89 protein-coding genes and 3 pseudogenes (1 of these 92 only partly in view) are annotated in these 115,343 nt (G+C 73.8%); 61 read left to right on the top strand and 31 right to left on the bottom strand.

Features of this window, described 5'->3' with window-relative positions; translation table 11 throughout:
• From aspA to V7E45_RS00455, 4 genes are all read left to right on the top strand, one after another.
• A protein-coding gene (gene aspA / locus V7E45_RS00470; protein ID WP_333772042.1) for an aspartate ammonia-lyase crosses the window boundary here: on the top strand, positions 1-1,395 show its 3' portion. It extends 15 nt beyond the left edge of the window; 1,395 of the gene's 1,410 nt are visible here — the last part of the coding sequence; the start codon falls outside the window, past its left edge; it ends in the stop codon at positions 1,393-1,395.
• A 71-nt stretch (positions 1,396-1,466) separates the two neighbouring features.
• The gene (locus V7E45_RS00465; RefSeq protein ID WP_333772041.1) at positions 1,467-2,405 is read left to right on the top strand and encodes a glutaminase; all 939 of its coding nucleotides are present in this window, start codon (positions 1,467-1,469) and stop codon (positions 2,403-2,405) included.
• 124 nt (positions 2,406-2,529) lie between these two features.
• Positions 2,530-3,933, top strand: a complete 1,404-nt coding sequence (gene mptB / locus V7E45_RS00460; protein WP_333772040.1) for a polyprenol phosphomannose-dependent alpha 1,6 mannosyltransferase MptB — start codon at positions 2,530-2,532, stop codon at positions 3,931-3,933.
• Positions 3,930-5,282 (top strand): glycosyltransferase 87 family protein, encoded by a 1,353-nt coding sequence (locus tag V7E45_RS00455; RefSeq protein ID WP_333772039.1) that lies wholly within the window; start codon positions 3,930-3,932, stop codon positions 5,280-5,282. Before mptB ends, V7E45_RS00455 begins: the two co-directional genes overlap by 4 nt.
• Positions 5,283-5,380: 98 nt before the next feature.
• On the opposite strand, the pseudogene V7E45_RS00450 reads toward V7E45_RS00455, so the two are convergent.
• Positions 5,381-6,214: pseudogene (locus V7E45_RS00450) on the bottom strand (D-alanyl-D-alanine carboxypeptidase family protein); the annotation flags it as partial.
• A gap of 100 nt (positions 6,215-6,314) precedes the next feature.
• Entirely contained in the window at positions 6,315-7,460 is a 1,146-nt protein-coding gene (gene rho / locus V7E45_RS00445; RefSeq protein WP_333772038.1) for a transcription termination factor Rho, read from the bottom strand.
• 427 nt (positions 7,461-7,887) lie between these two features.
• On the opposite strand from rho, the gene V7E45_RS00440 reads away from it, so the two are divergent.
• Positions 7,888-8,886, top strand: coding sequence for a hypothetical protein (locus V7E45_RS00440; RefSeq protein ID WP_333772037.1), 999 nt, complete (start codon positions 7,888-7,890; stop codon positions 8,884-8,886).
• 23 nt (positions 8,887-8,909) lie between these two features.
• On the opposite strand, the gene V7E45_RS00435 is transcribed toward V7E45_RS00440, so the two are convergent.
• Entirely contained in the window at positions 8,910-9,308 is a 399-nt protein-coding gene (locus V7E45_RS00435; RefSeq protein WP_333772036.1) for a nuclear transport factor 2 family protein, read from the bottom strand.
• Between the two features lie 72 nt (positions 9,309-9,380).
• Between V7E45_RS00435 and V7E45_RS00430 the strand changes: the two genes are divergently transcribed.
• Entirely contained in the window at positions 9,381-9,950 is a 570-nt protein-coding gene (locus tag V7E45_RS00430) for a PadR family transcriptional regulator (protein WP_333772035.1), read from the top strand.
• Positions 9,950-10,717 (top strand): class I SAM-dependent methyltransferase, encoded by a 768-nt coding sequence (locus V7E45_RS00425; protein WP_333772034.1) that lies wholly within the window; start codon positions 9,950-9,952, stop codon positions 10,715-10,717. Before V7E45_RS00430 ends, V7E45_RS00425 begins: the two co-directional genes overlap by 1 nt.
• Here the strand turns inward: V7E45_RS00425 and V7E45_RS00420 are convergent.
• The 5 genes from V7E45_RS00420 to V7E45_RS00400 all read right to left on the bottom strand — a co-directional run bounded on the left by V7E45_RS00420 (position 10,687) and on the right by V7E45_RS00400 (position 15,181).
• Positions 10,687-11,430 carry a GntR family transcriptional regulator gene (locus tag V7E45_RS00420; protein WP_333772033.1) on the bottom strand — a complete coding sequence of 248 codons (744 nt, stop codon included), beginning with the start codon at positions 11,428-11,430 and terminating at the stop codon, positions 10,687-10,689. The genes V7E45_RS00425 and V7E45_RS00420 overlap by 31 nt on opposite strands.
• Before the next feature lie 380 nt (positions 11,431-11,810).
• Positions 11,811-12,779 (bottom strand): acetylxylan esterase, encoded by a 969-nt coding sequence (locus tag V7E45_RS00415; protein WP_333772032.1) that lies wholly within the window; start codon positions 12,777-12,779, stop codon positions 11,811-11,813.
• 208 nt (positions 12,780-12,987) lie between these two features.
• Positions 12,988-13,572, bottom strand: coding sequence for an Rv1733c family protein (locus V7E45_RS00410; protein WP_333772031.1), 585 nt, complete (start codon positions 13,570-13,572; stop codon positions 12,988-12,990).
• A gap of 243 nt (positions 13,573-13,815) precedes the next feature.
• The gene (locus tag V7E45_RS00405; RefSeq protein ID WP_333772053.1) at positions 13,816-14,571 is read right to left on the bottom strand and encodes a ferredoxin reductase; all 756 of its coding nucleotides are present in this window, start codon (positions 14,569-14,571) and stop codon (positions 13,816-13,818) included.
• A 4-nt stretch (positions 14,572-14,575) separates the two neighbouring features.
• Complete coding sequence (locus V7E45_RS00400; RefSeq protein WP_333772030.1) at positions 14,576-15,181, bottom strand: sulfite oxidase-like oxidoreductase; 606 nt, start codon at positions 15,179-15,181, stop codon at positions 14,576-14,578.
• Positions 15,182-15,349: 168 nt separating this feature from the next.
• Between V7E45_RS00400 and V7E45_RS00395 the strand changes: the two genes are divergently transcribed.
• Positions 15,350-16,144, top strand: coding sequence for a GNAT family N-acetyltransferase (locus V7E45_RS00395; RefSeq protein ID WP_333772029.1), 795 nt, complete (start codon positions 15,350-15,352; stop codon positions 16,142-16,144).
• A 269-nt stretch (positions 16,145-16,413) separates the two neighbouring features.
• Here V7E45_RS00395 and V7E45_RS00390 read toward each other — a convergent pair whose 3' ends face one another.
• Positions 16,414-16,806, bottom strand: coding sequence for a MarR family winged helix-turn-helix transcriptional regulator (locus tag V7E45_RS00390; RefSeq protein WP_333772052.1), 393 nt, complete (start codon positions 16,804-16,806; stop codon positions 16,414-16,416).
• A gap of 182 nt (positions 16,807-16,988) precedes the next feature.
• On the opposite strand from V7E45_RS00390, the gene V7E45_RS00385 reads away from it, so the two are divergent.
• A complete protein-coding gene (locus V7E45_RS00385; protein WP_333772028.1) occupies positions 16,989-17,804 on the top strand; it encodes a putative protein N(5)-glutamine methyltransferase in 816 nt (271 codons plus the stop codon).
• Positions 17,805-17,901: 97 nt separating this feature from the next.
• Here the strand turns inward: V7E45_RS00385 and V7E45_RS00380 are convergent, their stop codons facing one another.
• A complete protein-coding gene (locus V7E45_RS00380; protein WP_333772027.1) occupies positions 17,902-19,995 on the bottom strand; it encodes a SpoIIE family protein phosphatase in 2,094 nt (697 codons plus the stop codon).
• A 345-nt stretch (positions 19,996-20,340) separates the two neighbouring features.
• Here V7E45_RS00380 and V7E45_RS00375 point away from each other — a divergent pair, with 345 nt between their 5' ends.
• The 4 genes from V7E45_RS00375 (at position 20,341) to V7E45_RS00360 (ending at position 24,503) form a co-directional block, all read left to right on the top strand.
• Entirely contained in the window at positions 20,341-21,222 is an 882-nt protein-coding gene (locus V7E45_RS00375) for a hypothetical protein (protein ID WP_333772026.1), read from the top strand.
• Positions 21,223-21,317: 95 nt separating this feature from the next.
• Positions 21,318-21,689 carry a hypothetical protein gene (locus V7E45_RS00370; RefSeq protein ID WP_333772025.1) on the top strand — a complete coding sequence of 124 codons (372 nt, stop codon included), beginning with the start codon at positions 21,318-21,320 and terminating at the stop codon, positions 21,687-21,689.
• A 177-nt stretch (positions 21,690-21,866) separates the two neighbouring features.
• Positions 21,867-23,882 (top strand): NADPH-dependent 2,4-dienoyl-CoA reductase, encoded by a 2,016-nt coding sequence (locus V7E45_RS00365; protein WP_333772024.1) that lies wholly within the window; start codon positions 21,867-21,869, stop codon positions 23,880-23,882.
• Between the two features lie 30 nt (positions 23,883-23,912).
• The gene (locus tag V7E45_RS00360) at positions 23,913-24,503 is read left to right on the top strand and encodes a PadR family transcriptional regulator (RefSeq protein WP_333772023.1); all 591 of its coding nucleotides are present in this window, start codon (positions 23,913-23,915) and stop codon (positions 24,501-24,503) included.
• Between the two features lie 72 nt (positions 24,504-24,575).
• Here the strand turns inward: V7E45_RS00360 and V7E45_RS00355 are convergent, their stop codons facing one another.
• Positions 24,576-25,124, bottom strand: a complete 549-nt coding sequence (locus V7E45_RS00355; RefSeq protein WP_333772022.1) for a hypothetical protein — start codon at positions 25,122-25,124, stop codon at positions 24,576-24,578.
• 215 nt (positions 25,125-25,339) lie between these two features.
• Positions 25,340-26,317 carry a fibronectin type III domain-containing protein gene (locus V7E45_RS00350; RefSeq protein ID WP_333772021.1) on the bottom strand — a complete coding sequence of 326 codons (978 nt, stop codon included), beginning with the start codon at positions 26,315-26,317 and terminating at the stop codon, positions 25,340-25,342.
• 379 nt (positions 26,318-26,696) lie between these two features.
• Here V7E45_RS00350 and V7E45_RS00345 point away from each other — a divergent pair, with 379 nt between their 5' ends.
• A complete protein-coding gene (locus V7E45_RS00345; RefSeq protein ID WP_333772020.1) occupies positions 26,697-27,392 on the top strand; it encodes a glycoside hydrolase family 75 protein in 696 nt (231 codons plus the stop codon).
• Positions 27,393-27,474: 82 nt separating this feature from the next.
• Here the strand turns inward: V7E45_RS00345 and V7E45_RS00340 are convergent, their stop codons facing one another.
• Genes V7E45_RS00340 through dhaK form a run of 3 tightly spaced genes read right to left on the bottom strand, consistent with a single transcriptional unit; the run spans position 27,475 to position 29,582 of the window.
• The gene (locus V7E45_RS00340) at positions 27,475-27,885 is read right to left on the bottom strand and encodes a PTS fructose transporter subunit IIA (protein WP_333772051.1); all 411 of its coding nucleotides are present in this window, start codon (positions 27,883-27,885) and stop codon (positions 27,475-27,477) included.
• A 55-nt stretch (positions 27,886-27,940) separates the two neighbouring features.
• Positions 27,941-28,543 carry a dihydroxyacetone kinase subunit DhaL gene (gene dhaL / locus V7E45_RS00335; RefSeq protein WP_333772019.1) on the bottom strand — a complete coding sequence of 201 codons (603 nt, stop codon included), beginning with the start codon at positions 28,541-28,543 and terminating at the stop codon, positions 27,941-27,943.
• A 46-nt stretch (positions 28,544-28,589) separates the two neighbouring features.
• Complete coding sequence (gene dhaK / locus V7E45_RS00330) at positions 28,590-29,582, bottom strand: dihydroxyacetone kinase subunit DhaK (RefSeq protein ID WP_333772018.1); 993 nt, start codon at positions 29,580-29,582, stop codon at positions 28,590-28,592.
• 295 nt (positions 29,583-29,877) lie between these two features.
• Between dhaK and V7E45_RS00325 the strand changes: the two genes are divergently transcribed.
• The gene (locus V7E45_RS00325; RefSeq protein ID WP_333772017.1) at positions 29,878-30,234 is read left to right on the top strand and encodes a DUF3040 domain-containing protein; all 357 of its coding nucleotides are present in this window, start codon (positions 29,878-29,880) and stop codon (positions 30,232-30,234) included.
• 151 nt (positions 30,235-30,385) lie between these two features.
• On the opposite strand, the gene V7E45_RS00320 is transcribed toward V7E45_RS00325, so the two are convergent.
• Entirely contained in the window at positions 30,386-30,949 is a 564-nt protein-coding gene (locus tag V7E45_RS00320) for a hemerythrin domain-containing protein (RefSeq protein ID WP_333772016.1), read from the bottom strand.
• Positions 30,950-31,738: 789 nt separating this feature from the next.
• Here V7E45_RS00320 and V7E45_RS00315 point away from each other — a divergent pair.
• From V7E45_RS00315 to V7E45_RS00255, 13 genes are all read left to right on the top strand, one after another.
• Positions 31,739-32,734, top strand: coding sequence for an NAD-dependent epimerase/dehydratase family protein (locus V7E45_RS00315; protein WP_333772015.1), 996 nt, complete (start codon positions 31,739-31,741; stop codon positions 32,732-32,734).
• A 33-nt stretch (positions 32,735-32,767) separates the two neighbouring features.
• Positions 32,768-34,411 (top strand): carbamoyltransferase family protein, encoded by a 1,644-nt coding sequence (locus V7E45_RS00310; RefSeq protein ID WP_333772014.1) that lies wholly within the window; start codon positions 32,768-32,770, stop codon positions 34,409-34,411.
• Complete coding sequence (locus V7E45_RS00305; RefSeq protein WP_333772013.1) at positions 34,408-35,403, top strand: glycosyltransferase family 2 protein; 996 nt, start codon at positions 34,408-34,410, stop codon at positions 35,401-35,403. The genes V7E45_RS00310 and V7E45_RS00305 overlap by 4 nt, the downstream gene beginning before the upstream one ends.
• Positions 35,400-36,275: a D-glycero-alpha-D-manno-heptose-1,7-bisphosphate 7-phosphatase gene (locus V7E45_RS00300; protein ID WP_333772012.1), complete on the top strand. Its 876-nt coding sequence runs from the start codon at positions 35,400-35,402 to the stop codon at positions 36,273-36,275. The genes V7E45_RS00305 and V7E45_RS00300 overlap by 4 nt, the downstream gene beginning before the upstream one ends.
• Positions 36,272-37,282, top strand: a complete 1,011-nt coding sequence (locus tag V7E45_RS00295) for a glycosyltransferase family 9 protein (protein WP_333772011.1) — start codon at positions 36,272-36,274, stop codon at positions 37,280-37,282. Before V7E45_RS00300 ends, V7E45_RS00295 begins: the two co-directional genes overlap by 4 nt.
• Positions 37,279-38,241: a glycosyltransferase gene (locus V7E45_RS00290; RefSeq protein WP_333772010.1), complete on the top strand. Its 963-nt coding sequence runs from the start codon at positions 37,279-37,281 to the stop codon at positions 38,239-38,241. The genes V7E45_RS00295 and V7E45_RS00290 overlap by 4 nt, the downstream gene beginning before the upstream one ends.
• Positions 38,238-39,473 carry a glycosyltransferase gene (locus V7E45_RS00285; protein ID WP_333772009.1) on the top strand — a complete coding sequence of 412 codons (1,236 nt, stop codon included), beginning with the start codon at positions 38,238-38,240 and terminating at the stop codon, positions 39,471-39,473. Before V7E45_RS00290 ends, V7E45_RS00285 begins: the two co-directional genes overlap by 4 nt.
• Complete coding sequence (locus V7E45_RS00280; protein ID WP_333772008.1) at positions 39,470-40,189, top strand: D-sedoheptulose-7-phosphate isomerase; 720 nt, start codon at positions 39,470-39,472, stop codon at positions 40,187-40,189. The genes V7E45_RS00285 and V7E45_RS00280 overlap by 4 nt, the downstream gene beginning before the upstream one ends.
• Positions 40,186-41,643 (top strand): PfkB family carbohydrate kinase, encoded by a 1,458-nt coding sequence (locus V7E45_RS00275; protein WP_333772007.1) that lies wholly within the window; start codon positions 40,186-40,188, stop codon positions 41,641-41,643. Before V7E45_RS00280 ends, V7E45_RS00275 begins: the two co-directional genes overlap by 4 nt.
• On the top strand, positions 41,640-42,632 hold the full coding sequence (locus V7E45_RS00270; RefSeq protein ID WP_333772006.1) for a glycosyltransferase family 9 protein: 993 nt from the start codon (positions 41,640-41,642) through the stop codon (positions 42,630-42,632). The genes V7E45_RS00275 and V7E45_RS00270 overlap by 4 nt, the downstream gene beginning before the upstream one ends.
• Complete coding sequence (locus V7E45_RS00265; protein ID WP_333772005.1) at positions 42,622-43,551, top strand: glycosyltransferase family 2 protein; 930 nt, start codon at positions 42,622-42,624, stop codon at positions 43,549-43,551. The genes V7E45_RS00270 and V7E45_RS00265 overlap by 11 nt, the downstream gene beginning before the upstream one ends.
• Before the next feature lie 325 nt (positions 43,552-43,876).
• Positions 43,877-45,286, top strand: a complete 1,410-nt coding sequence (locus tag V7E45_RS00260) for an ANTAR domain-containing protein (protein ID WP_333772004.1) — start codon at positions 43,877-43,879, stop codon at positions 45,284-45,286.
• Between the two features lie 95 nt (positions 45,287-45,381).
• Positions 45,382-45,837 (top strand): RpiB/LacA/LacB family sugar-phosphate isomerase, encoded by a 456-nt coding sequence (locus tag V7E45_RS00255; RefSeq protein ID WP_333772003.1) that lies wholly within the window; start codon positions 45,382-45,384, stop codon positions 45,835-45,837.
• Between the two features lie 69 nt (positions 45,838-45,906).
• Here the strand turns inward: V7E45_RS00255 and V7E45_RS00250 are convergent, their stop codons facing one another.
• On the bottom strand, positions 45,907-46,272 hold the full coding sequence (locus V7E45_RS00250) for a DUF6479 family protein (RefSeq protein WP_333772002.1): 366 nt from the start codon (positions 46,270-46,272) through the stop codon (positions 45,907-45,909).
• Between the two features lie 153 nt (positions 46,273-46,425).
• Between V7E45_RS00250 and V7E45_RS00245 the strand changes: the two genes are divergently transcribed.
• Positions 46,426-46,800, top strand: a complete 375-nt coding sequence (locus V7E45_RS00245) for a ferredoxin (RefSeq protein ID WP_333772001.1) — start codon at positions 46,426-46,428, stop codon at positions 46,798-46,800.
• Positions 46,801-46,967: 167 nt separating this feature from the next.
• The gene (locus V7E45_RS00240; RefSeq protein WP_333772000.1) at positions 46,968-48,146 is read left to right on the top strand and encodes an acyl-CoA dehydrogenase family protein; all 1,179 of its coding nucleotides are present in this window, start codon (positions 46,968-46,970) and stop codon (positions 48,144-48,146) included.
• A 204-nt stretch (positions 48,147-48,350) separates the two neighbouring features.
• Here the strand turns inward: V7E45_RS00240 and V7E45_RS00235 are convergent, their stop codons facing one another.
• Complete coding sequence (locus V7E45_RS00235) at positions 48,351-48,488, bottom strand: hypothetical protein (protein ID WP_333771999.1); 138 nt, start codon at positions 48,486-48,488, stop codon at positions 48,351-48,353.
• A 222-nt stretch (positions 48,489-48,710) separates the two neighbouring features.
• On the opposite strand from V7E45_RS00235, the gene V7E45_RS00230 reads away from it, so the two are divergent.
• On the top strand, positions 48,711-49,343 hold the full coding sequence (locus V7E45_RS00230) for a TetR/AcrR family transcriptional regulator (protein WP_333771998.1): 633 nt from the start codon (positions 48,711-48,713) through the stop codon (positions 49,341-49,343).
• An 89-nt stretch (positions 49,344-49,432) separates the two neighbouring features.
• Here the strand turns inward: V7E45_RS00230 and V7E45_RS00225 are convergent.
• Both V7E45_RS00225 and V7E45_RS00220 read right to left on the bottom strand, forming a co-directional pair.
• Positions 49,433-49,786, bottom strand: a pseudogene (locus tag V7E45_RS00225) (SsgA family sporulation/cell division regulator); the annotation flags it as partial.
• Between the two features lie 309 nt (positions 49,787-50,095).
• The gene (locus tag V7E45_RS00220) at positions 50,096-50,491 is read right to left on the bottom strand and encodes a hypothetical protein (protein ID WP_333771997.1); all 396 of its coding nucleotides are present in this window, start codon (positions 50,489-50,491) and stop codon (positions 50,096-50,098) included.
• 357 nt (positions 50,492-50,848) lie between these two features.
• Between V7E45_RS00220 and V7E45_RS00215 the strand changes: the two genes are divergently transcribed.
• From V7E45_RS00215 to V7E45_RS00195, 5 genes and pseudogenes are all read left to right on the top strand, one after another.
• Positions 50,849-53,311, top strand: coding sequence for a SpoIIE family protein phosphatase (locus V7E45_RS00215; protein ID WP_443055885.1), 2,463 nt, complete (start codon positions 50,849-50,851; stop codon positions 53,309-53,311).
• A gap of 70 nt (positions 53,312-53,381) precedes the next feature.
• Positions 53,382-55,820 (top strand): ATP-binding SpoIIE family protein phosphatase, encoded by a 2,439-nt coding sequence (locus tag V7E45_RS00210; protein WP_333771995.1) that lies wholly within the window; start codon positions 53,382-53,384, stop codon positions 55,818-55,820.
• A gap of 100 nt (positions 55,821-55,920) precedes the next feature.
• Positions 55,921-56,436: a zinc-binding dehydrogenase gene (locus tag V7E45_RS00205; protein ID WP_333771994.1), complete on the top strand. Its 516-nt coding sequence runs from the start codon at positions 55,921-55,923 to the stop codon at positions 56,434-56,436.
• 193 nt (positions 56,437-56,629) lie between these two features.
• The gene (locus tag V7E45_RS00200) at positions 56,630-57,307 is read left to right on the top strand and encodes an HdeD family acid-resistance protein (RefSeq protein ID WP_333771993.1); all 678 of its coding nucleotides are present in this window, start codon (positions 56,630-56,632) and stop codon (positions 57,305-57,307) included.
• Between the two features lie 131 nt (positions 57,308-57,438).
• Positions 57,439-58,076, top strand: a pseudogene (locus V7E45_RS00195) (TetR/AcrR family transcriptional regulator).
• Between the two features lie 59 nt (positions 58,077-58,135).
• Here V7E45_RS00195 and V7E45_RS00190 read toward each other — a convergent pair.
• Both V7E45_RS00190 and V7E45_RS00185 read right to left on the bottom strand, forming a co-directional pair.
• Positions 58,136-59,323: a glycoside hydrolase family 15 protein gene (locus V7E45_RS00190; RefSeq protein WP_333771992.1), complete on the bottom strand. Its 1,188-nt coding sequence runs from the start codon at positions 59,321-59,323 to the stop codon at positions 58,136-58,138.
• A 138-nt stretch (positions 59,324-59,461) separates the two neighbouring features.
• Entirely contained in the window at positions 59,462-60,097 is a 636-nt protein-coding gene (locus V7E45_RS00185; protein WP_333771991.1) for a TetR/AcrR family transcriptional regulator, read from the bottom strand.
• A 138-nt stretch (positions 60,098-60,235) separates the two neighbouring features.
• Here V7E45_RS00185 and V7E45_RS00180 point away from each other — a divergent pair, with 138 nt between their 5' ends.
• The 13 genes from V7E45_RS00180 to V7E45_RS00120 all read left to right on the top strand — a co-directional run bounded on the left by V7E45_RS00180 (position 60,236) and on the right by V7E45_RS00120 (position 78,057).
• The gene (locus V7E45_RS00180; RefSeq protein WP_333771990.1) at positions 60,236-61,378 is read left to right on the top strand and encodes a VOC family protein; all 1,143 of its coding nucleotides are present in this window, start codon (positions 60,236-60,238) and stop codon (positions 61,376-61,378) included.
• Positions 61,375-62,313, top strand: a complete 939-nt coding sequence (locus V7E45_RS00175; RefSeq protein WP_333771989.1) for a fumarylacetoacetate hydrolase family protein — start codon at positions 61,375-61,377, stop codon at positions 62,311-62,313. The genes V7E45_RS00180 and V7E45_RS00175 overlap by 4 nt, the downstream gene beginning before the upstream one ends.
• Positions 62,310-63,929, top strand: coding sequence for a bifunctional 3-(3-hydroxy-phenyl)propionate/3-hydroxycinnamic acid hydroxylase MhpA (gene mhpA, locus V7E45_RS00170; RefSeq protein ID WP_333771988.1), 1,620 nt, complete (start codon positions 62,310-62,312; stop codon positions 63,927-63,929). The genes V7E45_RS00175 and mhpA overlap by 4 nt, the downstream gene beginning before the upstream one ends.
• A complete protein-coding gene (locus V7E45_RS00165) occupies positions 63,926-65,944 on the top strand; it encodes an acetoacetate--CoA ligase (protein ID WP_333771987.1) in 2,019 nt (672 codons plus the stop codon). The genes mhpA and V7E45_RS00165 overlap by 4 nt, the downstream gene beginning before the upstream one ends.
• A 78-nt stretch (positions 65,945-66,022) precedes the next feature.
• Positions 66,023-66,640, top strand: coding sequence for a malonic semialdehyde reductase (locus tag V7E45_RS00160; protein ID WP_333772050.1), 618 nt, complete (start codon positions 66,023-66,025; stop codon positions 66,638-66,640).
• A 348-nt stretch (positions 66,641-66,988) separates the two neighbouring features.
• Entirely contained in the window at positions 66,989-67,837 is an 849-nt protein-coding gene (locus V7E45_RS00155; RefSeq protein WP_333771986.1) for an oxygenase MpaB family protein, read from the top strand.
• A 121-nt stretch (positions 67,838-67,958) separates the two neighbouring features.
• Positions 67,959-70,205 (top strand): serine/threonine-protein kinase, encoded by a 2,247-nt coding sequence (locus tag V7E45_RS00150; protein ID WP_333771985.1) that lies wholly within the window; start codon positions 67,959-67,961, stop codon positions 70,203-70,205.
• Positions 70,206-70,463: 258 nt separating this feature from the next.
• Complete coding sequence (locus V7E45_RS00145; RefSeq protein ID WP_333771984.1) at positions 70,464-71,801, top strand: S8 family serine peptidase; 1,338 nt, start codon at positions 70,464-70,466, stop codon at positions 71,799-71,801.
• A gap of 9 nt (positions 71,802-71,810) precedes the next feature.
• A complete protein-coding gene (locus V7E45_RS00140) occupies positions 71,811-72,092 on the top strand; it encodes a hypothetical protein (protein WP_333771983.1) in 282 nt (93 codons plus the stop codon).
• 126 nt (positions 72,093-72,218) lie between these two features.
• Positions 72,219-73,778: a phytoene desaturase family protein gene (locus V7E45_RS00135; RefSeq protein ID WP_333771982.1), complete on the top strand. Its 1,560-nt coding sequence runs from the start codon at positions 72,219-72,221 to the stop codon at positions 73,776-73,778.
• A gap of 79 nt (positions 73,779-73,857) precedes the next feature.
• Positions 73,858-74,970: an NAD(P)H-dependent flavin oxidoreductase gene (locus tag V7E45_RS00130; protein WP_333771981.1), complete on the top strand. Its 1,113-nt coding sequence runs from the start codon at positions 73,858-73,860 to the stop codon at positions 74,968-74,970.
• Positions 74,967-76,517: an acyl-CoA synthetase gene (locus V7E45_RS00125; RefSeq protein WP_333771980.1), complete on the top strand. Its 1,551-nt coding sequence runs from the start codon at positions 74,967-74,969 to the stop codon at positions 76,515-76,517. Before V7E45_RS00130 ends, V7E45_RS00125 begins: the two co-directional genes overlap by 4 nt.
• A 43-nt stretch (positions 76,518-76,560) precedes the next feature.
• Positions 76,561-78,057: an acyl-CoA synthetase gene (locus V7E45_RS00120; RefSeq protein ID WP_333771979.1), complete on the top strand. Its 1,497-nt coding sequence runs from the start codon at positions 76,561-76,563 to the stop codon at positions 78,055-78,057.
• 83 nt (positions 78,058-78,140) lie between these two features.
• On the opposite strand, the gene paaK is transcribed toward V7E45_RS00120, so the two are convergent.
• The gene (gene paaK, locus V7E45_RS00115; protein WP_333771978.1) at positions 78,141-79,436 is read right to left on the bottom strand and encodes a phenylacetate--CoA ligase PaaK; all 1,296 of its coding nucleotides are present in this window, start codon (positions 79,434-79,436) and stop codon (positions 78,141-78,143) included.
• Between the two features lie 192 nt (positions 79,437-79,628).
• Between paaK and V7E45_RS00110 the strand changes: the two genes are divergently transcribed.
• Entirely contained in the window at positions 79,629-80,540 is a 912-nt protein-coding gene (locus V7E45_RS00110) for an alpha/beta fold hydrolase (RefSeq protein WP_333771977.1), read from the top strand.
• On the opposite strand, the gene V7E45_RS00105 is transcribed toward V7E45_RS00110, so the two are convergent.
• Complete coding sequence (locus V7E45_RS00105; RefSeq protein ID WP_443055882.1) at positions 80,509-82,512, bottom strand: sulfatase; 2,004 nt, start codon at positions 82,510-82,512, stop codon at positions 80,509-80,511. The two genes, V7E45_RS00110 and V7E45_RS00105, sit on opposite strands and share 32 nt — an antisense overlap.
• A 151-nt stretch (positions 82,513-82,663) precedes the next feature.
• Entirely contained in the window at positions 82,664-84,286 is a 1,623-nt protein-coding gene (locus V7E45_RS00100; protein WP_333771976.1) for an acyl-CoA synthetase, read from the bottom strand.
• Between the two features lie 188 nt (positions 84,287-84,474).
• Between V7E45_RS00100 and V7E45_RS00095 the strand changes: the two genes are divergently transcribed.
• The 5 genes from V7E45_RS00095 to V7E45_RS00075 all read left to right on the top strand — a co-directional run bounded on the left by V7E45_RS00095 (position 84,475) and on the right by V7E45_RS00075 (position 88,784).
• A complete protein-coding gene (locus V7E45_RS00095; protein WP_333771975.1) occupies positions 84,475-85,275 on the top strand; it encodes a crotonase/enoyl-CoA hydratase family protein in 801 nt (266 codons plus the stop codon).
• Positions 85,276-85,297: 22 nt separating this feature from the next.
• Positions 85,298-86,239, top strand: coding sequence for a Zn-ribbon domain-containing OB-fold protein (locus V7E45_RS00090; protein ID WP_333771974.1), 942 nt, complete (start codon positions 85,298-85,300; stop codon positions 86,237-86,239).
• Positions 86,236-87,285 carry a thiolase domain-containing protein gene (locus V7E45_RS00085; protein ID WP_333771973.1) on the top strand — a complete coding sequence of 350 codons (1,050 nt, stop codon included), beginning with the start codon at positions 86,236-86,238 and terminating at the stop codon, positions 87,283-87,285. Before V7E45_RS00090 ends, V7E45_RS00085 begins: the two co-directional genes overlap by 4 nt.
• Entirely contained in the window at positions 87,282-88,448 is a 1,167-nt protein-coding gene (locus tag V7E45_RS00080) for a thiolase domain-containing protein (RefSeq protein WP_333771972.1), read from the top strand. Before V7E45_RS00085 ends, V7E45_RS00080 begins: the two co-directional genes overlap by 4 nt.
• 93 nt (positions 88,449-88,541) lie before the next feature.
• Positions 88,542-88,784 carry a DUF397 domain-containing protein gene (locus V7E45_RS00075; protein WP_333771971.1) on the top strand — a complete coding sequence of 81 codons (243 nt, stop codon included), beginning with the start codon at positions 88,542-88,544 and terminating at the stop codon, positions 88,782-88,784.
• Here V7E45_RS00075 and V7E45_RS00070 read toward each other — a convergent pair.
• Positions 88,777-88,944, bottom strand: a complete 168-nt coding sequence (locus V7E45_RS00070; RefSeq protein ID WP_333771970.1) for a hypothetical protein — start codon at positions 88,942-88,944, stop codon at positions 88,777-88,779. The two genes, V7E45_RS00075 and V7E45_RS00070, sit on opposite strands and share 8 nt — an antisense overlap.
• Positions 88,945-89,046: 102 nt before the next feature.
• On the opposite strand from V7E45_RS00070, the gene V7E45_RS00065 reads away from it, so the two are divergent.
• Positions 89,047-89,544 carry a hypothetical protein gene (locus V7E45_RS00065; protein ID WP_333771969.1) on the top strand — a complete coding sequence of 166 codons (498 nt, stop codon included), beginning with the start codon at positions 89,047-89,049 and terminating at the stop codon, positions 89,542-89,544.
• A gap of 10 nt (positions 89,545-89,554) precedes the next feature.
• On the opposite strand, the gene V7E45_RS00060 is transcribed toward V7E45_RS00065, so the two are convergent.
• Positions 89,555-91,525, bottom strand: a complete 1,971-nt coding sequence (locus V7E45_RS00060; RefSeq protein ID WP_333771968.1) for an N-acetylmuramoyl-L-alanine amidase — start codon at positions 91,523-91,525, stop codon at positions 89,555-89,557.
• A gap of 272 nt (positions 91,526-91,797) precedes the next feature.
• Positions 91,798-92,943, bottom strand: a complete 1,146-nt coding sequence (locus V7E45_RS00055) for an aminoglycoside phosphotransferase family protein (RefSeq protein WP_333771967.1) — start codon at positions 92,941-92,943, stop codon at positions 91,798-91,800.
• Between the two features lie 293 nt (positions 92,944-93,236).
• Here V7E45_RS00055 and V7E45_RS00050 point away from each other — a divergent pair, with 293 nt between their 5' ends.
• Positions 93,237-94,730, top strand: a complete 1,494-nt coding sequence (locus V7E45_RS00050; protein ID WP_333771966.1) for a DNA-binding protein NsdB — start codon at positions 93,237-93,239, stop codon at positions 94,728-94,730.
• Positions 94,731-94,793: 63 nt separating this feature from the next.
• Here V7E45_RS00050 and V7E45_RS00045 read toward each other — a convergent pair whose 3' ends face one another.
• Positions 94,794-96,230: a PP2C family protein-serine/threonine phosphatase gene (locus V7E45_RS00045; RefSeq protein ID WP_333771965.1), complete on the bottom strand. Its 1,437-nt coding sequence runs from the start codon at positions 96,228-96,230 to the stop codon at positions 94,794-94,796.
• Positions 96,231-96,574: 344 nt separating this feature from the next.
• Between V7E45_RS00045 and V7E45_RS00040 the strand changes: the two genes are divergently transcribed.
• On the top strand, positions 96,575-96,988 hold the full coding sequence (locus V7E45_RS00040; protein WP_333771964.1) for an SsgA family sporulation/cell division regulator: 414 nt from the start codon (positions 96,575-96,577) through the stop codon (positions 96,986-96,988).
• Between the two features lie 70 nt (positions 96,989-97,058).
• Here the strand turns inward: V7E45_RS00040 and V7E45_RS00035 are convergent, their stop codons facing one another.
• Positions 97,059-98,072 carry a Gfo/Idh/MocA family protein gene (locus V7E45_RS00035; RefSeq protein WP_333771963.1) on the bottom strand — a complete coding sequence of 338 codons (1,014 nt, stop codon included), beginning with the start codon at positions 98,070-98,072 and terminating at the stop codon, positions 97,059-97,061.
• Positions 98,073-98,166: 94 nt separating this feature from the next.
• Positions 98,167-99,261: a baeRF3 domain-containing protein gene (locus tag V7E45_RS00030; RefSeq protein ID WP_333771962.1), complete on the bottom strand. Its 1,095-nt coding sequence runs from the start codon at positions 99,259-99,261 to the stop codon at positions 98,167-98,169.
• Between the two features lie 355 nt (positions 99,262-99,616).
• Between V7E45_RS00030 and V7E45_RS00025 the strand changes: the two genes are divergently transcribed.
• The 3 genes from V7E45_RS00025 to V7E45_RS00015 all read left to right on the top strand — a co-directional run.
• Positions 99,617-101,341, top strand: coding sequence for a fatty acyl-AMP ligase (locus V7E45_RS00025; RefSeq protein ID WP_333771961.1), 1,725 nt, complete (start codon positions 99,617-99,619; stop codon positions 101,339-101,341).
• 185 nt (positions 101,342-101,526) lie between these two features.
• Positions 101,527-103,362 (top strand): type I polyketide synthase, encoded by a 1,836-nt coding sequence (locus V7E45_RS00020; protein ID WP_333771960.1) that lies wholly within the window; start codon positions 101,527-101,529, stop codon positions 103,360-103,362.
• Positions 103,363-103,637: 275 nt separating this feature from the next.
• The coding region (locus V7E45_RS00015) for an SDR family NAD(P)-dependent oxidoreductase (RefSeq protein WP_333771959.1) at positions 103,638-115,343 on the top strand (11,706 nt) is incomplete at its 3' end.

Below are 115,343 nucleotides of genomic sequence, written 5' to 3'. Positions count from 1 at the left end.
CGTAGCGAGCACGACCTGCTAGGCGACCGGGACGTACCCGCCGACGCCTACTGGGGTGTCCACACCCTGCGCGCGACGGAGAACTTCCCGATCACCGGCACCCCGATCGCCGCCTACCCGCACCTGATCGACGCCCTGGCCGCCGTCAAGGAGGCCGCCGCCCTCGCCAACGAGGAACTCGGCCTGCTGGAGCCCCGCAAGGCCGCCGCGATCGTCGCCGCCTGCCGGGAGATACGCGCCGGCGAGCTGCACGACCAGTTCGTCGTGGACGTCATCCAGGGCGGCGCGGGCACCTCGACCAACATGAACGCCAACGAGGTCGTGGCCAACCGCGCACTGGAACTGCTCGGCCACGCCAAGGGCGAGTACGCGCACCTGCACCCCAACGAGGACGTCAACCTCGGCCAGTCGACCAACGACGTCTACCCCACCGCCGTCAAGATCGCGACGGTGTTCGCGGTGCACGGCCTGCTCAAGGCGATGGCCGTCCTCCAGGACTCCTTCGCGCACAAGGCCGTCGAGTTCCGCGACGTGCTGAAGATGGGCCGCACCCAGCTCCAGGACGCGGTGCCGATGACCCTCGGCCAGGAGTTCTCGGCCTTCGCCGTGATGCTGGACGAGGACCGCAGCCGGCTCGCCGAGGCGGTGGAGCTGATCCAGGAGATCAACCTCGGCGCCACCGCCATCGGCACCGGACTGAACGCCCCGGCCGGCTACGCCGAGGCCGCCCGCAGGCACCTCGCCGCGATCACCGGGCTGCCCCTGGTCACCGCGGCCAACCTGGTCGAGGCCACCCAGGACTGCGGCGCCTTCGTCCAGATGTCGGGCGTGCTCAAGCGGATCGCCGTCAAGCTCTCCAAGAGCTGCAACGACCTGCGGCTGCTCTCCTCGGGCCCGCGCGCCGGCCTGGGCGAGATCAACCTTCCGCCGGTCCAGGCGGGTTCGTCGATCATGCCGGGCAAGGTCAACCCGGTGATCCCCGAGGTCGTCAACCAGGTCGCCTTCGAGGTGATCGGCAACGACGTGGCCATCACCATGGCCGCGGAGGCCGGGCAGCTCCAGCTCAACGCCTTCGAGCCGATCATCCTGCACTCCCTCTCCGAGTCGATCACCCATCTGCGCCGCGCCTGCCTGACCCTCGCCGAGCGCTGCGTGAACGGCATCACCGCCAACACCGAGGTGTTGCGCGCGACCGTGGAGAACTCCATCGGCCTGGTCACCGCGCTCAACCCGCACATCGGGTACACGGCCGCCACCGACATCGCCAAGGAGGCCCTGGCCACCGGCCGCGGCGTGGCCGAGCTGGTGCTGGAGAAGGGCCTGCTGCCCGCCGAGCGGCTGGCCGACCTGCTGCGCCCCGAGATCGTCGCCGGCACCGAGGCACCCGCCGCCTGACCTCCACCGGGGTTCGCGCGGGCCCCGGCGCGGGCTCGCGCGGTTACACGTCCGGACCGGCCGGAGGCACAATGGTGATCATGACAACGACGTCGTCCCTCGCCTTCCTGCCGGTCCTGGAGCGCATCGCCGAGGAGATGGAGCGCACGCCCGGCCGCGGGCGTCCCGCCGACTACATCCCGGCCCTCGCGGCCCGCGATCCCCGCAGCTTCGGCATGGCCGTCGCCGAGCTGGACGGCACCGTGTACGGGGTGGGGGAGTGGCGGCAGCCCTTCTCGACGCAGTCCATCACCAAGGTCTTCACGCTCGCCCTCGACCTGGCCCGCGAGGGCGACGAACTCTGGGAGCACGTCGGCCGGGAACCCTCGGGCAACCCGTTCAACTCGCTGGTGCAGCTGGAGTACGAGAACGGCATCCCGAGGAATCCTTTCATCAACGCGGGCGCGCTCGTCGTGACCGACCGCCTCCAGACCCGCACCGGGGACGCCTCCGGGGAACTGCTGGCCTTCCTGCGCGCCGAGAGCGGCAACCCCGCGCTGGACTTCGACAAGGAGGTCGCGGCCTCCGAGAACGCCGGCGGCGACCGGAACGCGGCCCTCGCGCACTTCATGGCGTCCTACCACAACATCGACAACGACGTGCCCGTCCTGCTCGACCAGTACTTCCGGCAGTGCTCCATCGCCGCCTCCTGCGCCGACCTGGCCCTCGCCACCACCTTCCTCGCCCGGCACGGCATCCGCTCCGACGGCACCCGGCTGCTCACCCGCAGCCAGGCCAAGCAGGTCAACGCGGTGATGCTGACCTGCGGCACGTACGACGCGGCCGGCGACTTCGCCTACCGGGTCGGCCTGCCCGGCAAGAGCGGGGTGGGCGGCGGGATCATCGCGGTCGTGCCGGGCCGGTGCACGCTGTGCGTGTGGAGCCCGGGTCTCGACGAACGCGGCAACTCGGTGGCGGGCGTGGCCGCCCTGGACCGGTTCACGACGCTGACCGGCCTGTCCGTGTTCTAGGTGTATTGACCCGCAGGGTTGTTGACGCGTCTGCCCGCGCGGGCCACCGACCGGTCACCCGGCGGCCCCGGCCCGGAGGGTCCCGCGTCGTCTCGCGGCCATCCCGCGTTGCCACGCTGCCCGCGTGCCGGCCAAGACCTTCCCCGTCGACCTCCGCCGCTGTCAGGTGCTCGGCCTGGCCGGTACCGCGTTCCTCGCCCTGGGCGGTGAGACCGCGGGCGCCCTGCCCGTCCGGGACCACCTCGCGCCCGCCTCCGCACAGGCCGCGCTCGGGCTGGTCGCGGTCTACTTCGGCGTCGTCCTGCTGACCGCCGCGTGGATGCTCCTCGGGCGGCTGGTGCGCGGGCCGCGCCCGCCCGCCCAGCGGTCCCTGCTGCTGGTCCTGGCCGTCTGGGCGGCTCCCCTGCTGCTCGCCCCGCCGCTGTTCAGCCGGGACGTCTACAGCTACCTCGCGCAGGGCGCCATGGTCGACGCCCACATGGACGTGTACACCCAGGGCCCCGCCCAGCTCGGCGGCCCGCTGGCCGACGAGGTCGCCCCGGTGTGGCAGCACACGGCCGCCCCCTACGGACCGGCCTTCCTGGCCCTGGCCTCCGTCCTGTCCGGCCTGACCCACGGCCGGCTGCCCGCGGGGCTGCTCGGCATGCGCCTGCTCGCGGTGCTCGGCGTGGCGCTCATGGCCGTGGCGCTGCCCCGGCTGGCCCGGCACAGTGGCGCCGACCCGGCCGCCGCCCTGTGGCTCGGCGCCCTCAACCCGCTGGTCCTGCTGCACCTCGTCGCGGGCGCCCACAACGACGCGCTCATGCTCGGCCTGCTGGGGCTCGGCCTGGTCGCGGCGTGCGGCCGGTGGCCCGTCCTCGGGGCCGTGCTCGTCACATCGGCGGCCCTGGTCAAGGCGCCCGCCGCGCTCGGCCTGCTCGCCGTCGTGGCCCTGCTGGTCCGCTCCGGCCGGCGCCCGTCGCACGCGATCGCGGTCACGGCGGCCACCGCCGCGGCGACCACGGTCACCGCGACCGCCGTGGCCGGCACGGGGTACGGCTGGGTCCACGCCCTGACCACCCCCGTCTCCCCGCACAACTGGGCGCTCACCAGCCTGCTCGGCCGGGTCACCCGCGCCCTGCTCGAACACCTCGGCAGCGGCCTGGCCCCGCTGGCGATCCCGGCCTGGCACCTGCTCGGCCTGGCGGCCACCGCGGTCGCCGTCCTGCTGATCTGGCTGCGGCTGCGCCCGCACCCGGTGTACGCCCTCGGCCTGAGCCTGCTGGCCGTCGCCGTCCTCGGCCCCGCGATCCGCCCCTGGTACGTGCTCTGGGGCCTGTTCCTGATCGCGGCCGCCGGACAGAGCGCCCCGGTACGGCATCGGGTCGCCGCCCTGGCCGGCGTCCTCGCCCTCGCCGTACTGCCCAGCGGCGGACCGGCGGACCCCGGCCGGCTGGTGCTCGCCGTCTCCGGCGCGCTGCTCGGCCTGGTCGTCCTGTGGCAGGCCCACCAGAGCGCCCGTACGCCCGTGCCGGGACGCACCGCATGAGCGTCCGGCCGGCACCGCGCACCGACCGGGGACGGCTGCTGCTCGTCCTCACGCTGGCCGCCGCCGTCAGCGCGTTCACGGCGACCGTCCCGCTGCTGCGCGACTTCTTCGACCTGCGCGTCTACTACGGGACCGTGCACACCTGGCTGGCCCATGGCGGCCGCATCTACGACTACCGGGTGCCGGGGACGGCGTACGGCTTCACGTACCCGCCGTTCGCGGCCCTCGCGCTGCTGCCGCTGGCCGCGCTGGGCAGGCCGGCCGCGATCGCCGCCTCCCTGCTGGTGAACCTGGCCGCGCTGGCGGTGGTGCTGCGGATCCTGGCCGGGCCGGGACGCCGGCGGTACGGCTGGTACCGGTGGTCGCTCGCCCTGTGCGCGCTGGCCCTGTTCGAGCCGCTGCGGGACACCTTCAGCTTCGGCCAGGTGAACCTGGTGCTCCTCGCCCTGGTCCTCACCGACTGCCGGCTGTTGTCGGCCGGGCGGGACCGCTGGGCGGGCGCCGGGACCGGGCTCGCCGCGGCCGTGAAGCTGACGCCCGCGCTGTTCATCGGCCTGCTGCTGCTCGCCCGGCGGTGGCGCGCGGCGGCGGTGGCGGCCGCCGTGGCCCTCGCCGCGACGGGGCTCGCCGCCTGGGCGGACCCGGACGCGTCGCGCTACTACTGGACCCGGGCGCTGTGGGACACCGGCCGGGTCGGCCGTCTCGACTACGTCTCGAACCAGTCGCTCCAGGGCGTCCTCGCCCGGCTCGGTGAACCGGACCGCGCGCCGTGGGCCGCGGCGGTCCTGCTGGTGCTCTGCGTGTGGGCGTGGCGCGCCGGTCGGGCCGCGGCGGCCGGGAACTGGGCGGCGGCCTTCGCCCTCACCGGGGCGGCGGCCTGTCTGGTCAGCCCGATCACCTGGGTGCACCACCTGGTGTGGCTGCTGCCTGCCTTCGTGGTCCTGGCGCGGGCCGGGCACCCGCGGCTCGCGGGCGCCCTGTACGCGGTGCTGTGCACCAGCGTGGTGTGGCTCTGGTTCGACGACGCCTCCGGCCCCGACGGGTTCGTCGGCGGCAACGCCTACACGTGGATCACGCTCGGTCTGCTGCTCGGCCTGCCGGTCGCTCAGCCGTCGGTGCTCCGGCCGTGCTTGGCCTTGAGCGCCCGTGTCACGGCCCACGCGCCGAGCCCCGCGAGCCCGGCGACGGCCGCGGTGCCCGTCCAGCCCGAGTCGTCGTCCGGCGCCGGCCCGGCCGTCGCCGCCACGGGCGCCGCGGACGCACCGGCGGGGGAGGCGGCGCGCAGCGCGTCCAGCGAGCCGACCGGATCCACCCGCCCGGCCGCCGCGAAACCCCAGTCGAGCAGCTGACGGGCCTCCTCGTAGACCTCGAACCCCCCGCCGTCCTGCGGGTTCATCACCGTGACGACGAGGGTGCGGCCGTCCCGGCGCGCGGCGGCGACGAGGGTGTTGCCCGCGTTGCTCGTGTAGCCGTTCTTGATGCCGACCAGCCCCGGATACGGCGCCACGCCGTCCTCGCCGGTCAGCAGCCGGTTGGTGTTCTCGATCGCGTACGGCCATCCGTCGCCGGGGAACTGGGCGTGCGCGGTGGAGCAGTACCGGGCGAAGTCGGGGTTGCGCAGGCCCTCGCGCCCGAAGACCGCCAGGTCGAAGGCGGAGGAGACCTGCCCGTCGGCGTCGTAGCCGTCGGGGGAGACCACATGGGTGTCCAGGGCGCCCAGCGCGCGGGCCTTGGCCTGCATCCTGGTGGCGGTGCGCTGCCAGCCGCCGCCCAGCGAGGCGAGCACGTGCACGGCGTCGTTGCCGGAGCTGAGGAAGACGCCGCGCCACAGGTCGGCCACCTGGTAGGTGTGGCCCTCCTCGACACCGACCAGGCTGCTGCCCTCGCCCACGTCCTCCAGTTCCTCGTACCGGACCGTGTGCTGCCGGGTGGCGGGCAGGCCGGGCAGCACGGTGAGGGCGAACAGGGTCTTCAGGGTGCTGGCGGGCGGCAGCCTGCGGTGCGCGGCGTTCGCGGCCAGGACCTCGCCGCTTCCGGCGTCGGCCACCACCCAGGAGAGCGCGGAGACCTCCGGCACTTCCGGGGCACCGCGGCGGGTCCGGACCTGGGTGCCCGGGTGGAAGAGCAGGGACGGCTGCGGCACGGCCGCCCGTGGTCGTGGGGGCGCGGGATCCCCCGCACGGTGCGCGGTGGCGGCGGCGGCCGGCGAGAGTGCCAGCACACCCGCCACACACAGGGAACAGGCGGAGACGGCCGTCCGACGAGAGAATCCGGTGATCATACGATCAACCTAAGAAGGATGGCGCGGAGTGGCGCGCTGCCCGGGCCGGACGGCCCAGTGGAGCAACCCGGATGCCGCACGCGGCCGCCCCGGGCGCGGCTCAGCCCGCCGGCAGCGTCGGCTGGACGCGGCGCAGGAAGGCGGCGTTGCCGGGCGTCTCCCGCATCCGCTCCAGCAGCGTCTCCAGGGCGGCCGGCCCGCCCTCCCGGGAGCGCAGCGCTCGGCGCAGTCCCCGGGTGGCCGTCAACTCGGCCGGAGTGAGGAGGAGTTCCTCGCGGCGGGTACCCGTGGCGTCGATGTCCACGGCCGGGAAGAGGCGCCGGGCGGCCGCCTCCCGGTCCAGGCGCAGCTCCATGTTGCCGGTGCCCTTCAGCTCCTCGAAGAAGTAGCCGTCGGCGCGGGAGCCGGTGTCCACCAGGACGGTGGCGAGGATGGTGAGCGAGCCGCCCTCCTCGGCCGCGCGGGCGGCACCGAAGAACCGCTTGGGCCCGAGCAGCGCGCCCGCGTCGACACCGCCGCTCAGGGTGCGGCCGCCGGCGGCCGCCGCGTTGTTGTGCGCCCGGCACAGCCGGGTCAGCGAGTCCAGCAGTATGACGACGTCCTCGCCGGCCTCGACGAGCCGCTTGGCCCGCTCGATGACCAGCTCCGCCAGGGCGATGTGCTCCTTGGGCGCCCGGTCGAAGGTGGAGGCGTACACCTCGCCGCGCACCGAGCGGCACATCTCGGTGACCTCCTCGGGCCGCTCGTCCAGTAGGACGACCATCAGCCGGCACTCGGGGTGGTTGCCGGCCACGGCGGCGGCCAGTTGCTGGAGCAGCACGGTCTTGCCGCTCTTCGGCGGAGCGACGATCAGCCCGCGCTGGCCCTTGCCGACCGGCGCGAACAGGTCGGCGACGCGTCCGGCCGCACCGGACGCCGGGTGCTCGAGCCGGATCCGCTCGTGCGGGTGGAGCGGGGTGAGGTCCTGGAAGCGGCGACGGCCCCGCGAGTCGTCAGGGTCGCCCCCGTTGACGCGCGTGACCTCGGTCAGCGCGCGCTGCGCCCCGCGCACGCCCTCGACGAGGTCACCCCCGCGCAGGCCGTGACGGCGGATCAGCGCGGGTGGCACCTGCGGGTCGGCGGGGGAGGACAGGCAGGTCACGGCCCGCAGGTGCCCCTTCCCGTGCGCGTCGATGTCGAGGACACCGGCGACGGTCGGCGCGGCCGGCGCCCGCTGTACGTGCGGGGGTTCGAGTGTGGTGGTCATGGTGGTCCTTTCACGGACTCGGGTACGGGAGGAAGCAGAGGGGGGAGGGAGGAAGCGGGCCGCGCGACGGGAGGGCGTAGGTGCCTCCGGGCGACCACGGGAACAGCACCCCGCGACGAGGTGATGAGAGGCGGCTGACGCGCCGGGTCGCGAGACGACGGCCGGATCAGCGCCAAGAGAGGAGAACGGCACCGGCGCCCTCAAGGGGGCGAGCACGAGTACCGCAAGCACCGTACCACTGCACGGCACGGCGCCGCTTCGATTACGTCAACACCTCTTGTGCGCGGCCTGTTCCCGAGGTGTCGAGCGGGCGACCGTACCGAGTCGCGTGTCCTGACGTGTCACCGGTCCGCATCAGATGTCCGCACACCATAACGATCCAGGTCCACAAGGGACTTGACCGGTGGACCTGCTCTATTGTCACGACATGTCCACGCCACCCCAGCCCCCGCAGCCGGACGACCGGCCCACACCGCAACCCGCGGCTTCCGCGCCGCAGCCCGACCCGCAGCCGGGGCCCTCCGCGCCGCAACCCGCGCAGCCCGCACCCCAGCCGGGTCAGCCCGCGCCACAGCCGGGCCAGCCCGCGCCACAGCCGGGCCAGCCCGCGCCCCAGCCGGTGATACCTGCTCAGCCCGCGGCCTACTCCTACCCGCATCCGCAGTCACCTCCGCCGGGAGCCTTCTACGCGCAGCCGACGCTCGTCGGGCAGCCGGGGCAGCCGCAGGTGGGTGTGCCCGGGAATCCCTACGCGCAGCCGCCGCAGTACGCGCAGGTGCCGACCCCGCCGTCCGGCGGTGGCGGAGCCGGGCGGGCGGTGCTGTGGGTCGCCGTCGGCGCGGTCGTCGCCTCCGTCGCCTGGGCGGCCGGTGTGTTCCTGGTCGGCGGCCGGGGCGACAGCGCCGACCTGCGCGGCTACTCGGCGCCCTCCGACATGTGCTCGAAGGCCGACTACTCGTCCTTCAAGGACGAGTACCCCGAGAGCGACTCCTCGCCGACCCACAACTCCCTCAAGGAGAAGGCGCTGGACGAGAGTTTCTGCAGCGTCAACCTCAAGAAGACCGGCTCCTCCTACGCGGACGCCTATCTGTCCATCCAGGTCGACCTCCACCGCAGCACCGACCCCGGGCCGGAGTTCACGGCCACCTGGAAGAACTACGACGAGAGCCACACCGGTTACGACGTCAACGAGGTCAAGGGCATCGGTGACGAGGCCTACCTGGTCAGCCAGGACACCACCAGCGGGTCCTCCAGCGGCTCGCGCTACGCCACCCTCGCCGTGCGCGACGGCTGGGTGACGTACACGATGAGCTACAGCGCCTACCTCAGCTCCTACTCCCAGGACAAGACCCCGCCCGGGATCAGCGACGTGTCCGACTGGCTGAAGACGGACACCAGGGCCACCCTCGAACAGCTCAAGGACTGAACGGCCGGTCGGCCCGGCGCAGGTCAGAGGGACCGGGCCGCCGCCTCCTTCGCGATCTGCTCGAACCGCGCGCCCATGGCCTCGGCGAGGGCGTGGGCGCCCGACAGCGGACGCACCATGACCATGAAGTCCTCGATCAGACCGGCCTCGTTCACCCGCAGGAAGTCGCAGCCGGTCAGCTCCCGCTCGCCGACCCGGGCCGTGAAGACCAGCGCGTGCTCCGGGCCGTCCGGGGCGCCGATCTCCCGGGTGTACCGGAAGTCCTGGAACACCTCGGAGACCGCGCGCAGGATCGCCGCGGTGATCGCCTTGCCGTGGTACGGCTTGAAGACGACCGGGCTGGTGAAGACGACATCGTCGGCCAGCAGCGCCTCGACGGCGTCCAGGTCGCCCGCCTCGACCGCCTCGCGGAACGCGCGCATCCGATCACCTCGTATAGTCAACTAATTGAATAGGTGCGGAGGAGATTAGTCGCCTGCTGCTAGCGTGTCCACATGTCGCTGAAGTACGCCGTCCTGGCCGCCCTGCTGGAGGGCGAGGCCTCGGGCTACGAACTGTCCAAGGTGTTCGACGTCTCGCTCGCGAACTTCTGGCCGGCCACCCCGCAGCAGCTGTACCGGGAGCTGGAACGCCTGGCGCAGGACGGGCTCGTCGAGGCCCGGACGGTGCAGCAGGAACGCCGGCCCAACAAGCGCATGTTCACCCTCACCGAGGCCGGCCGGAGCCAGTTGCGCTCCTTCGCCGCCGAACCGCCGAAGCGGCCCACCGCCGTGCGCGACGAACTCCTCATCAAGATCCAGGCCATGGACGGCGGCGACCCGGCGGCGACCCGGGCCCTGGTCGAGGAGCGCAGGGGCTGGGCGCGCGGCAAGCGCGACCGCTACGAGCGGGTGCGTGAACGCCTCCTGGACGGGCGGACCGAGGAGGAGTACCTGCGCACGGCCGACCGGATCGGCCCCTACCTCACCCTCATGGCCGGTATCGCCTTCGAGGAGGACATCCTGCGCTGGTGCGAGCGCGTTCTCGGGGTCCTGGAGCAGCGGATCACCCCCGGAGCGGCGTGATGTTCGGTCCCGACGGCCCCACACTGCGCGAACTCGCCGTGCAGGCACTGTCGTCCGTCGAGCACGGCTACGACCTGCTGGCCCCGAAGTTCGACCACACCCCCTTCCGGACCTCCGAGCGACTGCTTGACTCCGTCGCCGAGGCGCTGCGCCCGCTCGGGCCGTTCCACGACGGGCTCGACCTGTGCTGCGGCACCGGCGCAGGGACCGGTGTCCTGGCCCGGCTGTGCCGCCGCGGCGTCACCGGCCTCGACTTCAGCGCGGGGATGCTCGACGTGGCCCGGCGGCGCGGTCCGGCCGCGGGCCCGGACGTCGCCTGGGTGCGCGGCGACGCCCGGGCCCTGCCGTTCACCGCCGCCTTCGACCTGGTGGTCAGCTTCGGGGCGTTCGGGCACTTCCTGCCCCGCGAACTGCCCGGACTGTTCGGCCAGGTGCACTCGGTGCTGCGGCCGGGCGGGCGGTTCGCCTTCCCGGTCCTCGCCCCGCCCCGGCCCTCCGGCCTCGGCTACTGGACGCTGCTCGGCTTCGACACGGTGATGCGGGTGCGCAACGTCCTGTGGCGACCGCCGTTCGTCATGTACTACCGGGCCTTCCGGCTCGGTGACGTCCTGGCGGAGCTGGGACGCGCCGGTCTCGCGGTCGAGCTGCGGGCGCTCCCCGAGTTCGGGCGGCGCGCCGACGGCGGCCCGCGCGCCCGGCTGGTGGTGGCACGCCGGACGGCCGCGGGCGGCCCGGGTCAGCCCGCGGCAGGCAGCGTGAACTCGTAGACCAGCGCGTCCCGTTCGGCGTCCACCACCAGCTCGGTTATCTCCAGCGGGCGCGCGTACTGGTCGTGCACCCGCCGGGTCACCCGGACCGACGAGGCGTCGCCGAGCTGGGTGATGGAGTCCCGGTGGTGCAGCGTCAGGCCGGCCTTGCGCATCCAGTCGTAGGCCCGGCGCAACTGCGCGGGGGTGGCGCCGTCGGCCCGGTCCCGGTAGCGGCCCAGCTCCGCGACCTCGGCCAGCGCCACGGCGGAGAACGAGGTCACCGCGGTGCGCAGCGACCGGCCGTCCGGCGTGGCCGACCGGTAGCGGTGCACCAGCGTCGGTCGGCACGGGGCCAGGCGCAGCGCCGTCGCGTGGTCCGGCGGGGGTGCCTCCCAGGCCACCGTCGCCCGGTCCACCGCCCAGGGGTCGGCCGTCCGGGCACCGACCGGGAAGGTGAGGGAGGCCGGATCCTCGACCGGGCCCCCGGGCAGGGTCGCGTGGCTGCCGCGCCGGTCGGTGGTGACGACGCCGCCGCGGCGCAGCACCTCGAGGGCCTGCCGGACGGTCTCCCGGCTGACCTCGAAGTGCCGGGCCAGATGGCGCTCGCCCGGCAGCCGTTCGCCGGGCGGGATGGTGCCGTCGTGCAGTTCGTCCAGCAGTAGGGACGCGACCCTCCAGTACAGGGGCCGGCCGTCGGTCTGCGGGGGGTCGTGCGGGGTGGTGCGGGCCATGCCGCGCCTCCTGTTGGTGACAAGACGTAGCCGTGCGGGCTCATTGCGCGACCACATCTAGCATTGGTCTAAACCACAAGGGAAGAGCGGTCCGCCGGTTCGGCCGAAACCCACCCTGCGCTATCCACCCGTCACAGCGGGTCGCCAGTGGCGCTCGCCCGCACCGCCCCGCCGCGACCGCCCGTGAGCCGCGGGCCCACCGGCCCTCCGTGCGGCCCGCCGGACCCCGTCCGGGGCCGGTGAACCCGACGCCGGCGCCGGACCGGTTGTGTCCGAAAGCCCGCCGGCGGACCCGCCGCCCCGCAGGCGTAGGTGCGCAGCCTGCACGGCCTGCGCACCTTTCAGGCGTACGAGCGCAGTCGGCACGGCCTGCGTACCTCTCAGGCGTACGAGCGCAGCCAGCGCAGCTTGCGTTCCTCCTGGAACGGGCCACCGCCCTCGTGGTCGTTGAACTCGTACACTTCGATCGCCTTGTCCTCGTGGGCCCAGGCGTTGAACGCCGCGAACACCGTGGACGGCGGGCAGGTCTGGTCCTCCAGGGCCGCCGAGAAGAGGGCGGGGGCCCGGCCGCGCGCCGCGAAGTGCACGCCGTCGAAGTAGGAGAGGGTGCGCAGGACGTCGGCCGCCCGGCCGCGGTGCGTCTTGAGGAACAGACCTATCTCCCGGTACGGATGCCGGTCCGTGACCGTCACGGCGCGCGGGAAGTCGCACAGGAACGGCACGTCCGGGGCGACCGCGACCAGGTCCGGGACGAGCCCGCCGACGGCGAGCGCGATGCCGCCGCCCTGGCTCTCACCGATCACCGCGGTGCGCGCGGCGTCCGTCAGGGGGTGCGTACGGGCCGCCTCGACGGCGCGTACGGCGTCGGTGAACACCCGGCGGTAGTAGTAGTTCTCCGGTGCGTCGACACCCCGCGTCATGAACCCGGGGTACGCGGGCGCGGCGCCCACCGGGTCCGTCGTGCCGCCACCGCCGCCCCAGGCGCTGCCCTGCCCGCGGGTGTCCATCACGAAGTGCGCCCGGCCCGTGGACGCCCACAGCAGCTTCTCGTGCGCGAGTCCGCGCCCTCCGCCGTAGCCGATGAACTCCACCACCAGCGGGAGCGGTTCGGAGGCCGCGGCGGGCAGCCGCAGCCAGCCACGGACCGGGTGGCCGCCGAACCCGGCGAACGTCACGTCGAGGACCCGCACGGTGGAAAGCCCGGTGTCCACCGGCTCGAAGCGGACGTCCAGTTCGTGCTCGCGCGCCTTCTGGAGCGTCTTGCCCCAGAAGGCGTCGAAGTCCTCGGGCGCGCCCGACTCCCCGTGGTACGCGCGCAGTTCGTCGATCGGGAGGTCGAACAGGGCCATCGGCAACCGCCTTCGGGCAGGGGGTGGGAGAAAGCGTGATCTCACCGTACGGCGGTGGTCGGACGGCCCGCCAGACGCGTGCCGTCCGCTGCCCTGCTGCCGTCTGCGTGCCGGCGGCCGCTCTCTTGGCCCGGGCGGTGAAATCGCTTGCCGTGCGGGCCCGGTGAAGGCGCGCACCGGGGGCCGGCCGCCGTGGCGGGCCCGCCGGTCAGGTCCTCGGCTGGGTCCACTTCGGTCCTGTGCGGGCCCACGCCCGCTCCCACTCGGCCATCCGGTGCCGCAGCGCGATCCGGCGCTCCACGGCATGCCCGAGCAGGACCACGGCCGCCGCGCCGCCCGCCGCGCACACGCCCACCGTCACCGTGTGCTGCCATACCGCGACGTCGTCCGGGGGCGGTGCCGCACTGCGGCCCCGGGTGTCGAACCACACGGTCACCTCGTCCCCCGGGCGGGTGCCCGCCGGCACCCGGGCCTGCGTGGTCCGTACCCCCTTGCCCGGCTCGGTCCAGCGGACCATGGCCTGGTAGGGATGTTCGCGGTCGCCCTGCACGGCGTGCAGCCGCCGGGCCGGCGCGGCGACCACCTCGGCCCGCACGTGGTGACGTTCGGAGCGCTCCGCGACCGCCACGGTCTGCGCCCGGTCGTGGGCGCGCAGCCCGGCCGCCACCCCGACCAGGGGCGCGACCACGAACAGCAGGACGGAGACGATCAGCACCGCCCATGCCTCCACGACGTCCGACCGCCGCCGCAGCGGATTGCGCCGCCACCGCCAGCCACGCACCCCGGTCCGCATGCCCACCTCCTCGCCGCCGGAGGCCCGGGCCGTGTCACCGGCTCGTCCGCCCCCGCGGCCGTGCACGAGCGCCCACACCCGTCACGTACCCCGTACGGCGCACCTCGTTCACCCCGCCCACAGCGACTTCAAGCCTCATGCGGCACGACCGCGGCCACGCGCCACCGGGCGGGTGCGGGCTCCCGGGCGGCGGGTCCGGCCCGGCCGGGTGCGGCCCGGCCAGGTGCGGCCCGCGCCCCGTGTTCAGCCGAAGCGTTCGATGCGGATCCGGTCGACCGGCTGGCCGGCCTCGACCAGCAGGCGGGAGGCGTGCTCGGCGAATCCGTTGGAACCGCAGACGTAGGCCTCCCAGCCGCCGTGCGGCCGCTCGGCCAGGAGCGGCGCCAGCTGGGCGGCCGCCAGACGGCCCACCGGCACCCCCTGGGGAGCGCTGCGCGTGTACACGGCCGTCGTCTCCGCGCCCAGTTCCCGGGCGTAGATCAGGTCCTCGGGGCCGCGCGCCGACACCAGCATCCGCAGCGGCACGGCGAGCCCCCGGGCCCGGTGGTGCCGCACCATCGACATCAGCGGCACGATCCCGGAACCGGCGCCGAGCAGCAGGGCGGCCCGGTCGCCCGGCCAGGCGAAGAAGCCGCTCAGCGGGCCGCGCACCTCGACCGTGTCGCCTGGCCTGGCCAGCGTGTGGAACCAGCTCGACACCTCTCCGTCCGGCACGTGGTCGAGGGTGAGCTCGATGTGGCCGGAGTCGTCGGGGGCGGAGGCGATCGAGTAGTGGCGCTGGGCCACGTAGCCGTCCGGCGCGGTCAGCCGCAGCATCAGGTGCTGCCCGGGCAGGTGCCCGGCCCAGCCGGGCACCGCGAGCCGGAAGGTCGCCGCGCGCGGGGTCTCGCGCCGGATCTCCGTCAGCGTGGCCGTCTGCCACACCGCCGCCACCTGGCCGCTGACCGCGATGCGGCCGGGCACGGCGAAGCGCGACGGGGGAGTGAAGGCCGTCGTCACCGTCTCAGTCACCGGAGTACCGCTGCTCCTCCCACGGGTTGCCCCGCTCGTGGTAGCCGTTCTGCTCCCAGAAACCCGGCTCGTCGTGGTCGAGGAGCCTGATGCCCGCGATCCACTTGGCGCTCTTCCAGAAGTACAGGTGCGGCACCAGCAGCCGGGCCGGCCCGCCGTGCTCGGGCGCGAGCGGCTCGCCGTCGAACTCCCAGGCGATCCAGGCGCGCCCGCCGATGAGGTCCGCGAGCGGCAGGTTGGTGGTGTAGCCCGTGTGGGAGTAGGCGACCGCGTGGGTGGCCGTCGCCCGGGGCCGGACCGCATCGAAGAACGTGTCCAGCGAGACACCGCCGAAGCGCACCCCGAACTTCGACCAGCCGGTCACACAGTGGATGTCGCCCGCGTACGAGGATGCGGGCAGGGCGCGCGCCTCGTCCCAGTGCCACGTCCGCGGCCGCTCCACCAGCCCGTCGACGCGGAAGGACCAGTCGGTCGGCGTGAGGTGGGGGGTGACCTCGGCGGACAGGACGGGCCAGTCGTCCCTCGCGTCGTACTGCCCCGGTGGCAGCCCTGGGTCGACGACGCGCGGGCGCCCCGTGAAGCCTCGGGTGACGTTCATGCTTCAACCGTACCTGTCGTCGCGGGCGCTCCGTCCCAGGTCACCGCCCCGATCATTACATGCTCATGAACGGCCGGCGGGCCGGGAATAGCCGCCCCCCGCGCCTCCTTGCACGCTGAGTGCCGGCCGGTGTGCCGGTGACGGCCCGAACGGAAGCGAGGAACGAGGATGCCCGAGGCGAACCGGATCGCCCTGACCGAGGCGGCACGGGGTGCCGCGGACGACGCGGCCCCGGCGGGGGCCGGCGCACCGCACGTCCTCGACAACCCCGCCCTCGCCTCCCTCACCGGCCCGCACGCCCGCTTCGCCGAGCGGCGCGGCCGCGTGCTGCGCTACCCGGTCGACGTCTCCCCGTGGCTGGCCCTGCCCGCCGAGCCGGACGCCGGCGACTGGGCCGACCTCGCGGCACTGGCCGGCCCCGGCGCCGAGGTGCCGCTGCCCGGCTTCCGGGGGCAGGTGCCGGACGGTTGGGAGGTCACCTTCCGGATGGAGGGCGTCCAGTTCGTGGACGACGGTCTCGCCGCCGCCCCGGACCCGGAGGCGGTGCGCCTCGGGCCCGCGGACGTCCCCGAGATGCTCGACCTGGTGGCGCGCACCCGGCCGGGCCCGTTCCTGCCGCGCACCATCGAACTCGGCACCTACCTCGGCATCCGCCGCGGGGGCGCGCTCATCGCCATGGCGGGAGAGCGGCTGCACCCGCCGGGCTGGACCGAGATCAGCGCGGTCTGCACCGACCCGGCGCACCGTGGCGAGGGCCTCGCCACCCGGATGATCCTCGCGGTCGCGCACGGCATCCGGGAGCGCGGCGAGACCCCGTTCCTGCACACCAGCGCGGAGAACGGCAACGCGATCCGGCTCTACGAGTCCCTCGGCTTCCGGCTGCGCCGCCGTACCGCGTTCCTGGCCGCGCGGGCGCCCGAGCCGCAGGCCGACGCGCGGGAGGCCGCCGTACCGGTCGCGTGAGCGCCCGGCCTGGACCCGGCGCGCGGACCGGCAGGCGGACCCGCCCGCGCGAAGCCACCGAGAACCCGGTGCGCGGACCGGCGGGCGGACCCACCCGCGCGAACTAACCGCGAACCGGGCGCGGACCGGCGGGCGGACCCGCCGCGTGGACCCACCGCGCGGACCGGCGCACGGACCCACTCAGCGGACCGGCGGGCGGACCCACCTACACGGGCCGCCGCGAACCCACCCCGCGGACGGGGCCCGAGCCCCGCGCCGGGCGCTGAAGGTCAGCCGGCGCCGGACGGGGCCGCGTTGTACCGCTCCAGGTAGGCCGCGAAGCGGACCAGGTCGTCCTCCGGCCAGCCGGCCAGCCGGTCCCGGAAGGCGGCCCGGCGGCTGCGCGTCACCTGGGCGAGGATGTCCCGCCCCGCCCCGGTCAGGTGCAGCACCTGGACGCGGTGGTCGCCGGGGTCCGGGCGCCGCTCGATCAGCCCGGCCCGCTCCAGCGCGGCCACCTGGCGGCTCACCGTCGACTTGTCCAGGGCGTAGTGCGCCGCCAGGTCCGTCGCCCGGCAGCCGCCGCTCTCCTCCAGGTGACCGAGCAGGGTGTACGACACCAGCGACAGCTCGGGGTGCATGCGCCCGGCCGAGGCCCGGGCCCGGCGGGCGAAGATCGTCATCTCGCGCTGGATCGTCTCCACGGCCGTCTGCGCCGCCGTCACGGGATCACCTCCTGGGCACCTGCGGGGGCACCGCCTCCGTACCTCAGTTGCATAGTACAACTGGGTGCGCTGGGATAGGGTGGCCGCCCGGTCGCTGACGGTACGCGGCCGCGCGCCACGAGGGGATGAGACCGGCTTCCATGGCAGCACCGCCCTCCGAATCGCCGCCCCCGTCGGCCACCGCCCCCGATGTCGTCGCCGCCGTCGTCTCCGCGCTGCGTGCCGCCGGGTGCGTCTTCGCCGAGGAGGAGGCGGAGTTGCTCCTCGCGGCCGCCCGGACCCCGGAGGAACTGACCGCGATGGTGGACCGGCGCGTCGCCGGGCTCCCGCTCGAACACGTCCTGGGCTGGGCCGAGTTCCACGGTCTGCGCATCGCGGTGGAGCCGGGCGTCTTCGTCCCCCGGCGCCGTACCGAGTTCCTGGTCGACCAGGCGCTGGTGCGGGCTCCGCACGCCCCGGTCGTCGTCGACCTGTGCTGCGGTTCCGGTGCGCTCGGCGCCGCCCTGGCCGCCGCGCTCGGCGCGGTCGAGGTGCACGCCGCCGACATCGACCCCGCCGCCGTGCGCTGCGCCCGCCGCAACCTCGCCCCGTACGGCGGCCTGGCCTATCTGGGCGACCTGTTCGACGCCCTGCCGGCCGGGCTGCGCGGCCGCGTCGGCATCCTCACCGCCAACGTGCCTTACGTGCCCAGCGACGAGGTGGCGCTGCTCCCCGCGGAGGCCCGCGACCACGAGCCGAAGACCGCCCTCGACGGCGGTGCGGACGGCCTCGACGTGCTGCGCCGGGTGGCCGCCGGGGCGTCCGAGTGGCTCGCGCCCGGCGGCTGTCTGCTGACCGAGACGAGCGAACGCCAGGCTCCGGCCGCCGTGGCGGCCTTCCGGGACGCGGGCCTGACGGCGCGTCTCGCGGAGTCGGAGGAGCTGTACGCGCACGTGGTGATCGGCGTACGGCGCTAAGGGCCGGTCGCGAAAGCGGTCCTCTGCCGTGCGACGCCCGGCACGCACGCTCGCCGCACCGCCCGGAGGTCCGGCTACGCCCAGCCCCGGGCGCCGGCTACCGCGGGGACGGGCCGGGCAGTTCCTGCGCGCGGGCGATGAGCAGCGCCACGTCGTCGTGGTTGTCCGGGTGGTGCAGCGTCCGCAGCAGCAGGTCGCAGGCCTCCTCCAGCGGCCGAGGCGGGCCGTCGAGCAGGGACAGCAGGAGGTCCAGGCGCTCGTCCAGTGAGTGGCGGCGGGTCTCGACCAGCCCGTCGGTGTAGAACACCAGCTCGTCGCCCGGCTCGAAGTCGACGGTCACCGTGGAGAACTCCACCCCGCCCACCCCGAGCGGCACCCCGGTGGGCAGGTCCAGCAGTTCGGGCGGCCGGCCGGGACGTACCCGGGCCGGAGGCAGATGGCCGGCGTTGGCGATCCGGCACTGGCGCAGGTGCGGGTCGTGGACGGCGTACACGCAGGTGGCGATGGAGTGGTCGAGGGCCGAGGTCGTCTTGTCCAGGTGCTCCAGCAGCAGCGCCGGGTCGAGGCCGAGCGAGGCGAGCGTGGTGGTCGCGGTGCGCAGCCGGCCCATGGTGGCGGCGGCGCTGATGCCGCTGCCCATCACGTCGCCGACCACGAGCGCCGTACGGCCGCCGTCCAGCGGGATGACGTCGAACCAGTCGCCGCCGACCTCGCTGGTGGCGCCCGCCGGCTGGTAGCGGGAGGCCACCTCGAGGCCGGTCGTCACCGGCGGATGGCTGGGCAGCAGGCTGCGTTGCAGGGTGAGGGCGGTGTTGCGGGCGTTCTGGTACCAGCGGGCGTTGTCGATCTGCACGGCCGCGCGGGCTGCCAGCTCCCTGGCCAGCAGGAGGTCGTCGTCGCCGAACGGCTCCGGGGTGCGGGTGCGCTTGAGGTCGAGGGCGCCCAGCACCTCGCCGCGCGCGATCAGCGGCACGGCGAGGTACGAGTGCAGGCCCGCCCGGCCCAGCGACTCGGCCGCCTCGGGCGAGCGGGCGATCCGCGGCAGGTCCTCGTCCTTGACCTGCGGCACGAGCACGGCCTCGCCGGTGCGGACGCACTGGGTGACCAGCCGGTCGGGCGCGTAGCGGGCGATGTGGCCGGGCGGATCGGCGGCGCACACGGCGTCCGACGCTTGCGCGGGACGCACCGCGAGCGCCCGGATCACCGCGGACTCCGACGGGCCCAGCGTGCTCGGCCGGCCCTCCACGACCGCGTCCAGCAGGTCCACGGCGGCGATGTCGGCAAGCGCCGGTACGGCGACCTCGGCCAGCTCGCAGGCGGTGCGCTCCAGCTCCAGCGTCGTGCCGATCCGGGCGGAGGCGTCGGCGATGATCGCGAGCCTGCGGCGCGCGGCCTCGGCCTCGACGGAGGCCCGGTGCTGCGCGGTGATGTCGACCAGGGAGGCCGCGACGCCGAGGACGTTGCCCATCGAGTCCTCCAGGCGGTACAGCGACAGCGCCCAGGTGTGGTCCTCGTCCGGATCGGCCGGGGTACGGCCGACGACGGGCCTGTCGATCAGCGGCACACCGGTCTCCAGCACCCGGCGGGCCGCGTCCTCCAGGGTGCCGGCCTCCAGCCGGGGCACGACCTCGCGCAGCCTGCGCCCGACGTGCTCGGCGGCGGGCAGCCCGTTGATCGCCTCCAGGGCCGGGTTGACCGAGACGAACCGCAGCTCGGTGTCCAGGACGGCCAGTCCCATGGGTGACTGCCGCACCATCCGCTCGGACAGCGCCACGTCCTGCTCCAGCCGCCGTACGGTCGACTGGTCGGCGGCGAGCCCCAGCGCGTACACGTCGCCCCGGTCGTCCAGCAGCCGCATGTTGCGGAACTCCACCAGCTTGGTGGTGCCGTCCTTGTGCCGGATCGGGAAGCCGCCGGCCCAGCTCTGGCCGGTGCGCATGACGTCGGCGAACAGCTTGCCGACGAGCTCGATGTGCCCCTCGTTCACCATCAGCCGGGCGGCGTACTGGCCCAGCGCCTCCCGCGCGCTGTAGCCGAACAGCTCCTCGGCCTGCGGGCTCCACAGCACGATGCGGCCGTCGGTGTCCAGCACCACCGACGCCACGCTCAGCACGTCGAGCAGCCCGCCCGGCCGCACCGGCCCGCGCGCGGGTTCGCCGCCCGCGGCCGCCGGAGCCTCGGCTGCACTCATGCCACGCACCGCCTTCGCCCGTCCGCACGGCACGTCGTCCCCCGTGCCGACTCCCCTTGTTCCACCGCGCTCACACCAGACTCTCCGCCGCCGTCGCCGACTATGTCCACCATCTCTCAACACGACGGCGCACGTACGCCGAAGTCCGCACACCGGCGGGCGCCCCGAGGGCTCCGCCGACGGTGCCGCGCCGCGGCCGCCGCCCGCGGAGCCCGTGGAGGGAGCGGCCCCCGCGGGCCGTGAGAGTTCACGCCCATGTTGCTCGGTTGGTCTGTACATGACCACGCGACACGGCCAGACTGTCCGCCGTCCGAGTGTCCCCACCCCCCGTTCGAGGAGCCGGCCATGCCCGCGTCCGCCCGGCAACGTTGCCACGCAGTCCTCTCCGGACTGGTCACCCTGGCCACCGCCGCCGTCGTGTCCTTCGCCGCACCCGCGCCGGCCTCGGCCGCCGAGACCTGGAACGAGACGGGCTCGGACCGCGCCGACCCGCTGACCGAGAGCCAGGGCCTGGCCTCGGTGGAGGTCCCGGCGAGCAGCCCCAACCGCTACACCGGCATCGGCACGATCCCGATCGGCCTGTCCGTCCGGGGCTGGAACCACGTCGGCGACCCCGACGCCTCGTACGACGGCCACTACGTCGAGCCCTATCAGCGGGACTCCGGCAACACGAAGATGTACCGGGTGCAGGCGCCGGGCGGCGGCTGGTCGGAGTACGTGCACACGCTGAGCCCCGGCGAGGCCCTGAACAACTCCTGGGACGCGATCTCGCCCGACGGCCAGTGGATGCTCTCGGGCGAGTGGGGCACGATGGACCGCCTGCTGGTCTTCCCGACGCCCGGCGTCAATCCGGCCACGTCGCCGTCGGCCAACCTCCCGCAGGCCTCCACGGTCCACCTCGACCACCCCGTGCGCGACGTCCAGGGCTGCGACTTCGCCGGTCCGACGACCCTGCTGTGCTCCTCGGACGACCCGGACGGCTCCCTGTTCGGCATGACCAAGCCGCTGCTCCGCGTCGACCTGTCGGCCGCCCCGAACGGCACCGCGGACGTCACCGGCCACGTCACGGCCCTGCGCCGGCTGCCGCTGCGCAGCTCCTGCTCGGGCTCCTTCGAGGTGGAGGGCATCGACTACGACCGCCGCAGCGGCGTGCTGCGCGTCATCGTCGTGTCGCCGGGCTTCTGCGTCCTCACGGACAGCAAGACGTACAAGTTCTCCCGCGGCTGAGGTGTGCTCACCGGGCCGTGGTGTTTTCCTGAGGATGGACGCGGTACGGCGGGGTACCCCCGTTCCACCGCAGCGCGGCCACGAAAGGAGCGATCATGAGGAACGAGGACCGGTCGCACCAGGAGACCGTCTCGGTGGAGATCAGCGGCTCGAAGGAGGACGCGCGCCTCGTCTTCGACGCGCTGAACACCTGCTTCGCCTCGGACCGGGCTCCCGAAGAGGTGCCCCAGCAGCTCCACGAGACCCGTCCGATGGTGTGGCTCGGCACCTATGACGTCGCGGACGCCCGGGAGTCGGGCTGTCCGCCGGTCCACCTCGACGCGTCCGTCACGGCGGACGTCCAGGGCGGCTACTGGGCCGTGAACCGGTTCCGCACCACCCTGGACTCGATGTTCGAGGTCGAGGAGACCTGCGCGGCCTCCGGGGATCAGGAGCGCGACCTGCACCTGCGCCTGGAGAGCCGCTGAGCGTACCCCCACCCTCGTGACGCCCCGCCCGGCACACCACCGGGCGGGGCGTCGTCGTGCACGGCCCACCGGTCACGGAGTGGCCGGGCTCACGCGCCCTCGTTTATGCAACTAGTTGCACAATGGGTCGGGCGTCCTCTACAACAAGAGGCGACCGCACCCTGCACGGAGGGCCCGATGAGCCGTTACCCCCACCTGATGTCCCCGCTCGACCTGGGATTCACCACGCTCCCCAACCGCGTGCTCATGGGCTCCATGCACGTCGGCCTTGAGGAGGCCGAGCGCGGCTTCGAGCGGATGGCGGCCTTCTACGCCGCCCGTGCGCGCGGGGGAGTCGGCCTGATCGTCACCGGCGGCATCGCGCCCAACGACGAGGGACGCCCCTACGAGGGCGGCGCCAAGATCACCACCGAGGCCGAGGCCGAGCAGCACCGGGTCGTCACCGACGCCGTGCACCGCGAGGGCGGCCGGATCGCGATGCAGATCCTGCACTTCGGCCGGTACGCCTACCACCGCGACCTGGTCGCCCCGAGCGCGCTGCAGGCCCCGATCAGCCCCTTCGTGCCCCGTGAACTCACCGACGCCGAGGTCGAGCGGACCATCGACGACTACGCCCGCGCCGCCCGCCTCGCCCGCCGGGCCGGCTACGACGGCGTCGAGATCATGGGCTCCGAGGGCTACCTCATCAACGAGTTCATCGCCGCGCAGACCAACCGGCGCGAGGACCGCTGGGGCGGCTCGTACGAGAACCGGACGCGCTTCCCCGTCGAGATCGTCCGCCGGGTGCGCGAGGCCGTCGGCGAGGACTTCATCATCGTCTACCGGCTGTCCATGCTGGACCTGGTGCCGGGCGGCTCCTCCCTGGAGGAGGTCGTCACCCTCGCCAAGGCGGTCGAGGCCGCCGGGGCGACCATCATCAACACCGGCATCGGCTGGCACGAGGCCCGCATCCCCACCATCGCCACCTCGGTGCCGCGCGGCGCCTACACCTGGGTCACCAAGAAGCTCATGGGCGCGGTGTCCGTCCCGCTGGTGACCACCAACCGCATCAACACCCCCGAAGTGGCCGAGCGGTTGCTCGCCGAGGGGCACGCGGACATGGTCTCCATGGCCCGCCCGATGCTCGCCGACCCCGACTTCGTCAACAAGGCCGCGGCCGGCCGGCCCGAGGCCATCAACACCTGCATCGGCTGCAACCAGGCCTGCCTGGACCACACCTTCAGCGGGCAGATCACCTCCTGCCTGGTCAACCCGCGCGCCTGCCACGAGACCGAACTCGTGCTCTCCCCGACCCGGCGGCGCAAGCGCGTCGCCGTCGTGGGGGCCGGCCCGGCCGGCCTCGCCTGCGCGGTGAGCGCCGCCGAACGCGGGCACGAGGTCACCCTGTTCGACGCCGCGAGCGAGATCGGCGGCCAGCTGAACGTCGCCCGCAAGGTCCCCGGCAAGCAGGAGTTCGACGAGACGCTGCGCTACTTCCGCCACCAGCTCGACGCACACGGCGTGGACGTACGCCTCGACACCTGGATCGGCGCCGCGGACCTGGACGGCTACGACGAGGTCGTCGTCGCCACCGGCGTCACCCCGCGCGTCCCCGACATCCCCGGCGCCGACCACCCCCGCGTCCTCGGCTACCTCGACGTCCTGCGCGACGGCGCCCCCGTCGGCGACCGGGTGGCCGTCCTCGGCGCCGGCGGCATCGGGTTCGACGTCGCCGAATACCTCACCGACGGCGGCGACAAGGCGAACGAGGACCCCGGGACGTACTTCCGCCACTGGGGCGTCGACATGGACTACGCGGCACCGGGCGGCCTCACCGCGCCGGAGCGGCCCGCCCCGCCGCGCACGGTCCACCTGCTCCAGCGCAAGACCACCAAGGTCGGCGCCGGGCTCGGCAAGACCACCGGCTGGATCCACCGCACCGAACTGAAGCACCGCGGCGTGACCATGGTCCCGGGCGTGCGCTACGACCGGATCGACGACGCCGGCCTGCACATCACCGTCGGCGACGAGAGCACGGTCCTGGAGGTCGACACCGTCGTGCTGTGCACCGGTCAGGAGCCGCGCCGCGACCTGTACGAGGAGCTGGTCGCGGCCGGGCGCAGCGTCCACCTGATCGGCGGCGCCGACGTCGCGGCCGAACTGGACGCCAAGCGGGCCATCAAGCAGGGCACGGAGCTGGCGGCGGCACTGTAGCGGCCGCGGGCGCGTCCCTAGGATGAGGCCATGTCACTCCCGCACGCCATCCTCACCGCCCTGCTGGAGAAGCCGTCGTCGGGTCTCGAGCTGACCCGCAGGTTCGACAAGTCGATCGGCTACTTCTGGTCGGCGACGCACCAGCAGATCTACCGCGAGCTGGGGAAGCTGGAGGGCGAGGGCTTCATCCGCACGCTGCCCGCCGAACAGCCGGCCCGTGGGCAGAAGAAGAGGTACGAGGTACTGCCCGCGGGCCGTGCCGAGCTGGCCCGCTGGACCGCCGCGGCCCAGGACCCCAAGCCGCAGCGGGACGTCCTCCTGCTGCGGCTGCGCGCCGCCGCGGTCGTCGGCACGGCGGGCCTCGAAGCCGACCTGCGCCGCCATCTGGAGCTGCACCGGCGGCAGTTGGCCGAGTACGAGGAGATCGAGCGGCGCGACTTCCCGCCGGACCGGGACGCCCCGCAGGACCGCCTGCGCCATCTGGTCCTGCGCGCCGGCATCGATCTGGAGACCTTCTGGACCCGGTGGCTCACCCACGCCCTGACGGAGCTGGCCGCCCTTCCCGGCGAGGGCACGGCGCCGGCACCCGAGGCGCGAGCGGCGGACGGCGCGCCCGGCTGACGGCCGGCCGGGCGGGCGCCGCCCGGTTCCCGGCCCGGGGGCTGACGGGCCGGGTTCTCGTGGGCAGCCGTCTCAGAGCCGGTAGGGCTTCGAGCGGCGGCGCAGGAACCAGGCCGTGGCGATGACCCCGGAGCCCACCAGCGCCGCGCCGACGCCCAGGGTGAGCGGGCCGTAGTCACGGGCCGCGCCACCGAGGCCGCCCATCACACCACGCGAGGGCGCGGGTTTGGACGTCGACGAGATCGTGGGGGCCGCCGGGGCGGCCGGGGCGGAGACGATGACGGACTGGGTTCCGGCGCTCAGGCCGTTCGAGCAGAGCACGACGACCGTGTACGTCCCCGGGCTCACCCCGGACCAGGCCGCGGACTGGCTGATGGTGGTGCCCGACAGGGCCACCTGCCGGCCCTGCGCGAAGTTCGCTTCGCGGCTGCCGAGGAGCGAGGCGGTGCCCCAACTGCCGTTGGTCTGGGTACAGGCGCTGGTGACGACCGAGACCGTGGACCCGGTGGTGCTCACCGAGATTCCCGAGGCCGCGGCCGACGGCCCGGCCATCGAGGCCGGGAGCGCGGCGGCGGCCGCCAGGGTCAGGCCGGAGCGGAGGAGAAGACGGGAGTTACGCATTGGCTGGCCCTCCGGCGGCACGGTTGGCGGTACGTCCCATGCGCCGCCGAGGGTCGGGAAACGTCCGTGCTGCCTCAACGGCAGCAAACGTCCTGCGTGATCCCGCCGCATGCGGACCGCACCCGGTCGGGTGACGGCGGCACGCCGTCCGCGGCGGGTCGCCGAGCCGCTTCCGGGCCCGCCGAGGGCGCGTCAGGGCCCGCTCGGGGCGGCTGTCAGCGGGCCGCGCCGGTAGTCACCGTCCGCTCCGCCGAGAAGCCGCCCCAGGTGCCGTCGGGCAGCCGCGCGCGCAGCCGCACCCGGTGCCCGGCCCCCGCGTCCCGGCCGGCGTAGAAGCTGTAGTGGGCCCGGCCGGGCGGCGGGTCGCCGCCCCAGACGAGGGAGGTGGCCGTGGTGCCGTCGAGCAGGATCTGGTACTCCGTGATCACCCCGTCCACCCGCGGGGGATCCCACGCCAGGTCGATGTAGCCGGCCCCGGCGGAACGGTGGGTCGTGGCGGTGAAGCCGGTCGGCGCGGTGGCCCGGCCGTCGTCGGTGCCCGGCGTGCCGAGCCGCACCCGGGCGCTCCGGGGCGACAGGTTGCCGGCCGCGTCCCGCGCCCGCACGGTGAAGACGTACCGGGTGCCGGGACGCAGCCCGGTGATCACCGTCGCGGTCTGGCCGCCGCCGACGCTGTGGATCTTCACACCGCCCTGGAGGACGTCGTACGACACCACGCCCCGGTCGTCCCGGGCGGCGCCCCAGGAGAGCTGGACCGCCCGGCTGCCGACCACCCGCCCGGCCGGCCGTGACGGACGGCCGGGAGCCGAGCGGTCCGCCGCCACGGCCGCGGGCGTCCGCGCCCGCACCGCGCGGCTCGGCGGCCCGAGCCGGCCGGCGGTGTCGCGCGCCCGCACGGTGAAGGCGTACCCGGTGGACGGCCTGAGCCTGACGACGTCCACCATGTGCTGGGAGCCCGGGACTTCGGCCACTCTCGTCGAGCCGCGGTACACCCCGTAGGAGCGGATCCGGCCGTCCGGCAGCGCGTTCCACATGACGTGGACGCTGGACGCGCTCCCGGCCGTGGCGGTGACGCCGGTCGGGGCGCCGGGCGCCCGGCCGCCTTCGTCGTCGGCCGCACCGCTCCAGCCGCAGGACGCGACCAGCAGCACAACGCCGAAGGCCAGCACGGACCGCGGGGGAACGTGTCGCACGGCTCCGCCTTCCTGCGGACGGCATCACGACAAAGGTCCGGACCAATATGGCCCCGGGTGGGCCGCCGTAGCAAGGGGCGGAGCTGTCCGCCGCGCGGGGGAGTTACGTATGCTGAGGTTTCCCCGCGGGGTGAACTCCCCGTGACCACAGGGAAGTTCACGCCCAGGCGCGGAAAACGCTGTCGTCGCCGGACCCGCGCCGGCATGGGTGGCCGGGCGTCCGGGTCGTTGTCGGCCCGGGCGCCCCGCCCCTGCCTCACCTCTCACAGGGCGTCAGCCGACTGCTCCATCCGGCCCCATAGGGCGGCAAGGTGCTCGCCCATTGGTGCCGGTATTGGGCATGGTGTCCGGAATGTCCCCCGAGGAGAGGTCCCTCAGAGTGCGTGTCCAGTCGCTGACGCTGGCCATGGCCGGCGCCGCCCTGCTCGCCCCGACGACGCTTCCCGCCGCCGCCGCGCCACCCCGGCAGGTGCCCGTCGGCCGCGGTGAGGGCTCCGTGGCGGCGGCCGACCTGCTGGACCGGGTGCACACCTGCGCCCAGGTCTCCCGGGGCCGTTACCGCACCGACGACGGCACCCGGCGCAAGGTCCGCGTCTGCGCCACCCGCAAGGCGGTGTTCTGGAAGGCGGACCTGGACGTCGACTGCGACGGACGCCCGACCGCGCGCTGCAACCGCCGCACCGACCCGCTGTTCTCCGCCGCCACCGCCTTCCAGCAGTCCGACGGTCGCCACCTGAACGCCGAGACCCTGCCCTACATCGTGATCCCCGCCGCCAGCCGCGTCTGGAACCCCCGGGCGCAGGGTGTGCGGGGCGGCTCCGTGGCGGCCGTCGTCTACCGCGACCGCGTGCAGTACGCGGTGGTCGGCGACACCGGCCCGCGCGAACTCATCGGCGAGGCCTCCTACGCCACCGCCCGCGGCCTCGGCATCAAGGCCGACCCGCGCAGCGGCGGAGCCGACTCCGGCGTCACCTACATCGTCTTCAAGGGCTCCCGCGCCACGCCCATCGAGGACCACCGGGCGGCGGTGGCGGAGGGGGAGCGGCTGGCCCGGAGATTCGTCGGGCCAAAGTGAAGCCGTGCCGCCGGGGCGGTCGACCGCCCGGCCTGTGCCGGCGCGGGGCGTCCGGGGGCGCGGACGCCCCCGGACGGGCGGCTCACACCTTCCGGTAGCCGTACGCCTCCACGGCCGCCGCCTCCACCGCGTCCAGGTCCGCGCCCGTGGCCGCCGTGACCACGGCCGCCACCGCGCCCTCGACGAACGGCGCGTCCACCAGCCGGGCGCCGTCCGGGAGTTCGTCGCCCTCGGCGATCAGCGCCTTCACCGTGAGCACCGCGCTGCCGAGGTCGGTGAGCAGGGCCACGCCCGCACCCCGGTCCACGGACGCGGCCGCGGCGGAGATCAGCTCGGCGCTGGTGCCGAGCCCACCGCCCTCCGTGCCGCCCGCCGGGGCGACGGGTACGCCGGCCGCCCCGCCCGCCAGGCCCTTCGCCAGCTCCGCGACGGAGGCGGCGACCTGCGCGCTGTGGGACACCAGAACGATGCCGACCACCTTCTCGTCCCCCATCCCGTCCTTCCCCTCCGTCCTGTCGCGCGTCGCGCGGCTCCTGTCGTCGCTCACCTCAGGCTCCCGAGGCCGCTTCTTCGAGCGCCGCGATCAGCAGCGCCGAGGACGTGGCGCCCGGATCCTGGTGGCCGATGCTGCGCTCGCCCAGGTAACTCGCCCGGCCCTTGCGCGCCTGCAACGGTGTGGTGGCCACCGCGCCCTCCTCTGCGGCCACCCGCGCGGCGGCGAAGCCGTCGGGAAGCGCGTCCACGGCCGGCGCCAGGGCGTCGATCATCGTCTTGTCACCGGGTGCCGCGCCGCCGAGCGCCATCACCCCGTCCACGCCCGCCCGGAGCGCCTCGGCCAGCTGGGCCTCGTCCACCTCGGCGGCCTCCCCGAGCGCCTTGCCGGCCCGGCGCAGCAGGGTTCCGTACAGCGGCCCCGAAGCACCGCCGACCGTCGAGATCAACTGCCGCCCGGCCAGGGTGAGCACCTGGCCAGGGGTCTGCGGCGACTCCTTCTCCAGAGTGGCCCTGACGGCCGTGAACCCCCGCTGCAGATTGCTGCCGTGATCGGCGTCCCCGATGGCCGAGTCGAGGGCGGTGAGCTGTTCCGCCTCCCGGTCGACGGACGCGGCGGCCACCGTCATCCAACGGCGGAAGAAATCGGCGTCGAGCACTGGGTCTCCTTGCGTGGTAGGGGTGTTGACCGCTTCGTCCGCCGTATCACATCCCCCAGCGCAGCGCCGGGGTGTTCACCGGCGCGTCCCACAGCCGCAGCAGCTCCTCGTCGACCTGGCACAGGGTGACCGAGGCACCCGCCATGTCGAGCGAGGTGACGTAGTTGCCGACCAGCGTGCGGGCCACGGCCACACCGCGTTCCCCGAGCACCCGCTGCACCTCGGCGTTGAAGCCGTACAGCTCCAGCAGCGGGGTGGCGCCCATGCCGTTGACCAGGACCAGCACGGGGCTGCGCGGAGTCATGTCGTCCAGGATGGCGTGCACCGCGAAGTCGGCGATCTCCCGGGAGGTCATCATGGCCCGCCGCTCCCGGCCCGGCTCGCCGTGGATGCCGATGCCCAACTCCAGCTCGCCGGAGGGCAGGTCGAAGGTCGGGCTGCCCTTGGCCGGGGTGGTGACGGCGCTCAGCGCGACCCCGAAGCTGCGGGAGTTCTCGTTCACCTGTCGTCCGACGGACTCCACCCGCTCCAGCGGCTGCCCCTCCGCCGCCGCGGCCCCCGCGATCTTCTCCACGAACAGGGTGGCGCCGGTGCCGCGCCGTCCGGCCGTGTACAGGCTGTCGGTGACCGCCACGTCGTCGTTGACCAGCACCTTGGCGACCTGGATGCCCTCGTCCTCGGCGAGTTCGGCCGCCATGTCGAAGTTGAGCACGTCACCGGTGTAGTTCTTCACGATGAACAGGACGCCGGCCCCGCTGTCGACCGCGGCGGCGGCCCGTGCCATCTGGTCCGGCACCGGCGAGGTGAACACCTCGCCCGGACAGGCCGCCGAGAGCATGCCGGGACCGACGAACCCGCCGTGCAGCGGCTCGTGCCCCGACCCGCCGCCCGAGACGAGCGCGACCTGCCCGGCGACGGGCGCGTCCCGGCGGACGATCACCCGGTTCTCCACGTCGACGTTCAAGTCCGGATGCGCGGCCGCGATCCCCCGCAGCGCGTCCGCCACGACGGTCTCCGGGACGTTGATCAGCATCCTCATCTGTGCCTCCTCAGAAGCCTGATCCGCTCGACGACGGACGGAAGGGGAGTCCTGCTCCTCAGTATCTGCCTTGCGGCAGTCAAGGTCATGTGCACCGCAGACACCGATCCGGACGGCCGCGGCGGCAGGATCGCCCATCCGGCCGAGAGTAGCCGCCGATCAGGGCAAGTTGTCAGCGGTCCGGGCCGACTCGGGCCCCGGGACCGGTGCCGGCCCGGCCGCTTGGACCGGGTCCCGGAGGGGAACCCGGCGTCCGGGAGGGGCGAGCACGCAGGCCGCCGGGCGGCCGGAGGAGGTGGCGTTCTCCGTGAACGACTGGGAGACCCCCGACGACGTACGGCTCTCACCGCGCGAGCGCGTCGCACTGCTGATCATCGAGGCCGAGCTGCGGCAGGACCGGCGGCTCGTGCACCGGATGCGGGTGACGTCCGGCCGGCCCCGCTTCCAGCGGGGCCTGTGGCTTCCGCTGGCCTTCCTGTTGCTGGCAGGCGCGTCCGCGTTCACCGCCGTCGTGGGCATCCGCACCTCGGACCCCTCGCTGCTGTGGTGCTTCGCCCTCCTGTGGCCCCTGACCCTGATGCAGGGCTTCCGCCTGCTGTGCCGCACCACCCGCCGGCGGCCCCCGTCCAGCGGCGCCTCCCCGTGGCTCTGACCAGGCCCCGGCCTCCGCATCGCGGATGCCCGGCGCCCGCCGGGCACAGGGGCACGTGCGCACCCGTGGACGACCGGGCGCCCGCCGAGCACAAGTCGCGTGCTCCGCGGGCGCCGGGGCTCCTCGGGTTCCAGGGTTCCCGGGACGGTTCTCAGCTTTCCTTGCCCCGCCCGGACAGCGCGTCCCGCAGCCGGTCGACCAGACCGGCGCCCGGCGCAAGCATCTTGTTGGCCGGGGGCTTGTCCGGCGCCGTGGGGTGCGGGCGGGTCGGCGCGGTCTTCTTCGCCCGGCGCACCTTCTCGCCGAGCTCCTCCAGAGCCTCCGGCGAGCAGGCCGCCTGGAGCATCGGGAAGAGGTTCTGCTCCTCGTCCGCCACATGGGACCGGATCTCGCTCATCAGGCGGGTCATGAGGGTGTCGAACTGCGGGTCGTCCGCGTCCAGGCCCTCCAAGTCCTTCATGATCTGCTCGGCCCCGGCGTGGTCCTCGAGTTCCTTGTCGGCCAGCGCGTCCCCGCCCTTCACGTGCTCACGCACCGCCGGGTACAGGTAGGCCTCCTCCGCCACCGAGTGCCGGACCAGTTCGATCGTGGCCTGGTCGGCGAGCAGCTTGCGGTCCTTGGAACCGGGCGGCAGCGCCGCGAAGCGGCCGAAGATCTCCTCCACCTCACGGTGATCGGTCGTCAGTTCATTGATGACGTTCCCGCCGTGACCCATGTCGTTACCTCCTCATGTGCGCGGCGGCCGTCGCCGGCCGGCCGGTCGCTGCGCCGAGTGCCCCGTCCCCGGCGCGCTACACGGTCCGCCTCCGCCCGTCAGCGCTTCGGGTGACGGACCACCGCCGTCCGGCCGGTTCCCGGCTGCCGGCACCTCATCGGTGGCCCAGGATCTCCGCGTCCCGGACCCCGCGCCGGCCCCTCGCGTCCCGGATTTCGCACCCGCCACCCGTCCGAACGGCCGGTGCGGCGCCCGGAACAGCCAGTCGCCGACAGGTTCCGAACCCGCCTTGCGACCCGACCGCCGATCCCCGCCGCCGCCCCCGGCCGCGGGCACCGGGGCCGGGGGGACCGGGCGCGTGGCGACAACCCGGCCGAGGTAGGGAAAGGTGCAGGTCAGGGGCTGGTGCGGAACGGATCCCGACCCCGTCGCGCGGCCGTATGAGTCGCGGGAGTGGCCGGCCGCGAAGACAATCGGAATCAACGTGTGAAGCCGACTGGTGCGGGAGCGCGGTGCCAGTGCCGTCCAGCCAGTGGCGGCCGACCAGGGCGGTCCTCCGGACCGGCGGGGACCCGGGCCCTGCCGTCGTCCCGTCAGCGCCTGCCCCCCGGCGAGCCGACGACGACGTCGGCCGGACTGTCCCGTACGCGCCGCGCCACCCGCGCGGAAGCGCCTTCCGGACGTGCGGATGACGACCACCCCGACGTCCGCGAAGCCCGCGCGCACCGCGAAGACCGCGAAGACCGCGAGAACCGCGAGAACCGCGAGAACGTCGACGGAGGAAGAGCCATGACCGGTGAGACCCTTGCGGTTCCCTGGCAGTGCGCCCTCGTGACCGGCGGCGCCGGCTTCCTGGGTTCCCATCTGTGCGAGCGGTTGCTGGATTCAGGTGCCGAAGTCGACTGCGCGGACAACCTGGTCTGCGGCCGGCGCGAGAACGTCGCGCATCTGGACGGCAGGACCGGCTTCCGCTACGTCCACTGCGACGTCTCCGCCCCGGACTGTCCGCTGCGGCTGCCGGGACCGTACGACCTGGTCCTGCACTTCGCCTGCCCCGCCTCGCCCGCCGACTACCTGCGCCTGCCGCTGGAGACCCTGGACGCGGGCAGCCTCGGCACCCGCAACGCTCTGGCGATCGCGGAGCGTGACGGGGCCCGGTTCCTGCTCGCCTCCACGTCCGAGGTGTACGGAGATCCGCTCGTGCACCCCCAGCACGAGGGCTACTGGGGCAATGTGAACCCGGTGGGGCCGCGCAGCGTGTACGACGAGTCGAAGCGGTTCGCCGAGGCGCTCGTCACCGCGCACGCCGGAACGCACGGCACCGACGCGGGCATCGTCCGCCTGTTCAACACCTATGGACCGCGGATGCGCGCGCACGACGGGCGCGCCGTGCCCACGTTCATCAGCCAGGCACTCGCCGGCGAGCCGCTCACCGTGACCGGCGACGGCAACCAGACCCGCTCGCTGTGCTACGCGGACGACACCGTCGACGGGGTGCTGCGGGTGGCCGCCAGCCGGTCCGTGCGGCCCGTCAACATCGGCGGCGCCGACGAGATCACCATGGCCGACCTGGCCCGCCGCGTGGTGGCCCTGACCGGTTCGCCCTCCCCGATCGTGTTCATCGACCGGCCCGTCGACGACCCCGGCCGGCGTCGCCCCGACACCAGCCTGGCGCGCGAGTTGCTCGGCTGGTCGCCGCAGGTGCCCTGGGAGGAGGGCCTGAAGCAGACCATCGCCTACTTCGCCGGCCTGCCGCCGGAGGGGGAGCCGGCCGCCCGGACCTGACCCCCCGTCCCTCCGCAGCCATGGAGACAGCGCATGCACGTCCTCGGTATCAACGCCCTCTTCCACGACCCCGCGGCGGCCCTGGTCACGGACGGCAAGGTGGTGGCGGCGGCGGAGGAAGAACGTTTCTCCCGTCGTAAGCACGGCAAGCGGCCCGTCCCCTTCTCCGCCTGGGAACTGCCCGAGCAGTCGGCCCGCTGGTGCCTGGAGCAGGCCGGTCTCACCCCTTCCGACCTGGACGCCGTCGCCTACTCCTACGACCCCGCGCTCGCCCGCCCCGCCGAAGCCATGGGCCTCGACGACCCGTGGGACCACCTGCGCCAGGAGTACGCCCGACGGGCCCCCGGCTTCCTCGCCGAGGCGCTGCCGGGCCTCGACCCGGCCAAGGTCCGCTTCGTCGCCCACCACGTCGCCCACGCCGCCTCCGCCGGGCCCGTGTCGCCGTACCCCGACTGCGCCGTCCTCGTCCTCGACGGGCGCGGCGAGTGCGGCTCGCACCTGGCCGGCCGCTACACCAACCGGGAGCTGACCGTCCTCGGCACCCAGCAACTGCCCGACTCCCTCGGCCTGTTCTACGAGGATCTCACCCAGCACCTCGGATTCCTGCGCAGCAGCGACGAGTTCAAGGTGATGGCCCTCGCGTCGTACGGCACCCCGCGCTTCGCCGACCGCCTGCGCGCGTACGTGCACGCCGACGACACCGAAGGTCCCCATGGCTTCCGGGCCCGCCCGGTGCCCTGGGCCGAACTCGTCCCGCCCCGCCCGCCCGGCGGCGACTGGAGCCCGGACCACGCCGACCTCGCTGCCAGCGCCCAGCTCTGCCTGGAGGAGACCGTGCTCGCCCTCGCCCGCCGGCTGCGCGAACGCACCGGCGAGGACGCCCTGGCCCTGGCCGGTGGCGTCGCGCTCAACTGCGTCGCCAACACCCGGCTGTGGCGGGAGAGCGGCTTCCGGCACGTGTGGGTGCAGCCCGCCGCCGGGGACGCCGGCACCGCCCTGGGCGCGGCCGCCCACGTCGCCGGCCAGAAGGACACCTTGGAGCCGATGCCGACCGCCGCCCTGGGCCGCGGCTGGAGCGACACCGAGCTGCGCGCGTGGCTGGACCGGGCGGCCGTCCCCTACGAGGAGCCCGCCGACATCGCCGAGACCGCCGCCGAGGCACTGGCGGCCGACGGCATCGTGGCCTGGTTCCAGGGCCGCGCCGAGTACGGGCCGCGCGCCCTCGGCCACCGCTCGCTGCTGGCCCACCCGGGCCACGCGGCGAACGTCGAACGCCTCAACGCGGTCAAGGGCCGCGAGGAGTTCCGGCCCGTCGCCCCCATGGTCCTCGCGGAACGCGCGGCCGAGATGTTCGACGGCCCGCTGCCCAGCCCCCACATGCTGTTCGTGCACGACGTGGCCGCCGACTGGCGGGCCCGCATCCCGGCCGTCGTGCACGTCGACGGGACCGCCCGCATCCAGACCGTGGACCGCGCGGAGGAACCCCTGGTGGCCCGCGTGATCGACGGGTTCGAACGGCGCACCGGCCTGCCGGTGGTGGTCAACACCAGCCTGAACACCGCCGGGCGGCCCATGGTGGACGATCCCCGCGACGCCCTGGAGTGCTTCGGCTCCGCCCCCGTCGACCTGCTCGTCCTCGGCCCCTTCGCGATCCGGCGACGAAAGGCCTTCGCATGACATCCGCGCCCGCCTACACCGTCGTCGTCCCGACGATCGGCCGCCCCTGCCTCGCCGAGTGCCTGCGCGCGCTGGCCGGGGCGCAGGGACACCCGCCGCACGAGGTGATCGTGGTCGACGACCGGCCCGACACCGAGGGCGACCTGCCCCTGGAGGCCGCCGGACTGCTGCTCGACCGGGTACGCACCCTGCGCACCGGCGGCAAGGGCCCGGCCGCGGCCCGCAACGCCGGGTGGCGCACCGTCCGGACGCCCTGGACCGTCTTCCTCGACGACGACGTCCAGGTGCTCCCCGACTGGTCCCACCGGCTCGCCGACGACCTGCGGGGGGCCGGCGAGGAGGTCGGCGGCATCCAGGGACTGCTGCGTGTCCCGCTGCCCACGGACCGTCGGCCCACCGACTGGGAACGCAACACCAAGGGCCTGGAGAACGCGGCCTGGGCCACCGCCGACATGGCGTACCGGACCGCCGCGCTCACCCTGGTCGACGGCTTCGACGAACGCTTCCCGCGCGCCTTCCGCGAGGACGCCGACCTCGCCCTGCGCATCGAACGCGCCGGCTGGAGCCTGTGCCGGGGCACGCGTGTCACCCGGCACCCCGTCCGCCCGGCCCACTGGTGGGCCTCGCTGCCCGCCCAGCGCGGCAACGCCGACGACGCCCTGATGAGCCGGCTGCACGGGCGCGACTGGTGGCGCCGCGCCCAGGCGCCCCGCGGCCGGCTGCCCCGGCACCTGGCGGTGACCGGCGCGGCCCTCGCCGCCGCCGGCTGCGCCCTGGCGGGCCGCCGCCGCGCCGCCACCGTCTGCGCCGCGCTGTGGACCCTGGGCACGGCCGAATTCGCCCTGGCGCGCATCCTGCCCGGCCCCCGCACCGCCCGCGAGATCGCCGGGATGCTCGGCACCAGCGTGCTCATCCCGCCCCTCGCCGTCCGGCACTGGACGCGCGGAGTCCTGCGCCACCGCAACGCCGAGCCCCTGGGAGGTGCCGGGTGAACACCGACCGGCCGCCCGTCGCGGCGGTGCTGTTCGACCGCGACGGCACCCTCGTGGCGGACGTGCCCTACAACGGCGACCCCGACCGCGTCCGGCTGCTGCCCGGCGCCGCTGCGGCGGTCCGGCTGGTCCGCCGGGCCGGCCTGGGCACCGCCGTGGTCAGCAACCAGTCGGGCATCGGCCGCGGACTGCTCACCACCGAGCAGGTGCGGGCCGTCAACGAACGGGCGGACCGGCTGCTCGGCGGAGTCGGCGCCTGGCTGTTCTGCCCGCACGCCCCGGACGCCGGCTGCGCCTGCCGCAAGCCACGCCCGGGCCTGATCCTCGAGGCGGCCGCCCGGCTCGGCCTCCCACCCGCGCGGTGCCTGGTGATCGGCGACATCGCGGCCGACGTCCTGGCCGCCCGCGCGGCCGGCGCGCGCGGCGTACTCGTACCGAACGCGGCCACCGCACCCGAAGAGGTCCACCGCTTCGCCACCGACAGCGCCCCCGACCTCCTGACGGCGGTACGCGAGGCCCTGACCGAAGCGGGGACGGCGGCCCCAGCGGCCGACGCCGACGGCGCAGGCTCGATCTGGCGTCCACCCATGCCGACGACATCGGCCCGCCGGTCCGGGACCGGCCTCCACCCGCCCCCGGCCGAAGGCGCGCCCGTGGCGCCGCCGGTCCGGCCCGCGGCGCTTGGCCCCGAGGCGGTGGCGGCCGATGCCGGCGGGGTCGGCAACGCACTTGCGGTGCCACCGGTCCGCCCCGCGGCGACCGGTTCCGAGGCGGTGGCCCGGGCGGCGGCCGGCGTCGACGCGGGGCGTCGGGCGTGGGGGCGGGGGGCGTCGCGTGCGTCGTTCGGCGCGGACCGGAGGAGGTCGTCGTGAAGGCCCTGGTCGTTCGGCTCGACAGCTTCGGCGATGTGCTGCTGGCCGGGCCCGCCGTGCGGGCGGTCGCCGCGCACTGCTCGCGCGTGTCCATGCTGTGCGGACCGCGGGGGGCCGACGTCGCCCGGCTGCTGCCCGGCGTCGACGACGTGCTGGAGTGGGAGGCACCCTGGGAGGGCTTCGACCCGCCCGCCGTCGATGCGGCCGGCATCGACCGGCTGCTGTACCGCCTGCGCGCGGCCGCCTTCGACACCGCCCTGATCCTCACCTCCTTCCATCAGAGCCCGCTGCCGACCGCGCTGCTGCTGCGGCTCGCGGGCATCGAGCGGATCGGCGCAGAGAGCGTCGACCACCCCGGCCGGCTGCTGGACGTGCGCCACCGGCGCCGCGAGGGCCGGCACGAGGCCGAGGCCGCCCTCGACACCGCGGCCGCCATGGGCTTCACGCCACCCGACGGCGACGACGGCCGGCTGCGCGTGCTCCCGCCCCCGGACACCAGCGACATGACCGGCCACGGCCCCTACGTCGTGCTGCACCCCGGCGCCACCGCCCCGGCCCGCGCCTGGAGCCCCCACCGCTGCGAGGAGGCCGTCGCGCTGCTCGCCGACGCCGGGCACCGCGTCGTCGTCACCGGCGGCCCGGGCGAGACCGCGCTCACCCGCCGGGTGAGCGGGGACGTCGCCGTGGACCTGGGCGGCCGGACCGGCCCGCGCACCCTGGCCGGCGTGCTGCGCATGGCCGACGTCGTGGTCAGCGCCAACACCGGACCGGCCCACCTCGCCGCCGCCGTCGGCACCCCCGTGGTGTCGCTGTTCGCGCCGGTGGTCCCGGCCGACCGCTGGGCACCGTACGGCGTCCCCACCATCCTCCTCGGCGACCAGTCGGCGCCGTGCGCGGACACCAGGGCCCTGGTCTGCCCGGTGCCCGGCCACCCCTGCCTGGACGAGGTCACCGGACAGGACGTGGTGCGCGCGGTGCACAAGCTCACGCAGGAGCGGCACTCATGAACATCCTCGTCTGGCACGTGCACGGATCCTGGCTCACCGCCTTCGTGCAGGGCCCGCACACCTACCTCGTCCCGGTCACCGAGGACCGCGGACCCGACGGCCTCGGCCGCGCGCGGACCTGGGACTGGCCCGGCACGGTGCTGGAGCGGACGCCCGCGGAACTGCGCGACTGCGACATCGACCTGATGGTGCTCCAGCGCCCGCACGAACCCGAGCTCGCCCGGCGCTGGACCGGCCGCCGGCCCGGCGTGGACGTGCCCGCCGTGTACGTCGAGCACAACAGCCCCGACGAGTCCCCGGAACGGCAACGGCACCCGCTCGCCGGGCAGACCCGCGTCCCCGTCGTCCACGTCACCCACTTCAACCGGCTGATGTGGGACAACGGCAGCGCCCCGACCGAGGTCGTCGAGCACGGCATCATCGATCCCGGCCCGCTGTGGACCGGCACCGAGCGGCGGGCCGCCGTCGTCGTCAACGAACCCGTGCGCAGGGGCCGTACCACCGGAACCGACCTGCTGCCCCGGTTCGCCCGGTCTGCGCCCCTCGACGTCTTCGGCATGCGCACCGAGGGACTCGCCGGACACCTGAACCTGCCCCCCGAGCGCTGCCGCGCCCGGGACCTGCCCCAGCACGAACTCCACCGCGCGATGGCCCGCTGCCGGCTCTACCTGCACCCCGTCCGCTGGACCTCCCTCGGCCTCTCCCTGCTGGAGGCCATGTTCCTGGGCATGCCCGTGGTCGCCCTGGACACCACCGAGGTCCGCGAGGCGGTGCCCGAGGGCGCCGGGGTGGTCTCCAACCGCCTCGACGTCCTGGAGGACGCCGTACGGACGTTCCTCGCCGACGCACAGCACGCGCGCCGGACCGGAGCGGCGGCCCGGGCCGCGGCCCAGGCCCGCTACGGAGAGCGGCGCTTCCTGGACGACTGGGAGCGCCTGATCAAGGAGGTCACCCGATGAGCCGCATTCTGCCCACGGCCGGGCGCGTCGCCATGGTCTCCGAGCACGCCAGCCCCCTGGCCGCGCTCGGCGGACCGGACGCGGGCGGCCAGAACGTGTACGTGGCACAGGTCGCCCGCCAACTCGCCAGGAAGGGGTACCGCGTCACGGTGTACACCCGGCGCGACTCCCCGGGCCTGCCCGACCGGGTGACCCTCATCGACGGAGTACAAGTGGTGCACGTGCCCGCCGGGCCGCCCGCCCCCGTCCCCAAGGACGAACTCCTGCCGCACATGGCCGAGTTCGGCTCCTTCCTCGGCCGGCAGTGGTCCGCGGACCCGCCCGACGTGGTGCACTCCCACTTCTGGATGTCCGGCCTCGCGGCCCTCACCGGCACCCGGGGCCTCGGCATCCCAGTCGTGCAGACCTACCACGCCCTCGGCACCGTCAAGAAGCGCTACCAGGGCACCGACGACACCAGCCCGCCCGAGCGCGTCGCGATCGAGGAGGCCGTCGGCCACGAGTGCGCCGGGATCATCGCCACCTGCTCCGACGAGGTGGCCGAACTGCGGGCCATGGGCCTGCCCGAGGACCGCGTGACGGTCGTCCCCTGCGGGGTCGACCCGGACCAGTTCAGCCCGGTCGGCCGTCCCCGCACGATACCCGGCCTCCGGCGGCGGCTGCTGGCCGTCGGCCGGCTCGTGCCCCGCAAGGGCTTCGACCGCGCGATCCGCGCCCTCGCCGGCGTGCCGGACGCCGAACTCCTCATCGCGGGCGGCCCGGAGGCCGACCTGCTCGGCACCGAACCGGAGGCCGGACGCCTCCTCACCCTCGCGGGGGAGTACGGCGTCGCGGACCGCGTGACCCTGCTGGGCGGGGTCGGGAGGGACCGTATGCCCCGCCTGATGTCCAGCGCCGACCTGGTCCTGTCCCTGCCCCGCTACGAACCCTTCGGGATCGTCCCGCTGGAGGCCATGGCCTGCGCCACCCCGGTCGTCGCCACCGCCGTCGGCGGCCAGCTCGACACCGTCGTGGACGGCGTCACCGGCGTGCGGGTCCCGGCCGACGACGACCACGACCTCAGCGGCGTCATCCGGGCGCTGCTCGACGACCCCGACCGGCTCGCCGCCTACGGGGCCGCGGGAAGGGACCGCGTGCTGGCCCACTACACCTGGGACCGCGTGGCCGACGGCGTGGCCGGAGCGTACGGCGCCGTGTCCACGATCCCCTCGTTCTCGGGAGTCGTCCGATGAAGCCCGCCACCGACACCGCGCACTGCGACGACCTGATGAAGGCACTGGAGACGTTCCGCGACTGCGGCTCCCTCATCGAGCGCTGGGGCACCGGGCTGGCCCGCCGGCTGGGCTCCGGCGCCCGGCTGCTCGTCGCCGGGAACGGCGGCAGCGCCGCCCAGGCGCAGCACCTCACCGCCGAACTCGTGGGCCGCTACCGGGACGACCGGGCGCCGTTCTCCGCGCTCGCCCTGCACGCCGACACCTCCTCCACCACCGCGATCGCCAACGACTACGGCGTGCAGGAGGTGTTCGCCCGCCAGACCGCCGCCCACGGCCGCCCGGGCGACGTGCTGATGCTGCTGTCCACCAGCGGCGCCAGCGCCAACCTGCTGGCCGCGGCCGACCGCGCGCACGGCCTCGGCATGACGGTCTGGGCGATGACCGGCCGGGCCCCCAACCCGCTGCACCTCGCCGCCGACGAGGCCCTGTGCGTGGACGCCCCGGTGGCGGCCACCGTCCAGGAACTGCACCTGGTCGCCGTGCACATGCTCTGCGAGGCCTTCGACGAGGCGGTCGAGCGCGGCGAGGCCGACGGACGTGCCGAGGACGCCCGGACCGGGACGAACGGCCGGGCGGACGGCCGCGGCGGTGTGATGGGACGCCTCGTCGGGCGGGCCCGCGCCGGCCGGGCCCCGGCCGGCGACCCGGACGCCCACGGGGAAGGAGCCGCATGACCGCCTCCCGCACCCCCCTGCTCGTCGTCGGCGACGCCCTGCTCGACCACGACCTGTGCGGCCGGGCCGACCGGCTGGCCCCCGACGCGCCCGTGCCGGTGGTGCACGGCACCCGGCGCAGTTCGCGCCCCGGCGGCGCGGCCCTCGCCGCCTGCCTGGCCGCCGCCGACGGCCGTCCGGTCACCCTCGTCACCGCCCTCGGCGACGACGAGGCCAGCGGCGCCCTGCGCGCACTGCTGGCCGGCCGCGTCGACCTGATCGAGCTGTCCCTGGACGGGGAGCTGAGCTGCAAGACCCGCGTCCTCGCGGGGGACCGGCCGCTGCTGCGGCTCGACGACGGCGACGGACGCGCCCGCGAGGCCACCCCGCGGGCCCGGACGGCGGTCGCCGGGGCGGACGCCGTGCTCGTCGCCGACTACGGCCGCGGCACCGCCGACGTCCTCGGCGAGGCACTGGCGCAGGCGGCCGCGCGCGCACCCGTGGTGTGGGACCCGCACGTGCGCGGCGGTCCGCCGGTCCCCGGCGTACGGCTCTGCACGCCCTCGGCGCAGGAGGCCCGCCTCCTGGCCCGGCGGGCCGGCCAGGACGGCGGGCCCGGTGACGACGGCGGGCCCGGTGACGACGGCGGACTGCGCACGGCCGCCCGGGACGCCCGGGCCCTCGTGCGGGCCTGGCGGGCGCACGCCGTCGCGGTCACCCTCGGCGACCGCGGCGCGCTGCTCTCGCACGGCGAGACACCGCTGCTGGTGCCGACACCGGCCGGCGTGGCCGGCGACCCCTGCGGAGCCGGCGACCGGTTCGCCGCTGCCGCCGCCGCGCTCCTCGCCGACGGAGCCTTCACGGAAGACGCCGTGCAGGGCGCCGTGCACGCCGCCACCCGGTACGTGGCCGAGGGCGGCGCCCGCGCGGCCACCGCACCCGAACCGCACTCCGAACCGGCCACCGACCCGGACCCGGCCGGCGACCGGGACCCGACCGCCGACGCCCGCCGCACGGCCGCCCGGGTACGGGCGGCGGGCGGCACCGTCGTCGCCGCCGGCGGCTGCTTCGACCTGCTGCACGCCGGCCACGTCGCCTTGCTGCAAGCCGCCCGCCGGGCCGGTGACTGCCTCGTCGTCTGCGTCAACTCCGACGCCTCGGTGCGCCGGCGCAAGGGCGGCGGCCGCCCCCTCGTCCCGGTCGCCGACCGGGTACGGGTCCTGCGCGCCCTGGAGTGCGTCGACGCGGTCGCCGTCTTCGACGAGGACACCCCCGAACGCCTCCTCGGCGAACTGCGCCCGCACATCTGGGCCAAGGGCGGCGACTACGCCCGCACCCGCCTGCCCGAACAGCCGCTCGTGGAGAGCTGGGGCGGACAGGTCCTGCTGCTGCCCTACCTGGACGGCCGCTCCACCACCGGCCTGGCCCGCCGCGCCGCCCTGGCACCCGCACCCGCCGAGGGACCGGCCCGGTGACCCCCGCCCGGCACCCCCCGCGCGTGCTGGTGCTGCGCGCGCTCGGCCTCGGCGACCTGCTGGCCGGCGTGCCGGCCCTGCGCGGTGTCCGCCGCGCCTTCCCCGGCCACCGGATCCACCTCGCGCTGCCGCCGGGACTGGCCGAGGCCGCCCGGTCCACCGGGGCGGTCGACGCCGTCTTGCCGGCCGAGGCGCCCGGCCGGGCGGTGCCCTCCCTCACCCACTGGCCGGGGCCGCCGCCCGACGTGGCGATCGACCTGCACGGCAACGGCCCCGAGAGCCGCGACGCACTGGCCGCCCTGCACCCGCGCCGACTGCTCGCCCACGCCCTCCCGGACGGCCCGCCCTGGCCGGCCCACGCCCACGAACGGGACCGCTGGTGCCGTTTCCTGCACGCCTACGGCATCCCGGCCGACCCCCTCGACCTGCGCATCCCGCGGCCCACCACGCGGTCCCCGGCACCGGGCGCCGTCGTGGTGCACCCGGGGGCGGCCTCGGGCGCCCGCCGCTGGCCGGGCGAGCGGTTCGCCGCGGTCGTCCGGTGCCTGCGCGCGACCGGGCACCGGGTGGTGCTCACGGGCGGCCCCGGCGAGGAGGCCCTGGTGCGCTCCGTCGCCGAACGCGCCGGGCAGCCCGCCTCCGACGCGCTCACCGGCGGCCTGCCGTACGGGGAGCTGTCGGCCCTGGTGGCCGGGGCGTCCCTGGTGCTCAGCGGGGACACCGGACTCGCCCACCTCGCGGTGGCCCACGGCACCCCCTCGGTCACCCTCTTCGGACCGGTCTCGCCCCGGCTGTGGGGACCGCCACCCCTCCCCGAACACCTGGCCCTGTGGAAACCGGGCCCGCCCGGCGACCCGCACGGGCGCACCCCCGACGCCCGGCTGCTGCGCCTCGGCACCGGGGAGGTCGCGGCCGCCTGCCTGACCCAGCTGCGCCGGCCGCGCACCCGGCCCTCGCGCACCGCCCCCGAGGCGGCGCATGTCCACTGACCGGGCGCCGCGTACCGCCCGTGCGCCCACCATCGGACCCGACCCCCGGATCACGGTCGTCGTCATCACCCGCGACCGCTGCGCCAGCCTGCTGCGCACCCTCGACGCACTGGCCGCGCTGCCCGAGCGGCCGCCCGTCATCGTCGTCGACAACTCCAGCACCGACACCACCCGCCGGGCCGTCCAGGACCACCCCGCGGTCACCCGGCTGCTGCGCCCCGGCACCAACACCGGCGCCCTCGGCCGCAACCTCGCCGTCCGGCACGCCCGCACCCCCTACGTCGCCTTCAGCGACGACGACTCCTGGTGGACCCCGGGCTCCCTGCGCCGGGCCGCCGACCTCCTCGACCGGTATCCACGGCTCGGCCTGCTCGCCGCCCGCACCCTCGTCGGCGAGGAGGCCGCCGACGACCCGCTGAACGCCGTGCTCGCCGCCTCGCCGCTGCCCCGCGAGCCCGACCTGCCCGGCCGCCCGGTCCTCGGCTTCCTCGCCTGCGCCTCCGTGGTGCGCCGCGAGGCCTTCCTGGGCGCCGGCGGCTACCACCCGCTGCTCTTCTTCGGTGGCGAGGAGACCCTGCTCGCCTACGACCTCGCTTCCCGCGGCTGGGGCCTGGCCTACGAACCCGCCCTCAGCGCCCGCCACCAGCCCGGGGCACAGGGCCGCACCGGCCGCGCCGGCCTGGTCCGGCGCAACCACGTGCTCACGGCCTGCCTGCGCCGCCCCTGGCCCGTCGCCCTGCGCGCGGCCGCCGAGCTGGTCCTGGCCGCCGCCACCGGCCGCCCCGGCGCCCGCCGCGCCCTGCGCGAGACCCTCGTACGCCTGCCCGCGGCCCTGGCCCGGCGCCGTACCCTGCCCCCGCACGTCGAACACGCCGCCCGCCTGCTGGACCGCCGGGCGGCACCGGGAGCCACGCGATGAGCCGCGGTCACCCGGACGGCCGTACCACCGTCGTCCTGGTCAGGAGGAACCGCTCGCCTGCGACCTGCTGCGGCAGGGCCGGCGGCTCAGCTACGCCGAGGACCTCACCGCCCACCACGCGGCCTCCCGGCTGCGCGACAGCACCGCGCTCCGGGACGTCGGCTGAGCACTCGGACCCCCGCACGGTCACCCGGTCCGTCGGCTGAGCACCCCGACCGCCGCGCGGTCACGTCGAGTTGAGAGTCGGCCACGGAGCGTGCAAGGTGGTGCGACGGTCGGGAAGAGGCCGAACCGGTTCCGTGCGACATCCTCCTGTGGTGGTGCGATGAGATGCTCTTCCGGCCGCCAGGCCGCTCCGGCCCCCCTCGTCATCGAGTCGTCCGTCGTCGAGGCCGAGGGCCTGCCCGCCGAAGGCGCCCTGCTGCTGCGCATGTCCGGCAGCCTCGACCCGCTGGGGGCCGAGGCGTGGTCGGACGAACTCGCCGGTCACCTGGAACACGCCGACCGGGCGGGACTGCGCCCGGTCCTCGACATGGGCCATGTACAACTGGGCGGCGCCGCCGTACTGCGCACGCTCAGGGAGACCACCCGGGCCCGCACCGGACGCCCGGACCTGATCGTCGTCCGGGCCCGCCCCGGCGTCCGCGAGGCGGTGCATCTCGCCCGGCTCGACGGCGTACGCCTCTTCTCCACCCTCGACGAGGCGCTCGGCGAACTGACCCGCGCCGAGACCCCGGTCGAGGACCTGCCCGTCTGGCGCTCCCAGATCACCGACCCGGTGCGGCCCTCGTACGAGGACCTGCACAAGGAGGTCCGGGCCCTGCGCGCCCGGGTGCGCACCGCGCCGGTGATCGGCATGGCCCAGGGCATGCTCATGGCCCGCTACGGGCTGCCCGACTCCGGCACCGCCTTCCGTGAGCTGCGGGCGGCCTCCCAGCGGTTCAACGTGCCGCTGCGGGTCCTGGTGTCCGCCGTCGTGGCGGCCCGGCCGCCGGACGGGACTCAGTGGTTCCCCGGACGCCGGCCGCTGCCGGTGCCCGCGCTGCGCGTCCTCGGCCGCGGCGACCGCGACCCGCGCTGCCGCCGGCTGATGATCGACGCCGCGCTGCGCGAGGCACTGGCCGCCGGACGGGCCCCCGGCGGGTACGTAAGGCTCGCCGACCCCGCGGTGAACGCCCTGATGCCGGAGAGCCACCACGGCTGCGACGACGGGCTCCTGGACCATCTGCTGCGAGGCCGCGCCTCCGACACGGCCGACGGGGCCGTGCGGAGCACCGGACGCCGGGTGAGCGTGCCCGACGTGGCCGGGGACCCGCGGCTCGGCGACGACGGCCGGCGCGCCCTGCTGGCCGCCGGCGTCCGTGCCCTGGTGACCCTGCCCGTCGTCTCCGCCGCCGGTTCCTGCGCGGGCGTGATCACCCTGCACTGGCCGGACGCCGGGCACCGGCCGACCGCCGCGCAGACCCGGGCCCTGGACGCGCTGGCCGCCGAGACGGGGGCCTGGCTCGGCTGGTACCACCGCTCGGTGCTCCTGGACGCGCTGGAAGATCTGCACCGCACGCTGACCGCGCGCCGCGCCGAGTCCGCCGCACACCCGCGGCCCGGCCCGGGCGACCGCGCGGCGGGTGCGTCACCCGCGCGCGCCGGGAACCCGGACCCCGCACGAACGAGCACCCCCCGGCACCGCCCCGAGGGAGTCCGGCGGCGTGCCGCCGGCGCAGCAGCGCGCCCCTGACCGGCCCGGCCTTCGCGGCCCCCACGGCTCCGGCGGCGGCACCAGCCCCCTCCGGGGCCGCTTCGCGCCGTCCCGGTGGCGGCTAGGCTCGGGACATGCGGATCTCCGTCTCCTCCGACATGGACGAACCCGTCGCCCGTCTCCTCGTCGAGGAGCTGCGTCGACGCGGCCACGAGGTGCGCGCGCACGGCGCGTTGCGGCCGGGTGCCGACCCGCAGTGGGCGGTCTGCTCGGAGGCGGCGGCCCGAGAGGTCGCCGAGGGCGCGGCCGACCAGGCCGTCGTGTGCTGCTGGACGGGTACCGGCGCGTCCATCGCCGCGAACAAGGTCCGGGGCGTCCGGGCGGCCCTGTGCACCGACGCCGCCACGGCCGAGGGGGCCCGCCGCTGGAACGACGCCAACGTGCTGGCGCTCAGCCTGCGGCTCACCTCGGCGCCGGTGCTCACGGAGATCCTCGACTCCTGGTTCACGGCCGAGCCGAGCCAGGACCCGGAGGACCTGCGCAACGTGGCCCGCGTCGGCCGTCTCGACGCCGCCAGGGAAAACTCCTAGGGGGCGAGAGGGGGCCGGTGCGGGCGCGGTTCGGTGTGGTCGGTGGCGTGGGCCGGACGGTGATGCCGTTCAGTGGGCGCCGAGTCCGCCACCGCCGAACGAGCCGCTCGACCCCTTGCTCCAGCGCGGGCGTTCCTTGTTCTCGCTCGTTCTGGTGTGCATGTTGGTCAGCTCGTACGGGGTGAGGGCGCGGCCGCCCTTGGGCACCTGCGGAACCTCGTCGGGTTCCCTGTTCTCCTGTAGCTCGCGCACCGCACCGTCCGGTGGCAGGTGCGGCTGCTCATCGGGGCGTGGGCGGGGGGACTCGCGGTACTTGACGCGGGAGTTCATCCAGAAGCCACCGGCGAGCATGGCCAGGAGCAACACCGCTATCAGGAAGAGGACGAGGCTCATCAGACCGCTCGCCGCGGCCAGCTGCGTCTGTGCGGTACTCATAGCTCAGGAGTACCCCGCCCAGACCGGGACGAACCGGACACCTTGCGTGACCGGAGGTCACCCGCCGGGCCCCGGTCCGGTACCGGTCGGCGCTCGCCTCCAGTGCCCCGCCCGTACGCGTTTGCGGTGCCGCCGTCCGGCTACCCGCCCGGTGTGACACCGTCGACTTCACCGCAGCAGCTCTACAGGTTCCTGGAGGACCGCTTCACCTGCGCCCAGGCCTGCACCGAGTGCGCCAGGGCCTGTGCGGTGCGCGCGAGCCTCCTGGACCCGGACGGCACCGAGCAGCAGGAGCGCGTACGCCGCATGGGCATCATGTGCGCCGAGGTGTGCGACGCCACCTGCCGGATGCTGTCCGAACAGAACCGGCAGGACGAGGAAGGGATCAGAGTCCAGCTGGAGTGGTGCCGCTCGGTCTCCGTCGACTGCGCGCACGCCTTCGACGGGCAGTCCGGCGCCGAGTCGGCCGCCGACGCCTGCCGGGCCTGCGCGGACGCGTGCTCGGACTTCATGGTGACCCTCGGCTGACCGGCTGACCGGCTGACCGTCTGACCGGGCGAGCCGATCCCGGGTGCGAGAAACCGCTCAGCGGAACCGATCCACCGGTTCCGATCCCCGGCTCGCCATTCCCTATTTCTGCAACACGTTCTACGGTGTGCGCCGTCAGGACCGCCCTTGGGGACCCTGGAGGCGCCGTGCACCTCGACCACACGCCCGAGCAGCAGCGACTGCGCAGCGAGCTGCGTGCCTACTTCGCCGAGCTGGTACCCGAGCACGCCTACGCGCGCTACGCCGACCGCGCCGGGCAGAAGCGGTTCTACCGCGAGACCATCCGCCGCCTCGGCGCCGACGGCTGGCTCGGTGTCGGCTGGCCCGAGGAGTACGGCGGGCGCGGCATGACGGCCATGGAGCAGTTCATCTTCTTCGACGAGGCCGCCCAGGCCGGTGTGCCGCTGCCCCTGATGGCGCTGAACACGGTCGGTCCGACGATCATGCGGTACGGCACCGAGGAGCAGAAGGCGTACTTCCTGCCCCGGGTGCTGTCCGGCGAGATCGACTTCGCGATCGGCTACAGCGAGCCCGAGGCCGGTACCGACCTCGCGTCCCTGAAGACACGCGCAGTACGGGAGGGCGACGAGTACGTCGTCAACGGCCAGAAGATCTGGACCACCAACGGCGACACCGCGGACTGGGTGTGGCTCGCCGTGCGCACCGACCCCGCGGCACCGCCGCACCAGGGCATCACCATGCTCCTGGTCCCGACCTCGGACCCGGGCTACTCCTGCACCGTCATCAACACCCTGGCCTCGCACGACACCACCGCCAGCTACTACGAGGACATCAGGGTCCCCGTGTCCCGGCGGGTCGGCGAGGAGAACCGGGGCTGGCGGCTGATCACCAACCAGCTCAACCACGAACGCGTCACCCTGGCCGCCCACGGCACCATGGCCGTCCGCGCCCTGCACGACGTGCAGCGCTGGGCGATGGAGACCAAGCTGGCCGACGGCCGGCGGGTGGCCGACCTGCCCTGGGTGCGCCGCCTGCTGGCCCGGACCCACACCCGGCTCGACGCCATGAAGCTCCTCAACTGGCAGATGGTCTCGGCGGTCCAGGAGGGCACGCTCACCCCGCAGGACGCCTCCGCCGTCAAGGTCTACGGCTCCGAGGCCCGCCGCGACGCCTACGCCTGGCTCATGGAGATCACCGCCGCCGCGGGCCCGCTGAAGGAGGGCTCGGCGGGAGCGGTCCTGCATGGCGAACTGGAGCGCGGCTACCGCTCGGCGGTGATCTTCACCTTCGGCGGCGGCAACAACGAGATCCAGCGCGAGATCATCTCCTGGATCGGCCTCGGAATGCCCCGGGTGCGGCGGTGAGTGTCTGCGGCCACCGTCGGTAGCGAGGATGCGTCCGCGAGTGGAGTGGGCGTCTCTGCGCTGCGGAGTGCGGCCGGGGGCGTCAGTCCTTCGCATGGTTCCTCTTCTTCATGGGGTGCCGGAAAACCGTGGGCGCCGGTGCTCCCTCACGCACCGGCGCCCACTCACCCCTGCCCGAGGTGGCTTGGTGTCCCGCTGACGGCCTCAGGGGACGAGAATGAGGCGGATGGGGTCGCCGGTCTTGTTCTCCAGACGGCTGACCGCGTCGGCCGCGTCGACGAGCGGGATGTGGTCGGTGATGGAGGGGGCCAGGTCGAGGCGTCCGCCTGCGGCGAGCTGCACCAGCTCGTAGACGCCGTCGGGCGTGCCGCCGTAGCGGCCGCGTACCTGCTTCTCCAGGTAGTTGAATAGGTACCGTACGCCGTATGAAATGCGATGTAACCCCGGTCGACGGGAGGGGCGCCGGGATTGGGGTCATTTTCCGTACGCCGTATGGGCGCTGGTACCGTACTAGGTATGGAAAAAAAGGTGAGACGTCCCCCGCGGGGAACGAGGAAGAGGGACGTGCCTCTGACCGAGGCCGGGATCTACGCCGCCGCCCTGCGGCTGATCGACGAGGACGGGGTCGAGGCGCTCACCATGCGCAAACTCGCCACTGTGCTCGATGCGAACCCGATGTCGCTGTACCACCACGTGCCGAACAAGGAAGCCGTGCTGCGCGGCGTGACGAGGACGGTCGGAGCCCAGTTCCGCACCGTGACACTTGAGGACGCCCCCTGGCAGGATCGCATCCGCCTTCTGGCGACGGATTTCCGGACGCTGGCGCACCGCCACCCCAAGCTGATGGCCTACTCCTTCAGCCACCAGCCGGACTTCATCCAGCCCGACGACCCGTTCTGGGCGGCGCTCACCGCCGTCGTGGCCGCCGCGGGGGTGCCGGAGTCGGAGATTGCGGAGGTCGCTGCTCTCACGGTCGCCGTCGTCGTCGGTGTTCTCACGGCCGAGCTCAACGGCTCGCTTCACCAGTGGGCGAGCCTCATGGCCCCCGGTCTTGCTGCCGGTGAGGAGGGGCCCACGGACGCGGCCCCCTCGGGGCCTGTCCAGGACCGCAGGTTCCGCCTGGTGATGGACACACTCATCGCCGGCCTGGAGAGCCGGCTCGCCACCGAACGTGAAAGCCGGGGCGCCGGCCACTGAGTGAACCGGAGCAGGGGGCGGCGAAGCGCTGATGGGCCGCTCACCCTTCTCGCTGCGTCACCCCTTCGTTTCCTTTCCTCCGTGCCACGTGGCACGAGCGCCTCCGTGTCGTCCAGTAAGGACTTGATGTCCCGCACGGGAGCTTCGAGCAAGGCGGTCCCTGCGGAAGACCCGAGGGCGATGTACATGGCAGGGATGTCGGGTTCGGGGGCCGGCCAGGTCCGGACGTCCGCGGAGCCGGCGAAGCCCTTCAGGCCGTCGGCCAGAACGTCCCGCCCCAGGATCCATTCGACCGGCTCGTCACCGTCGAGGAAGAAGGCGGCACGGACGACGTAGGGATCGTCGGGCTCGTGACGCAGGCGGACGCACACGGGCAGTGAGTAGTCGCACGAGACGACCAGTTGCAGGGCCGCCCGCCGCTCCACGGTCTTCAAGGGCTTCATCGGGTTCCCTCCTGGGCACGCCTCGGCCGCACCCCGAGCCGGCAGGCGGCGAAGAGGCGGCTGAAGGGGAGGCTGATCAGTGGCGGTGCTGCGGCACCGGTGGCGATGCGTGGTGCCGCAGCGGCTGGGCAGCGCGAGCCGGGCGGCGCGTGACGGGTGGTGGCATCGCGGGCAGGTCCGAGAACGGGAGGCCCTCACCCACCGGCGGTCCGGGACCGGTGATCCTCGGCCGGCGGGCGTGCTCCCTACCGCCGGCCGAATTCGAGGCAGGAGAACGGCCTGCCCCCGCGGCATTCAGCGAGACTCGCCTCACCGGTCGCCGTGATCCCCGTCGTGGCGTGCCATGGCCCGGCCATCCTCCTGGACGTGGTTCCAGCCGTGCCCGTACGAGCCGTCGGACTTCCAGGAGTGCCTCCCGTCGTCCCCGTCGTAGAACCGACCGTCGCGGTCGTACCGGGCCGAGTCGCCGACGCGGTCCTCGTGGTGCCATCCTCGCGTCCGGTCCCAGGAGCAGCCCTGGTCCAGCAGGTGGCCGAAGCCGTGGTCCCAGCGGTAGGCGGCGGCGTGCGTACCGACGGGTGGGTGCTGGACGTGCGCGGACGGGGAGGTCGCGGCCGAAGCGGTGCCCCCGGCACCGAGGACGGCGCCGCCGGTGATCGCTAGGGAGGAGACAGCGGCAGCGATGCGCTTCGTGAGCTGCTTCATGATCGTTCCTTTCCGGTCGGCGCCATCTACGCCGGCGGCCCGGCGGCCGATGCGTGGCGCCTGATGCGCCCTTGCCGAGGTTCCATACGTCGTATGGAACTGTCTGGACAGTTTTAACATACAACGTATGGAACTGTCGAGATCGGGCGGCACGGGCGGCCGGTCGATGTCCGGAGGGGCTTGACGGCCGGATCGCCAAGGCTGATGATTTCATCAGAAATGGGCAAATTGCTCATTTGCGGCATGCGCCGCACTGTGTGCCGCTCACCGGACATCGCCGTTCGCCCCGGCCGCACACAGGGCCGTCGCGCCGAGTGCCGACGCCCGCTCACCTCCGCACCTATGGGATGGACCGCGATGACCCTTACCCCCCCGACCCTCCTCGCCGAGCCGGCCGGCCCCCGTGAGATGCCGGACGCCGCCATAGCGATGCTCGATGCCCAGGGCACCGTGGTCGGTTGGACGCACGCCGCTCAGCAACTCGTCGGTTACTCGGCCGGTGAGGTTGTGGGCCGTTCCGCGGCTCACGTGCTGCCGCCTTCCCAGGACGCCCGGAGGGCGTCGGCGTTCGCCGAGCGGTGCCGTGCGCGGGGTGGATGGTCAGGGACCGCGGCGATACTCCACCGCGACGGTCGCACTCTCAGCATGACGCTGCGGGTCTCGCTGCTGCGGGGACGGGACGCCGGGGTCCGGTGGCTGGTGAGCGTGACGGACATAGGCTCTCTGTCCTCGGGCATGACCAGGGGACCGGTACGGGAGTCGCTTCTCGCCCGTGCGCCGATCGGCATCGTCGTCTATGACCCCCAGTTGCGCTGTGTGTGGGTGAACGACGCCATGGAGCGTCACGACGGCGTTCCCCGTCATCGACGCTTCGGGCGCGGTCTGAAGGACTCGCTTCCCGCCGTCGAGGCCGAAGCCCTCAAGGTGGTGATGCGGCAGGTACTGGAGAGCGGCACGACGACCGTGCACGAATACCGTGCGTGGCCGCCCGCGGACCGGCCCCGTGAGCACGCGTTCTCGGCCTCGTTCTTCTGCCTCCAGGGCGCGGACGGCGCGCCGCTGGGCGTGTGCTCCATGACCGTGGACGTCACCGGGAACCGTCGGGCGCGCGAGCGTCTCGCCATCCTCAGCGAGGCCAGCACGCACATCGGGAGCACCCTCGACGTGATGCGGACGAGCCAGGAACTGGCCGAGCTCGCCGTGCCCCTACTGGCCGACCACGTTCTCGTCGACCTCGTGGAGTCGGTTCCGTTCGGTGTCGAGCCTCCGGCACGGACCGGCACGACGAGTGGCCGCCCTCAGCTGCTGCGCCGTGCCGGTCTGGCCTCCGTCGACCTGGGTGTCCTGGAGTCGCCGTGGGTGCGCGAAGAAGTGGTCCACGCCCACCCTGACTCGCCTTTCTCCGCCGCCATGCGCTCGGGCCGGTCGTACCTGGAGCCGGTGCTGAACACCTGTTCCGGCCCCTGGGTCGACCACGACCCGGTGCGGGCGCAGAAGGTACGCGACAGCGGCGTCCACTCCTTGATGGTCGTACCCATCCGTGCACGGCGCTGCGTGCTGGGACTGGCGCTGTTCGGCCGCTCCGTCGAACAGGCGCCGTTCCAGGAGGACGACCTGCTGCTGGCCGAGGAACTGGTCACGCGCGCCGCGCTCTGCCTGGACAACGCGCTCCAGTACGCGCGCGAGCGCACCGCCGCCCTCGCACTGCAGCGGGACCTCCTTCCTCACCAGGTACGGGGTGGTGCCGCCGTCGACGTCGCCTCTCGCTATGTGCCGGCCGACATGGACCACGGTGTGGGGGGCGACTGGTTCGACGTGATCGAGCTGTCCGGCGCCCGGGTGGCCCTCGTCGTCGGCGACGTGGTGGGACACGGCATCAACGCGGCAGCGACCATGGGCAGGCTGCGCACCGCCGTGCGCACCCTCGCGGACCTCGACCTGCCGCCGGACGAACTGCTGGCGCACCTCGACGACACGGTCCGGCGACTGAACGACGAGGACGCCGACGTTTCCGACCCGGGGGCCGCCGTGGTGGGTGCCACCTGTATTTACGCCGTCTACGACCCGGTCACCCGACGGTGCACGATGGCGCGGGCCGGGCATCCACCGCCCCTGATCGTCGACCCGCGGGGCAGGGTCACCATCCCGGACCTGCCCGCCGCTGCCCCGCTCGGCATGGGCCTCGGCCTGGTCCCCTTCGAGTCCGTGGAGCTGGACCTGCCCGAGGGGAGCGTCCTCGCCCTCTACTCCGACGGCCTGGTCGAGTCCCGCGACGAGGACATCGACGTCGGCCTGCGGCGCCTGGGCGCCGCTCTGACGCAGCCGGGTGCACCCCTGGAAGACCTGTGCTCACGGGCGATGGAGACCTTGCCCGCTCGGGTATCTGCCGACGACGTCACGTTGCTCCTGGCACGGACGCGAGCACTGCAACCCGCGCAGGTCGCCTCCTGGGACCTGCAGAACGACCACCTCACCGTCCGCACGGCCCGGCACCTGGCCGTCCGTCAGCTCAGGCAGTGGGGTCTTGAGCCGCTGGTGACGCCCGTGGAGTCGATCGTCAGCGAACTGGTGACCAATGCCATCCGCCACGGCAACGGTCCGAGCCGGCTGCGGCTCATCCAGCACCGGGTGCTGACATGTGAGGTCTCCGACACCCATACCGGCCTGCCACGCCCCAGTCATCCGCGCACGCTCGACGAGCACGGCCGCGGCCTCAATCTCGTCGCTCGGCTGTCGCGCAGGTGGGGCTCCCGCTCCGCAGCACACGGCAAGGTCGTCTGGGCCGAACAAGACCTGCCGTCCACAGCCGGCGCCCGCTGAGACACCGACTGCCGACAACCGCCACAACGGAAATCCGTTCTCGCGGGCCCTCGTCATGGAAGCAAAAGACATGAACATACGGAATATCAAGAACGCCGAACCGGCGGACAGCTCCGAAGGAGCGATGACCGTCTCCGGTGCCGCTCCCGGCGGCAGGCCGTACGCCTTCGACAGCCTGGCCGCCGCCGTGCTCGACGACCGAGGCGCGGTGGTGGGGTGGACCGGCACAGCAGAGGACCTGACCGGGTTCCGCGCCGAGGAGGTCCATGGCCGCCCGGTGCGGGAGCTGGTGGCCGACCTCCCGCACGGCCCGCGCGGTGCCACGCAGTGGCCGGCGACAGGCCGGGTACGACTGCGGCACCGCTGCGGCAACCCGATCGACGTCACGTTCCGGATCACACGGGTGAACGGCTCGGCGGACTACCTCGTGCTCGCGGCCCCCATTCCTCACCTCGCCGACCACCAGCACAGCGACGCGCTCCTGCGCGCGCTGTCCGCACAGAGCGGGATCACGATCGCTCTGCACGACACCGATCTCACGACCATGCAGACGAACGCCATGCCGGACACTCCCGACGGGCGCCCTGTACAGCCCGGCACACGGCTGTGCGACGTGCTGTGCGCCGAGGACGCCGAGAGCATCGAGGCCGTACTGCGGCAGGTGCTCGAAACGGGCGTCCCGGTGATCAACCGGCATCAGCGAGTGCGCTGGCGGGACCATCCGGCGCCGCGGCACGAGCTGTCGCTGTCCACCTTCCGCCTGGAGGACGCGCGAGGCCGCCCCACGGGGGTCGCAGCCCTTTACATAGACGACACCGACCAACTGCGCGTCCGCCGCCAGCTGGATCTGGCCCGCGAGGTCGCCGAGCGCGTGGGCGGTTCCCTGGACGTCGTGCGGACCGCGCAGGACCTCACGGACGTCCTCGTACCCGCCTTCGGCGATCTCGCCGCAGTCGACCTCGCACAGGCCGTCTTCAACGGTGACGAACCCGTCGAGCGGCTGGGTGGAGGAGATCCACATCTGCGCAATGCGGCCCTGGCGCCGGCCACGGCAGCATGGCCGGCCGGAATCCAGCGCGGCAACCTCGTGCCACCGCTGTCCGACCACCCCCTCCTGCGCCGCTTCCAGCACGGCGAGACAGTCGTCTACGGCCCGGACGACATCATCGCCCTGATCGGCGACCCGCAGCAGGTCGAGCAGCTCCTCCCGCGCGAGGCCCATGCGGTGATGGTGTCACCGCTGTACGCCCGTGGCCTCACCCTCGGCGCGATCGTGGTCTGGCGCACCGGCTCGTCCGCACCGTTCACCGGGGACGAGGTGGACCTCATGCGGCAGATCGCTTCGCGGGGAGCGCTCGCCATCGACAACGCCCGCCGCTACACGCGCGAGCACAGAGCGGCCGTGGTCCTGCAACAGAGCCTGCTTCCTCCGGCCACGACCGACACCCCGGCCGCCGAGACCGCCGGCGTCTACCTGCCCGCAGGCGGGGGAGCGGGCACCCGCGGGGACTGGTACGACGCCATCGCACTGCCCTCCCTCCGGCTGGCCCTCGTCGCCGGAGACGTGGCCGGTCACGGCATACCCGCGAGCATCACCATGGGCCGTCTGCGCGCGGCCATCCAGACCCTCGCGGATCTCGAACTGGAACCGGACGAACTGCTCACACGAACCGCCGACCTGGTCCAGCGCCTCGCGGCGGAAGCGCCGCCTGGCGACCACGGCATCGTGGGCGCCACCTGTCTGTACGCGGTCTACGACCCGGTCACCCGACGCTGTGCCATGGCCAGTGCCGGTCACCCGCCGCCGGTGTGCGTCCGGCCCGACGGGACCGCCGAAGCCGTCGGCATCATCCCGGGGCCACCACTCGCCGTCTGCGGCATGCCGTACGAGACCACGACCATCGAGCTGGAACCGGGCAGCGTCCTCGCGCTCTACACGGACGGCCTGGTCGACCGAGGTGCGGACGACACCGAGGACGGGCTCCGGCGGCTGACGGATGCGCTCGCCGCGTCCTGCCGACCGGACCGACCGCTGGAGGAGACCGGCCAGGCGCTCCTCACCGAGCTGGTGGACGAAGCACCGTGCGACGATGCGACCCTGCTGCTGGCACGCACCCGCGCCATATCGGGTGAGGACACCGCCCACCGGCGGATACCGGCCGATCCGGCTGCCGTCTCCGAGGCCCGGGAATGGGCGACCCGCCAACTCACCGCGTGGGGGCTGGACGACCTCCTCTTCCCCACGCAACTCATCGTCAGTGAACTCGTCACCAACGCGATCCGCTACGGGCGTCCGCCGACCGAGCTGCGGCTGATCCACCACGGCACGCTGGTCTGCGAGGTCACCGACTCCAGCGGCACCCAGCCCCGCCTGCGGCGCGCCCGCACCACGGACGAGGGCGGGCGTGGCCTGTTCCTCGTCGCCCAACTGACTGAGCGCTGGGGTTGCCGCCATGGTCAGAACGGCAAGACCATCTGGTGCGAGCTGCCCGTCCAGGGCCCCCGCTGACCGACCTCGACCGCGGAGCCGACCGCCCTTCGGTGTCTGCGCGGCAGGTTTTGCGATCGTCGGAAGACGGGACGAGTAGGGGCCAGGCTCGACCGCGGTCGTGATCGGGGCCGGTGGCCTGGGCCAGGTAACCATCCAGATCCTGCGCGCGCTCAGCGCGGCGACCACCGTGGTCGCCGTCGACACCGACGCCGGCAAACTCGAAACCGCCGAGCACATGGGCGCCGACCTCTCGCTGCTCTCGAGCGACGAGACGATCACGCACATCAAGGACGTCACGGGGCAGCAGGGCGCTCAGCTCGTCCTCGACATGGTCGGCATCGACCCGACCCTGCGGATGGCCGCTCAGGTGGCCAGGACACTCGGCCACGTGACCATCGTCGGCCTCGGCGGCGGAGTCCTGCCCGTCAACTTCTCCAGCCCGCCGCACGAGTGCTCGGTCGTCTCGCCCTACTGGGGCTATCTCGCCGAACTGATGGAGGTGATCACCCTCGCCCAGCAGGAAAAGATCAAGATGCTGGTCGAGTACTTCCCCTTGGAACGCGCCGACGAGGCGTACCGGCTCCTGCACGACGGCAAGATCCGAGGACGCGCCGTCATCACCCCACACGTCTGAGCACAGTCGTCAACGCGACGGAGCACGACCAGGGGCATGCGCCGGTGAGCGGAGCAGCTCTGGTCGTGACCGGTGAACGCGCCGCGAAGGCGCCGCGAAGGCGCCCTCTCCATCGAGCAGCCTGCGGCTCACCGGGCGACGATGGACATGTTAGGCCGTGACGATGAGCTACTTCGAGAAGGAGGCAGGTGCCATGACATCTCCTTCCACTTCCCCCGGCCCCGACCCCCCTCGTGGCACCGAACCACGAGAAGGCCCCCTGGCCGAAGGCATGGCCACCCTGGCGAACCTGGGCTGGCAGATCCTGCTCACCATGGGCCTCGCCACCATCGCTCTGGGCGTGGTCGCCCTGGTCTGGCCGGAGGCGACACTGCGCGTCGTCGGCATCCTCTTCGGCGTCTACCTGCTGGTCACCGGTGTCTTCCAACTTGCCGCCGCCTTCGGCGCGCACGTCGCCCGGCATCTGCGCGTCCTGCACTTCATCACCGGCGCTGCCTCCGTCCTCCTGGGACTGATCTGCTTCCGGGGGACCCTGGAGTCGATCTTCCTGCTCGCCCTGTGGATCGGCTTCAGCTGGCTCCTGCGCGGCACCACGGAGACGGCTGCGGCGGCCTCCGTACCGGACATGCCGGCGCGCGGCTGGCACGTGGCCTTCGGCATCATCGGTGCTCTGGCCGGCATCGTGATGATCATCATGCCGTTCGCCTCGATCGCAGCGCTCACCCTGGTCGTGGGCGTCATGGCCATAGTTCTCGGCCTGACCGAAGTGGTCCGGGCCGTCAGGACGCGCGTCGAAATCGGCCGGCTCACCCGGGGCACGGCCGCCCAGCGGCGCTCCATGTTCCAGGCACGTCCGCACCCCCAGCACTGACCGGCGGAGCTGGGACGCGAGCTGTTGCCACGGGCGTGGTGATCTGCCGACGGGCATCCATGCCCAGTGGACGGGGTGGCGCGATCATGCAATGATGAATCCATCAGAACTGGTGATGCCATTCATTGGACATTCCGATGTCAAGCTCGAACAGCAATAGATTCGAACGCCGACGCTCGGAGACCCGGCAGGCTCTGGTCCGGGCCGCCCGCCAGATCCTTGCCGAGTCCGGCGACGCCGGCGCCAGCGTCCGTTCCATCGCGGAGCGCGCGGACGTCGGCCTTGGCTCGTTCTACAACCACTTCGCGTCCAAACGCGATCTGTTCGACGCGGCGGTGGCCGATGCGCTGGAGGAGTATGTCGAAGCCATTGAGGTGCGTCTGACCGGACTGGACGATCCCGCGGAGCGCGTGGCGGGGGGCGTCCGGCTCAGCGCGGACGTGGCCGAGTCACGCCCTCAGATCATGCGGATCCTCTGCCACAGCGGGCTCGGCCGCATTCATGCCGGCCGTGGACTGCTCATGCACCGTGCGCAGCGTGACGTGAGCAGGGCATCGCCTCGGGCCGCTTCGCCGTGACCGACCCGGTCATCGCCCTGTCCGCCCTGAACGGCAGCCTTCTGGCTCTCCTGGAGCTGTGGTTCACCCAACCCAAGATCGACAGCGACCGGACCGCGGGCGCCATGGCCGAGATGCTCCTGCACATGCTCGGCGTTCCCCTGGAGGAAGCCGGCCGACTGGTCCGGCGTCCTCTTCCTGGTCCGGCCTGAAGGAGCCCGGTCCGTACCTTCTGCCGTGAGCTGTGCCGCCGGCCGGTGCCGCCGAGTCGTCAGCCGAGGGCGCGGTCGAGGTTGAACGCGGCGCTGATGAGGGCGAGGTGGGTGAAGGCCTGCGGAAAATTGCCCAGTTGTTCGCCTGTGTGGCTGATCTCCTCGGCATACAGCCCGACATGGTTGGCGTAGGTGAGCATCTTCTCGAAGGCCAGGCGGGCTTCGTCCAGGCGGCCGGCGCGGGTGAGGGCCTCGACGTACCAGAAGGAGCAGATGGAGAAGGTGCCCTCGTCGCCGTCCAGGCCGTCGGGGCTGGCCTTGGGGTCGTAGCGCCAGACGAGGGAGTCGGAGACCAGTTCGTGGCCGAGGGCGTCGAGGGTGGACAGCCACACGGGGTCATGGGGAGCGATGAACCTGGTCAGCGGCATCATCAGCAGGGCAGCGTCCAACACGTCGCCGCCCTCGTACTGCACGAACGCGGCCACGATCGCGCCGGTGGGGGCGTAGGTGAGCAGCTTGAGCGTGAGTGCGGAGCGGTGCACCATCTCCCGCCAGCGGCCGCGGTAGCGGGACTGCTGCAACCAGTGCCGCCAGAAGGCGACCGTGGCGGTGAACTCCGACTCCGCCTCGCCCTGGGAGCAGCCGCGCGGCGGTGTCCCGTCGCGGACCCGGTCCAAGGCGAGGACCGCCGTCTCCCCCTGGGAGAGTGCGAACTCTGCGCACACGTCGGTCTCGTGGGCCTTCATCGGCACCGTGGAGGTCAGCGTCAACGACAGCGCCTCGGAGGTGAAGAGGGCGGCCTGGTCCAGCATCCGCACGGTGTGCGGCTGAGTGCCGTAGCCGAACCGGGGGCTGACCCGGGCCCGGAACGGGATACTTCCGCGGACGCACACCACCCGACGGATCAGCCGGTGACGGTCGGCGTCGGCGGCGTCCCCCACGGGCATGAAGTCCTGGATCTCTCCCAGCCCGTCCTCGGTGAAGAACCGGGTGATCAGCACATTGGTGTCGGGGAAGTAGAACTGTTTGGTCTCCGCCCGAACGGCCGGCGACAGCTCGAAGGATCCGCCTCGATCCGCGTCCAGCAGGGCGGCGAACACGCTGGGGGAGTCGAAGGAGGGGCAGCAGTACCAGTCGATGGTCCCGTCGGTGCCCACGAGGGCCGCCGTCCGAAGGTCGCCGATCAGGCCGTGATCGGCGATCGGAAGATACCGGTCGGGCGTCGCGCGCGCGGGGGCTCCGGTCATGGCGGCGGCCTCCCTCCTTCTCCCACTGTGATCCTCCCCGGCGGCAGCGGCATCAGATGGGCCCGTCAGGGGCGTCACTGTGACCGGCCCGAGCCCCCGCGGAGCCACTGCCCGGTGTCCCCGCCGCCTCCTGAACCGTCAGTCGAGGTCGGGCAGCGGGCGCCGGGTGACCTCATGGGCGTCGTCCGCGGGGACGCCGAGCATACGCAGGGACATCTCGGCCAGGTCGGACGCGGCCTCGTCGCCGTCGAGGTCGGGGCGGGCCAGTCGGAGCGCCACGAGGGACATGAGGGTGCCACCCACGGCGGACAGGGCGGTGGTCGCGTTGGCGCAGTCGAAACGGCCAGAGGCGATGCCGATCTCCAGGTCGCGCAGCGCTCGCGGGGCCAGGCCGCGCTCGGAGTGAATGTAGGCCAGACCGCGGTCGCGCAGGATCCGCGTGAGTTCGGGGTGGGAGTCGGCCATCCTGGCGGTCAGCCTGAATCCGGCGGCGACCAGCTCGGCCGGATCGTCGATCCCTTCCACCCGCTCGTCGATGAGCTGTCCGAACTCCTCCAGGGCGTCCGTCACCGCGGCGTCGAACAGCTCCGTCTTGGACTCGAAGTGGTTGTAGAAGGAACCGAAACCCACGTCCGCCCGTTCGGCGATGGCCTGGATGCTGGCGCTGGTGTCCCCGGTCTCGGCGAGGATCTGCCGGGCCGCCCGAACGAGCGCCTGGCGGGTCTCGGCACGGCGCCGCTCGAAGCGGTTCTTGGGCGGGGCTGACGTCGGCATACGGCGAGTGTAACAACCGTCGCGATGAGTCTGCCATTACTGATGAGATCATCAACTATTTGGCCTCATCCTATTGACGATGAGACTTGGCAAAGTTGATGATTTCCTCATTACAGCAGTGTTGCTTGGAGGACACTCATGTCCCACCCCGTTAACAAGATCGACGCGCCGACAGCCCACCAAGACCTCCACAGCGAGCGGGGGGCGCTTCGCGGCGAACACCCCGGCCGGTCCCGGAACCCCGTGATCAAGGTGGCGGACCTGGCCTGGCTGGAGTTCGAGAAGCCGGACCTGGACCGGGCCGAGATCTTCGCGCGCGACTTCGGCTTCGGGGTCGCCGCACGCACCGAAGACGCGCTGTGGCTGCGCGGCACGTTCGCAGGCCCACCTTGCATGGTCATTCGGCGCGGGCACGCGTCCCGGTTCATCGGGCCGGCGTTCCGCGCGGCCGAGCCGGCCGATCTCGACCGGCTGGCCCACGCCACCGCCAGCACCGTCCGGGACATCAACGTTCCCGGCGGTGGACGGTCGGTCTCCCTGCTCGATCCCTCGGGCCTCCCCGTCCGGGTCGTGCACTGCCGCGACCAACTGCCCGCGCTGCCCGAGCAGCCCCCGCTGCTCCTCAACACGGGCGGATCGCAGCGCCGTACGAACGCAACCCAGCGCCCACCCCGCGAACCGTCCCGCATCCAGCGCCTGGGCCATGTGGTCATGGAGACGCGGAGCTTCCTCCGCACCCTTGACTGGTACCTGGACACCCTCGGCATGATCGTGTCCGACTTCCTCTTCCTGGACGGGCAGCGCGGACGCGGGCCGACCATGGCGTTCATCCGCTGCGACCAGGGCGGCGTGGCCGTCGATCACCACACCCTCGCCCTGCACCTGGGGCCGGGCACCGGCTATGTCCACTCCGCGTATCAGGTGACCGATCTGGACTCGATCGCGGCCGGCGGCGAGTACCTGGCCGAGCGCGGCTACCAGCGCAGCTGGGGCATCGGCCGGCACATCCAGGGCAGCCAGCTCTTCGACTACTGGCGCGACCCCGACCGCTTCATGCTGGAGCACTTCGCCGACGGCGACCTGTTCTCCTGCGACCTCGAACCCGGATGGGCGCCTATGTCGGCGAGCGGCCTGGCCCAGTGGGGCCCGCGCGTCACCCGCGACTTCCTGGGCGCCCGCCCTTCCCCCGCCAAGCTCCGCGAGGTCATGACGGCCCTGCGCGGCGACAACGAACTCGACCCCGCACGCCTGCTGGGCCTGATGAAAGCGATGAGCTCATGAGCACCAACGTTCTGCGCACCACCGACGGCTGGTGGGTCGTCCGGGACGCACACGCCGTCCGCATCGAGACCAAGGCGGTCACCACCGCCGAGCTGCTCGCCGACCGGGACGCGGTCCGCGAGGCCGCTGCCTCCGGCGACAGCGGTACGCCCGTGGCCGACCTGGTGCCGCTGCCTCCGGTCACCGCCCCCTGCCGGGTGGTCGCTCAGATGGTCAACTACCGCAGCCATGCCAAGGATTCGGGCTTCACCGGCGACGTCCCGCCCACCTTCTTCCGCAAGGCGTCCGGCTCGGTCAGCGGCCCCCATGACACGATCGTCCGCCCGGCGCACGTGAAGTTCCTCGACTACGAGGTGGAACTCGGCCTCGTCATGGGCGCGGCCCTGCCCGTCGGCACCGTCGTGGAGGAGCGGGACCTGCCCCGCTACGTGGCCGGGCTGGTCCTCACCAACGACGTCAGCGCCCGCGACGTCCAGCTGACCAAGACCCAGTTCTACGAGAGCAAGTCCTACCCGACCTTCACACCGACCGGGCCGTACCTGGCCCTGCTGGAGCCCGAGGACTTCGCCCATCTGCTGAACCTGCGGCTGCGGCTGTCCGTGAACGGCGTGCCGCGCCAGGACCGCACGCTTGCCGACATGATCGTGCGGCCCGCGCAGGCGCTCACCCTGCTCGCCCGCTTCCAGACCCTCGACGCGGGCGACCTGCTGCTGACCGGCACCCCTGGCGGCACTGCCCTGAAGGCCCCGCCCAAGCCGGTCGCGAAGATCAGCGCACTGCTGTCGCCCGCAACGAGGTGGAAGGTGTTCTTCAACGGCCAGGCCAAGAACCCCCTCTACCTGCGCGACGGTGACCTCGTCACCGCCACGATCGCCACCCCCGACGGGCGGATCGACCTGGGTGAGCAGCGGACCGCTGTGGCGGACGCGAGGTGAGCGCCGCAGCCCGGAGGCCGGTGGTGATCGTCGGCGCGGGACCTGTGGGCGTCACCGCCGCCCTGCTGCTCGCCCGGCACGGCGTGCGCAGCCTGCTCCTCGAACGCCACCGGGACATCTACCCCCTGCCACGCGCCGTCGTGGCCGACGACGAGGTCCGCCGGATCCTGCAGAGCGTCGGTGTCCATGAGGAGTTCGCCGCCCTCGCCCGCCCGGCCCCCGGGCTGCGGCTGCTGGACGCCCGCCGCCGGGTGATCACCGAGTTCCCCCGGTCCCTGGACGGACACCACGGCTTTCCGCAGACCAGCATGTTCGACCAGCCCGAGCTGGAACGCCTGCTGCGCGACGCCCTGGCGCGCCGCACCGAGTGCGAGCTGTGGAGCGGGGTGGAGGTCGTGTCCGTCACCCAGGACACCGGCGGCACGGCTCCGGTGCGGGTCACCTTCCGCCGCGACGGTGCCGACGAGGAGGAGCACCTGTGGGCCGATGCCGTGCTCGGCTGCGACGGCGCGGGCAGCGTGACCCGCGAAGCGATCGGCGCCACGTGGGAGGACCTGCACTTCGAGGAGAGCTGGCGGGTCATCGACGTGCGCACCAGCCTTCCGGTGCGCACCTGGGAAGGCGCCGAGCAGATCTGCTGCCCCTCCCGGCCGGCCACGTTCATGCGCGTAGGTGAGGACCGCTACCGCTGGGAGTTCCGGCTGTCCGAGGAGGAACGCCTGGACGGCTCTGCGGGACGGCAACGCCTGCGCGAGCTGGTCGCCCCCTGGGTGGACCTGCCGGCAGACGGCTCGCCGGGCGACGACTTCGAGGTGATACGGCAGGCGCAGTACACCTTCCGGGCCCGGCTGGCCGACCGGTGGCGCCGGGGACGCGTCTTCCTGCTGGGCGATGCCGCACATCTCACCCCGCCCTTCGTCGGGCAGGGCCTGTGCGCCGGCCTGCGTGACGCCAACAACCTCACCTGGAAACTCGCCCGGGTCCTCCGACAGGGCGCGCCCGAGGAACTGCTGGACACCTACGAACGCGAGCGCAAGCCGCACGCCCGCCATGTGATCCGCGTGGCGGTCGCCGTCGGCTGGGCCATGACCGGAGGACAGGACCGCGGTGCGGCGTTCCGCCGGGCCGTCGTGGGCGCGGTCTGTCGCATCCCCGGCGTGACCGAGGCGGTGAGCCGTGACCTCAGCCCCGCCCTGACCACCGGTCCACTCGTACGGCGCCGCCCCCAGCTGACGGGCCGCGGGCTGGCCGGCACCTTCTGCCCCCAGCCCTGGGTACGACACGACGGCAAGCGAGTGCGCCTCGACGACGTCCTCGCGGACTGCTTCGCCGTCCTGACCGCGATACCGCCCACAGCGCGGATGACGTCCGTGGCAGCCGCACTGGGCGCGCTCACGATCCACGTCGACGACCTGGACGACGACGGCACCCTGGCCGCCTGGCTGGCACGCGGCCGGGCGGACGCCGTCCTGCTGCGCCCCGACCGCGTCGTGACGGACACCGTGCCGACCGGCGCGGGCGACTTCACAGGCACATCCGTCTGGGCCCCGCTGCTGCACACGACCCGCCGCGCCGATACCCGGCCCGACCCTCTGCCGAGGAGCACCGCATCATGACCACCCCGCGCCTCGCGCCGTACCCCGAACCCTTCTTCACCCCCCGTCCGGACGCGGCCGCCCGCAGCCGCATCGCGGACTTCGCCCGGTGGACTGCGCGGCACCGGGACGCCCCGGACGGCGAAGCCCCGACCGACTACCAGGCCCTCCACCACTGGTCGGTCACCGACCTGGAAGCGTTCTGGGTCGCGGTGTGGGAGTACTTCGACGTCGATGCCACCACTCCCTACGAGCGCGTGCTGGACGAGGAGACCATGCCCGGCGCGCGCTGGTTCCCCGGCGCCTCCCTCAACTACACGCACCACGCGCTGCGCAACCTGGACCCGGAATCGCCCGCGATCACCGCGCTGGACGAGACGGGAGCCGGCTACGAGATCACGGGCCGGCAACTGCGCGCCCGCGTCGCCTCCGTCGCGGCCACCCTGCGCGACCTGGGCGTGGGGGAGGGGGACCGGGTAGTGGGCTACCTGCCCAACACCCCGCACGCGGTCATCGCCTTCCTCGCCACCGCCAGCCTGGGCGCGGTGTGGTCGGTGTGCGGTCAGGACTACGCACCCAAGGCGGCCGCCGACCGCTTCGCCCAGCTCGAACCGACGGTGCTCATCACCGCGGACGGCTACCTCTTCAACGGCACCACGCACGACCGCCGTGCCGCCTCGCTCGACCTCGCCGGAGCCCTTCCCGCTTTGAAGGCCACGGTGCTCGTGGACAACGTGGGCCTCGACTGGCCCGAGAACGGGCACACCATGCTCACGGTCCCCTGGGAGGAAGCGGCCTCCCGCACCGAATACCTCACCATCGTCCCGGTGCCGTTCGACCACCCGCTCTGGGTCGTCTTCTCCTCCGGCACCACCGGCCTGCCCAAGGGCATCGTCCACGGCCACGGTGGCGTCCTGCTCGAACACCTCAAGACCCTGGGCCTGCACTGCGACCTGGGCGTGGGCGACCGCCTGCTGTGGTACACCACCACCCACTGGATGATGTGGAACCTGGTCGTCTCCACCCTGCTGACCGGCGCCACCACCTGCACCTACGACGGCAGCCCCGCGCCGGTGGCGCGCCCGGACATCCTGTGGGAGCTGGCGGCCCGCCACAAGGTCACGGTGTTCGGCACCAGCCCCCAGTACCTGCTGGCCATGGCCAAGCTGGGCATCGAACCGTCCACGCACGACCTGTCCGCCATCCGCGCCATCGGCAGCACCGGCTCCACCCTGCCCGCCTCCGCCTACCCCTGGGTCCGCGACCACGTGGGCGCCGGCATCCAGCTGGCCTCCACCAGCGGCGGCACCGACATCGTCTCCGCGTTCGCAGGCAGCGCCCCCACCACCCCCGTCTGGGCGGGCGAGCTGTCCGCCCCCAACCTGGGCGTGGCACTGGCCGCCTACGACGAGCAAGGCTTCCCCGTCACCGACCGGGTCGGTGAACTCGTCGTCACCCGGCCCATGCCGTCGATGCCGCTGTACTTCTGGAACGACCCCGACGGCAGCCGCTACCGCGATGCCTACTTCAGCGCCTACCCGGGCGTGTGGCGGCACGGCGACTGGATCACCCTCACCTCCCACGGCTCGGTGGTGGTCCACGGCCGTTCCGACGCCACCCTCAACCGCAACGGCGTGCGCCTGGGCAGTGCCGACATCCACGACATCGTCGAGCACCTCCCCGAGATCTCCGAGGCCCTCGTCATCGGCGCGGAGGAACCCGACGGCGGCTACTGGATGCCGCTCTTCGTGGTTCTCGCCGACGGGGCCGACCTGGACGACTCCCTGCGCGACCGGATCCGCGACGCGATCCGCGCGGGTACCTCACCCCGACACGTCCCCGACGAGATCCTCGCCGTACCGGCGATCCCGCACACGAGGACCGGCAAGAAGCTCGAGGTTCCCGTCAAGCGCCTTCTCCAGGGCGCCCCCGCCGAGCAGGTCCTCAACCCCGCGGCCGTCGACAACCCCGAACTGGTCGCCTACTTCGCCCGGTTGGGCGTCGAGCGATCCAGGCGGCCGGCACATGACATGTGACCGATGACCGGACGGGGCGGAGATCCCGCCCCTGGGCCACACCATCCGCAACACCGAAGTCAGAGAGAGACCGTGAGCATGATCGACCGCGAACCGCAGACGCTCGATGTCCTGGACGACGCCGGGCGAAAGCTGCTGTTCACCGAGGCCCGCACCGCGAACACCTTCGCCGACGTGGCCGTCACCGACGACGAACTCTCCGTGATCTGGGAACACGCCCGTTGGTCGCCGAGTGCCGCCAACAGCCAGCCTCTCCGTGTGCTCTTCGTGCGCACCGACGAGGGCAAGGAGCGACTGGTCCGGCATCTCGACGAGGGCAACAGGGCCAAGACGCTTCAAGCGCCGGCGGTGGCGGTCCTGGCGTACGACGTCGACTTCCACGAGCAGATGCCGGCGGTCTTCCCGGCTCGCGGTGAGATGCTGCGAGCGGCCTTCGCCGATCAGGACGAGAAGCGTCGGATGCTGGCCTCCTACAACTCCGCCCTGCAGACAGGGGTGTTCCTGCTTGCGGTGCGCGCGGCGGGGCTCGCGGCCGGTCCCATGGCGGGCTTCGACCGGATCGGCGTGGACAAGGAGTTCTTCGCCGGTAGCGGCTGGCGTTCGCATCTGGTGGTGAACATCGGTCATCCCGGTGCCGATCCGTGGTTCCCGCGGCTGCCCCGCGTGCCCGTCGAGGACGCCGTCGCCTGGGCCTGACGGCACGAAGTGCCGCGAGGAGGTGCCATGCCGTGGGCGCCGGTGCTCCCCTGAGCACCGGCGCCCCTCGCTCACCGCCTGCTTCACCGCCGACATCACCCTGCTGCCCGAAGATCAGGGTGGTGCGGACGTGGTGCCCGGTGATCGGCTTTGTGTCCACATCTCCAGCGCCGCGGTGTGGGGCACGGTCACGCTTCACGGAGTCGACGTGGGCCGCGCGCTGAGCCGCGCGCATCCTGATCACTGCCTCCGCGTCCGCTCCCGTCGCGGCTGACCCGCGGTACCGCTCCGCCGGTATCACTCCGCCCGGCGGCCGTGGCATCGTGGGCGTAGGGCGGAGGTGACCCCATGACCGATGGCGACCCCGGGCTGTTCGGGCCCTCCTCGGTGACCTGGCAGATGCACGGCGACCCGATGATGTGGGTCGCCGGCGTGCGCGCGCTCTATCTCCAGGCCCTGCACCCCCGTGCCGTCCGCGGTGTCCTGCAGAACTCCGACTTCCGCCGCGACGCCTGGGGGCGGCTGATGCGCACCGCCGACTTCGTCGGCACCACCACGTACGGCACCACGGCGGCCGCCGAGCGGGCGGGCGCCCGGGTGCGCAGGATCCACCGGCTGCTCACCGCGACGGACCCGGACACCGGCGAGCGGTACGGCGTCGACGAGCCGGAGCTGCTCCTCTGGGTGCACTGCGCGGAGATCGACTCCTACCTGCACGTCCTGCGCCGCTCCGGCTTCCCGCTCGGTGACGCCGACGCCGACCGCTACATCGCCGAACACCTCGTCAGCGCCCGCCTGGTGGGCCTCGACCCGGGCGCCGTGCCGGCCGACCGGGCCGAGCTGGCCCGGTACTTCGAGAAGGTGCGGCCCGACCTGGCCGCGGGACCCGAGGCACGCGAAGTGGACGACTTCCTCCTCCGCCCGCCGACGCACCCCCTCCTGCTCCCCGCGCGCGAGGTGCTGTGGCGGCGCGTGGCGCACCTGGCGTACGCCTCCCTGCCCCCGTACGCCCACGAGCTGTACGGCAGACCGGCCCCCGCGGCCGCCACCGTCACCCGCAGGCTCCGGGGCACGGGCGCCCTGCTGCGGTGCGTCCCCGCACGTCTGCGCTGGCAACTGCCGCCCAAACACGTCCTGCGCGCCATGGCGAGGCTCGGCCCAGGGGCCCGACCGGCACCATACAAAGTGGGGCGATAGCCCGCCATACTGGACGAGCAGGGGGGTGTGTCACGGAACGGGTCGCGTCGCGCGCGGCCCGGGGGACCGTGGCGCTGCCCCTGAGGGGTGGGGCGGGCGGCGACGGGGGCGACGGCGCGCGATGGGGGAGAACAGGCTGATCCAGGGCCGTTACCGGCTGCTCGACCTGATCGGGCGGGGCGGCATGGGCGAGGTGTGGCGGGCCCGGGACGAGTCCCTCGGGCGGCAGGTCGCGGTGAAGTGCCTCAAGCCGCTCGGCCCGCAGCACGACGCCTCCCTCGCCCGGGTCGTGCGCGAAAGGTTCCGCCGGGAGGCCAGAGTGGCCGCGGCGCTGTCCCACCGAGGGGTGACCGTCGTCCACGACTTCGGCGAGGACGACGGCGTGCTCCACCTCGTCATGGAACTGCTGGACGGACGCGACCTCAGCCGGCTCCTGGAGGACGGCAAGGGGCACCCGCTGCCGGTGGTCGAGGTGATCGACATCGCGGAACAGGTGGCCGCCGCCCTCGCGTACACCCACCGGCAGGGCGTCGTCCACCGCGACCTGAAACCCGCCAACGTCGTCCGGTTGGCCGACGGCACCGTGAAGATCTGCGACTTCGGCATCGCCCGCCTCGGCCACGACATCGGCTTCACCGCCCGGCTGACCGGCACCGGCGTCGCGATGGGCACCCCGCACTACATGTCCCCGGAGCAGATCGCCGGCACCGAGGTCGACCACCGCAGCGACCTGTACTCGTTGGGCTGCGTGCTCTACGAGATCGCCACCGGGACGCCCCCGTTCGACCTGGACGATGCCTGGGCCATCCTGGTCGGCCACCGCGACACCCCGCCCAGACCGCCGCGCGTCCGGCGCCCCGAACTGCCCGCGCCCTTCGAGCGGATCGTCCTCGACCTGCTGGCCAAGCGCCCCGAGGAACGCCCCTACGACGCGGCGGAGCTGGCGCGCCGCCTGTCGGCGGCCCGCGCGCCGGCCGGGTACGTGCCGACGGTCGTGACGTCCTGGCCGCCCGCCGGCGGGACGGCCGTGCGCGAGCCCCGCCTGCCGTCCTGGACCCGGGGCATGACCACCGGCCACAAGGCGGTCGGCGCCGGACCGCGCGCCACCCCGGCCGACCCCGGCGCGGCCCTGACCGGCGCCTGGACCCTCCCGGCCGCCACCGGCGCCTGGACCCTTCCGGCCGCCACCGGTGCCGAGCCGGCGGTCCCGACCCGGCCGTCCCCGGCCGCCGTCGCCGGCCTCACCGCACGGCACCAGGAGGCGCTCGCCCTGGCCCGGCGCGGCCACTGGACCCGGGCGCGCGAGATCCACCTGGCCGTCGCCGCCGAACGGGCGGCCCTGCTCGGCCCCGACCACCCGGACACCCTCGCCAGCCGCTACGAGGCCGCCTTCACCCTCAGCCGCACCGGCCGGGCCGCCGCCGCGCTGCGCGCCTACACCGGCGTCGCCGACGCCCGGGAGCGCGTCCTCGGCCCCGACCACCCCGACACGCTCGCCGCGCGCCAGGAGACCGCCTACGTCCTGGGCCGGCTGGGCCGCCACTTCGAGGCCCACCAGACCTACACCGCGGTGCTGGCCGCCCGGCTGCGCGTCATGGGTCCCGACCACGCCGACACCCTGCGCTGCCGGCACAACCTCGCCCTCAACCTCAGCCGGCTCGGCCGCCTTCAGGACGCGCACCGCATGGCGCTCGACGTGGCCGCCGCCCGGGCCCGGGTGCTCGGCCCCGACCACCCCGACACCCTGGTCACCCGGTACGAAGTCGCCTACACGCTGGGGCAGTCGGGCCGCTGGGAGGAGGCGCTGCGCACCTACCGCGAGGTGGCCGAGGCACGCGCCCGTACCCTCGGCCCCGACCATCCGGACACCCTCGCCGCCCGCTACGAGGCCGGGATCAGTCTCGGCCGGCTGGGCCGCAGCGCGGACGCCCTGCGGCTCTACCGCGACCTGGTCGAGGACCGCACCCGGGTCCAGGGCGCAGCCCACCCCGAGACCCTGCGCGCCCGGCACGGTCTCGGCGTCAACCTCGGCCGGCTCGGACGCTGGGAGGAGGCCCTCGCGGAGGCCCGTGACGTGTGCGCGCAGCGCGAGCGCGTCCTCGGCCCCGACCATCCGGACACCCTGGTCAGCCGCCGCGAGGTCGCCGTCGCCCTGGGCTGGCTGGGCCGCTGGACGGCCGCGCTCACCGAGTACGGCAGGGTCGCCGCCGCCCGCGAACGCGTCCTCGGCCCGGACCACCCCGACACCCTCGCCAGCCGCAACGACGAGGCCCACTGCCTGGAGCAGCTGGGCCGCGGCGCGGAGGCGGTGGAGCTGTACCGCAGGGTCGCGGTGCTGAGCCGGCAGCGAGTGTCCGGAGGTCGCTGACGGCCACCGGCACGGTGGCTCAGACACCCGCTCGGGCTGCCTTTGGCATGTGCCAACGGTATTTCGCCTGATTGGCGGTGCCTCGCAAGGGCCGCGTCCTGAGATCGTGGCGCCAGTTTCCCGGTGGAGCGAACCCCGGTGACCGGCCAGTCGGCCACCGGTGAGTCCTCCCACACCTCACATGCAGCGGCGCCCCCGCCGTTTCCGCGCGTCGGCGCCGCGCATCCCCTCAAGAGACAGGAGCCGAACGTGCGTGTCATGATCCAAATGCGCCCCGAGCCCGACGTCGTCGCGGCCGTCATCGATCCGGGCGTCACCACCACCGCCGCCGACGTCGCCGGCCCGATCCCCGGAATCGCGCTGGACCCGGGCTTCGAGCCGGTACCTGTGCCCGGGCCCCAGCCCGCGGCACCCGGCGCGGACCCGTTGTCCCTGGAGACCGCCCGGTTCTCCATGGCCCCCGAGCACGCCACTGTCCTGGTACGAGGCGAGATCCAGGACTACGACGTGGCCAGCCGCTACGCGATGCTGGCGCTGGCCCGCCCGGACATCGTGGGCATCTCCTCGGACCCGGCCATCGAGACCCTGCCGACCTGTGGCGGCGACGGTCCGGTGGGCGACTGGCACGACGTCCGCGCCAAGCTGACCGACCACCTGAAATCGGAGGGCATGGACGGCGACGGAGTCGCCCTCGCCATCCTCGACACCGGCATCAACGTCGCCCATGTGTCCCGGATCCTCGGCCAGGACGTCACCGTCGACGAGGCCCGCAGCTGGAAGCCCGCCGGGGTCAACGGGAACTTCGGGCAGTTCCCGGTGGACCACGGCTCGATGTGCGCCTTCGACACCAGGATCACCGCGCCCCGGGCCGCGCTCCTGGACATCCCCGTCCTGAGCCCGAAGCCGCTGCTCGGACTGCTCTCCGACGCCGTCGCGGCCTTCGCCCACCTGCGGGGTGTCCTGGACGCGATGCCGGCGGAGGGCCGCTCGCTGGTGGTCAGCAACAGCTGGGGGTCCTTCAGCCCCAGCTGGGACTTCCCGCCCGGCCACCCCGGAAACTACTCGGACAACCCCGCGCACCCCTTCAACCTGGCCGTCAGCGCCCTGGAGCAGGCGGGCGCCGACATCCTCTTCGCGGCCGGCAACTGCGGCCGGGAGTGCCCCGACACCCGCTGCGCCTTCCCCGACCGGCCCATCAACGGCGCCAACTCGCACCCCCGCGTGCTGTCCATCGGAGGCGTCGACACCCGCGGCGCCCGGGTGGGCTACTCCTCCGAGGGACCCGGGCGGCTCAGCCGTCGCAAGCCGGACGTCTGCACGTTCACTCACTTCGCGGGGTCGCAGGCGTTCGGCCCGGACGAGCCGGACACCGGGACCTCCGCCGCCTGTCCCGTCGCCGCCGGTGTGGTCGCCGCGGTGCGCTCCCAGCTCTCCGCCACCGAGCTGCCCCCGGCCGATCTGCGCACGCTGCTCCGCCGTACGGCGGACGACCTCGGGATGGCCGGCTTCGACTTCAAGTTCGGGTACGGCATGGTGGACGCGGCCGGCATCGTCGAGGCGGTGCGCAGGCGCCGGAAGAACGGCCGTCATCACTGAGGAGAAGCCATGACCCCGGGCCCCGCCGTCCTCGTCACGGTGACCCTGCCCGCCGGGGCGACGCTGGAGGACGCCCTGCACCGGTACGGGCTCACCCCCGACCAGGTCGACGAGGCGTACGGACTCGTCTCCGTGGACCCGGCCAAAGGCCTGTACGCCCTGCTCGTCAGCGAGGACGCGGCGGCCCGCCTCACCGGCGGTCCCGGCGCGTCCGGCCCGTACGCAAACCCGCGCATCGAGCCCTACGGCCCGCCGCGACCCGCACCCGGGACCGGCGAGGACGAACGCTGAGCGGCACGCCGGGGGGGGGGGGGGGGGCCCCCCCCCCCCCCCCCCCCCCCCCCCCCCCCCCCCCCCCCCCCCCCCCCCCCGCCGCGTACCTCTGGCCCCCTTGATCGTCTCGTGCTACGAAGAGGCATGCCTGCTGACGAGGGAACCCGCAGCTACGACGTCGTCGTCGTCGGTGGCGGCCACAACGGTCTGGTCGCCGCCGCCTACCTGGCCCGGGCCGGCCGAAGCGTGCTGGTGCTGGAACGACTGGACCACACCGGCGGCGCCGCCGTGTCCACCCGGCCGTTCGCCGGGGTGGACGCCCGGCTGTCGCGCTACTCCTACCTGGTCAGCCTGCTGCCCCGGAAGATCCTGCGCGACCTCGGGATCGAGGTCGGCCTCCGCGGCCGCACCATCTCCTCGTACACCCCCGTGGAGCGCGGCGGACGGCCCACCGGCCTGCTCGTGGGCGGCGGCGAGCCGCGCACCCGGGCGGCCTTCGCGCGGCTCACCGGCGGCGAGCGCGAGTACGCGGCCTGGCAGCGCTTCTACGGCATGACCCACGAGGTCGCCCAGCGCGTCTTCCCCACCCTCACCGAACCGCTGCCCACCCGTGACGAGCTGCGCCGCCGCGTCGACGACGAGACCGCCTGGCGGGCGCTGTTCGAGGAGCCCATCGGTGTCGCCGTCGAGGAGAACTTCACCGACGACCTGGTGCGGGGCGTGGTCCTCACCGACGCGCTGATCGGCACCTTCGCCGACGCCCACGACGCCTCCCTCGCCCAGAACCGCTGCTTCCTCTACCACGTCATCGGCGGCGGCACCGGCGCCTGGGACGTGCCGGTCGGCGGCATGGGCGCGCTGACGGACGCGCTGGCGGCCGCCGCGCGCTCGGCGGGAGCGGTCATCGCCACCGGACACGAGGCGCTCGCCATCGACACCGACGGGCGCACCGCCGAGGTCCGCTACCGCACGGCCGACGGCGAGGGCGTCGCCGCCGCCCGGCACGTCCTGGTGAACGCCTCCCCGCGGGAACTGGCCGCACTGACCGGGGACACGGCCCCGGAGCCCGCCGAGGGCGCCCAGCTCAAGGTCAACATGCTGCTCACGCGGCTGCCCAGGCTCCGCGACCCCGACGTCGACCCGCGCGAGGCCTTCGCGGGCACCTTCCACATCGCCGAGGGCTACCGGCAGCTCGCCACCGCCCACGCCCAGGCCGCCGCCGGCGAACTGCCCACCGCGCCACCCTCGGAGATCTACTGCCACTCCCTGACCGACCCCAGCATCCTCGGCCCCGACCTCGCCGGGCGCGGCTACCAGACGCTGACTCTGTTCGGCCTGCACACGCCCGCCCGGCTGTTCACCCACGACAACGACGCGGTCCGCGAGGAACTGCTCAAGTCCACTCTCGCCCAGCTAGACGCCCACCTCGCCGAACCCCTCGCCGACTGCCTGGCGACGGATGCCGACGGCCGCCCCTGCATCGAGGCGAAGACCCCGCTGGACCTGGAGCGCGACCTGCGCCTGCCCGGCGGCAACATCTTCCACCGCGCCCTGTCCTGGCCGTACGCCCAGGAGGGCACCGGGCGCTGGGGCGTGGAGACCCGGCATGCCAATGTCCTGCTCTGCGGCGCCGGCGCGGTGCGCGGGGGAGGCGTGAGCGGGGTGCCGGGGCACAACGCGGCGATGGCGGTGCTGGCGGACTAGGGAGCCCGCGCCGCAAGGTATCTGACGGAGCATCAGAAAAGGTCTTCCGTCGTACGGGGGACTGCGGCATCCTGCGCCCATGCAGACGGAGCTGAGCAGGAAACTGGGCGTCGAGCACGCCGTCTTCGGCTTCACGCCGTTCCCCGCCGTGGCCGCCGCCATCAGCAGGGCCGGCGGCTTCGGAGTGCTCGGCGCGGTCCGCTACACCGCGCCCGACGAACTGAAGCGTGACCTCGACTGGATCGAGGCGCACGCGGAGGGCCGGCCCTACGGCCTCGACGTGGTGATGCCCGCGAAGATGGTCGAGGGCGTCACCGAGGCGGACGTGGAGGCGATGATCCCCGACGGGCACCGCCGATTCGTGCGGGACACCTTGGCACGGTACGGCGTCCCGGAGCTGGCGGAGGGCGAGGCGTCCGGCTGGCGGATCACCGGCTGGATGGAGCAGGTCGCCCGCACCCAGCTCGACGTCGCCTTCGACTACCCGATCAAGCTGCTCGCCAACGCCCTCGGCTCCCCGCCCGCCGACGTCGTCGCCCGCGCCCACGACCACGACGTCCTGGTCGCCGCGCTCGCGGGCAGCGCCCGGCACGCCCGCAAGCACCAGGAGGCGGGTATCGATGTCGTGGTGGCCCAGGGCTACGAGGCGGGCGGCCACACCGGTGAGATCGCCACCATGGTGCTGACCCCCGAGGTCGTGGAGGCGGTCGACCCGCTGCCCGTCCTCGCCGCCGGCGGCATCGGCAGCGGACAGCAGGTGGCGGCCGCCCTGGCCCTCGGCGCCCAGGGCGTCTGGCTGGGGTCCGTGTGGCTCACCACCACGGAGGCCGACCTCCACTCGCCCGCCCTCATCCGCAAACTCCTCGCCGCCGGGTCCGGCGACACCGTCCGCTCCCGCGCCCTGACCGGGAAACCTGCACGCCAGCTGCGCACCGAGTGGACCGACGCCTGGGACGGCCCGGCCGGACCCGGCACCCTGCCCATGCCGTTGCAGGGCCTGCTGGTCGCCGACGCCGTCTCCCGGATCCAGAAGTACGAGATCGACCCGCTGCTCGGCACCCCCGTCGGCCAGATCGTCGGCCGGATGACGAGCGAACGCGCTGTCAGGGACGTCTTCGACGACCTCACCCGCGGCTTCGAACGCGCGGTCGACCGTGTCAACCGTATCGCCGGAAGGAGCGGCCCCTCGTGAGCACACCCCCCGCCGGCTTCTGGGCCCAGGCCGCCCAGGACCCCGAACGCACCGTCCTGATCGCGCCCGACGGCGCGCCGTGGACCGCGGGCCGCCTGCACGCCGACGCCAACCGGCTCGTCCACGGGCTGCGCGCGGCGGGCCTGACGCGCGGTGACGCCTTCGCCGTCGTCCTGCCCAACGGAGTCGAGTTCCTCACCGCCTACCTGGCCGCGAGCCAGGCCGGGTTCTACCTGGTCCCGGTCAACCACCACCTGGTGGGCCCGGAGATCGCCTGGATCGTCTCCGACTCCGGCGCCAAGGTCCTCGTCGCGCACGAGAGGTTCGCCGAAGCGGCGCGCCGGGCCGCCGACGAGGCCGCGCTCCCCGCCTCCCACCGGTACGCGGTCGGCGCCGTCGACGGCTTCCGGCCGTACGCCGAACTCCTCGACGGCCGGCCCGCGTCCGCCCCCGGCGACCGCACGCTCGGCTGGGTCATGAACTACACCTCCGGTACGACCGGACGCCCGCGCGGCATCCGCCGCCCCCTGCCCGGCAAGGCCCCCGAGGAGGCCTACCTCGGCGGCTTCCTCGGCATCTTCGGCATCCGGCCCTTCGACGGCAACGTCCACCTGGTCTGCTCGCCGCTCTACCACACGGCCGTCCTGCAGTTCGCGGGCGCGTCCCTGCACATCGGCCACCGCCTGGTGCTCATGGACAAGTGGACCCCCGAGGACATGCTCCGCCTCGTCCACACCCACCGGTGCACCCACACCCACATGGTCCCCACCCAGTTCCACCGGCTGCTGGCGCTCCCGGACGAGGTGCGGGCGCGCCACGACGTGTCGTCCATGCGGCACGCCATCCACGGCGCCGCCCCCTGCCCGGACCACGTCAAACGGGCCATGATCGACTGGTGGGGGGACTGCGTGGAGGAGTACTACGCGGCCAGCGAGGGCGGCGGCGCCTTCGCCACCGCCGAGGACTGGCTGAAGAAGCCCGGCACGGTCGGCAGGGCCTGGCCCATCAGCGAACTCGCGATCTTCGACGACGACGGCAACCGGCTCCCGCCCGGCCGGCTGGGCACGGTCTACATGAAGATGAGCACGGGCGGGTTCTCGTACCACAAGGACGAGACCAAGACGCGGAAGAACCGCATCGGCGACTTCTTCACCGTGGGCGACCTCGGCTACCTGGACGAGGACGGCTACCTGTTCCTGCGCGACCGCAAGATCGACATGATCATCTCCGGCGGGGTCAACATCTACCCGGCCGAGATCGAGTCCGCGCTGCTCGCCCACCCCGCCGTCGCCGACGCCGCCGCCTTCGGCATCCCGCACGACGACTGGGGCGAGGAGGTCAAGGCCGTGGTCGAACCGGCGCCCGGGCACGAACCGGGCCCGGTCCTCGCCGCCGCCCTGCTCGACCACTGCGCGGAGCGCCTCGCCGGCTACAAACGGCCCAGGAGCGTCGACTTCATCGCCGAGATGCCCCGCGACCCCAACGGCAAGCTCTACAAGCGGCGGCTGCGCGACCCCTACTGGGAAGGCCGCGCACGTCCGGTGTGAGGGTTCTTGACCTGCGCGTCCGGCGGGCCGAGGATCGGCTGTCATGACGCAGGGACAGGGCAGCACCGTCGACGGGGTGCTGCGGCGCAGCGCCCGCCGCACTCCGGCACGCGTGGCGCTGGAGTACGGGGAACGCCAGTGGACGTACGGGGAACTGGACGACGCAGTCTCCCGGGCGGCGGGCCTCCTGCTCACCGGGGGGCTCGCCCCCGGCGACCGGGTGGCCGCCTACGGCCACAACTCCGACGCCTACCTGATCGCCTTCCTCGCCTGCTCCCGCGCTGGCCTGGTGCACGTGCCGGTCAACCAGAACCTGACCGGTGACGACCTCGCGTACATCCTCGGCCAGTCCGGCAGCACCCTGGTGCTCACCGACCCGGACCTCGCCGGACGGCTGCCCGACGGCACCCGCGCGCTGCCCCTGCGGGACACCGGGGACTCGTTCCTGACCCGCCTGGCCGACGCGCGGCCCTACGACGGTCCGGAACCGCGCACCGAGGACCTGGTGCAGCTCCTGTACACCTCGGGCACCACCGCCCTGCCCAAGGGCGCGATGATGACCCACCGCGCCCTGGTGCACGAGTACCTGAGCGCGATCACCGCCCTCGACCTGAGCGCGGGCGACCGGCCCGTGCACGCGCTGCCGCTCTACCACTCCGCGCAGATGCACGTGTTCCTGCTGCCGTACCTCGCCGTCGGCGCCACGAACATCGTCCTGGACGCGCCCGACGGTGACCGCCTCTTCGACCTGATCGAGGCCGGCCGGGTGGACAGCCTGTTCGCACCGCCGACGGTGTGGATCTCCCTGGCGGGCCGGCCCGACTTCGCCGCCCGGGACCTGGGCGGACTGCGCAAGGCCTACTACGGGGCGTCCATCATGCCCGTGCCGGTGCTGCGGCGGCTGCGCGAACGGCTGCCGGGGCTCGCCTTCTACAACTGCTTCGGGCAGAGCGAGATCGGCCCGCTGGCCACCGTGCTCGGACCCGACGAGCACGAGGGCCGCCTCGACTCCTGCGGCCGGACCGTGCTGTTCGTGGACGCGCGCGTGGTGGACGACAAGGGCGAGGACGTGCCGGCCGGCACCCCCGGCGAGATCGTCTACCGCTCACCGCAGTTGTGCGAGGGCTACTGGAACAAGCCCGAGGAGACCGCCGAGGCGTTCCGGGACGGCTGGTTCCACTCCGGCGACCTCGCGGTGCGCGACGAGGAGGGCTGGTTCACCATCGTCGACCGGGTCAAGGACGTCATCAACTCCGGTGGCGTGCTGGTGGCTTCACGCCAGGTCGAGGACGTCCTCTACACCCACGAGTCCGTCGCCGAGGCCGCCGTGATCGGACTGCCCGACGAGCGGTGGGTGGAGGCCGTGACGGCGGTGGTCGTCCCCCGCGGCGAGGTGACCGAGGAACAACTCGTCACGCACGTGCGGGAGAAGCTCACCGCATTCAAGGCCCCCAAGCGGGTCCTGTTCGTGGACGCGCTGCCGCGCAACGCCAGCGGGAAGATCCTCAAGCGGGAACTGCGGAACCGGTTCGGCGGATAGGGCCTGTTGCGAAAGTGGTCCTCGGCCGTCCGAAGCCCGGCGCGGCCGCCCTTCGGGCGACGAGGCCACTTGGGCGACAGGACCTAGCGGGGGCGCAGGTCCACGATCCGGCGGATCTTGCCCATGGAGCGTTCCAGCGACTCCGGCTCCACGATCTCCACGTCCACGGAGACCCCGACCCCGTCCTTCACCGCCGCCGCGATGGACAGGGCCGCGGCCTGACGGGCCTCCGACGTGGCCCCCGGGCGCGCCTCGGCCCGTACCGTGAGCGCGTCCATGCGGCCCTCGCGGGACAGCCGGAGCTGGAAGTGCGGCGCCACACCGGGGGTGCGCAGCACGATCTCCTCGATCTGGGTGGGGAACAGGTTGACCCCGCGCAGGATCACCATGTCGTCGCTGCGCCCGGTGATCTTCTCCATGCGCCGGAACACCCGGGCCGTACCGGGCAGCAGCCGGGTCAGGTCCCGGGTCCGGTACCGGACGATCGGCATGGCCTCCTTGGTCAGCGAGGTGAACACCAGCTCGCCCCGCTCGCCCTCCGGCAGCACCTCGCCGGTGATCGGGTCGACGACCTCCGGGTAGAAGTGGTCCTCCCACACGTGGAGGCCGTCCTTGGTCTCCACGCACTCCTGGGCGACGCCCGGGCCGATCACCTCGGACAGCCCGTAGATGTCGACGGCGTCGATCCCGAACCGCTCCTCGATCTCGTGCCGCATCCGCTCGGTCCACGGCTCGGCCCCGAACACGCCCACCCGCAGCGAGGTGCCGCGCGGGTCCACGCCCTGGCGCTCGAACTCGTCCAGCAGGGTCAGCATGTACGACGGGGTGACCATGATGACGCCGGGCTCCAGGTCCCGGATGAGCTGGACCTGCCGGGCCGTCATGCCGCCGGACGCCGGGACGACCGTGCAGCCCAGGCGCTCGGCGCCGTAGTGGGCGCCCAGACCGCCGGTGAACAGTCCGTAGCCGTAGGCCACGTGCGCGATGTCACCGGGGCGTGCGCCCGCCGCGCGCAGGGAGCGCGCCACCATGTCGGCCCACATGGAGAGATCGTTCTCCGTGTAGCCGACCACCGTGGGCAGGCCCGTCGTGCCGCTGGAGGCGTGCAGGCGGCGGATGCGCTCGCGGGGCACGGCGAACATGCCGTACGGGTACTGCGACCGGAGGTCGGCCTTGGTGGTGAAGGGGAAGTGCGCCAGGTCGGCGAGCGAGCGGCAGTCCTCGGGGTGGACACCGGCCTTGTCGAAGGACTCGCGGTAGAACGGCACGTGCTCGTAGGCGTGCCGGAGCGAGGCTCGCAGCCGCTCCAGCTGGAGTGCCCGCAGTTCCTCGGCCCCGAGCCTCTCGCCCGCGTCCAGCAGGTCCGTCGCATCCGCCATCGGGACTACTCCTCGCCATCCTCGCATTACGGACGACCGATCATTCGGTCGTTTCCCTCGGGGTCAGTAATTCAGGCCATCCGGTCCTCAGGCAAGGGGTTCGCCGGAATTTCCCACGGAGACCGCGACGAGGCGCGGGACCGGGCGCGAAGTCGTTGCGGGGCCCGCGGGCCGACCGGAATGATCGTCCGCATGCCTACCTTCAGCGCCACGGACGGAACCCGGCTCGCCTACCACCTCCGGGGAGCGGGGGAGCCGCTGGCGGTCCTGCCCGGCGGCCCGATGCGTGCCTCCGAGTACCTCGGGGAGCTGGGCGGGCTCGCCGCCCACCGCCGGCTCGCGCTGCTCGACCTGCGCGGCACCGGGGACTCCGCGGTGCCGGCCGACCCGGCCGGCTACCGCTGCGACCGGATGGTGGACGACGTCGAGGCGTGGCGCGCGCACCTGGGCCTGGAGCGGATGGACCTGCTCGCGCACTCGGCCGGCGGCTGCCTGGCGACGCTCTACGCGGCCCGCCACCCGGAGCGGGTGCGGCGGCTCGTGCTGGTCACGGCCAACCCGTCGGCCCTGGGCATGCGGGCGACGGCCGAGGACCGGCTGGCCGCGGCCCGGCTGCGGTCGGGCGAGCCGTGGTTCGCGGAGGCGTTCCCCGCGTTCGAGTCCTGGCTGACCGGCGGCGGCGACTTCGACGAGGTGTTCCTGCCGTTCTTCTACGGCCGCTGGGACGACGCCGCCCGGGCGCACACGGAGCCCGAGGAGCGGCAGGTCAACGAGGAGGCGGCCGAGCGCTACTTCGACGAGGGCGCCTTCACCCCGGACGCCACCCGCGCCGCGCTCGCCGCCCTGACCGCCCCGGTCCTGGTGTACGCGGGCGAGTGGGACGGCGGGCCCCGCCCCGAGCTGGCCCGCCGCACCGCCGAGGCCTTCCCGGACGCGACGCTCACCGTGCAGCCCGGGGCCGCCCACTACCCGTGGCTGGACGACCCGGAGCGCTTCGTCCGCGAGATCGTCGCCTTCCTCGACGGGGACCGGGACGCGGACGCCGACCCGGGCGCCGCCCGGCCCGCGCCGGTCAGCGGGTCCCCGGGCCGTACGCCGTCATGAAACGGTCGCGGAACTTGTCCATGCTCCACTCCGGGGCGTCGTGCGCGGGCTTGAGCCCCTCCGTCCAGCCCCAGCCGGCGACCCGGTCCAGCACCTTCGGGTCGCGGGCGACGATGGTCACCGGCACGTCCCTGCTGGTGCTGCCCCCGGTCACCGTCGGGACGGGCTGGTGGTCGCCGAGGAAGACGAGGACCGTGTTGTCGTCGCCGTAGCGCTGGACCCACTGGGTCAGGCTGTCCAGGGAGTACTGGATGGCCTTGCGGTACTCGGTCCGCACCCGTTTCGCGCTCTTCCAGACCTCCGTGGGGTCCGTGCCCTCCTTCTTGATCCGGTAGAAGACCTTGCCGTTCCCCAGGTCCTTCCAGTCGATCATGTGGGCGATGGGGGACCACGGGTTGTGGCTGGAGGCGAGGATGATCTCCGCCATGATCGGGTCCCGGTTCCTCTTCCCGTGCTCCAGCTTCTGGAAGGCCTCCAGGCTGAACTGGTCCGGCACCGGCGTCCAGCTGAAGTACGGGCCCTGGTAACCGAGGTGGGTGGAGTCGTAGATGTGGTCGAGGCCGAAGTACCTGCCCTCGGGCCAGGACTTGCGCACGCCCGGGACGATGCCGACCGTGCGCCAGGCGCCGGTCTTGCGGAAGTAGCCCGTGAGCGTGGCGCGGTCACCGGTGGTCAGGCTCCGGTACCGCTGCTGGTTCTTGACCCAGGTCCCGGACAGGAACGTCGAGTGGGCGAGCCAGCTGCCCGCACCCGTCACGGGCGACCTGAGCCAGCCGCTGCGCGCGGAGAAACCGGCCGACCTGAGCCTGGCGTCGCCCGCGCTGAGCGTCGCGTCGATCTCCGGTGCCATCGCCGGGTCGTCGATCGCCACCCGTCCGTAGCTCTCGATGAAGGTGAGCATGACGTCCTTGCCGCGCAGCCCCGTCAGCAACCGGTCGGGCGGCGTCTTGGCGAAGGCGTCGACGGCCATCTCCTTCTTGTACACGTCGGCGTCGCCGAGGCCGTCGCGGACGTACTGCACCCGGTTGGACAGGTACTGGGCGTAGCCCTTGGTGGCGAAGGCGACACCGCCGAACTGCACCCCCAGGGTGAAGCAGATGACCCACACGATGCCGAGGACCAGGGTGGTGCGCACGGCCACCGGGCGGTACCGGGCCAGCTCGTTCGCCAGCCGGACCGTCGCGAGCGCGCTCACCGCGAGCACGACGACGACCAGGACGATCACCCCGATCACCGCGAGCAGCTCCCCCGAGCGGCCGAACGAGTCCTTCGTCCAGTCCGCCGCGTCGCTCAGCAGCACCCAGTCGAAGACCAGGTCGAACGGCCGGGCCAGCGTCTGGCGGAAGCCCATGTCGAGGCACTTCAGGACGGCCGACAGGCCGAGGAAGACACCCAGGGCCGCGGCCGTGATCCGCCGCGGCCGCGGCGGCAGCGCGAGCAGGAGCGCCGCGAGGAGGATCGCCTCGACGGGCAGTCGGAGGAACGACTGGACCGTGATCCAGTCGAGGCGGTTGGGCACGAGCAGCACGACGAGCACGAGCGCGGCCGCCAGCACACTCGTGCCGATCCGCACGGCCCGCGCGGCACGGGGGCTACGACGCCGCCACCCGAACCAGCCGGGACGCGACGGCGGGGCGGCCGCGGGGGCGGTGTCCTCCGTCGGGGCGGACACGTCAGGGGCGTCAGAGGCGCCGGATTCGGTGGGTGGGGAGGCGGGGTCCGGGGCGCTCGCCTGCGGTGCGGGCTCCGGTCGGGTGCCGGACGCCGGAGGGTGCTCGGGCGTGCCCGATGCCTTCGGCGTGGCCGCGGCCGCCTCGTCGGTGCCGGCCGGCCCGGCGGGCCGCGCCGGCTCCGCGGGTTCGGTCACGGCCGTGTCGTCCGGGGTCGCGGTGGCGTCGGGGCCCGCCCCGGTGCCGGGGTCGGCCCCCCTCGCGGTGTCCGGCAGTTGACGAGGGGGCGTGAGGTGCGGCACCCGTAGGTCCTTCCGTGCGAAGCCCGGCGATGGCACGGCGACCGGGCCCGCGGGGGCCGGGCCGCCGACCTCCGTACGGTCCGGCTTCACTCTCCGTTCAAAGTCCCGGGTCAACCGCGCGCAAAGACTACGCCGGTCACCGCCCCCGCGGTCACGCCGGGGAGGCGTCCGCCGCCACCGCCACCTCACGTGCCCACCGGTAGTCCGCCTTGCCGCTCGGCGAGCGCCGGATGCCCTCCGTGAGCACGAGCTGGCGCGGGATCTTGTACCCGGCGAGATGGGCACGGCAGTGGTCCTGGATGTCGTCCAGGCACAACCGCCGGGCTCCCGTGCGCAGTTGCACCACGGCCGCCACATGACTGCCCCAGGTGGCGTCGGGCACCCCGGCGACGAGGGCGTCGTACACGTCCGGATGCGCCTTGAGCGCCTGCTCGACCTCCTCCGGGTACACCTTCTCGCCACCGGTGTTGATGCACTGCGAGCCCCGGCCGAGGACGGTGACCACGCCCTCCTCGTCCACCGTGGCCATGTCGCCGAGCAGCACCCAGCGCTGCCCGTCCCGCTCGAAGAAGGTCTCGGCGGTCTTGCGGGGGTCGTTGTAGTAGCCGAGCGGCACGTGGCCGCACTGCGCGACCCGGCCGATCAGCCCCGGGGCGACGGGCTCGTGGGTCGCCGGGTCCACCACGCGGGTGCGGGAGTTGACCCGGATGCGGAAGCCCCGCCCGGGGCCCGAGTCCTCGGTCGCGGTGCCGTTGAAGCCGGACTCCGAGGAGCCGAAGTTGTTCAGCAGCAGGGCGTTCGGCACCAGTTCCCGGAACTGCCGGCGTACCGTTTCCGACATGACCGCGCCCGACGAGGAGACGCTGAACAGCGCCGAGCAGTCCGTGCCCTTCAGCGGCCCGGCCAGCGCGTCGATCAGCGGCCGGAGCATCGCGTCGCCGACCAGCGAGATGCTCGTGACCCTCTCCCGCTCGACGGTCCGCAACACCTCCTCGGGCACGAACTTGCGGTGCAGGACGACGCGCTGGCCGAAGTTGAAACCGATGAACGCGGTGAGGGTCGAGGTGCCGTGCATCAGCGGGGGAGTGGGGAAGAAGGTGATCCCCGACCCGCCGGCCGCGACCCGCTCGGCCAGTTCCCCGGGCGTCCGCACCGGCTCACCCGTCGGCGCGCCACCGCCGAGGCCGGCGAAGAACAGGTCCTCCTGGCGCCACATGACGCCCTTGGGCATGCCGGTCGTGCCGCCGGTGTAGATGATGAACTGGTCGTCGCCCGAGCGCGCCGGGAAGCCCCGCTCGGCGGACGCGGCCGCCTCGGCCTCGGTGAACGGCACCGCGCCGGGCACCTCCGCCGCCGCCGTGCCCACCCGCAACAGGTGCCGCAGCTTCGGCGTACGCGGCAGCGCCGCCGCCACCCGCTCGCCGAACTCCCCGTCGAAGACCAGCGCCACCAGGTCCGCGTCCCGGTAGAGATACACCAACTCCTCTTCGACGTAACGGTAGTTGACGTTGACCGGGACGACCCGCGCCTTCAGGCAGCCCAGGACCGTCTGGAGGTACTCGACGCTGTTGTACAGGTGCAGGCCGAGGTGCTCGCCGGGCCGGACGCCGCTGTCGATCAGGTGGTGGGCGACACGGTTGGCGGCCGCGTCCAGCTCCGCGTAGGTCAGTCGGCGCTCGGCGCCGGTGCCGGGGTGGTCGAGGTGGACGAGCGCCTCACGGTCCGGGACCACGTCGACGACCGACTCGAACAGATCGGCAAGGTTGTACTCCACCGCTCCTCCTGACCTCCGAGGGCCTGGCGATCCACCGGTTCGCCGGTCATCAGAGCAAAGGGCGCCACAAGTGGGAAGGGCCCACGCCAGAAAATCTGACTGACTGTCAGAAAATGGCGGGAGTTCCCTTGAAGTGCCTCCCCGCCTACTGCAACCTGTTCTCGTTCTCACCGAGGGGAGATGGGCACATGGGCGGGACCGAACACCTCACCGTGCGGCGCGAAGGCGCCACACTGGTGCTCACGCTCGACAGGCCCGAAGCCAGGAACGCGCTCTCGCTCCCGATGCTCGTCGGCCTCCACGACGGCTGGCTCGAAGCCGACGCCGACGACAGCGTCCGCTCGGTCGTGCTGACCGGTGCCGGCGGCGCGTTCTGCGCGGGCATGGACCTCAAGGCCCTCGCGGGCCGGGGCATGGCAGGCGAGGAGTACCGCGACCGCCTCAAGGCCGACCCCGACCTGCACTGGAAGGCGATGCTGCGCCACCACCGCCCCCGCAAGCCGGTCATCGCCGCCGTCGAGGGCCCCTGCGTGGCGGGCGGTACGGAGATCCTCCAGGGCACCGACATCCGGGTCGCCGGCGAGTCCGCCACCTTCGGCCTCTTCGAGGTCCGGCGCGGCCTGTTCCCCATCGGCGGCTCGACCGTCCGGCTCCAGCGCCAGATCCCGCGCACCCACGCCCTGGAGATGCTGCTCACCGGGCGGCCCTACAGCGCCCGGGAGGCCGCGGCCGTCGGGCTGATCGGACGCGTGGTCCCCGACGGGACGGCCCTCGCCGCCGCGCTGGAGACCGCCGAGCGGATCAACGCCTGCGGACCGCTCGCCGTGGAGGCCGTCAAGGCGTCGGTCTACGAGACCGCCGAGATGACCGAGACCGACGGGCTCGCCGCCGAACTCGTCCGAGGCTGGCCCGTCTTCGACACCGCCGACGCCAAGGAGGGCGCCCGCGCCTTCGCCGAGAAGCGGCCCCCCGTCTACAAGCGCGCCTGACCCACCGAAGGAGCTCTCAGGCATGCCCGAAGTCCTCAAAGCCCCGCTCGTCGTCGAGTTCCCCTTCACCCGCTCCCTCGGCCCGGTCCAGAGCGCCTTCCTCACCGGACTGCGCGAACGCGTCGTCCTCGGCGTACGGACCACCGACGGCCGCACGCTCGTCCCGCCCGTCGAGTACGACCCCGTCACCGCCGACGAGCTGCGCGACCTGGTCGAGGTCGCGCCCACCGGCACGGTCACCACCTGGGCCTGGAACCACGAGCCCCGCCGCGCCCAGCCCCTCACCACCCCCTTCGCCTGGGTCCTGGTCCGGCTCGACGGCGCCGACACCGCCCTGCTGCACGCCCTCGACGCCCCCGGACCCGAGGCCGTGCGCACCGGCATGCGGGTACGCGTCCGCTGGGCCGCCGAACGCACCGGAGCCATCACCGACATCGCCTGCTTCGAGCCGTACGACGGCGCACCCGTGCGACCCGGCGGCCACACCGGCGAGTTCGCCGACCCGCTGACCGGCATCGTCGCCCCCGCCCGCCTCGACTACACCTACTCGCCCGGCCGCGCCCAGTCCGCCCACCTCGGCGCCCTGAGCGAACGGCGGACCGTCGGCGAACGCTGCCCCTCCTGCCACAAGGTCTACGTCCCACCCAGGGGCGCGTGCCCCACCTGCGGCGTCGCCACCTCCGAGCAGGTCGAGGTGGGCCCCCGCGGCACGGTGACCACCTTCTGCATCGTCAACATCAAGGCGAAGAACCTCGACATCGAGGTGCCCTACGTCTACGCGCACATCGCCCTCGACGGCGCCGACCTCGCCCTGCACGCCCGCATCGGCGGCATCCCCTACGACCAGGTGCGCATGGGGCTGCGCGTCGAGCCGGTGTGGACGCCCGGAGCGCGCCACCCCGACCACTACCGGCCGACCGGCGAACCCGACGCCGCCTACGACACCTACAAGGAGCTGCTGTGACCAGGCAGATCGCGGTCGTCGCCTTCTCCCGGACCGACCCCACGCGCTCCGCCGAGGAGTCCTCCGAGGTCGAGATGCTCATGCCGGTGCTGCACGAGGTGCTGCGGCAGACCGGGCTGCGCACCGCCGACATCGGCTTCACCTGCTCCGGCTCCAGCGACTACCTCGCCGGGCGCGCCTTCTCCTTCACCCTCGCCCTCGACGGCGTCGGTGCCTGGCCGCCGATCTCCGAGTCCCACGTCGAGATGGACGGCGCCTGGGCCCTGTACGAGGCGTGGACCAAGCTGCTCACCGGGGACGCCGACACGGCCCTCGTCTACTCCTACGGCAAGTGCACGCCCGGCTCCGTGCGGGACGTCCTCACCCGGCAGCTCGACCCCTACTACCTCGCCCCGCTCTGGCCCGACTCCGTGGCCCTGGCCGCCCTCCAGGCACAGGCCCTCATCGACGCCGGGGACACCGACGAGGCCGCCCTCGCCGCCGTCGGCGCCCGCAGCCGGGCCGACGCGGCCGCCACCCCCCACACCCGGCCGACCGGCCCGCCGCCGCGGGGCGACTACGTCGTACGCCCGCTGCGGGCCGGTGACTGCCCGCCGGTCGGCGACGGCGCCGCCGCCGTGATCCTGGCCGCCGGGGACCGGGCCCGGGAACTGTGCGAGCGGCCCGCCTGGATCCGGGGCGTCGACCACCGGATCGAGGCCCACGCCCTGGGCGTGCGCGACCTGACCGACTCGCCCTCCACCCGGCTGGCGGCCGAGAAGGCCGGCGCCTTCCGGCGTCCCGTCGACACGGCCGAGTTGCACGCGCCCTTCAGCGCCCAGGAGATCGTGCTGCGCAAGGCCCTGCGGCTCGGCGACGGCGTCCGCGTCAACCCCTCCGGCGGCGCCCTCGCCGCCAACCCGGTCATGGCCGCCGGGCTCATCCGCGTCGGCGAGGCCGCCGCCCGCATCCACCGCGGCGAGTCCGACCGCGCCCTCGCCCACGCCACCTCCGGACCCTGCCTCCAGCAGAACCTGGTCGCCGTACTCGAAGGGGATCCACGATGAGCAAGGAGCCCGTGGCCGTCGTAGGAGTCGGCCAGACCAAGCACGTGGCCGCCCGCCGGGACGTGTCGATCGCGGGACTCGTCCGCGAGGCGGCCCGCAGGGCCCTGGACGACGCCGGGCTGACCTGGGCGGACGTGGACGCCGTCGTCATCGGCAAGGCGCCCGACTTCTTCGAGGGCGTGATGATGCCCGAGCTGTACCTCGCCGACGCCCTCGGTGCCGTCGGCAAGCCCATGCTGCGGGTGCACACCGCCGGATCGGTCGGCGGATCCACCGCCCTCGTCGCCGCCAACCTGGTCGCGGCCGGCGTCCACCGCACCGTCCTCACCCTCGCCTTCGAGAAGCAGTCCGAGTCCAACGCCATGTGGGGCCTGTCCCTGCCCATCCCCTTCCAGCAGCCGCTGCTCGCCGGGGCCGGCGGGTTCTTCGCCCCGCACGTGCGCGCCTACATGCGGCGCAGCGGCGCCCCCGACACCGTCGGCTCCCTCGTCGCCTACAAGGACCGCCGCAACGCCCTGAAGAACCCGTGGGCGCACCTCCACGAGCACGACATCACCCTGGAGAAGGTCCAGGCCTCACCCATGCTGTGGGACCCGATCCGCTACTCCGAGACCTGCCCCTCCTCCGACGGCGCCTGCGCGATGGTGCTGACCGACCGGGCGGGGGCGGCCCGCGCCCCGCGGCCGGCGGCCTGGCTGCTCGGCGGCGCCATGCGCAGCGAGCCGACCCTCTTCGCCGGCAAGGACTTCGTCTCGCCGCGGGCCGGCAGGGACTGCGCCGCCGACGTCTACCGGCAGGCCGGCATAGCGGACCCGCGCCGGGACATCGACGCCGTCGAGATGTACGTGCCGTTCTCCTGGTACGAACCCATGTGGCTGGAGAACCTGGGCTTCGCCGAGGAGGGCGAGGGCTGGAAGCTCACCGAGTCCGGGGTGACCGAGCTGGACGGGGACCTGCCCGTCAACATGTCGGGCGGGGTGCTCTCCACCAACCCCATCGGCGCCTCCGGCATGATCCGGTTCGCCGAGGCCGCCCTCCAGGTGCGCGGTCTGGCCGGGGAACACCAGGTGGACGGCGCCCGCAAGGTGCTCGGGCACGCCTATGGCGGCGGCTCGCAGTTCTTCTCCATGTGGCTCGTGGGGTCGGCGCCGCCCAACTCCTGAGCGGCGCGCGAAAGTCCTCCTCACGTGGCCTGTCGGCGGTAGGAAGCGGTCGCTAGGCTGACCCGCGGACGACGAACCGGGAGGAGCACGGACGTGGCCGAGAGCACCATCCAGCAGCAGCCGCTCGCGGGCTGGGACAAGCCGGAGCTGGACCTCAGCAGCGCCGAGTGGCAGTCCAGCAGCCGAGGACTGGGCGATGTCCAGATCGCCTTCGTCGAGGGGTTCATCGCGATGCGCAACAGCGACCGGCCGGAAAGCCCCTCCCTGATCTTCACCCCGGCGGAATGGGGCGCCTTCGTCTCCGGCGCACGCGAAGGGGAGTTCGACCTCACCTGAGCGAGGCGCCCACCGGCCGCACCCGCGCCGGACGCACGTCCTGCGCTCCGCCACCGGTCGCCCGCACGGCGGGCCGGGTCACCCGGGCGGCCCCGTCGAGCGCCGCCGGGCGGACCGGGGCGCCCGCCTGCGGCCCCACCTGGAGAGTGGGCGGCGGCACGGCGTGCGGCGCTCACCCACCGTGGTGGAGGCGGTGATCGGGGGCCGCCTGGCGGCTCGCCCACGCGTCACCTGTCGGGCGCCGGGCACGTACCATGGCCGCATGTCGTTCCTCCGCCGCCGCAGCGCCACCCCCGCCGGACCCGAATTCGACGTGCTGGCCATGGACCCGGGTGACTGGCCCGGCAACCTCGGCGCGGGCCTCCTGCCCGCCCCCGACGGCACCTGCCAGGGCGTCTTCCTGCGGTACGACCTCTTCGGCGGCCGCGGCCCCGCCATGATCATCGGGAATCTTCCCGAGGGCTCACCGGCCCGGGACGTCACCGAGGGCGAGATCCCCTTCGAGGTGGCCCAGCTGCTGCTGGCACTGGAGAACGACGAGGAGGTCACCGTCGTGGGCACCGAGGACACGCCGGTGCTCCAGGGCGACAACCTCCTGATCGTGCGCCGGCTGAAGCTCTCCGAGAGCCGGATCTCCTGCGTCCAGTTCGACCGCAGCGACGGCGTCCTCGTCACCATCGCGGCCTGGGACCGCCCCATCACCGACGACCTGTACGCCCTGCTGAAGCCGCTCCCGGCGGAGCTGTTCCAGCAGGGCTGACGGACAGGCCCTAGCGGCCGGAACCCACCAGGCGGACGTCCGCGGCGCGCACGAACGCCACCCGGTGACCGTACTGGATCTCGTAGTACAGGTCCTTGCCGACCACCACGCGGTGCGAGTCGGTGGTGAAGGTGACCGCGTAGTAGTACTCGCCCGGCACCTCGTCACCGACCACGTACGACTGCCCCGCCGGGATCGTGTACGGCAGCGGGACCACCGACTGCACGGGCACCCCCGCCGGGTACGCCTCCTTCTCCGGGTACGCCCTGCCGTACACCGGCACGCTCGCCGCGCCGTCCTTCGGGGTGACGACCAGGCCGGACGACCGCACCGCCGTGGGGTCCTTGCGGGGGTTCTCGAACCAGGCCTTCTGCCCGAGGTACCAGATCGCCGTCCAGTCGCCCCAGCGGTCGGCGACGGCGTACTGCTGGCCGGTGGAGACCCGGGAGGAGAGGTCGTTCACGCCGTCGGTCGGATCGGTCTTCAGGCCGATGTCCTTGATCAGCGGCGCGTTCACGTCATGGTCGGTGTACAGCCGCACCTCGCTGGAGCCGTGCGCCGTGCAGGGCTCGCCCTTGGTGATGCAGCCGGTGTACACCGGCTGGTTCGAGGTGTAGTCCGGCAGGATCGTCACCAGCGGTGAGCCCTTGCCGCCCGTGCGGTGGAAGGGGCGCCCCAGCAGCTGGAAGTAGTGCGCCCAGTCCCAGTACGGGCCCGGGTCGGTGTGCATCCCGGGGACGGTGGAGGCGGTCGGCCCCGGCACGTTGTCGTGGCCCAGGACGTGCTGCCGGTCCAGCGGGATGTCGTAGGTGCGGGCCAGGTACCGCACCAGCCGGGCCGAGGAGCGGTACATCGCCTCCGTGTACCAGGCGTCCGGCGCGGCGAGGAAGCCCTCGTGCTCGATGCCGACGGACCGGGCGTTGATGTCCCAGTTGCCCGCGTGCCAGGCCACGTCCTTCGCCTTGACGTGCTGGGCGATCAGACCGTCGGTCGACCGGATCGTGTAGTTCCAGGACACGTAGGTCGGGTCCTGGATCAGGTTCAGCACCCCGTCCCAGGCGCCCTCGGTGTCATGGATGACGATGTACTTGATCCGCTGCGACACCGGCCGGTCACCGAGGTCGTGGTTGCCGTAGTCGTCGTTCCCGAACTGGGCGTACGGCGCCGGGATCCACTCGCAGGACACCGACCGGGGGCACTCGGTGTCGTCCGCCGGGAGCGTGCGCAGGCCCGTCCGCCGCAGCTGGGAGGTGTCGGCGCTCAGGTGCGGCCGGGCGGCGAGGGCGACCCGCTGGCCGTCGTCCGTGGTGCGTTCCTCGCCGGTGCGCAGCACGTCGTACACGTCGTTCGCGTACGCCGCCGCGGTCGCGGTGTCGTCCGCCCCGGAGAAGCGGGCCACCGCGCCGTACCAGTCCGCGGGGTCCGCGCTCGCCGGCTCGCCGAGCTCCTTCTGGGCCGCGGCCAGCAGGGCCGCGCCGCCGGCGACGTTGGCGGCCGGATCGGTGCGCAGCTCGGCCGCCGGACGCCCCGTCAGCTCCGCCGCCCGGGGCAGCGTCCGCAGGCGGGCCGGCAGCGTCCGGGCCGCGGGCACGTCGGCGTCGGGGTGGACGGCCGCGCGGGCGCTGTCACCGCGGGCGTCCTCCGTGCCCCCGGCGAAGTGCTCGGTGGTGGCGAGCGCGGTTCGGGCGTCGGTGAGGTGCATCGGGCCGTAGCCCCCGGTCACGCTGGGCGCGCCGGCGTGCGAGTCCCAGCGGGACTGGAGGTAGGAGACGGCCAGCAGCACACTCTGCGGCACGTGGTACTCGGCCGACGCCGTGGCGAAGGCCTGCTGGAGCCGGCCGTCGGAGGAATCCGGGGCGCTCTGGGCCGGGGCCGCGCCGAGCAGCGGCAGCAGCAGGGCCGCCGAGGCCAGCGCGCCGGCCGTCCGCCTCGGGTGTCTGTGGCCGGGGGTGGTCGTGGGGGCGGTGGCGGATCCTCGCAATGCGGCCTCCTGTGACGGGCGGGGCGTGGCGGGACGGGGCGGCGCTGAGCTGGACCAGTGGTACCGGCTTGCCGACGATCCGTCAATGATGCCCCGGGGGTGGTGATTTCCCACGTCACGAAGGGGTTCGGCGAGTTTCGCCACGGCGGTGCGCGGGCCTGCGGGGCGTCAGTGGAGTACACCACTGGGCGCAGGGAAACGATCCGTGCCCGCACATACGAAGGTCCGCGGTGCGCCGCCGCTCTGGGCGCACCGCGGAGCCGTCGTCCCCGTCAGCGAGTGCCGACCGCCGCTCGCACGGCCCGCCGGGCCAGCTGGCAGTCGTCGTGCAGCCGCCTGAGCAGCAGCCGCTGTTCCTCGCCGGACGGCGCAGCACCCGGGTGGGCCGTGCCCGGTGCCGCCGGGGCCGTATCGTGCATCGAACGCTGCACGGCCGTCTCGTAGGTACGGATCTCCCGGGTCAGCAGCAGCATCAGGTTCACCAGGAAGGCGTCCCTGGAGGCCGGGCCCGCCGACTGGGCGATCTGGCTGATCTGACGGCGGGCGACCGGTGCGTCCCCCAGCACCAGCCACAGCGTCGCCAGGTCGTACCCCGGCAGGTACCAGCCCGCGTGCTCCCAGTCCACCAGCACTGGACCGGCCGGTGAGAGCAGGATGTTCGAGAGCAGGGCGTCGCCGTGGCAGAACTGGCCCATCCCCTGGCGGCCCGCCGCGTGCGCGATGCCGTGCAGCAGCTTCTGCAGGTCGCCCAGGTCCCGGTCGGTCAACAGCCCCAACTCGTGGTAGCGCGAGATACGGGCCGCGTAGTCCAGGGGCGCGTCGAAGGTGCCCGCCGGGGGCCGCCACGCGTTCAGCCGGCAGATCGCGCCGAGCGCGGCCCGGATGTCCGGCCGGGGCGGCGCCTCCAGCGGATGCCGTTGCAGCGCCGCCGCGCGGCCCGCCATGCGCTCGATCACCAGGGTGCAGTTGTCCGGGTCCGCCGCGATCAGCCTCGGCACCCGCACAGGCGGCCGGTGCCGGACGAACGAGCGGTATGCGGCTATTTCGTGGCGGATCCGGTCCGCCCAGGCGGGCGACGGGTCGAGGAGACACTTGGCCACGGCCGTACTGCGTCCCGTCGTCCCGACCAGCAGGACGGACCGTCCGCTGCGGCGCAGCACCTGCACCGGAGCGAACTCCGGGCAGATCCGGTGCACCGAGGCGATGGCGGCGCGCAGCTGCGCGCCCTGGGGCCCGGACAAGTCGAGTCTGCCGCTGACCGGTTGGGGACCGGCCTGGCCCGGAACGCGCCGCAGCCGACCCGCGCCCAGCACGGGGGCCGCCGGCCGCGCCGCCGGGTCGAGGTACGGCCCGCCGCCCGCCGGGCGGGAACGCAGGGGCCGGGGCGGAGCGGACACGGAGGATGATGCTGCGTACATGGGAGATACAGATCCCTTCGTGTGCCTGCGGTGCCTGCCTGTAAGTCTGTGCGCGGAACACATGTCCAGCCGCGTGTTCCGAGCGTGCGCCCACCCGCCCCGGCCGCCCGGGCACATCCTGGGGAATGTGCCCGTCGCATAGGCCGGTGACCGGGTCGGGGTGGCGCGTTCCTACTCGACACCCGATGCCCAGTGGCACACCATCTGGCGCACCCTGGCGAACCGTGGCGAATAGTCGCCCGGCAACCTCCACGGGGCTACTGTCAACTCAGCCGAGAACCTGGGGGCTTGACGTGAGCGGACAACCCAACACCCGCCTGGCGGACCTGTTCGGCCTGGCCGGCTGGTCCAAAGGGGAACTCGCGAGGCTGGTCAACAAGCAGGCGGCGGCCATGGGCCACCCCCAGCTGTCGACCGACACCTCCCGGGTGCGGCGTTGGATCGACACGGGAGAGATCCCGCGCGATCCGGTGCCGCGGGTGCTGGCGGCTCTGTTCACCGAGCGTCTCGGCCGTGTCGTGACCATCGAGGACCTAGGTCTGGTGCGGCACGGGCGTGCGGGGAAACGGCAGGGCGACGGGATGGAGGAACATCCCGACGGCGTGCCGTGGGCGCCCGAACGGACCGCCGCGGTCCTCACCGAATTCACGGGAATGGACCTCATGCTCAACCGACGCGGCTTGGTGGGCGCGGGTGCCGCGCTCGCCGCGGGATCCACACTCAGCAGCGCCATGCACGACTGGTTGCACACCGACCCCACACTGAAGGCGGACGCCCCCGTCCTCCACGACCCCCTGCACGCCGACCCCGCTGGGTTCGACCGCTATGAGGCCGCCCCCATCGGGTCGCAGGAGATCGAGGAACTGGAGCGTTCGGTCGAGGTGTTCCGCGCCTGGGACGCGGCCCGCGGTGGCGGGCTCCAGCGCAAGGCGGTCGTGGGCCAGCTCAACGAGGTGGGCGGCATGCTCGCCTACCACCACCCACCCCATCTCCAGCGGCGCCTGTGGGGCGTCGCCGCCAACCTGGCCGTCCTCGCGGGCTGGATGTCGCACGACGTCGGCCTGGAACCCACGGCGCAGAAGTACTTCGTCATCGCCGCCCACGCCGCGCGCGAGGGCGGTGACCGGCCGCGTGCCGGGGAGGCCCTGTCCCGGGCGGCCCGCCAGATGGTGCACCTGGGCCGGCCCGACGACGCGCTGGACCTGATGAAGCTCGCCCAGTCCGGTTCGGGGGAGCGGCTGCAACCGCGCACGAAGGCGATGTTCCACACCATCGAGGCCTGGGCGCAGGCGTCCATGGGCAAGGGACAGGCGATGCGCCGCACGCTCGGTCAGGCGGAGGACCTCTTCGTCTCCGACCGGCAGGACGCGCAGGCGCCGGACTGGATGCAGACCTTCAAGGACGAGGATCTGTACGGCATGCAGGCCCTCGCCTACCGCACGCTCGCGGAGTTCGATCCCGCGGCGGCCGCGCACGCCCAGTACTACGCGGAGAAGGCGCTGGCGCTGCGGGTCGACGGACGGGAGCGGTCGAAGATCTTCGACCATCTGTCCATGGCCTCGGCCTGCTTCATCGCCGACGACCCGGAACAGGCCGACCGTTACGCGAGACTGGCCCTGATGTCGATGGGCTCCAACTCCTCGCGGCGCACCTGGGACCGGCTGCGGGAGATGTACCGGCTGACCGCGGAGTACGCCGGCTACCCGAGGATCCACGAGCTGCGGGAGGAGATCAGGTTCGCCCTGCCGAAGCCGAGAAGCGGTCGCGACAGCGGCGCGCCGGCCTGAAGGCTCGTGCGCGGCGTTCTTCGATGGCTCGGGTCGTGACAGTGGCTCGAGCGTGTCTTCGGCTCAGGCCGTGACCCTGGCGACGAGCACACAGGCGTCGTCCTCGCGCTCGGCTCCGCCGAACTCCTCCACGACCGTCCGCACGCAGTCCTGCGCGGTACGCGCCGCACCGAAGCGGGGGGCGAGGTCGAGCAGGCGGTCGACGGCGCTCGTCCCGGCGTGCCCGGACACCAGCCCGTCGGTGTGCAGCAGGAGCAGGTCACCGGGTTCCAGGGTCATCTCCGCCTGCCCGTAGACGGCGCCCGTGGTGGCGCCGAGCAGGACGCCGTCCGGTGCGTTCAGTGTGCGCCCCGTCCCGTCGCGGTACAGCAGCGGGGCGGGGTGTCCCGCGCGCGCCCACGTCAGGGTGCGGTTCTCGGGCCGGTAACGGCAGCAGACGGCGCTGCCGAGGGCCGGTTGCACGGTGGCGTCGAGTAACTGGTTGAGCATGGCGAGCAGTTGACCGGGCTGGGTGCCGGCCATGGCCATGCCGCGCACGGCGCCGAGCAGCATCGCCATTCCGGAGGTGACGGCCACCCCGTGGCCGGTCAGGCCGCCGACGCTGAGCAGGGTCGCGCCGTCCGCCAGCTCCAGCGCGTCGTACCAGTCGCCGCCGACCAGGGCACTCGTCGCGGCGGGCAGATAGTGGGCGGCGAGGTCCAGGGCCGGAGCTCCGCGGTGGGGGAGCCGCAGGGAGCCGCGCCATGGCGGCAGCACGGCCTCCTGCAGTTCGACCGCCAGCCGGTGCTCGGTCTGTGCCTGCCGTCGGTGGAGTTGGAGCGAGTCACGGGTCTCGCTCACCTCCCGCCGGTGGCGGCGCAGTTCGCTGACGTCGCGCAGCACGGCCCACATCGAGGCGGTGCCGCCGTCGGCGCCGAGCACCGGCTCGCCCATCATGTGCACGGTCCGCACCGAGCCGTCGGGCCGTACGACGCGGAACTCGCCGTCGATCGGCCTGCCGTCGACCAGGCAGTCCGTCACCATCGTGGTCAGCTTCGGCCGGTCCTCCGCGAGGACCACGGAGGGCAGTTCGTCCAGGGTGAGCGCCGGACCCGCCGGGTCCAGGCCCAGGATCTGGTACAGCTCGCCGGACCAGCTCGCCTCGTCCGTGAGCAGGTTCCACTCCGCGCTGCCGACCCGGCTGAGCAGCGAGCCGCGCGGGGGGTCGGGTGCCGGCGCCGGGGGAGCGACCGGAGAGCCGGCGGGGGCGGCGGCCCGGACGGGCTCGGGGCCGTCCCGCAACTGCGCCAAGTGCCCGTCCAGGTCGTCCAGTTGATGCAGAGCGAGATCGTAAAGGGCCCGCTGCCAGCGCTCCTCGGGTTCCGAGCCGTCGCTCCGGGCGTCCCGCCGTACGGCGTCGACGTCGCCCTTGAGCCGCCGCGTCTGCGTGATCAACGCCTCGACCGAGCCGCGCACGGGCGGCTGGGCGGCTGAGCGGTCCGCGGAGACTGGGGACGGCATGACGCACTCCGGTGGATGGTACGGCCAGGGAGGACGGGGGGACCGCTACGACTGTCGCACAGCCCGCGGCGCCCTGTAAGGGATTCGGCGACACACGATACGGTGGTGCTTCAGGCATATGCCAGAGTCTTCCAGGCGTGATTCGCGCACCTCTGATGTGTACGCGACCGAGGGCTCAAGTCGTAGTCGCCGTACGGGATTTGGCCGACAGGCGAGGGCTCCGGAGTAGCACTCATTCGTCTGTTCGACGCTCAGGTGTTCCATGATGCGTCGAACAGGCGACGCGCACCAACTCTGTCCGGAATTGGCGTCCTGGGAACGCCTCTTAGCGACTCCTTACAAGCATGGACCTCATCATCGAGCAGCCCGCCCATGCCCGGCTCATCACACCCGACGACGTGGAGCTCCCGGTCTCGGCCGTCCTGCGCTACGCGGCGGACGATCCGCTGGCCGTCTTCGTGGTCTTCCCGCCCGAGGCCACCCTGGCGGGCGACGAGGTCACCTGGACCTTCGCCCGCACCCTGCTCGACCAGGGGCTGCGGACCCCGGCCGGACACGGGGACGTACAGATATGGCCCCACGGCCGGACCCGCACGGTCCTGGAGCTGCACTCGCCGTGCGGTCTCGCCCTGCTCCAGTTCCCGACCTCGGCGCTGCGCCGCTTCCTGCTGCGCACCTACGCCGCCGTGCCGGCAGGCCTCGAGGACGTCGGGGCGGTCGTGGAACGCGGACTGAGCGCGCTGTTCGGCGGGGTGTGAGGCATGGGCACGGGCCTTGACCGCCACCGCGTGCGCCGGTCAGCGGCCGGGTCCGCGGCGACCGGCGCGCTCAGCGGTACAGCTCCGGGCGCGGCGCCAGGTCGACGGCCACCCGGCCGCCGTTCTCCAGCGACCGGACCCCCGCCTCGGCGACGACGGAGGCCGCGTAGCCGTCCCAGACGCTCGGTCCGGTGACCCGGCCGCGCCGGGTGGCGTCGACCCAGCTCTGCACCTCGCGGTCGTAGGCGTCGGCGAACCGGACCAGGTAGTCCTGCGCCACCTCCTCGGCGGCGCCGCCCCGTGCGGTGACCACCATGGTGTGCCCGTCGCCGATCCGGGCGCTGCCCGCCTCGCACACGGCCTCGCAGCGCACCTGGTAGCCGAAGCCGCAGTTGACGAACACCTCCACGTCGACCAGCGCGCCGCGCTCGGTCTCGAACAGCACGAACTGCGGGTCGGCAAGGCCCCGCGGCGCGCCGCCCGAAGGCGCCGGGCGCAGCACGGTGACCGACGTCAGCTCCTGCCCGAGCAGCCAGCGGGCCGCGTCGATCTCGTGCGAGACGGAGCTGTTGATCAGCATCGCGCTGGTGAAGTGGTCGGGGGAGGACACGTTGCGATGGGTGCAGTGCAGCATCAGCGGACGGCCGAGACGGCCCTCGTCCAGCAGGGCCTTCAGCCGCTGGTACTCGGCGTCGTAGCGGCGCATGAAGCCGATCTGCGCCAGCCGGCGGCCGAGCCGGGCCTCGGCCTCGAGCACCCGCAGGGCGCCCGCGGAGTCCGGCACCATGGGCTTCTCGCACAGCACGGGCAGCCCACGCGCGAAGGCGGCGAGCAGCGCCTCCTCGTGCGCGGGGCCGGGAGAGGCGATCAGCACGGCCGACACGCCGGGCGCGTCGAGCGCGGCCACCGGGTCCGTGAGCACGACGGCGCCGTCCAGGCCGGCCGCCGCCTCCTCGGCACGGTCGGCGTCTGGGTCGGCGACGGCGGCCACCCTGGCGCCGCTCACCACCTGATCGAGGCGCCGTACGTGGTCGGCCCCCATGTGCCCGGCACCCAGTACGGCCACACCCAACAGGTCACCCACGCGCGTGCTCCCTCTCGCCGACGATCTCGCCGTAGCGTACGCCGCGGGAGGGAGCGCGCCGGGGGCGCCGTCGGGACGCCCGCCGGGGAGTGCCTCAGTAACGCAGCACGCCCGCGAGGCCGTCGGCGTCGCCCAAGGCGCCGTCGGGGACGAAGCGGACCTCGGCGCCCGTCTCCAGACACTGCTCGACGATCTCGTCCACGATGTCGTCGCGGGCGTCCAGATCGCCGGGCTCGGCGGGCATGAGGTGGTCGCCGAGGTCGTGGACCGTGGCGCGGAAGTTCTCCTCCACCGCGAGCAGCCGGATCCGGCCGTCCCGGGCGCTCTGCCACAGTTCGTCCAGCCCGGCGGCGTACGTCCGGCGGCCGCGCGCCGCCGTCAGTTCCCGGATCACCGAGGCGGTGCTTCTGCGGTTCTCCGCCTCCACCACCGGCGCGATGGCCTGCCACACGGCCTCCGGGCCGGCGTTGGCGAGCCCACCGTGCCGGACGTGGACGGCGTCCGCGGCGGCGCTGCCGACCTCGTCGAGCAGGGAGAGCGCCGCCTCTTCACCGGTGATGTAGAGCCGGCGTGGCTGGTCGCGCAGGACCGTGCCGAGGGCGGTGTCCGCCTCGCGCAGGAACTGACGCGTGCCCTCGTCGCGGAAGGTGCTCGGCAGGTCGCCGATGCGCTGCCGGCGCTCGGCGTCGAAGTTCTCCCGGACGCGTATCAGCGGGAAGCCGCCGGTACGGGCCTCGACCACCCCCTCGGTACCGCCGCTCCACAGGGTGATGCGGTCGGCGGAGAGCGCCAGCACCCAGAAGGGCTGCTCGGCGGCCTGTGCGGAGACCAGGTTGCGGGTGAGGAAGGTGTCGGCCAGGACGACCCGTTCGGGAACGCTGCGGGACAGCGACCAGACCTGGTGCTCACCCGGGGCGGCGAAGATCACCAGGCCGTCCTCGGCGTGCGCCAGGTCCACCTCCGACAGCGCGCGGTCGAGCTGTGCCACGACGTCGGCGCGCCGCTCCCGGCTGACCGCGGGATCGGATTCCAGCCGCTTCCTGGCCTCGGCCACCACATTGCGCAGGCGGACCGGGTCCTGGCCGTTCTCGGGTTCGCGGCGGTGCGTCGGTGTCAGCACGGACACCGCCGGGTAGGGACGCGGGCGCCGCAGTTCGGCGAGGGTTGCGGGACTGAGTGCGTGCTCCATGACAGAACGATAGGGCGGAATCACCTCTCCGGCATTCGGGGCAGAACGGACGACCGAACGCACTGTGTCGTAGATCGCATGCGCTGCGTGCACGCTGGTCCAACTCCCTTGGACACACGGCGTTCACCTACGCCCGCCGGTTCGGCCGAACGGACTTGCTATGGTGCTACTCGTTGGTAGCGGAGCGCTGCGGGGGGATCACGCGCAGCTGCCGACGTGCGGCTCCCCGGGCGGGAGCCGAACTCAACAACCCGGCAAGGGGGCCGGGTTGGCCACGGCCGGCGACCCGCCGTGCGGTCCGGGTTCTCGAACTCACTTTCCGCGCCCACCTCCTCAGACAGGTGTGACTCGTCCCATGGCACGTTCCCTGGTCGATTTACTGACCGCCCATGCCTCGAACCATCCCGAGCGCGTCGCGTACCGCCATCTCGTCACCGGTGACTGCGACGGAGAGATCCAGGAACTCACCTACGGCCGGCTCGCCACCCGGGCCCGCGCGGTCGCCGCCTGGCTGCAGGAACGCGGACTGGCCGGTTCCCGTGCCATGCTGCTCCACCCGCCCGGCCTGGAGTTCGTCTGCGCCTACCTCGGCTGCCTCTCGGCCGGCGTGATCGCCGTACCCGGCGTGCCCCCGCAGGGCCGCGCGCAGAACCACCGCGCGCTGACGCGGACGAAGCGCCTGGTCGCCGACGCCGACGCCAAGGTCATCCTGGGCGGCCGGGAGGTGATCGCCGCGCTCGACGGCATGGCTGAGCACCTGCCCGAACTCGACGGGATCACCCGCGTCGCGACCGAGGACATCACCGACGAGGCGGCCGCCGGCTGGCGGGAACCCGAACTCACCGCGGACTCCGTCGCCTTCCTCCAGTACACCTCCGGCTCCACCTCGGCCCCGCGCGGCGTCGCGGTCACCCACGGCAACCTGCTCGACAACGAGCGGGTCATCACCGAGCGCATGGGCCACACCCCCGACGTGCTCGCCGAGCACGGCAACGAGCTGTTCGTCAGCTGGCTGCCGGTCTACCACGACATGGGCCTCATCGGACCCGTCCTGAACACGGTGTACCTCGGCGCCACCGCCACCCTCTTCTCCCCCCTGCACTTCCTGCAGCGGCCGGACCGCTGGCTCACCGCCGTCAGCCGCTACCGCCCGCACACCAGCGGCGGCCCCAACTTCGCCTACGAGCTGTGCCTGAAGCACGCGGTCCCCGACCTGCTCGACCGCCTCGACCTCAGCTCCTGGAAGGTCGCCTTCAACGGCGCCGAGCCGGTCAGGGCGGCCACGCTGCGCCGCTTCGCCGACACCTTCGCCCCGGCCGGCTTCCGCCGCGAGGCCCTCTACCCCTGCTACGGCCTCGCCGAGGCCACCTTGATGGTCACCGGCGGCGACGTGGCCGGCGCGCCCACCCTGCTGGCCGCCGCCGAGGGCACCCCGAACGCGGGTGCGGCCGACGCGGCCGCCGTCGGCTGCGGCCGGCCCGGGCCCGGCGTCACCGTGGCGGTCGTCCACCCCGAGTGGCACAAGGAACTCGCCGACGGCGAGGTGGGCGAGATCTGGGTGGGCGGCGCGAGCGTCGCCAAGGGCTACTGGCGCAACGCCCTCGCCACCCGGGAGACCTTCCGTGCCCAACTCCCGGGCCGCGAGGGCCGGTTCCTGCGCACCGGCGACCTCGGCTTCCTGCGCGACGGCGAACTGTTCGTCACCGGCCGGCTGAAGGACCTCCTCGTCGTCGACGGCCGCAACCACTACCCGCAGGACCTGGAGCTGACCGCCGAGCTGTCCCACCCCGCGCTGCGCCCCGGCTGCACCGCGGCGTTCTCCGTGGACGCCGGGGCCGACGGCGAACAGCCCGTTCTGGTAGCCGAGATCGCCCCGGACGACGCCGGCGAGTCCGAGAAGATCACCGACCTCGTCCGCAGCGCGGTCGGGGAGGCCCACGGACTGTCCGTGCGCGAGGTCGTCCTGGTGCGGCCCGGCACCATCCCCAAGACCTCAAGCGGGAAGATCCAGCGCCGCGCCACCCGGGCGGCGTACCTCGACGGCACCCTCGCGGTGGTCACCGGCCCCGTCGTGCCCTGACACCGCCCGCCTCCGGCGCGACCGACGCGCCGGAGGCCCCGTCACCTCCGCGCAGCCGCCGCCACACCGGCCGCGCGCCGCGCCGTGCCGCACCACCCGGTGCCCGCCCCGCAGTACCGCGCGCCCGTCGCCCGGCGTGGCACCCAGCCCGAGCCTGAGCCCGAGTCACGAGGACACCTGCCCCGATGCCTGCGAACGAGTCCCCGAAGCAGACCCCCGAGCCGTCCCTGACGACCTCCGAGGGGGTCCGGGCCTGGCTGGCATCGGCCGTCGCCGAGGCGGCCGGCACCGATCCGGCCCGGGTCGACCCGGATCGGCCGCTGACCGAATTCGGCCTCGGTTCACGCCACCTGGTCGCGCTCGCCGCCGAACTCGGCACGCTGACCGGCCACCCCCTCGAACCGTCCCTCGTCTTCAACCACCCCACGATCGCCGCCGTCGCCGAGGCGGTCTTCGCACCGGCACCGGCACCGGTCCAGGTATCGACACCGGCCCCCTCACCGGGCCCGGACGGCGCCCGCGGAGGCTCCGACGACGAGGTGGCGATCGTCTCCATGGCCTGCCGCTTCCCCGGCGGCGCCGACGACCCCGAGGCGCTGTGGCGGCTGCTGGCCGCGGGCGAGGACGCCGTCCGCGAGGTGCCGGCCGGCCGCTGGGACACCAACGGCCTGTACGACCCCGACCCCGAGGCCACCGGCAAGGCCTACACCCTGCGCGGCGGCTTCCTCGACGGCGGCATCGACCGCTTCGACGCGGCCTTCTTCGGCATCTCCCCACGCGAGGCCGCCGCCATGGACCCGCAGCAGCGGCTGCTCCTGCAGACCGCCTGGGAGACCGTCGAGCGCGCCGGGATCCTCCCGCAGTCCCTGAACGGCACCTCCACCGGCGTCTATCTCGGTCTCTACGACAGCGGCTATCTGGCCGCCGCCCCGCTCGGGCAGCTCGACGGCCACGTCGGCACCGGCTCCGCCGCCAGCGTGGCCTCCGGGCGCATCGCCTACACCCTCGGCCTCCAGGGGCCCGCGGTGACCGTCGACACCGCCTGCTCCTCCTCGCTGGTCGCCCTGCACCTCGCCGCGCGCGCCCTGGCCGGCGGCGAGTGCGACCTCGCGCTCGCGGGCGGGGCCACGCTCCTGGTCACCCCGCGCGGACACGTCGAGTTCAGCCGGCTGCGCGGGCTGTCCCCGTCCGGGCGGTGCAGCCCCTTCTCCGCCGACGCGGACGGGGTCGTGTGGGCCGAGGGCTGCGGCCTCGTGCTGCTGAAGCGGCTCGCGGACGCGCGCCGGGACGGCGACCGGATCCTGGCCGTCGTCAAGGGTTCGGCGATCAACCAGGACGGCCGCAGCCAGGGCCTCAGCGCACCCAACGGCCCGGCCCAGGAACGGGTGCTGCGCGCCGCCCTGGACGCGGCCGGGCTCACCCCGCACGACCTGGACCACGTGGAGGCCCACGGCACCGGCACCCCGCTCGGCGACCCCATCGAACTGCGGGCCCTCGCCAACGTGTTCGGCCCGGACCGCCCGACCGGGCGCCCCCTCGCCATCGGCTCCCTCAAGTCCAACATCGGCCACGCCCAGGCGGCCGCCGGCATCGGCGGTGTCATCAAGACCGTCCTCGCCCTCGGCCACGAGGAGCTTCCGGCCTCCCTGCACGCCGAGCACCTCACCGACCACCTCGACTGGACCGGCAGCGGCCTGCGCGTGCAGAGCGCCGGCGCGGCCTGGCCGCGCACCGCCGACCGGGTGCGCCGGGCCGGCGTCAGCGCCTTCGGGATCAGCGGCACCAACGCCCACGTGATCCTGGAGGAACCCCCGCGGTCCTCGACCGGGTCCGACAGCACCGAAGGAGCGGGCGCCGACCCCGACTCGGCGACTCCGGCCGACTCTGCCGGCCGTGCCACACCGGCCGGGCCCGCCACACCGGCCGGCCTCGCCACACAGGCCGGCCTCGCCGGGCAACGCGGCCCCGGCGAGCGGTCCGGCCCAGCCGGACACGGTTCCACGGAGCCGCCCGCGGCCTGACCTCCCTGCACGGCCAGGCCGCCCGGCTGCTGGGCGCGCTGGAGGCGGACACGGCGGCGCCCCTCGCCGCGGTCGCCGCGACCCTCGCCCATCACCGCACCCACTTCGACCACCGGGCCGTCGTCCAGGCGGCCGACCGTGACCGGCTCCTCGACGGACTGCGCGCGCTCGCGGACGGACGGCCCGACCCCGACCTCACCGCGGGCCCCCAGCAGGCCGGCCCCGCCGGGAAACTGGCCTTCGTCTTCCCCGGGCAGGGCAGCCAGTGGGCCGGGATGGCCCGTGACCTGCTGGACCGGGACCCCGTCTTCGCCGACGAGCTGGACCGCTGCGACGCCGCCCTGCGCCCGTTCACCGAGTGGTCCGTCACCGCCGTGCTGCGCGGCGACGCAGGTGCCCCGCCGCTGGACCGGGTGGACGTCGTACAGCCCGCCCTGTTCGCCGTGATGGTGTCCCTGGCCGCCGTGTGGCGGGCCCGGGGCGTCCGCCCGGACGCCGTGATCGGGCACAGCCAGGGCGAGGTCGCCGCCGCCTGCGTGGCCGGGGCGCTCAGCCTGAACGACGCGGCCGCCGTGGTCGCCCTGCGCAGCCAGGCCCTGACCGGCTTGTCCGGCAGCGGCACCATGGCCGTGGTCGCGCTGCCCCACACCGAGGTGGCGGGCCTCCTCGGCGACGACGTCTCGGTCGCCGCCGTCAACAGCGGCCGGGCGACCGTCGTCGCCGGTGCCGTCGAACCGCTGGAGGAGCTGCTCACCGCCCTCGAAGCCCGCCAGGTCTTCGTCCGCCGCCTCGACGTCGACTACGCCTCCCACAGCGCCCGGGTGGAACCGGTCCGGGACCGGATCGTCGACGAACTCGACGGCGTCATCACCCTGCCCACCGACACCGCCTGGTACTCCACGGTCACCGGCGAACCCGTCACCGAGGAGCTGGACGCGGGCTACTGGTACACCAACCTGCGCGAGACCGTCCGCTTCGCGCCCACCGTCGAGCGCATGCTCGCCGACGGATACCGCCACTTCGTCGAGCTGAGCCCGCATCCGTCCCTGCTCACCGCCCTGCGCACGGTGGGCGAGGACACCGGCCAGGAGCTGACCGCCGTCGGCTCGCTGCGCCGTGACGAGAGCGGCCCCGCCTGCCTGGACCGGGCCACCGCCGAACTCCACGTCCACGGCCGGCACGTCGACTGGCGGCGGCTGGTCCGGGACGGAGACACCGCCGACCTGCCCACCTACGCCTGGGACGCGCCCCGCCACTGGATCGAGCCCGACACCGCGACCGCCGGGCCCGCCCTGTTCGACCGGGCCGCGCACCCGCTGCTCGGCATCCAGTTGCAGTCCGCCGACGAGACCCGTTGGACCTTCCGCGACGAATGGTCGCCGGGCACCGCCGCCTGGCTGTCCGATCACACCGTCTTCGGCCGCACCGTGGTCTCCGGCACCACCCTGATGGAGCTGTGCCGCGCCGCGCTGGCCGTGGCCCGCCCGGACGAACCCGCCGACGTCACCGACCTGCTGCTGCTCGCCCCCCTGGTCCTCCCCGCGACGGGAACCGTCGAGGTCTGCGTCGAGGTCGTCACCGCCTCGTCCGTCCCCGAGATCACCGTGTACAGCCGCCCGCGCGGCCAGGACGCCCCCGGCTGGACCCTGCACGCCACCGCCTCCGCGTCCGCCTCCGCCGCGGAGTCGGTCCCGGACACGGCGGGCGGTCCTCCGGTGTGGCCGGACACCGCCGAGGAGGCATGGACCGAGCAGACCTACGAGCGGCTGGCCGCCCTCGGCCTCGGCTACGGGCCCGCCTTCCAGGCGGTACGGTCCGCGGTCACCACGGGCGACGGAGAACTCCTCGCCCGCATCGGCCTGCCCGCCACCGTCCGTGACACGACCGACCCCTACCCGGTGCACCCGGCCCTGCTGGACGCCGCCCTCCACGTGACCGCGGCCCTCGCACCGGCCGACGGGCGCGCCCTGCTCCCCGTCGCCGTGGGCCGCTCGGTCCTGCCGTCCGGTGGCGCGCACGAGCTGACCGCACGGGTGCGGCGCACCGGCGGTTCCGGCACCGACCTCACCCTGGACGTCACCCTGTGGGACCCCGACGGCCTGCCCGCCGGGCGCCTGGAGAACGTGCGGCTGCGCGCCGCGGACCCGGCCGACCTGGACGCCGGCTCGGAGAACGCACGGCACCTGTACGAGGTGGCCTGGACGACGGTCGCCGAGGAGCCCCCGGCTGAGCGCCGTGAGCCCGGCGCCGACGTCGTCGTACGGGTCTGGCCGGACGTGGCGACCGACGAGGAACCCGCGCGTGCGGCGCACGAGTTGGCGGCCACCGCGCTCGCCGAACTCCAGCAGCTCATCGCCCTGCCCGAGGACCGGGCACCCCGGCGGACCCTGTGGGTGACCCGTGGCGCGGTCGCCGCCGCCGAGGGCGACGCGGTGCCCGGCTACGCACGGTCGGTGCTGTGGGGCCTGGCCCGCAGCGCCCGTGCCGAACACCCGGACCTCGGTCTCACCCTGCTCGACCTCGACCTCGACCTCGACGTGAACCTGGACGTGGACCTGGACCCGGGCGCCGACCCCGGACCTGACCTCGACCTCGGCGCACACCCGCGGGGGGACGCCCCCGCGTCGGTGCTCGCGACCGCCGCTGCCCTCGCCGACGAGCCCGAACTCGCCCTTCGTAGCGGCAAGTTGCTGGCTCCCCGGCTGGTGCGCGCCCGTCCGGCGAACGCCCGGGGAACGGCGGAGCGCGCCGACGTGGCGACCCCGTCCCTGCCCACGGACGGCACCGTCCTGATCACCGGCGGCCTGGGAGCCGTCGGCCGGCACATCGCCCGGCTGCTCGCCGAACGGGGAGTCCCCCGGCTGCTGCTGACGGCCCGCCAGGGAGCCGAGGACCCTCGCGCCGCCGCGACGATCGCGGAGCTGGCCGCGCTCGGCGCCGAGGCCGAGGTCGTCGCCTGTGACGTCACCGACCCGGCCGCCGTGGCCGAGGCCGTCGCCCGGGCGGGGGAGCGGCTGCCCCTGCGCGGTGTCGTGCACTGCGCAGGGGCCCTGGACGACGGCGTGATCGCCGAGCTGACGCCCGAGCGGCTGGCGCGCGTCCTGCGGCCCAAGGCCGACGGCGCCCTCCATCTGCACCGGCTCACCGCGGGGCTGTCGCTCGACCTGTTCCTGCTCGTCTCGTCGGCGGCGGGCGTCGTGGGCAACGCAGGACAGGGCAACTACGCGGCCGCCAACGTGCTGCTCGACCAGCTCGGCCACCACCGGCGGGCCCAGGGCCTGCCCGGCGTCTCCGTGTCCTTCGGCGCCTGGGCCGGTGAGGGCCTGGCCGCCGCCCACGCCGACCTGGACCGCATGGCCCGGCTCGGGCACCGCGCGCTCACCCCGGAGCAGGGCCGCGACCTGGTGGCGCTGGCCCTGCGGCGGGACGCCCCGCACGTGGTCGCCTGGGCGCTCGACCTGCCCCGCCTGCGCGCCTCCGGCGCCGCCTCGACCGCCCTGTGGCGGTCGCTGCTGCCGGCGCCGCGCACCCCGGACGCGGCGGACGCCCTCGCCGACCGCCTGGCCCGGCTGCCCGAGGCCGAGCGCGCCGCACGCGTCGTCGCCCTCGTCCGCGACGAGGCCTCGCGCGCCCTCGGGCTGCGCTCGGCCGAATCCGTGCGCCCCGACCAGCCGCTGCGCGACCTCGGCATGGACTCCGTCACCGCCGTCGAACTGCGCAACCGCATCGGTGCCCGCCTCGGCGTCCGGCTGCCCGCCACCCTCCTCTTCGACCACCCCACCGCCGACCGGCTGGCCGCGTACCTGCTGAAGCAGGTGCTGGGCGGCACGCCCGGCGCCACCCGGCAGGCCGCCGCCCCCGGCACCGCCTCCGCCCCGGCGGCCGACGCGCCGATCGCGGTCGTGGCCATGGCCTGCCGGCTGCCCGGCGGGGTCACCGACCCGGACGGTCTGTGGCGCCTGGTCGCCGAGGGCCGGGACGCCGTCGGCCCGTTCCCGGCCGGACGCTGGGACGTCGAGTCCCTGTACGACCCCGACCCGGACGCCCTCGGCAAGTCCTACGCCCGTGAGGGCGGCTTCCTCGACGACATCGAGTCCTTCGACGCGGGCTTCTTCGGCATCACGCCTCGGGAGGCCGCGGCCATGGATCCCCAGCAGCGGCTGCTGCTGGAGACCGCCTGGGAGGCACTGGAGCGCGCCGGCATCGTGCCGGCCGGACTCCAGGGCAGCACGACCGGCGTGTACGTCGGCATGTTCGGCAGCGACTATCTGGCCGGTTCCCGGCTCGACCAGCTCGACGGCTACGTCGGCACCGGTTCGGCGCTCAGTGTCGCCTCCGGCCGGTTGGCCTACGCGCTCGGCCTGCACGGTCCCGCGCTGACCGTGGACACGGCCTGCTCCTCCTCCCTCGTGGCGACCCACCTGGCGGCCCAGGCGCTGCGCGCCGGGGAGTGCGACCTGGCCCTGGCAGGCGGGGTGACGCTGATGGTGACCCCGCAGACCTTCGTGGAGTTCAGCCGGTTGCGCGGCCTGTCCCCGACCGGCCGCTGCCGCTCCTTCTCCGACGACGCCGACGGCGCGATCTGGGCCGAGGGCGCGGGCATGCTCGTCCTCAAGCGGCTCTCCGACGCGGAACGCGACGGTGACGAGGTGCTGGCCGTGCTGCGCGGTACGGCCGTCAACCAGGACGGCCGCAGCCAGGGCCTGTCCGCGCCCAACGGCCCGGCCCAGGAACAGGTGATCCGCCGCGCGCTGAGGCAGTCCGGGCTGACCCCCGCCGACATCGACTACGTCGAGGCGCACGGGACCGGCACCACCCTCGGCGACCCGATCGAGGCCAACGCCCTGGCCGAGGTCTTCGCCGCCACCCGCCCCCAGGACCGCCCGCTGTACCTGGGCTCCCTCAAGTCCAACATCGGCCACGTGCAAGCCGCTTCGGGCGTCGCGGGACTGATCAAGGTGGTGCAGTCGCTGCGGCACGGGACCCTGCCGCCCACCCTGCACGCCGGCACTCCGAGCCGGCACGTCGAGTGGGACGGCAGCGGCCTCCGGCTGCTCCAGGAACCGGTCGCCTGGCCGTCGACGGGGGAGCGGGTGCGCCGGGCCGGGATCAGCGCGTTCGGCATCAGCGGGACCAACGCGCACATCATCGTGGAGGAGGCCCCGGCCAGGCCCGCGGCAACGTCGCCGGAGCCCGTTCTTCCCTCCGACAAGCGGTTGTTCGTGCTGTCGGCGCGCAGCGAGGCCGGGCTGCGCGGGCAGGCGTCCCGGCTCGCCCGGCACCTCACCGCCGGCACCGACCTGCCAGGCGTCGCGCGCACCCTGGCCCGGCACCGCAGCCACTTCGAGTGGCGCACCGCGGTCGTCGCCGGTGACCGGGAGGAACTGCTCGCCGCGCTGAAACCGCTCGACCCGTCGAGCGGCGGACGCAAGTTGCTGCCCGCGCCCCGCGAGGACCAGACCGGCAAGGTCGCCTTCGTCTTCGCCGGGCACGGCGGCCAGTGGACCGGCATGGGACTGGAACTGCTCTCCCAGTCCGAGGCGTTCCGCGCGGAGCTGACCCGGATCGACGCCGCCGTCGAACGGCGGGCGGGCTGGTCGGTGCTCAACGTGCTGCGCGCGCCCGAGGAGTTCTCCCCGCTCGACCGCACCGAGTACCTCCAGCCGGTCCTGTTCGCCGTCAACGCGGCCCTGGCCGCCGCCTGGCGGGAGCTCGGCGTCACCCCGGACGCGGTCGTCGGGCACAGCCTGGGGGAGATCGCCGCCGCGTACTGCGCGGGCGCCCTCACCCTGGACGAGGCGGTGACCGCCGTCACCGCCCGGGCCGCCGCGGTCGTCCCGCTGGTCGGGCACGGCGGCATGCTCGCCGTGGAACTGCCGGCCGCCGACGTCGAGGAACTGCTGGAGCCCTACACCGGCCGCCTGTTCACCGCGGCCGTCAACAGCCCCGGCGCCACCGCCGTCTCCGGTGAGACGGAAGCGCTCGCCGCACTCCGCCGCGAACTGGAGGAACGCGGCGTTCCCGCCCGCGTCCTGTCGACGCCGTTCGCCTCGCACACACCGCTCATGGAGCCGCTGCGCGAGGAACTCCTCGACCGGTTCTCCGGCGTCGGCGGCACCCGCACGGCCACCGCGCTCTACTCGTCGGTGCGCGCCGAACCGGTCGACGGCGCCGACCTGGACGCCGCCTACTGGTTCGCGAACCTGCGCCGCCCGGTCCGCTTCGCGGACACGATCGCCCGGATGCTCGACGACGGCTACCGCTACTTCGTGGAACTCAGCCCGCACCCCTCGCTCACCTCGGCGATCGAGGCGGTCGCCGCCGAGGCCGGGACCGACGCGGTCGGCATCGGCTCGCTGCGCCGCGGCCGCGACGGGCACGAGGTCCTGCTCGGCAGGCTGGGGGAGCTTTACACGGCCGGGCACACCCCCGACTGGACGGCGCTCTTCCCGCACGGCCGCCGCGCCGACCTGCCCACCTACGCCTTCGCCCGCGAGCGCCACTGGCTCGCCCCCGTCCGGACCGGCACCACCGGCGGCTCACCGCTGCTCGGCACCCATGTCCAGGCCAGCGACGACCCCGGCCGTGACCTCTTCCAGAGCGAGATCGACCTCGCCGACAGCCGCTTCGCCTACCTGACCGACCACCGGGTCACGGGCGAGGTGTGGCTGCCGGGCGCCGCCTTCCTCGACCTGGTGCTCGAGGCCGCGGCCGCGCTCGGCGACGGTGCGGAGACACGGCTGGCCGACGTACGGTTCGTCCAGCCGCTGCGCCTGGACGCGGGCGGCCCCGTACGCCTGCAACTCGTCCTGCGGCCCGCCGAGGACGGTTCCCGGGACTTCTCCGTCGCCTCGGCGGCCGCCGGTGAGCGCCGGTGGGAACGGCACGTGACCGGGCGCCTGCTGACCGGCGCCGCCGAACCCGCCCCCGCCCCGGACCTGGCCGCCCTGCGCGCCCGGTGCGCCGAGCCGGTCGACCTGCCCGCCGTCTACGCCGGCCTCGCCGCTCTCGGTATCGACTACGGCCCCGCCTTCCGCGGCCTGACCGACGGTCACCGCGACGGCGGCGGCACGGCCCTGGCCCGACTCGCGGCCCGGCCCGCCGCCGGTCACCTGCTGCACCCCGCCACCCTCGACGCCGCCTTCCACACGGCCGCGCTGCCCGCCACCGCCCCGCAGGGCCGGGCGTTCGTGCCGGCCGGCGCCGGACACGTGCGGTTCACCGGACTGCGCACCACACCCGCCTGGGTCGCCTGCGACCTGCGCGCCGTGGACGGCGACACCGCCGTCCTCGACCTGCGTCTGTGGGACGACGACGGGCGGCTCGTGCTGGCGGCGGACGACTTCCGGCTCGCCGCGCTCTCCCCGCTGGACGGCGCCCTCTTCGAGACTCGGTGGCAGCCCCGCCCCGAAGCGCAGGCGCCGCCCGCCGACGGCGGCTGGCTGATCCTCGCCGACGACACGGGCGTGGCCGACGAACTCTCCCGGCGGCTCGGCGACACGGTCCCGCACGTCGTCGTCCGCCAGGGCACCGCGTACGGCACGGAAGGCCCCGGCCGCCATGTCCTCGACCCGGCCGACCCGGCCCAGTGGGCACGTCTGCTGGACGAGGCGTTCGCGGACGCGCCGCCCGCGCGCGTCGTTCAGCTCACCGCGCTCGACGCCCCGCCCGTCACCGACGCCCGCAGCGCCGAGGAAGCCGCCCGGCACTGCTGCCTCACCCCCCTGCACCTGGTCCGCGCCCTCACCGGACACCGGCGGCCCGAGGACCGGGCGCCGCGCCTGTTCGTCGTCGTACGCGGCAGCCAGCCCGCCGGCGACAGCACCGAGGTGACCCGCCCCGAGCAGGCCCTCGCCTGGGGCTTCGGACTCACCGTGGCCCAGGAGCACCCGGAACTCGCCACCACGCTGGTCGACCTGCCCGCCGACGGCGGCGACGACCAGCTCTGGACGCAACTGCGGCACGCCGACGACGAACGCCTCGTCGCCCTGCGCGGCACCGGCCGCCTCGTCCCGCGGCTGGTCCGTACCCGGCCCGACCACGACGGCGCCGGCCCCGGGCAGCAGCCGGACGGCGTGCACCTGATCACCGGCGGTCTGGGCGGCCTCGGCCGGGTCGTCGCCGAACGGCTGGTACGCCAAGGCGCCCGCCGGCTCGCCCTGCTGAGCAGGGGGACGCCCGACGCCGCCGCCACCGCCTTCATCGGGAACCTGGAACAGCGCGGGGTCGGCGTGCACCTCGCCCGCGCCGACGTCGCCGACCGCGCCGCGCTCGCCACCGCCCTGGACGCCGTGCGCGCCGCCGCCGGCCCCATCCTCAGCGTGGTCCACGCCGCCGGTGTCCTGGACGACGCCACCCTGCCCAACCTCACCGAGGACCGGGTCCGGCGCGTCCTCGCCCCCAAGGTCCTCGGCACCGCCCTGCTCACCGAACTCGTCCCGGAGGCCCGGAACCTGGTCCTGTTCGCCTCGGCCGCCGGTCTGCTGGGCTCGCCGGGCCAGGGCCCGTACTCCGCCGCCAACGCCTTCCTCGACGCGTGGGCCCACCACCTCTCCCGGTCCGGCCGGCGGGCGCTCAGCCTGGACTGGGGCGCCTGGTCGGGCGTCGGCATGGTCGCCGGGTCCGGCACCCGCGCCGCCGAGACCAGCCGCTCGGGACTCGTCGCGTTCTCGCCGCAGGACGGCGGCGAGCTGTTCGAACGGGTGCTGGCCTCGGCCCGCCGCCAGCTCGCCCCGATCGCCCTCGACTGGGACCTGCTCGCCCTCGACCCGGACGCGGCGCGCGGCCGCCCCCTGCTCGCCGACCTCATCACCGTACCGGCCGGCGGCGCGGACACCGACGACCTCGTACGGCGGGTGTTCGCGGCCACCGGGCAGGAGCGCGCCGAGTGGCTCGAGACCTACGTGCGGGACCGCGTCGGCGAGGTCTCCGGGGGTGCCGTGGACGTGTTCGCGACCACCGCCCTGAAGGAACTCGGCCTGGACTCGCTCATGCTGGTCCGGCTGCGCAACGCCTTCGCCCGCGAACTGGGCGTCGAGTTGCCGGCCGCCGACGTGTTCTCCGCCACCGACATCCGCGGCCTGGCACGCACCCTCGCCGCCGCCCTCCCCGAGCGCGCCGCACCGGCCGAACGCACCGGTGGCGACCGGACCGGCGGCGGGGGAGCCGGACAGGACGTCCCCGAGACCGAACTGCGTCCGGCCACCCGGGACGTCGTACGGCTGCTGCGCAGCGCCCAGCCGGACATGCCCGACGCCGCCCACGGCGTCGGCCTGGCCGTCCGGCTCGCCGCGCCGACCACCCACGAGGCACTCACCGGCATCCTCGACCGGCTCGCCGCCCGGCACGCGGCCCTGCGCACCGCCGTCGTGACCGGCGACGAGGGCGGCCGGCAGCTGCGCGTCGACCGGCGGCCCCCCACCCCGCTGCTGCGCTGGAGCGAGGCCGCGGAAGCGGACGCCGCCGAGCGGCTGCGGCTGCTGCTGGAACCGCCGTTCGACCTCGCCGTCCCGCCGCTGTGGCGGTTCGAACTCGTCGACGGGGACCCGCGGGGCCAGATCCTGGTCTTCGGCGCCCACCACGCGGTCAGCGATCTGCAGTCCCTGCTCCTCGTGGCCGCGGAGATCGACGCCGAACTGTCCGGCACCCCGCTCGACGGCACCGTCACCAACCGGGACATCGACCTGCTCATCGAGGCCCAGCAGGGCGGCGGCCCGGGCCCGGGCGACGACTGGCGCGCGGCCTTCGAGGGCAGCGGACGCCTCGACCTGACCCTCGCCCACCCGCGGCCGCCCGTCCGCTCCTACCGCTCCGGCAGCGTCACCGTCGCCCTCCCGGACGGGCTGACCGAACGGATCTCGGCCGCCGCGAGCGCCCTCGGCGTCACCCCCGCCGCGTTCTGCCTCGGCACCCTCACCGTGCTGCTGGCCCGGGAACGGGAGCGGGAGCGGTTCGTGCTCGCGGTGCCCGTCGACACCCGCATCCACGCCGACGCGTACGGCGCGGTGGGCTTCTTCGGCGTCCCCGTACCCTTCCCCGCCCAGGCGGCCGCCCACGAACCGGTCGCCGACGTGCTGACCCGCACCGACCAGCGGCTGCGCCGGATCCTGGCCAAGGGCGCCATGTTCTCCGACGTCCTCGCCACGCTCGCCCGCCAGGGCCTGCACCGCGCCGACGCGCCGCTCGTCGAGGTGTACTTCAACTACGTACGCTTCTCCGGCCGGTTGCGGCACCTGGAGGTGCTGCCCGCCGGCGTCGGGCACACCGACCTGGACCTGATGGTCACCATGACCCCGGACGCCGGGACCGTCCGCCTCGACCACAACACCGACATCCTGGACGCGGACACCGCCACCGCACTCGGCGAGGAGTTCCTGCGCCTGCTCTCCGAAACGACCGGGGACGCGACGACACCGGTGCGCACGGAGCCGCCGGTTCCCGCCGGGGACGCGACGGCGCCCGCGAGCACCGCGCTGCCGGTCGCGGCCGAGGACGCGACCGCGTCTGCGAGCACCGTGCCGCCGGGCGCGGCCGAGCACGCGACGCAGCCTGTGAGCGCCGTGCCGCCGGGCGCGGACCCGGACGCGCCCGCGAGCACCACGCCCCCGGCCCCCGTCGCGGGACCCCGGATCGCCCTCGCCGCCACCTTCGCCCTCGGCAACCTGCCGCCGATGTGCGAGGCGGCACTGGAGGACGAGCGGGCCACCGTCGCCGAGGCGCCCTACCACCAGGTGCTGACCGCCCTCCAGGACCCGTCCGGCGTCCTCGCCGACCCGGCCACCGACGTCCGCGTCGTCCTGCTGCGGGCCGCCGATCTGGAACGGTACGGACCCGTGGACGACACGGTCCTCGCCGAACTGCGCGGCGCCTACCCGGCCGCCCTGAAGTCCCTCGCCGAGCGCACCCGCGGACCGCTCGTGGTCGGGGTCCTGCCGACCGTCCGGGGCGCGGACCGCTTCGCCGCGTGGGAACAGGCCGTAGTCGCCGACCTGACCGGACTGCCCGGCATCGCGGTGCTCGGCCCGGACGAGTGGACCCGGTACCACAGCGTCGAGAACCGCTTCGACGAGCGCACCGAGCGGCTCGCCCACCTGCCCTTCACCCCCGAGTTCCAGGCCGCCGTCGCGCTGCGTCTGGCCGAGACGGTACGGGCGGTGCGGCGTCCCGTGCCCAAGGTGATCGCCGTCGACGGCGACGAGACTCTGTGGGGCGGGGTGGCCGGCGAGATCGGTCCGGACGCCGTGGACCTCACCGGACCCCGCGCCGCGCTGGCCCGCAGGCTGCTGCGGTGGCGGACGGCGGGTGTGCTGCTCGCGCTGGTCAGCAACAACGACGAGGCCACGGTCCGGGCCGTCCTCGACCGCCCCGACAGCCTGCTGAAGGCCGAGCACTTCAGCGTGGTCTCCGCCGCCTGGGGCCCCAAGCCGGGCCGGCTCGCCGAGGCCGCCCGGACCCTCGACCTGGGTCTGGACAGCTTCCTGTTCCTCGACGACAACCCGGCCGAGATCGCCAAGATGCGCGCGGCACTGCCGCAGGTGCTGTCCGTGACCTGCCCGCCGGCCGGCGGACTCGACGCGTTCCTGGACCGGCTGTGGCCGCTCGTGCCGGCCGCGGCGACCGCCGAGGACACCCTGCGGGCCCGGTTCTACGCCCAGGAGCGCGAGCGCGACGCCGTCCGCGAGAGCGCCGGGTTCGAGGAGTTCCTCGCCGATCTCGACCTGGTGGTCGACATTCGCGAGCTGACGGACGCGGACGCCGAGCGCGGCGAGCAACTGGTGCGTCGCACCAACCAGTTCACCCTGCGCGCCCGGTCGGCCGACGGCGGTGACCTGGCCCGGTGGCGCGAGCGGGGCGAGGTGTGGACGGCCTCGGCCCGGGACCGGTTCGGCGACTACGGCCAGATCGCGCTGCTCGCCGGCGGCGCCGCCCGCGCCCCGCCCCACGTCCCCCCCACGCTGATGAGCTGCCGGGCCCTCGGCCGG

It is taken from the genome of Streptomyces sp. IBSBF 3136 (assembly GCF_036815105.1).
Classification (GTDB): Bacteria; Actinomycetota; Actinomycetes; order Streptomycetales; family Streptomycetaceae; genus Streptomyces.
Note: the sequence above shows the minus strand (reverse complement) of the source record. Positions and strands in the feature narration are given on the sequence as shown.

What these genes read in the sequence shown, in the direction of transcription:
- V7E45_RS00215 (WP_443055885.1), top strand. Translation starts at nt 50,849, where the DNA reads ATGACCCTTACCCCCCCGACCCTCCTCGCCGAGCCGGCCGGCCCCCGT.
- V7E45_RS00360 (WP_333772023.1), top strand. Translation starts at nt 23,913, where the DNA reads ATGTCACTCCCGCACGCCATCCTCACCGCCCTGCTGGAGAAGCCGTCG.
- V7E45_RS00200 (WP_333771993.1), top strand. Translation starts at nt 56,630, where the DNA reads ATGACATCTCCTTCCACTTCCCCCGGCCCCGACCCCCCTCGTGGCACC.
- V7E45_RS00375 (WP_333772026.1), top strand. Translation starts at nt 20,341, where the DNA reads ATGCCCGCGTCCGCCCGGCAACGTTGCCACGCAGTCCTCTCCGGACTG.
- V7E45_RS00055 (WP_333771967.1), bottom strand. Translation starts at nt 92,943, where the DNA reads ATGTACGCAGCATCATCCTCCGTGTCCGCTCCGCCCCGGCCCCTGCGT.
- V7E45_RS00420 (WP_333772033.1), bottom strand. Translation starts at nt 11,430, where the DNA reads ATGGCCCGCACCACCCCGCACGACCCCCCGCAGACCGACGGCCGGCCC.
- V7E45_RS00080 (WP_333771972.1), top strand. Translation starts at nt 87,282, where the DNA reads ATGAGCAAGGAGCCCGTGGCCGTCGTAGGAGTCGGCCAGACCAAGCAC.
- paaK (WP_333771978.1), bottom strand. Translation starts at nt 79,436, where the DNA reads ATGGCGGATGCGACGGACCTGCTGGACGCGGGCGAGAGGCTCGGGGCC.
- V7E45_RS00045 (WP_333771965.1), bottom strand. Translation starts at nt 96,230, where the DNA reads ATGCCGTCCCCAGTCTCCGCGGACCGCTCAGCCGCCCAGCCGCCCGTG.
- V7E45_RS00260 (WP_333772004.1), top strand. Translation starts at nt 43,877, where the DNA reads ATGAGATGCTCTTCCGGCCGCCAGGCCGCTCCGGCCCCCCTCGTCATC.
- V7E45_RS00175 (WP_333771989.1), top strand. Translation starts at nt 61,375, where the DNA reads ATGAGCACCAACGTTCTGCGCACCACCGACGGCTGGTGGGTCGTCCGG.
- V7E45_RS00395 (WP_333772029.1), top strand. Translation starts at nt 15,350, where the DNA reads ATGCCCGAGGCGAACCGGATCGCCCTGACCGAGGCGGCACGGGGTGCC.
- V7E45_RS00285 (WP_333772009.1), top strand. Translation starts at nt 38,238, where the DNA reads ATGAGCCGCATTCTGCCCACGGCCGGGCGCGTCGCCATGGTCTCCGAG.
- V7E45_RS00155 (WP_333771986.1), top strand. Translation starts at nt 66,989, where the DNA reads ATGACCGATGGCGACCCCGGGCTGTTCGGGCCCTCCTCGGTGACCTGG.
- V7E45_RS00265 (WP_333772005.1), top strand. Translation starts at nt 42,622, where the DNA reads ATGTCCACTGACCGGGCGCCGCGTACCGCCCGTGCGCCCACCATCGGA.
- V7E45_RS00290 (WP_333772010.1), top strand. Translation starts at nt 37,279, where the DNA reads ATGAACATCCTCGTCTGGCACGTGCACGGATCCTGGCTCACCGCCTTC.
- V7E45_RS00255 (WP_333772003.1), top strand. Translation starts at nt 45,382, where the DNA reads ATGCGGATCTCCGTCTCCTCCGACATGGACGAACCCGTCGCCCGTCTC.
- V7E45_RS00355 (WP_333772022.1), bottom strand. Translation starts at nt 25,124, where the DNA reads ATGCGTAACTCCCGTCTTCTCCTCCGCTCCGGCCTGACCCTGGCGGCC.
- V7E45_RS00135 (WP_333771982.1), top strand. Translation starts at nt 72,219, where the DNA reads ATGCCTGCTGACGAGGGAACCCGCAGCTACGACGTCGTCGTCGTCGGT.
- V7E45_RS00440 (WP_333772037.1), top strand. Translation starts at nt 7,888, where the DNA reads ATGTCCACGCCACCCCAGCCCCCGCAGCCGGACGACCGGCCCACACCG.
- V7E45_RS00280 (WP_333772008.1), top strand. Translation starts at nt 39,470, where the DNA reads ATGAAGCCCGCCACCGACACCGCGCACTGCGACGACCTGATGAAGGCA.
- V7E45_RS00110 (WP_333771977.1), top strand. Translation starts at nt 79,629, where the DNA reads ATGCCTACCTTCAGCGCCACGGACGGAACCCGGCTCGCCTACCACCTC.
- V7E45_RS00315 (WP_333772015.1), top strand. Translation starts at nt 31,739, where the DNA reads ATGACCGGTGAGACCCTTGCGGTTCCCTGGCAGTGCGCCCTCGTGACC.
- V7E45_RS00390 (WP_333772052.1), bottom strand. Translation starts at nt 16,806, where the DNA reads ATGACGATCTTCGCCCGCCGGGCCCGGGCCTCGGCCGGGCGCATGCAC.
- V7E45_RS00030 (WP_333771962.1), bottom strand. Translation starts at nt 99,261, where the DNA reads ATGGAGCACGCACTCAGTCCCGCAACCCTCGCCGAACTGCGGCGCCCG.
- V7E45_RS00185 (WP_333771991.1), bottom strand. Translation starts at nt 60,097, where the DNA reads ATGCCGACGTCAGCCCCGCCCAAGAACCGCTTCGAGCGGCGCCGTGCC.
- V7E45_RS00250 (WP_333772002.1), bottom strand. Translation starts at nt 46,272, where the DNA reads ATGAGTACCGCACAGACGCAGCTGGCCGCGGCGAGCGGTCTGATGAGC.
- V7E45_RS00150 (WP_333771985.1), top strand. Translation starts at nt 67,959, where the DNA reads ATGGGGGAGAACAGGCTGATCCAGGGCCGTTACCGGCTGCTCGACCTG.
- V7E45_RS00380 (WP_333772027.1), bottom strand. Translation starts at nt 19,995, where the DNA reads ATGAGTGCAGCCGAGGCTCCGGCGGCCGCGGGCGGCGAACCCGCGCGC.
- V7E45_RS00160 (WP_333772050.1), top strand. Translation starts at nt 66,023, where the DNA reads ATGATCGACCGCGAACCGCAGACGCTCGATGTCCTGGACGACGCCGGG.
- V7E45_RS00410 (WP_333772031.1), bottom strand. Translation starts at nt 13,572, where the DNA reads ATGCGGACCGGGGTGCGTGGCTGGCGGTGGCGGCGCAATCCGCTGCGG.
- V7E45_RS00370 (WP_333772025.1), top strand. Translation starts at nt 21,318, where the DNA reads ATGAGGAACGAGGACCGGTCGCACCAGGAGACCGTCTCGGTGGAGATC.
- V7E45_RS00425 (WP_333772034.1), top strand. Translation starts at nt 9,950, where the DNA reads ATGTTCGGTCCCGACGGCCCCACACTGCGCGAACTCGCCGTGCAGGCA.
- V7E45_RS00340 (WP_333772051.1), bottom strand. Translation starts at nt 27,885, where the DNA reads ATGGGGGACGAGAAGGTGGTCGGCATCGTTCTGGTGTCCCACAGCGCG.
- V7E45_RS00465 (WP_333772041.1), top strand. Translation starts at nt 1,467, where the DNA reads ATGGTGATCATGACAACGACGTCGTCCCTCGCCTTCCTGCCGGTCCTG.
- V7E45_RS00180 (WP_333771990.1), top strand. Translation starts at nt 60,236, where the DNA reads ATGTCCCACCCCGTTAACAAGATCGACGCGCCGACAGCCCACCAAGAC.
- V7E45_RS00435 (WP_333772036.1), bottom strand. Translation starts at nt 9,308, where the DNA reads ATGCGCGCGTTCCGCGAGGCGGTCGAGGCGGGCGACCTGGACGCCGTC.
- V7E45_RS00310 (WP_333772014.1), top strand. Translation starts at nt 32,768, where the DNA reads ATGCACGTCCTCGGTATCAACGCCCTCTTCCACGACCCCGCGGCGGCC.
- V7E45_RS00090 (WP_333771974.1), top strand. Translation starts at nt 85,298, where the DNA reads ATGCCCGAAGTCCTCAAAGCCCCGCTCGTCGTCGAGTTCCCCTTCACC.
- V7E45_RS00130 (WP_333771981.1), top strand. Translation starts at nt 73,858, where the DNA reads ATGCAGACGGAGCTGAGCAGGAAACTGGGCGTCGAGCACGCCGTCTTC.
- V7E45_RS00305 (WP_333772013.1), top strand. Translation starts at nt 34,408, where the DNA reads ATGACATCCGCGCCCGCCTACACCGTCGTCGTCCCGACGATCGGCCGC.
- V7E45_RS00220 (WP_333771997.1), bottom strand. Translation starts at nt 50,491, where the DNA reads ATGAAGCAGCTCACGAAGCGCATCGCTGCCGCTGTCTCCTCCCTAGCG.
- V7E45_RS00415 (WP_333772032.1), bottom strand. Translation starts at nt 12,779, where the DNA reads ATGGCCCTGTTCGACCTCCCGATCGACGAACTGCGCGCGTACCACGGG.
- V7E45_RS00400 (WP_333772030.1), bottom strand. Translation starts at nt 15,181, where the DNA reads ATGAACGTCACCCGAGGCTTCACGGGGCGCCCGCGCGTCGTCGACCCA.
- V7E45_RS00095 (WP_333771975.1), top strand. Translation starts at nt 84,475, where the DNA reads ATGGGCGGGACCGAACACCTCACCGTGCGGCGCGAAGGCGCCACACTG.
- V7E45_RS00165 (WP_333771987.1), top strand. Translation starts at nt 63,926, where the DNA reads ATGACCACCCCGCGCCTCGCGCCGTACCCCGAACCCTTCTTCACCCCC.
- V7E45_RS00365 (WP_333772024.1), top strand. Translation starts at nt 21,867, where the DNA reads ATGAGCCGTTACCCCCACCTGATGTCCCCGCTCGACCTGGGATTCACC.
- V7E45_RS00120 (WP_333771979.1), top strand. Translation starts at nt 76,561, where the DNA reads ATGACGCAGGGACAGGGCAGCACCGTCGACGGGGTGCTGCGGCGCAGC.
- rho (WP_333772038.1), bottom strand. Translation starts at nt 7,460, where the DNA reads ATGACCACCACACTCGAACCCCCGCACGTACAGCGGGCGCCGGCCGCG.
- V7E45_RS00190 (WP_333771992.1), bottom strand. Translation starts at nt 59,323, where the DNA reads ATGACCGGAGCCCCCGCGCGCGCGACGCCCGACCGGTATCTTCCGATC.
- V7E45_RS00385 (WP_333772028.1), top strand. Translation starts at nt 16,989, where the DNA reads ATGGCAGCACCGCCCTCCGAATCGCCGCCCCCGTCGGCCACCGCCCCC.
- V7E45_RS00065 (WP_333771969.1), top strand. Translation starts at nt 89,047, where the DNA reads ATGTCGTTCCTCCGCCGCCGCAGCGCCACCCCCGCCGGACCCGAATTC.
- V7E45_RS00210 (WP_333771995.1), top strand. Translation starts at nt 53,382, where the DNA reads ATGAACATACGGAATATCAAGAACGCCGAACCGGCGGACAGCTCCGAA.
- V7E45_RS00320 (WP_333772016.1), bottom strand. Translation starts at nt 30,949, where the DNA reads ATGGGTCACGGCGGGAACGTCATCAATGAACTGACGACCGATCACCGT.
- V7E45_RS00145 (WP_333771984.1), top strand. Translation starts at nt 70,464, where the DNA reads ATGATCCAAATGCGCCCCGAGCCCGACGTCGTCGCGGCCGTCATCGAT.
- dhaK (WP_333772018.1), bottom strand. Translation starts at nt 29,582, where the DNA reads ATGAGGATGCTGATCAACGTCCCGGAGACCGTCGTGGCGGACGCGCTG.
- V7E45_RS00040 (WP_333771964.1), top strand. Translation starts at nt 96,575, where the DNA reads ATGGACCTCATCATCGAGCAGCCCGCCCATGCCCGGCTCATCACACCC.
- V7E45_RS00455 (WP_333772039.1), top strand. Translation starts at nt 3,930, where the DNA reads ATGAGCGTCCGGCCGGCACCGCGCACCGACCGGGGACGGCTGCTGCTC.
- V7E45_RS00275 (WP_333772007.1), top strand. Translation starts at nt 40,186, where the DNA reads ATGACCGCCTCCCGCACCCCCCTGCTCGTCGTCGGCGACGCCCTGCTC.
- V7E45_RS00430 (WP_333772035.1), top strand. Translation starts at nt 9,381, where the DNA reads ATGTCGCTGAAGTACGCCGTCCTGGCCGCCCTGCTGGAGGGCGAGGCC.
- V7E45_RS00140 (WP_333771983.1), top strand. Translation starts at nt 71,811, where the DNA reads ATGACCCCGGGCCCCGCCGTCCTCGTCACGGTGACCCTGCCCGCCGGG.
- V7E45_RS00025 (WP_333771961.1), top strand. Translation starts at nt 99,617, where the DNA reads ATGGCACGTTCCCTGGTCGATTTACTGACCGCCCATGCCTCGAACCAT.
- V7E45_RS00020 (WP_333771960.1), top strand. Translation starts at nt 101,527, where the DNA reads ATGCCTGCGAACGAGTCCCCGAAGCAGACCCCCGAGCCGTCCCTGACG.